This window comes from Rhodovarius crocodyli, assembly GCF_004005855.1.
GTDB classification, from domain to species: domain Bacteria; phylum Pseudomonadota; class Alphaproteobacteria; order Acetobacterales; family Acetobacteraceae; genus Rhodovarius; species Rhodovarius crocodyli.
Window position 1 is genome coordinate 226123 of the sequence record NZ_SACL01000004.1, and the last position, 109212, is coordinate 335334.

At 69.7% G+C, this 109212-nt stretch carries 110 protein-coding genes and 1 tRNA gene (1 of these 111 only partly in view); 72 read left to right on the forward strand and 39 right to left on the reverse strand.

Translation table 11 applies throughout. The annotated features are described in order from the left end of the window. Positions 1-71: 71 nt before the first annotated feature. The 5 genes from EOD42_RS13115 to EOD42_RS13135 are packed head-to-tail and all read left to right on the forward strand — an operon-like array spanning position 72 to position 4519. Entirely contained in the window at positions 72-974 is a 903-nt protein-coding gene (locus EOD42_RS13115; RefSeq protein WP_240655153.1) for an ABC transporter permease, read from the forward strand. Continuing rightward, entirely contained in the window at positions 971-1789 is an 819-nt protein-coding gene (locus EOD42_RS13120; protein ID WP_127787997.1) for an ABC transporter permease, read from the forward strand. Before EOD42_RS13115 ends, EOD42_RS13120 begins: the two co-directional genes overlap by 4 nt. After that, positions 1786-2730: an ABC transporter ATP-binding protein gene (locus EOD42_RS13125; protein WP_127787998.1), complete on the forward strand. Its 945-nt coding sequence runs from the start codon at positions 1786-1788 to the stop codon at positions 2728-2730. Before EOD42_RS13120 ends, EOD42_RS13125 begins: the two co-directional genes overlap by 4 nt. Further along, complete coding sequence (locus EOD42_RS13130; RefSeq protein WP_127787999.1) at positions 2727-3668, forward strand: ABC transporter ATP-binding protein; 942 nt, start codon at positions 2727-2729, stop codon at positions 3666-3668. Before EOD42_RS13125 ends, EOD42_RS13130 begins: the two co-directional genes overlap by 4 nt. Then, positions 3647-4519: a DMT family transporter gene (locus EOD42_RS13135; protein ID WP_240655154.1), complete on the forward strand. Its 873-nt coding sequence runs from the start codon at positions 3647-3649 to the stop codon at positions 4517-4519. Before EOD42_RS13130 ends, EOD42_RS13135 begins: the two co-directional genes overlap by 22 nt. Here EOD42_RS13135 and EOD42_RS13140 read toward each other — a convergent pair. The 3 genes from EOD42_RS13140 to rlmB form a co-directional block, all read right to left on the reverse strand. Then, positions 4516-4812: a hypothetical protein gene (locus EOD42_RS13140; RefSeq protein WP_240655155.1), complete on the reverse strand. Its 297-nt coding sequence runs from the start codon at positions 4810-4812 to the stop codon at positions 4516-4518. The genes EOD42_RS13135 and EOD42_RS13140 overlap by 4 nt on opposite strands. 79 nt (positions 4813-4891) lie before the next feature. Next, positions 4892-5659 (reverse strand): 2-keto-4-pentenoate hydratase, encoded by a 768-nt coding sequence (locus EOD42_RS13145; protein ID WP_127788000.1) that lies wholly within the window; start codon positions 5657-5659, stop codon positions 4892-4894. Beyond that, positions 5659-6396, reverse strand: a complete 738-nt coding sequence (rlmB, locus tag EOD42_RS13150) for a 23S rRNA (guanosine(2251)-2'-O)-methyltransferase RlmB (RefSeq protein WP_127788001.1) — start codon at positions 6394-6396, stop codon at positions 5659-5661. Before rlmB ends, EOD42_RS13145 begins: the two co-directional genes overlap by 1 nt. A 271-nt stretch (positions 6397-6667) precedes the next feature. Between rlmB and EOD42_RS13155 the strand changes: the two genes are divergently transcribed. After that, positions 6668-7045 carry a hypothetical protein gene (locus tag EOD42_RS13155; protein ID WP_127788002.1) on the forward strand — a complete coding sequence of 126 codons (378 nt, stop codon included), beginning with the start codon at positions 6668-6670 and terminating at the stop codon, positions 7043-7045. Positions 7046-7068: 23 nt separating this feature from the next. Next, positions 7069-8052, forward strand: a complete 984-nt coding sequence (locus tag EOD42_RS13160) for a Bug family tripartite tricarboxylate transporter substrate binding protein (RefSeq protein WP_127788003.1) — start codon at positions 7069-7071, stop codon at positions 8050-8052. Between the two features lie 27 nt (positions 8053-8079). Here the strand turns inward: EOD42_RS13160 and metC are convergent, their stop codons facing one another. From metC to EOD42_RS13180, 4 genes are read right to left on the reverse strand one after another with little or no spacing between them, the layout of a single operon-like run. Continuing rightward, the gene (gene metC / locus EOD42_RS13165; RefSeq protein ID WP_127788004.1) at positions 8080-9261 is read right to left on the reverse strand and encodes a cystathionine beta-lyase; all 1182 of its coding nucleotides are present in this window, start codon (positions 9259-9261) and stop codon (positions 8080-8082) included. Between the two features lie 2 nt (positions 9262-9263). Beyond that, positions 9264-10103 (reverse strand): sulfurtransferase, encoded by an 840-nt coding sequence (locus EOD42_RS13170; RefSeq protein ID WP_127788005.1) that lies wholly within the window; start codon positions 10101-10103, stop codon positions 9264-9266. Between the two features lie 2 nt (positions 10104-10105). Next, positions 10106-10825, reverse strand: coding sequence for an alanyl-tRNA editing protein (locus tag EOD42_RS13175; protein ID WP_127788006.1), 720 nt, complete (start codon positions 10823-10825; stop codon positions 10106-10108). Then, on the reverse strand, positions 10822-11466 hold the full coding sequence (locus tag EOD42_RS13180) for an NUDIX domain-containing protein (protein ID WP_127788007.1): 645 nt from the start codon (positions 11464-11466) through the stop codon (positions 10822-10824). Before EOD42_RS13180 ends, EOD42_RS13175 begins: the two co-directional genes overlap by 4 nt. Before the next feature lie 37 nt (positions 11467-11503). Here EOD42_RS13180 and EOD42_RS13185 point away from each other — a divergent pair, with 37 nt between their 5' ends. Continuing rightward, positions 11504-12397 (forward strand): DMT family transporter, encoded by an 894-nt coding sequence (locus tag EOD42_RS13185; RefSeq protein ID WP_127788008.1) that lies wholly within the window; start codon positions 11504-11506, stop codon positions 12395-12397. 94 nt (positions 12398-12491) lie between these two features. Here the strand turns inward: EOD42_RS13185 and EOD42_RS13190 are convergent, their stop codons facing one another. Next, a complete protein-coding gene (locus EOD42_RS13190) occupies positions 12492-13472 on the reverse strand; it encodes a dipeptidase (protein ID WP_127788009.1) in 981 nt (326 codons plus the stop codon). Next, entirely contained in the window at positions 13469-14485 is a 1017-nt protein-coding gene (locus EOD42_RS13195; protein WP_127788010.1) for a histone deacetylase family protein, read from the reverse strand. The genes EOD42_RS13190 and EOD42_RS13195 overlap by 4 nt, the downstream gene beginning before the upstream one ends. Before the next feature lie 50 nt (positions 14486-14535). Here EOD42_RS13195 and EOD42_RS13200 point away from each other — a divergent pair, with 50 nt between their 5' ends. The 5 genes from EOD42_RS13200 to EOD42_RS13220 are packed head-to-tail and all read left to right on the forward strand — an operon-like array spanning position 14536 to position 20430. Next, complete coding sequence (locus EOD42_RS13200; protein WP_127788011.1) at positions 14536-15819, forward strand: ArgE/DapE family deacylase; 1284 nt, start codon at positions 14536-14538, stop codon at positions 15817-15819. Further along, positions 15816-17069, forward strand: a complete 1254-nt coding sequence (locus tag EOD42_RS13205) for a Zn-dependent hydrolase (RefSeq protein ID WP_240655156.1) — start codon at positions 15816-15818, stop codon at positions 17067-17069. Before EOD42_RS13200 ends, EOD42_RS13205 begins: the two co-directional genes overlap by 4 nt. Then, positions 17069-18313, forward strand: coding sequence for a M20 family metallo-hydrolase (locus tag EOD42_RS13210; RefSeq protein WP_127788013.1), 1245 nt, complete (start codon positions 17069-17071; stop codon positions 18311-18313). Before EOD42_RS13205 ends, EOD42_RS13210 begins: the two co-directional genes overlap by 1 nt. A 53-nt stretch (positions 18314-18366) precedes the next feature. Then, positions 18367-18921, forward strand: a complete 555-nt coding sequence (locus EOD42_RS13215) for a cytochrome P460 family protein (RefSeq protein ID WP_164867919.1) — start codon at positions 18367-18369, stop codon at positions 18919-18921. 12 nt (positions 18922-18933) lie between these two features. Continuing rightward, positions 18934-20430, forward strand: coding sequence for a M81 family metallopeptidase (locus EOD42_RS13220; RefSeq protein ID WP_127788015.1), 1497 nt, complete (start codon positions 18934-18936; stop codon positions 20428-20430). Here the strand turns inward: EOD42_RS13220 and EOD42_RS26605 are convergent. Genes EOD42_RS26605 through EOD42_RS13255 form a run of 7 tightly spaced genes read right to left on the reverse strand, consistent with a single transcriptional unit; the run spans position 20427 to position 28410 of the window. Continuing rightward, entirely contained in the window at positions 20427-21458 is a 1032-nt protein-coding gene (locus EOD42_RS26605) for a 2Fe-2S iron-sulfur cluster-binding protein (RefSeq protein WP_127788016.1), read from the reverse strand. The two genes, EOD42_RS13220 and EOD42_RS26605, sit on opposite strands and share 4 nt — an antisense overlap. Further along, entirely contained in the window at positions 21455-22171 is a 717-nt protein-coding gene (locus tag EOD42_RS13230; RefSeq protein ID WP_127788017.1) for an FAD binding domain-containing protein, read from the reverse strand. Before EOD42_RS13230 ends, EOD42_RS26605 begins: the two co-directional genes overlap by 4 nt. Next, on the reverse strand, positions 22168-24483 hold the full coding sequence (locus tag EOD42_RS13235) for a xanthine dehydrogenase family protein molybdopterin-binding subunit (RefSeq protein ID WP_127788018.1): 2316 nt from the start codon (positions 24481-24483) through the stop codon (positions 22168-22170). Before EOD42_RS13235 ends, EOD42_RS13230 begins: the two co-directional genes overlap by 4 nt. Continuing rightward, positions 24483-25754 carry an amidohydrolase/deacetylase family metallohydrolase gene (locus EOD42_RS13240; protein WP_127788019.1) on the reverse strand — a complete coding sequence of 424 codons (1272 nt, stop codon included), beginning with the start codon at positions 25752-25754 and terminating at the stop codon, positions 24483-24485. Before EOD42_RS13240 ends, EOD42_RS13235 begins: the two co-directional genes overlap by 1 nt. 15 nt (positions 25755-25769) lie before the next feature. Then, positions 25770-26573 (reverse strand): ABC transporter permease, encoded by an 804-nt coding sequence (locus tag EOD42_RS13245; RefSeq protein ID WP_127788020.1) that lies wholly within the window; start codon positions 26571-26573, stop codon positions 25770-25772. Then, positions 26570-27334 (reverse strand): ABC transporter ATP-binding protein, encoded by a 765-nt coding sequence (locus EOD42_RS13250; protein ID WP_127788021.1) that lies wholly within the window; start codon positions 27332-27334, stop codon positions 26570-26572. The genes EOD42_RS13245 and EOD42_RS13250 overlap by 4 nt, the downstream gene beginning before the upstream one ends. Before the next feature lie 5 nt (positions 27335-27339). Continuing rightward, positions 27340-28410: an ABC transporter substrate-binding protein gene (locus EOD42_RS13255; RefSeq protein ID WP_164867920.1), complete on the reverse strand. Its 1071-nt coding sequence runs from the start codon at positions 28408-28410 to the stop codon at positions 27340-27342. 27 nt (positions 28411-28437) lie between these two features. Between EOD42_RS13255 and EOD42_RS13260 the strand changes: the two genes are divergently transcribed. The 11 genes from EOD42_RS13260 (at position 28438) to EOD42_RS13310 (ending at position 39813) form a co-directional block, all read left to right on the forward strand. Continuing rightward, positions 28438-29001 (forward strand): MarR family winged helix-turn-helix transcriptional regulator, encoded by a 564-nt coding sequence (locus EOD42_RS13260; RefSeq protein ID WP_206020349.1) that lies wholly within the window; start codon positions 28438-28440, stop codon positions 28999-29001. Positions 29002-29120: 119 nt separating this feature from the next. Further along, positions 29121-31856: a DNA gyrase subunit A gene (gene gyrA, locus EOD42_RS13265; RefSeq protein ID WP_127788023.1), complete on the forward strand. Its 2736-nt coding sequence runs from the start codon at positions 29121-29123 to the stop codon at positions 31854-31856. Next, entirely contained in the window at positions 31849-32364 is a 516-nt protein-coding gene (gene coaD, locus EOD42_RS13270; protein ID WP_127788024.1) for a pantetheine-phosphate adenylyltransferase, read from the forward strand. The genes gyrA and coaD overlap by 8 nt, the downstream gene beginning before the upstream one ends. A gap of 10 nt (positions 32365-32374) precedes the next feature. Continuing rightward, positions 32375-32944, forward strand: a complete 570-nt coding sequence (locus EOD42_RS13275; RefSeq protein ID WP_164867921.1) for a peptidylprolyl isomerase — start codon at positions 32375-32377, stop codon at positions 32942-32944. Positions 32945-33043: 99 nt separating this feature from the next. Then, positions 33044-33119 (forward strand) — tRNA-Lys (locus EOD42_RS13280). Positions 33120-33256: 137 nt separating this feature from the next. Beyond that, the gene (locus tag EOD42_RS13285; protein WP_127788025.1) at positions 33257-33727 is read left to right on the forward strand and encodes a hypothetical protein; all 471 of its coding nucleotides are present in this window, start codon (positions 33257-33259) and stop codon (positions 33725-33727) included. A 180-nt stretch (positions 33728-33907) separates the two neighbouring features. Continuing rightward, positions 33908-35665 carry a serine/threonine-protein kinase gene (locus EOD42_RS13290; protein ID WP_127788026.1) on the forward strand — a complete coding sequence of 586 codons (1758 nt, stop codon included), beginning with the start codon at positions 33908-33910 and terminating at the stop codon, positions 35663-35665. Between the two features lie 61 nt (positions 35666-35726). Beyond that, positions 35727-37043: an oxygen-independent coproporphyrinogen III oxidase gene (hemN, locus tag EOD42_RS13295; protein WP_127788027.1), complete on the forward strand. Its 1317-nt coding sequence runs from the start codon at positions 35727-35729 to the stop codon at positions 37041-37043. Continuing rightward, positions 37043-37750 (forward strand): sulfite exporter TauE/SafE family protein, encoded by a 708-nt coding sequence (locus EOD42_RS13300; protein ID WP_127788028.1) that lies wholly within the window; start codon positions 37043-37045, stop codon positions 37748-37750. Before hemN ends, EOD42_RS13300 begins: the two co-directional genes overlap by 1 nt. 75 nt (positions 37751-37825) lie before the next feature. Continuing rightward, entirely contained in the window at positions 37826-39487 is a 1662-nt protein-coding gene (locus EOD42_RS13305; RefSeq protein ID WP_127788029.1) for an FAD-binding protein, read from the forward strand. Next, a complete protein-coding gene (locus tag EOD42_RS13310; RefSeq protein WP_240655157.1) occupies positions 39487-39813 on the forward strand; it encodes a 2Fe-2S iron-sulfur cluster-binding protein in 327 nt (108 codons plus the stop codon). The genes EOD42_RS13305 and EOD42_RS13310 overlap by 1 nt, the downstream gene beginning before the upstream one ends. Here EOD42_RS13310 and EOD42_RS13315 read toward each other — a convergent pair. Continuing rightward, positions 39810-40535 carry a LysE family translocator gene (locus tag EOD42_RS13315; RefSeq protein ID WP_206020350.1) on the reverse strand — a complete coding sequence of 242 codons (726 nt, stop codon included), beginning with the start codon at positions 40533-40535 and terminating at the stop codon, positions 39810-39812. The genes EOD42_RS13310 and EOD42_RS13315 overlap by 4 nt on opposite strands. 32 nt (positions 40536-40567) lie before the next feature. On the opposite strand from EOD42_RS13315, the gene EOD42_RS13320 reads away from it, so the two are divergent. Further along, positions 40568-41092, forward strand: coding sequence for a hypothetical protein (locus EOD42_RS13320; protein WP_127788031.1), 525 nt, complete (start codon positions 40568-40570; stop codon positions 41090-41092). A 4-nt stretch (positions 41093-41096) separates the two neighbouring features. Here the strand turns inward: EOD42_RS13320 and EOD42_RS13325 are convergent, their stop codons facing one another. Next, positions 41097-41870, reverse strand: coding sequence for a DUF2189 domain-containing protein (locus tag EOD42_RS13325; protein WP_127788032.1), 774 nt, complete (start codon positions 41868-41870; stop codon positions 41097-41099). Positions 41871-41998: 128 nt separating this feature from the next. Between EOD42_RS13325 and ccoN the strand changes: the two genes are divergently transcribed. From ccoN to EOD42_RS13375, 10 genes are all read left to right on the forward strand, one after another. Then, positions 41999-43480: a cytochrome-c oxidase, cbb3-type subunit I gene (gene ccoN, locus EOD42_RS13330; RefSeq protein WP_127788033.1), complete on the forward strand. Its 1482-nt coding sequence runs from the start codon at positions 41999-42001 to the stop codon at positions 43478-43480. 13 nt (positions 43481-43493) lie between these two features. Further along, positions 43494-44225: a cytochrome-c oxidase, cbb3-type subunit II gene (ccoO, locus tag EOD42_RS13335; protein ID WP_127788034.1), complete on the forward strand. Its 732-nt coding sequence runs from the start codon at positions 43494-43496 to the stop codon at positions 44223-44225. A 12-nt stretch (positions 44226-44237) separates the two neighbouring features. Further along, positions 44238-44396, forward strand: coding sequence for a cbb3-type cytochrome oxidase subunit 3 (locus EOD42_RS13340; protein WP_127788035.1), 159 nt, complete (start codon positions 44238-44240; stop codon positions 44394-44396). A 1-nt stretch (position 44397) separates the two neighbouring features. Then, positions 44398-45267: a cytochrome-c oxidase, cbb3-type subunit III gene (gene ccoP, locus EOD42_RS13345; protein WP_127788036.1), complete on the forward strand. Its 870-nt coding sequence runs from the start codon at positions 44398-44400 to the stop codon at positions 45265-45267. Between the two features lie 5 nt (positions 45268-45272). Continuing rightward, complete coding sequence (gene ccoG, locus EOD42_RS13350) at positions 45273-46748, forward strand: cytochrome c oxidase accessory protein CcoG (protein WP_338069640.1); 1476 nt, start codon at positions 45273-45275, stop codon at positions 46746-46748. Continuing rightward, complete coding sequence (locus EOD42_RS13355) at positions 46745-47215, forward strand: FixH family protein (protein ID WP_127788037.1); 471 nt, start codon at positions 46745-46747, stop codon at positions 47213-47215. Before ccoG ends, EOD42_RS13355 begins: the two co-directional genes overlap by 4 nt. Next, entirely contained in the window at positions 47212-49542 is a 2331-nt protein-coding gene (locus EOD42_RS13360) for a heavy metal translocating P-type ATPase (protein ID WP_127788038.1), read from the forward strand. Before EOD42_RS13355 ends, EOD42_RS13360 begins: the two co-directional genes overlap by 4 nt. After that, entirely contained in the window at positions 49539-49697 is a 159-nt protein-coding gene (gene ccoS / locus EOD42_RS13365) for a cbb3-type cytochrome oxidase assembly protein CcoS (protein ID WP_127788039.1), read from the forward strand. Before EOD42_RS13360 ends, ccoS begins: the two co-directional genes overlap by 4 nt. A gap of 1 nt (position 49698) precedes the next feature. Beyond that, positions 49699-49878: a hypothetical protein gene (locus tag EOD42_RS13370; RefSeq protein WP_127788040.1), complete on the forward strand. Its 180-nt coding sequence runs from the start codon at positions 49699-49701 to the stop codon at positions 49876-49878. Positions 49879-49947: 69 nt separating this feature from the next. Continuing rightward, a complete protein-coding gene (locus EOD42_RS13375) occupies positions 49948-50694 on the forward strand; it encodes a Crp/Fnr family transcriptional regulator (RefSeq protein ID WP_164867923.1) in 747 nt (248 codons plus the stop codon). Here EOD42_RS13375 and EOD42_RS13380 read toward each other — a convergent pair whose 3' ends face one another. The 3 genes from EOD42_RS13380 to EOD42_RS13390 are packed head-to-tail and all read right to left on the reverse strand — an operon-like array spanning position 50695 to position 53636. After that, complete coding sequence (locus tag EOD42_RS13380) at positions 50695-50982, reverse strand: hypothetical protein (RefSeq protein ID WP_127788042.1); 288 nt, start codon at positions 50980-50982, stop codon at positions 50695-50697. Between the two features lie 13 nt (positions 50983-50995). Beyond that, positions 50996-52369 carry an MBOAT family O-acyltransferase gene (locus EOD42_RS13385; protein ID WP_127788043.1) on the reverse strand — a complete coding sequence of 458 codons (1374 nt, stop codon included), beginning with the start codon at positions 52367-52369 and terminating at the stop codon, positions 50996-50998. A 19-nt stretch (positions 52370-52388) separates the two neighbouring features. Next, positions 52389-53636 carry a GDSL-type esterase/lipase family protein gene (locus EOD42_RS13390; protein ID WP_164867924.1) on the reverse strand — a complete coding sequence of 416 codons (1248 nt, stop codon included), beginning with the start codon at positions 53634-53636 and terminating at the stop codon, positions 52389-52391. Positions 53637-53845: 209 nt separating this feature from the next. Between EOD42_RS13390 and EOD42_RS13395 the strand changes: the two genes are divergently transcribed. From EOD42_RS13395 to EOD42_RS13405, 3 genes are all read left to right on the forward strand, one after another. Next, on the forward strand, positions 53846-54688 hold the full coding sequence (locus EOD42_RS13395; RefSeq protein ID WP_164867925.1) for a DUF459 domain-containing protein: 843 nt from the start codon (positions 53846-53848) through the stop codon (positions 54686-54688). An 87-nt stretch (positions 54689-54775) separates the two neighbouring features. After that, entirely contained in the window at positions 54776-55750 is a 975-nt protein-coding gene (locus tag EOD42_RS13400) for a Gfo/Idh/MocA family protein (RefSeq protein WP_127788046.1), read from the forward strand. Positions 55751-55826: 76 nt separating this feature from the next. After that, positions 55827-56177, forward strand: a complete 351-nt coding sequence (locus EOD42_RS13405) for a RidA family protein (protein WP_127788047.1) — start codon at positions 55827-55829, stop codon at positions 56175-56177. A gap of 65 nt (positions 56178-56242) precedes the next feature. Here EOD42_RS13405 and EOD42_RS13410 read toward each other — a convergent pair whose 3' ends face one another. Then, a complete protein-coding gene (locus tag EOD42_RS13410) occupies positions 56243-57376 on the reverse strand; it encodes a CaiB/BaiF CoA transferase family protein (protein ID WP_127788048.1) in 1134 nt (377 codons plus the stop codon). A gap of 224 nt (positions 57377-57600) precedes the next feature. On the opposite strand from EOD42_RS13410, the gene EOD42_RS13415 reads away from it, so the two are divergent. The 5 genes from EOD42_RS13415 (at position 57601) to EOD42_RS13435 (ending at position 61770) form a co-directional block, all read left to right on the forward strand. Next, positions 57601-58716, forward strand: coding sequence for a PA0069 family radical SAM protein (locus EOD42_RS13415; protein ID WP_127788345.1), 1116 nt, complete (start codon positions 57601-57603; stop codon positions 58714-58716). Between the two features lie 128 nt (positions 58717-58844). Further along, positions 58845-59144, forward strand: a complete 300-nt coding sequence (locus EOD42_RS13420; protein ID WP_127788049.1) for a PAAR domain-containing protein — start codon at positions 58845-58847, stop codon at positions 59142-59144. 54 nt (positions 59145-59198) lie between these two features. Continuing rightward, positions 59199-60269, forward strand: coding sequence for an amidohydrolase family protein (locus EOD42_RS13425; protein ID WP_127788050.1), 1071 nt, complete (start codon positions 59199-59201; stop codon positions 60267-60269). After that, complete coding sequence (locus EOD42_RS13430; RefSeq protein ID WP_127788051.1) at positions 60266-61372, forward strand: amidohydrolase family protein; 1107 nt, start codon at positions 60266-60268, stop codon at positions 61370-61372. Before EOD42_RS13425 ends, EOD42_RS13430 begins: the two co-directional genes overlap by 4 nt. After that, positions 61372-61770 carry a Rieske (2Fe-2S) protein gene (locus EOD42_RS13435; RefSeq protein WP_127788052.1) on the forward strand — a complete coding sequence of 133 codons (399 nt, stop codon included), beginning with the start codon at positions 61372-61374 and terminating at the stop codon, positions 61768-61770. The genes EOD42_RS13430 and EOD42_RS13435 overlap by 1 nt, the downstream gene beginning before the upstream one ends. Here EOD42_RS13435 and EOD42_RS13440 read toward each other — a convergent pair. Beyond that, positions 61749-62135 carry a hypothetical protein gene (locus EOD42_RS13440; RefSeq protein ID WP_127788053.1) on the reverse strand — a complete coding sequence of 129 codons (387 nt, stop codon included), beginning with the start codon at positions 62133-62135 and terminating at the stop codon, positions 61749-61751. The two genes, EOD42_RS13435 and EOD42_RS13440, sit on opposite strands and share 22 nt — an antisense overlap. A gap of 125 nt (positions 62136-62260) precedes the next feature. Here EOD42_RS13440 and purL point away from each other — a divergent pair, with 125 nt between their 5' ends. From purL to grxD, 3 genes are read left to right on the forward strand one after another with little or no spacing between them, the layout of a single operon-like run. After that, positions 62261-64444, forward strand: a complete 2184-nt coding sequence (purL, locus tag EOD42_RS13445) for a phosphoribosylformylglycinamidine synthase subunit PurL (RefSeq protein WP_127788054.1) — start codon at positions 62261-62263, stop codon at positions 64442-64444. A 9-nt stretch (positions 64445-64453) separates the two neighbouring features. Beyond that, on the forward strand, positions 64454-64693 hold the full coding sequence (locus tag EOD42_RS13450) for a BolA family protein (RefSeq protein ID WP_127788346.1): 240 nt from the start codon (positions 64454-64456) through the stop codon (positions 64691-64693). An 11-nt stretch (positions 64694-64704) separates the two neighbouring features. Continuing rightward, the gene (grxD, locus tag EOD42_RS13455) at positions 64705-65043 is read left to right on the forward strand and encodes a Grx4 family monothiol glutaredoxin (protein WP_127788055.1); all 339 of its coding nucleotides are present in this window, start codon (positions 64705-64707) and stop codon (positions 65041-65043) included. A 50-nt stretch (positions 65044-65093) separates the two neighbouring features. On the opposite strand, the gene EOD42_RS13460 is transcribed toward grxD, so the two are convergent. After that, the gene (locus tag EOD42_RS13460; protein WP_164867927.1) at positions 65094-66248 is read right to left on the reverse strand and encodes a phosphoserine transaminase; all 1155 of its coding nucleotides are present in this window, start codon (positions 66246-66248) and stop codon (positions 65094-65096) included. A 46-nt stretch (positions 66249-66294) separates the two neighbouring features. Here EOD42_RS13460 and EOD42_RS13465 point away from each other — a divergent pair, with 46 nt between their 5' ends. From EOD42_RS13465 to ybaL (EOD42_RS13510), 10 genes are all read left to right on the forward strand, one after another. Next, positions 66295-67335: an adenosine deaminase family protein gene (locus EOD42_RS13465; protein ID WP_127788057.1), complete on the forward strand. Its 1041-nt coding sequence runs from the start codon at positions 66295-66297 to the stop codon at positions 67333-67335. After that, the gene (locus EOD42_RS13470) at positions 67332-68312 is read left to right on the forward strand and encodes a Bug family tripartite tricarboxylate transporter substrate binding protein (RefSeq protein ID WP_127788058.1); all 981 of its coding nucleotides are present in this window, start codon (positions 67332-67334) and stop codon (positions 68310-68312) included. The genes EOD42_RS13465 and EOD42_RS13470 overlap by 4 nt, the downstream gene beginning before the upstream one ends. A gap of 51 nt (positions 68313-68363) precedes the next feature. Beyond that, positions 68364-68618 (forward strand): hypothetical protein, encoded by a 255-nt coding sequence (locus EOD42_RS13475; RefSeq protein WP_127788059.1) that lies wholly within the window; start codon positions 68364-68366, stop codon positions 68616-68618. Between the two features lie 51 nt (positions 68619-68669). Further along, positions 68670-69833 carry an MFS transporter gene (locus EOD42_RS13480; RefSeq protein ID WP_164867928.1) on the forward strand — a complete coding sequence of 388 codons (1164 nt, stop codon included), beginning with the start codon at positions 68670-68672 and terminating at the stop codon, positions 69831-69833. A 73-nt stretch (positions 69834-69906) separates the two neighbouring features. Further along, positions 69907-70674 (forward strand): molybdate ABC transporter substrate-binding protein, encoded by a 768-nt coding sequence (gene modA, locus EOD42_RS13485; RefSeq protein WP_206020352.1) that lies wholly within the window; start codon positions 69907-69909, stop codon positions 70672-70674. After that, positions 70674-71363 (forward strand): molybdate ABC transporter permease subunit, encoded by a 690-nt coding sequence (gene modB, locus EOD42_RS13490; RefSeq protein ID WP_127788062.1) that lies wholly within the window; start codon positions 70674-70676, stop codon positions 71361-71363. The genes modA and modB overlap by 1 nt, the downstream gene beginning before the upstream one ends. After that, a complete protein-coding gene (gene modC, locus EOD42_RS13495; RefSeq protein WP_127788063.1) occupies positions 71363-72460 on the forward strand; it encodes a molybdenum ABC transporter ATP-binding protein in 1098 nt (365 codons plus the stop codon). The genes modB and modC overlap by 1 nt, the downstream gene beginning before the upstream one ends. Positions 72461-72489: 29 nt before the next feature. After that, a complete protein-coding gene (locus tag EOD42_RS13500) occupies positions 72490-73971 on the forward strand; it encodes an aldehyde dehydrogenase family protein (protein ID WP_127788064.1) in 1482 nt (493 codons plus the stop codon). An 11-nt stretch (positions 73972-73982) separates the two neighbouring features. Beyond that, the gene (locus tag EOD42_RS13505; protein WP_127788065.1) at positions 73983-74351 is read left to right on the forward strand and encodes a winged helix-turn-helix domain-containing protein; all 369 of its coding nucleotides are present in this window, start codon (positions 73983-73985) and stop codon (positions 74349-74351) included. A 72-nt stretch (positions 74352-74423) separates the two neighbouring features. Beyond that, positions 74424-76157, forward strand: coding sequence for a YbaL family putative K(+) efflux transporter (gene ybaL, locus EOD42_RS13510; RefSeq protein ID WP_127788066.1), 1734 nt, complete (start codon positions 74424-74426; stop codon positions 76155-76157). On the opposite strand, the gene EOD42_RS13515 is transcribed toward ybaL (EOD42_RS13510), so the two are convergent. Beyond that, positions 76149-78554, reverse strand: a complete 2406-nt coding sequence (locus EOD42_RS13515; RefSeq protein WP_164867929.1) for a glycosyltransferase — start codon at positions 78552-78554, stop codon at positions 76149-76151. The genes ybaL (EOD42_RS13510) and EOD42_RS13515 overlap by 9 nt on opposite strands. 182 nt (positions 78555-78736) lie before the next feature. Here EOD42_RS13515 and EOD42_RS13520 point away from each other — a divergent pair, with 182 nt between their 5' ends. Both EOD42_RS13520 and EOD42_RS13525 read left to right on the forward strand, forming a co-directional pair. Continuing rightward, on the forward strand, positions 78737-79720 hold the full coding sequence (locus tag EOD42_RS13520) for a Bug family tripartite tricarboxylate transporter substrate binding protein (protein ID WP_127788068.1): 984 nt from the start codon (positions 78737-78739) through the stop codon (positions 79718-79720). 18 nt (positions 79721-79738) lie between these two features. Beyond that, positions 79739-80677: a LysR family transcriptional regulator gene (locus tag EOD42_RS13525; RefSeq protein WP_127788069.1), complete on the forward strand. Its 939-nt coding sequence runs from the start codon at positions 79739-79741 to the stop codon at positions 80675-80677. On the opposite strand, the gene EOD42_RS13530 is transcribed toward EOD42_RS13525, so the two are convergent. The 8 genes from EOD42_RS13530 to EOD42_RS13565 are packed head-to-tail and all read right to left on the reverse strand — an operon-like array spanning position 80674 to position 87127. Then, positions 80674-81417, reverse strand: a complete 744-nt coding sequence (locus EOD42_RS13530) for a molybdate ABC transporter substrate-binding protein (protein ID WP_127788070.1) — start codon at positions 81415-81417, stop codon at positions 80674-80676. The two genes, EOD42_RS13525 and EOD42_RS13530, sit on opposite strands and share 4 nt — an antisense overlap. Then, on the reverse strand, positions 81417-82160 hold the full coding sequence (locus EOD42_RS13535) for an enoyl-CoA hydratase (RefSeq protein ID WP_127788071.1): 744 nt from the start codon (positions 82158-82160) through the stop codon (positions 81417-81419). Before EOD42_RS13535 ends, EOD42_RS13530 begins: the two co-directional genes overlap by 1 nt. Next, on the reverse strand, positions 82157-82909 hold the full coding sequence (locus EOD42_RS13540) for an SDR family NAD(P)-dependent oxidoreductase (RefSeq protein WP_127788072.1): 753 nt from the start codon (positions 82907-82909) through the stop codon (positions 82157-82159). Before EOD42_RS13540 ends, EOD42_RS13535 begins: the two co-directional genes overlap by 4 nt. Further along, positions 82906-84255, reverse strand: coding sequence for a formimidoylglutamate deiminase (locus EOD42_RS13545; protein ID WP_127788073.1), 1350 nt, complete (start codon positions 84253-84255; stop codon positions 82906-82908). The genes EOD42_RS13540 and EOD42_RS13545 overlap by 4 nt, the downstream gene beginning before the upstream one ends. After that, a complete protein-coding gene (locus EOD42_RS13550) occupies positions 84252-84983 on the reverse strand; it encodes an amino acid ABC transporter ATP-binding protein (RefSeq protein ID WP_127788074.1) in 732 nt (243 codons plus the stop codon). Before EOD42_RS13550 ends, EOD42_RS13545 begins: the two co-directional genes overlap by 4 nt. After that, positions 84980-85633 (reverse strand): amino acid ABC transporter permease, encoded by a 654-nt coding sequence (locus tag EOD42_RS13555; protein ID WP_240655158.1) that lies wholly within the window; start codon positions 85631-85633, stop codon positions 84980-84982. Before EOD42_RS13555 ends, EOD42_RS13550 begins: the two co-directional genes overlap by 4 nt. Further along, positions 85630-86250, reverse strand: a complete 621-nt coding sequence (locus EOD42_RS13560; RefSeq protein ID WP_240655159.1) for an amino acid ABC transporter permease — start codon at positions 86248-86250, stop codon at positions 85630-85632. Before EOD42_RS13560 ends, EOD42_RS13555 begins: the two co-directional genes overlap by 4 nt. Positions 86251-86296: 46 nt before the next feature. Continuing rightward, positions 86297-87127 carry a transporter substrate-binding domain-containing protein gene (locus EOD42_RS13565; protein ID WP_127788075.1) on the reverse strand — a complete coding sequence of 277 codons (831 nt, stop codon included), beginning with the start codon at positions 87125-87127 and terminating at the stop codon, positions 86297-86299. Positions 87128-87293: 166 nt separating this feature from the next. Here EOD42_RS13565 and EOD42_RS13570 point away from each other — a divergent pair, with 166 nt between their 5' ends. From EOD42_RS13570 to EOD42_RS13605, 8 genes are all read left to right on the forward strand, one after another. Beyond that, positions 87294-88256: an isopenicillin N synthase family dioxygenase gene (locus EOD42_RS13570; RefSeq protein ID WP_127788076.1), complete on the forward strand. Its 963-nt coding sequence runs from the start codon at positions 87294-87296 to the stop codon at positions 88254-88256. A gap of 3 nt (positions 88257-88259) precedes the next feature. Then, a complete protein-coding gene (locus EOD42_RS13575; RefSeq protein WP_127788077.1) occupies positions 88260-88991 on the forward strand; it encodes a UTRA domain-containing protein in 732 nt (243 codons plus the stop codon). Further along, on the forward strand, positions 88988-90655 hold the full coding sequence (gene hutU, locus EOD42_RS13580) for a urocanate hydratase (RefSeq protein ID WP_127788078.1): 1668 nt from the start codon (positions 88988-88990) through the stop codon (positions 90653-90655). The genes EOD42_RS13575 and hutU overlap by 4 nt, the downstream gene beginning before the upstream one ends. 14 nt (positions 90656-90669) lie before the next feature. After that, positions 90670-92163 carry a histidine ammonia-lyase gene (gene hutH / locus EOD42_RS13585; protein WP_127788079.1) on the forward strand — a complete coding sequence of 498 codons (1494 nt, stop codon included), beginning with the start codon at positions 90670-90672 and terminating at the stop codon, positions 92161-92163. Beyond that, on the forward strand, positions 92163-93353 hold the full coding sequence (gene hutI, locus EOD42_RS13590; RefSeq protein ID WP_127788080.1) for an imidazolonepropionase: 1191 nt from the start codon (positions 92163-92165) through the stop codon (positions 93351-93353). Before hutH ends, hutI begins: the two co-directional genes overlap by 1 nt. Next, complete coding sequence (locus EOD42_RS13595) at positions 93346-93759, forward strand: PaaI family thioesterase (RefSeq protein ID WP_127788081.1); 414 nt, start codon at positions 93346-93348, stop codon at positions 93757-93759. Before hutI ends, EOD42_RS13595 begins: the two co-directional genes overlap by 8 nt. A 63-nt stretch (positions 93760-93822) precedes the next feature. Beyond that, positions 93823-94740: a class I fructose-bisphosphate aldolase gene (locus EOD42_RS13600; RefSeq protein WP_127788082.1), complete on the forward strand. Its 918-nt coding sequence runs from the start codon at positions 93823-93825 to the stop codon at positions 94738-94740. Between the two features lie 71 nt (positions 94741-94811). Further along, positions 94812-95558 carry a 5-oxoprolinase subunit PxpA gene (locus EOD42_RS13605; RefSeq protein ID WP_127788083.1) on the forward strand — a complete coding sequence of 249 codons (747 nt, stop codon included), beginning with the start codon at positions 94812-94814 and terminating at the stop codon, positions 95556-95558. On the opposite strand, the gene EOD42_RS13610 is transcribed toward EOD42_RS13605, so the two are convergent. After that, the gene (locus tag EOD42_RS13610; protein WP_127788084.1) at positions 95555-96790 is read right to left on the reverse strand and encodes a DUF2254 domain-containing protein; all 1236 of its coding nucleotides are present in this window, start codon (positions 96788-96790) and stop codon (positions 95555-95557) included. The two genes, EOD42_RS13605 and EOD42_RS13610, sit on opposite strands and share 4 nt — an antisense overlap. 58 nt (positions 96791-96848) lie before the next feature. Then, on the reverse strand, positions 96849-98558 hold the full coding sequence (gene ybaL / locus EOD42_RS13615; protein ID WP_127788085.1) for a YbaL family putative K(+) efflux transporter: 1710 nt from the start codon (positions 98556-98558) through the stop codon (positions 96849-96851). A gap of 369 nt (positions 98559-98927) precedes the next feature. On the opposite strand from ybaL (EOD42_RS13615), the gene EOD42_RS13620 reads away from it, so the two are divergent. Then, entirely contained in the window at positions 98928-100250 is a 1323-nt protein-coding gene (locus tag EOD42_RS13620) for a calcium-binding protein (RefSeq protein ID WP_127788086.1), read from the forward strand. Between the two features lie 42 nt (positions 100251-100292). Here EOD42_RS13620 and EOD42_RS13625 read toward each other — a convergent pair whose 3' ends face one another. After that, positions 100293-101651: an amidase gene (locus tag EOD42_RS13625; RefSeq protein WP_127788087.1), complete on the reverse strand. Its 1359-nt coding sequence runs from the start codon at positions 101649-101651 to the stop codon at positions 100293-100295. 61 nt (positions 101652-101712) lie between these two features. On the opposite strand from EOD42_RS13625, the gene EOD42_RS13630 reads away from it, so the two are divergent. Next, the gene (locus EOD42_RS13630; protein WP_127788088.1) at positions 101713-102546 is read left to right on the forward strand and encodes a serine hydrolase; all 834 of its coding nucleotides are present in this window, start codon (positions 101713-101715) and stop codon (positions 102544-102546) included. Here the strand turns inward: EOD42_RS13630 and EOD42_RS13635 are convergent. Then, positions 102543-103250, reverse strand: coding sequence for a hypothetical protein (locus tag EOD42_RS13635; protein WP_127788089.1), 708 nt, complete (start codon positions 103248-103250; stop codon positions 102543-102545). The genes EOD42_RS13630 and EOD42_RS13635 overlap by 4 nt on opposite strands. Before the next feature lie 54 nt (positions 103251-103304). Next, a complete protein-coding gene (locus EOD42_RS13640; RefSeq protein WP_127788090.1) occupies positions 103305-104708 on the reverse strand; it encodes an FAD-binding oxidoreductase in 1404 nt (467 codons plus the stop codon). Between the two features lie 61 nt (positions 104709-104769). On the opposite strand from EOD42_RS13640, the gene EOD42_RS13645 reads away from it, so the two are divergent. The 3 genes from EOD42_RS13645 to EOD42_RS13655 are packed head-to-tail and all read left to right on the forward strand — an operon-like array spanning position 104770 to position 108026. Beyond that, a complete protein-coding gene (locus EOD42_RS13645) occupies positions 104770-105213 on the forward strand; it encodes an SRPBCC domain-containing protein (RefSeq protein ID WP_127788091.1) in 444 nt (147 codons plus the stop codon). A 53-nt stretch (positions 105214-105266) separates the two neighbouring features. Beyond that, on the forward strand, positions 105267-106850 hold the full coding sequence (locus EOD42_RS13650; protein ID WP_127788092.1) for a GMC family oxidoreductase: 1584 nt from the start codon (positions 105267-105269) through the stop codon (positions 106848-106850). A 9-nt stretch (positions 106851-106859) separates the two neighbouring features. Next, positions 106860-108026 (forward strand): acyl-CoA dehydrogenase family protein, encoded by a 1167-nt coding sequence (locus EOD42_RS13655; protein ID WP_127788093.1) that lies wholly within the window; start codon positions 106860-106862, stop codon positions 108024-108026. A gap of 122 nt (positions 108027-108148) precedes the next feature. Here EOD42_RS13655 and EOD42_RS13660 read toward each other — a convergent pair whose 3' ends face one another. Then, positions 108149-108577, reverse strand: coding sequence for a cupin domain-containing protein (locus EOD42_RS13660; protein WP_240655160.1), 429 nt, complete (start codon positions 108575-108577; stop codon positions 108149-108151). Positions 108578-108687: 110 nt separating this feature from the next. On the opposite strand from EOD42_RS13660, the gene EOD42_RS13665 reads away from it, so the two are divergent. After that, positions 108688-109212, forward strand: the 5' portion of a protein-coding gene (locus EOD42_RS13665) for a TIM44-like domain-containing protein (RefSeq protein ID WP_127788095.1). The gene runs 441 nt beyond the window's last position; only the first 525 of its 966 coding nucleotides appear in the window; the start codon lies at positions 108688-108690; its stop codon lies beyond the right edge, outside the window.

Below are 109212 nucleotides of genomic sequence, written 5' to 3' on the forward strand. Positions count from 1 at the left end.
GATCCACCATAAAGCCATGCACTAGCCACGGCGCGGCGATGCCTGTTAGCTGTTCACCAATGGTCAATTTCGTGCTCCGCCGCCTCGTGCTCGCCGCGCTGGTCAGCCTGACGGTGCTGACCCTCGCCTTCACACTGACAAGATTGTCGGGCGACCTCGCCATCTCCATCGCCGGCCCCTCGGCCACGCAGGAGGATATCGAGCTGGTCCGCCGCTCCTACGGCCTGGACCGGCCGCTGCTGGAACAGTTCTTCGCCTGGGTCAGCCGCGCCGCCGTCGGTGATTTCGGCGAGAGCTTCTTCTTCCGCGCGCGCGTGTCGGACCTGATCCTGGAACGCATGCCGGTCACGCTCACCCTCGGGCTGGTGGGGCTGTCCATCGCGCTGGTGGTCTCCATCCCGATGGGAATCCTGGCGGCGGTGCGGGAAAACACCTGGGTGGACCGGGTGGTGCAGCTGATCGCGATGCTGGGCCAGGCCATGCCCGGCTTCTGGATCGGCCTGATCATGATGATCTTCTTCGGGCTGCAGCTGGGCTGGCTTCCCGTCTCGGGCACCGGCAGCTGGGAGCATTACGTGATGCCGGGCGCGGTGCTGGCCTTCTCCGCCATCCCGGCGCTGACGCGGCTCACGCGCTCGGGCATGATCCAGGCGCTGGGGTCCGACTACATCCGCACGGCGCGGGCGAAGGGGCTGTCTCGCTTCTCCATCCTGTTCAAGCACGCGCTGCGCAACGCGGCGCTGCCGGTGGTGTCCATCGCCTCGGTGCAGCTGGGCTTCATGCTGGGCGGCTCCATCGTGATCGAGAGCGTGTTCGCCCTGCACGGCGTGGGCTTCCTGGCATGGGAGAGCATCACCAAGAACGACTTCCCCGTGGTGCAGGCCGTGGTGCTGGTGCTGGCCGTGATCTATGTGGGCCTGACGCTGGCCGCCGACATGCTGAATGCCCTGCTGGACCCGAGGCTGCGCGGATGAAAAAGGCAGGACTGTATCTGGGGATCGCGATCCTCGGCCTGATCACGCTGGCCGCCATCTTCGCGCCGCTGCTGACCAGCCACGACCCCTATGCCCAGAACCTGGATATCCGCCTGTCGGTGCCGTTCTGGATGGAGGGCGCCAACCCCGACCACCTGCTGGGCACCGACCAGCTGGGCCGCGACTACCTGGCGCGGCTGCTCTACGGCGCGCGGGTGTCGCTCATCATCGGCGTGCTGACCGTCATCGTCTCGGGCGTGATCGGCATCACCATGGGCATTCTGGGCGGCTTCTTCGGCGGGCGGGTGGATGATGTGGTGCTGTTCCTGATCACCACGCGCCTGGCGATTCCGGTGGTACTGGTGGCACTCGCCGTGGTGGGGCTGCTGGGCTCCTCGGCCGTGCTGGTGGTGCTGGTGCTGGGGCTGCTGTTGTGGGACCGCTTCGCGGTGGTCGCGCGCAGCACCACCATGCAGGTGCGCGGGCTGGATTATGTCTCGGCGGCCTGGGCGGCGGGGTGTTCCACGCCGCGCATCCTGATCTCGGAAGTGCTGCCCAACATCCTGTCGCATCTGGCCGTGGTCGCCACGCTGGAAATGGCGCTGGCCATCCTGCTGGAGGCGGCGCTCTCCTTCCTCGGCCTCGGCGTGCCGCCGCCCCTGCCCAGCTGGGGGCTGATGATCGCGGAGGGGCGCGACTTCATGTTCTTCTCGGCCTGGGTCATCTGGATTCCCGGCATCGCGCTGTTCGTGCTGGTGCTGGCCATCAACCTGCTGGGCGACGGCCTGCGCGACCTGGTGGGGGATTCGCGATGAGCCTGCTCGAAATACGCGACCTGCATGTCCGCTTCGGCGCGACGGCCGCCGTCCGCGGCGCCGACATCGTGGTGGAACGCGGCGAGACCCACTGCATCGTGGGCGAGAGCGGCTGCGGCAAGTCCGTGACGTCGCTCGCCGTGATGGGGCTGCTGGCCAAGGGTGCGCAGCGACGTGCCGGCCGCATGGCCTTCGACGGCATCGACCTGCAGCCCATGAGCGAGCGCCAGCTGTCCCGCCTGCGCGGCGACCGGATGGCGATGATCTTCCAGGAGCCGATGACCAGCCTGAACCCGGCCTATACGGTGGGGTCGCAGATGGCCGAGGTGCGCACCCGCCACAAGGGCGGCAGCCGCCGCGCCGCGCTGGAACGCGCGGAGGAACTGCTGGCCAAGGTCGGCATCACCGCCCCGGGCCTCAGGCTCGGCCAGTTTCCGCACCAGCTTTCGGGTGGGCTGCGCCAGCGCGTCATGATCGCCATGGCGCTGATGAACGACCCCGAGCTGCTGATCGCGGATGAACCGACTACGGCGCTCGACGTCACCATCCAGGCGCAGATCCTGCGGCTGCTGGCGCAGTTGCAGTCCGAACTCGGGCTGGGGCTGATGCTGATCACCCATGATCTGGGCGTGGTGGCGCGCGTCGCCACCCGGGTTTCGGTGATGTATGCGGGCCAGGTGGTGGAGAGCGCGCCCACGGCCGAGCTGTTCGCCAACCCCCAGCACCCCTACACGCGCGGCCTGCTGGATTGCCTGCCGGTGCCGGGCAAGCTGCCGCCGGGCTCGCAGCTGGGCACCATCCCCGGCATGGTGCCGAAGCTGACGGAGGATTTCCGCGGTTGCGGCTTCCGCAGCCGCTGCGGCTTCGCCCAACCGGCCTGCGAGAACGAGATCCCGCTGACCGGCGACAACCACCTCTGCCGTTGCGTGCTTGCCCAATGACGCCCGCCATCGAGATCCGGAACCTGTCGAAGCGGTTCCATGTGAAGCAGGGCCTGTTCGGCAAGCCGCGCGAGGTGCGGGCGGTGGACGGCATCGACCTGGCGCTGCCTGAGGGCGCGACGCTCGGCATCGTGGGCGAATCGGGCTGCGGCAAATCCACCCTCGCCAAGCTGATCCTGGGCCTGCTGGCGCCGAGCGAAGGCGAGGTGCGCGTCGCCGGCCAGTCGCTGATGGCCCTCGGCCGGCGGGAGCGCGCGAAGCTGATCCAGCCGGTGTTCCAGGACCCGTTCTCCTCCCTGAATCCGCGCCGGCGGGTGCTGGATGTGGTGGCCATGCCGCTGGTGGCCCAAGGCGGGCTCTCCTCGGCCGAGATCCGCGCGCAGTCCCTGGCCATGCTGGAACGGGTGGGCATTTCGGCCGAGATGGCCGGGCGCTACCCCGCCCAGCTCTCGGGCGGGCAGCGGCAGCGCGTGGCCATCGCCCGCGCCCTGGTGCTGCGCCCGCGCATCCTGCTGTGCGATGAGCCGACCTCGGCGCTCGACGTCTCGGTGCAGGCGCAGATCCTGAACCTGCTGGCCGAGCTGCGGCGGGACCTGGGCATCACCACCCTGTTCATCTCGCACAACCTCGCGGTGGTCGAGCACGTCGCGGACGAGGTGGCGGTCATGTATCTCGGCCGCTTCGTGGAGCGCGCGCCGGCGGCCGAGCTGTTCGCCGCCCCGCGCCATCCCTATACCCGCGCGCTGCTCGCCTCCGTGCTGACGCCGGAGCCGGGGCTGGGCGTTCCCGATGTGGGGCTGGGCGACACCATGCCCGACCCGTCCAACGTGCCGACCGGCTGCCGCTTCCACCCGCGCTGCCCTGTCGCCATTCCGCGCTGCTCCACCGAGGCACCGCCACTGGTCGGGGGTGCCGAGTGCCATCTACTCGCGCCGTAGGGCTGGCGCTGCTGGTGGTCTCTGCCGCCGGCTGGGGCACCAATTGGCCGCTGCTGAAGGTGCTGCTGCGCGAATTGCCGCCCATGAGCATCCGGGCGCTGGGCTGCTGCGTCGCCGCCATGCTGCTGGCCGGCATGGCCCGCGCCCTGGGGCAGAGCCTGTATGTGCCCCCTGGTCAGCGCGGGCGCCTCGTGCTGGCGGCGCTGCTGAATGTCTCGGCCTGGATGGGCTTCGCCACCATCGGGCTGGTCTGGCTGCCTTCCAGCGAGGCCAGCATCGTGACCTACACCGCGCCCATCTTCACCGTGCTGCTGGCCTGGCCGGTGTTGGGGGAACGCCCGGGCTGGCGCCGCGTGCTGGCGATGGTGATCTGCTTTACCGGCGTCGCGATCCTGTTCGCGGGGCAGCGTTTCGACGTGGGCTTCGCCAAGCTGCCGGGCATTCTCTCGGTCATCACGGCGGGCTTCTGCTTCGGGCTGGGCACGGTGCTGGGCAAGCGCCTGCCGCTGCGCCTGCCGCCCGTGGCGATGACGGCCTGGCAGGTGGGCATCGGCGGCCTGCCGCTGATCCCGATCGCGCTGTTGCTGGAAAGCCCGCAATGGGCCGAGGCATCGTGGCGGGCCTGGGCGCTGTTCGCCTGGATGACGGTGATGCCGCTGGGCCTCGCCTATCTGGCCTGGTTCGAGGCGGTGAAGCGTGTGCCCGCCAACCTCGCCTCTCTGGGCACCATGATGGCGCCCATGTTCGGCGTCGCCGGGGCCGCCCTGTTCCTGGGCGAGCCCTTCGGGCCGCGCCAGATCGCGGCCCTCATCTTGACCGTTTCAGGGGTGGCGCTGGCCGCGCGGGGCTAGGCGTGGCCTACCGGCCCCAAGGTATCCGCGTTGGTCGCCCGCACGATGGAGGCGAACAGCCTCAGCGCATCGGGGCCGCCGCGGTCCAGCAGCGTGCCCTCCTCCATCTCGAAGGCCAGCAGCTCGGCCTGTTCGGCCAGCGTCGCGGCCGCGCGGCGCATGGCCTCGCGCGCCAGGACGATCTGAAGTTCCTCGGGGATCGAGTGCCACTCCTGCCTCGTCTGGCTGAGCGGCTGAAAGACGGACCCGTTTCGGGCCCCGGTCTTGGTGGATGGTGGCTTGTTGGACGGCATGGTGCCTCTAGCTGCGCGCGCCGTCCTGGCGAGTTGTCCGGGCCCAAGCTGGCCCCACCCGATTCATGCCATCTCCGGGTTAAGAGAAGGTAAGCTCCGCGCTGCCGAGCCCCTCGAAGCGGGCCTCCACATGGCAGGGGCCGTCCAGCCACAGCGGCGGAATGACGGAACCAAGCCAGACGACCTGCCCCTTCTTCAGCCCGCCGAAGGCGTGGGCGCCACCCGAATCGGCCAGCCACGCCAAGGCTTCCATCGGGTGGCCCAGCAGGTCGCGCCCATGGCCGCCGCCGCGCGAGGCGCCGTCGATAAACATCTCGCCGCGCATGGCGCCCAGGTCGATCTGGCGCCAGTCCTTGGGCGGGCGCGCCAGCACGCCGCCCGCATGGAACACCTGGTCGGCCACCAGCGTGGGGGTGCCGAGCTCCTTCAGGTCGCCATAGCGTTTCTCGACGATCTCGATGGCGGCCATCACGTCCTGGACGGCGGCCTCTATCTTCCGCGCCGTGGTCGGCCCGGCCGGAACGTCCCGGCCAAGCCGCACCGCCACCTCGCATTCGACGCCGACACCCAGGAAATCCGCGAAGCGGAATTTCGCCCCGCTGGCCTGCGGCGTGCCGGGCGGCACGAAGCCAGCCGCGGGGCCGGACAGGCCCAGATAGTCCTGCATGACCTTGGTGGTCGCGCCGATCTTGAAGCCGGCCGGCGGAAACGCGCCCGTGGCCTTCGCCACGCGCAGCTGCAGCGCATAGGCCGCTTCCAGGTTCTTCGGCGCCAGCTTCTTGCCCAGCGGCGCCAGCACCTGCTTGCTCAGCCGCGCGGCCAGGATCGCGTCGAGCGCATCTGCCATCACTTGTTCCTCCCGAACTCATACAGCGCGACCGAGGCGGCGGCGGAGACGTTCAGGCTCTCTACATCCGGGCTGATCGGCAGGCGGCAGATCTCGTCGCAGGCCTCACGCGTCAGGCGGCGCATGCCGTCGCCCTCGGCACCCAGCACCAGCGCCACGCGGCGGTCCTGCGGGGCGGCGGCGGCCAGGGTCTGCGCCCCGTCGCCATCCAGGCCCATCACCCAGAAGCCGGCCTTCTTCAGGGCTTCCAGCGCGCGGGCCAGATTCACCTCGCGCAGCACCGGCACCAGCTCCAGCGCGCCCGAGGCGGCGCGGGCCAGCGCGCCGGTCTCGGGGGGCGCGTGGCGGTCCTGCATGATGACGCAGGCGGCACCGAAGGCGGCCGCCGAGCGCAGGATGGCACCCACATTGCGCGGGTCCGTCACCTGGTCCAGCACCAGCACGGGGCCCTGGTTGCGCTCGATCGCAGCGTCCCAGTCGGGTTCGGCCAGGGGCTCGACCAGGGCGGCGGCGCCCTGGTGCACGGCGTCCTCGGGCAGGAAGCTCGACAGATGGGCCTTGTCCACCTGCTCCGGCACCACGGACCAGGGCAGCGGCACCAGCTTGACCAGCGCGGCATGGGCATCTGCCGTCAGCAGCAGGCGGCGGATGCGGCGGGCCGGGTTGGTGAGGGCGGCCTGCACCGGATGGATGGCGTGCAGCCAGTAGGTGCCGCGCGGCGTCGATTCGGCGGCCATGGGGGCGGGTGTGCGCCCCTGACGGTCGAAACGGCGGTCGGGCTGGCCCCCGCGGGCGGGTGCGCCGTCGCGCTCGGGGCGGGCGGGGCGGGGGTCGCGGCCCTCACGGGGCTGGTGCGGTCCGCGCTCTTGCGGGGGGCGGCCCTTGGACGGGCGCTGCTGACCGGGACGGGAAGGTGGGCGTGACATTCGCGCATGTGGCGCAGGCTCTGGCCTTCTGTCCAGCGCGGAACACACAACCTTGCACCGCATCATGCGTTAGGATGCCAACATGCAACGCCTGACCCTGACCCTGCTCTCTGCCCCCGGCCTGCCGATGGGTGACAGCCGCTGGCGCCTGAGCCTGAGCCTCGAGACGGGCGCGAACGGCCAGCCCGACGCCGAGGCCTGGACCGCGCGCCACTCCGACTGGGGTGCCTCGCTGAACCCGCCCGACGCCCCGACCCAGTACGGCGACATCGAGCACGACCCCGATTTCGGCGGCTGGTGCCTGCGCCTGGCCGATGAGGGGCATGGGCTGGACGACGCCGCCCTCGAATCGATCCAGTTCCCCGGAATCTCCCGCCCCGGAGAGGTTCTCGTCACGCGCGCACCGGATGGCACCGAACGCGCATGGCGGATCGTCGAGGCGATAACGACGGGCGCGTGAATATCTGATACAGGGCGGGGGCCATGATCACGCACAAGATCGGCCGCCGAACGGCCCTGTCCCTGCTGGGCGCCCCTGCCCTGCCCCTTCCCGCGCTCGCCCAGGCCTCCTGGCCCGACCGGCCGGTGCGGATCATCGTGCCGTTTCCGGGCGGCTCGACCCCCGACCTGACGGCCCGCGTCATCTCCCCCGCCTTCGCCGAGGTGCTGGGCCAGCCCTGCGTGGTGGACAACCGCCCGGGCGCCGGCGGCAATATCGGCACCGATGCCGTGGCCAAGGCGACGGACGGCCATACGCTGGGCATTTCCATCAACGGGCCGCTGGCGACCGCCCCCGCCCTGTTCCCCAACCTGCCCTACAACCCGGCCCGCGACCTGACGCCGATCTGCCTGATGGTGCGCACCGCGCAGGTGCTGGTCGTGCACCCCTCCGTGCCCGCCGGCACGCTGGCCGAGTTCATGGCCTATGCCAAGGCGAACCCGGGCAAGCTGTCCTATGGCTCGGTCGGTGCCGGGTCGGGCGCGCATCTGGGCATGATGGACCTGGTGGCGCGCGGCGATCTGGACATGGTGCATGTGCCCTATCGCGGCTTCGCCCAGGCGACGGTGGACCTGGTGGCCGGGCGGATCCAGGCCATGGTGGTGATCGTTTCCGCCGTGCTGTCCCCGGTGCGTGAGGGCCAGCTGAAGGCGCTGGTCTGCACGGGCGACGAGCGCGTGACGACCCTGCCGGACGTGCCGACCCTGGCCGAAGCCGGCATGCCGGATGCCGCGAGCTATGCTTGGTCCGGCCTGATCGCGCCCAGCAGCATCCCGGCCGAGCGCGCCCAGCGGCTGTACGAGATCACCCAGCGGGTGATCACCTCGCCCGAGGGCCGCCAGCGCCTGGAGGCCGCGGGCTTCCAGGTGACGGCGCAGGGGCCGGATGCCTTCCGCACCTTCATCGCCGCCGAGGCCGAGCGGTGGGGCACCCTGATCAGGCGCTACAACATCTCGCCGGACGCATGAAAAAGGGGGCCTTTCGGCCCCCTTTCCTTATCCGAGTGCCGCCAGGCCCCGGAGCAGGTCGGTCTTGAGATCGCCCACATCCTCAAGCCCGATATGCAGCCGGATCATCGGCCCGCCGAAGGTGCCGGTGCCCGCCGTGCGGGTCAGGAAACCCGTGGTCGGCAGGGCGAGGGACTCGTAGCCGCCCCAGCTGGCGCCGATGCCGAACAGCGTCGTCGCCTCCACGAAGCGATAGGCGTCCTCCAGGCTGTAGTTCGGCTGGAACACCACGCCGAACAGGCTGCAGCCGCCGGTGAAGTCGCGCTTGAACAGTTCATGCTGCGGGTGGCTCGGCAGGGCCGGATGCACCACCTGAAGCACCTGCGGCTGCTGTTCCAGCCAGCGCGCGATCTCCAGGCCCGCCTGTTCCTGGTGCTTCAGCCGCACGCCCATGGTGCGCAAACCGCGCAGCGCGAGCCACACATCGTCCGGCGAGGCATAGGCACCCAGCAGCAGCGCGCTTTCGCGCACCTTTTCCCAGTGCTCCCGGCTGTTGACGGTGCAGGAGCCCAGCAGGATGTCCGAATGGCCGCCCACATACTTGGTCAGCGCCTGGATCGAGACATCGACGCCATGCTGGAAGGGCTGGAAGTGATGGATGCCCCAGGTGTTGTCCATCATCACGCAGGCGCCGCGCTTATGGGCGGCGCGCGCGATGGCCGGGATGTCCTGCAGCTCGAAGGTGTGGCTGCCGGGGCTCTCGGTATAGACCACGCGGGTGTTTTCGCGCAGCAGCGCCGTGATGCCGGCCTCATCCACCTGCGGGTCATAGAAGGTGGTCTCGACGCCGAAACCCGCCAGCATCTTGGTCGCGATGTTGCGGCCCGGGCCATAGACGCTGTCCGGCATCAGCATGTGGTCGCCGGCCTTGAGATAGGCCATGAGCGGCACGGCGATGGCCGCGAGGCCGGTGCCCACGATGGTGCAATGGGTGCCGCCCTCGATCTCGGCGATGGCGTTCTCCAGCTCGAAATGGGTCGGGCCGCCGCCGGTGCCGTAGCTCATCCACTGCTCGTAGCGGTGCTTCGGACCCTCGGCGCGCGTGGCGCAATCCGGGTACAGCACGGTGGAGCCGCGATGCACGCCCATGTTCACGAAGCCATGGGTGCGGATGTGCGGGCGCGCCATGTGGGACAGGCGCGTGTCGAACTTGTACTGGTTGCTGGCCATGGCTAGCTGTTTTCCTTGGGCGTTTCGGGGCGGCCGGCCCATTCGGTCCAGCTGCCGTCATAGATGGAGGGCTCGGGCAGCCCGGCCTGCACCAGGCCGAGGGCGACCACGCAGGCGGTGACACCCGTGCCGCAGGAGGTGACGAGCGGCCGCTTGCCGTCCACGCCCGCCTTCTCGAAGCGCGCGCGCAGTTCGGCCGCGGGCAGCATCAGGCCATCGGCATTGAACAGCTCATTGAACGGCACGTTCGCCGCACCCGGCATGTGGCCGGAGGGCAGGCCCGGGCGGGGTTCAGCCGCCGTGCCGTCGAAGCGGCCCTTGGAACGCGCATCCAGGATCAGCGCGGAACCGTCGGCGATGATGTTCTTGATGTCGCCGATGCCCTTGATGCGGCCGGCGATGAAGTCCGCCACATAGGTGCCGGCGGCGGCGGGCGCGGGTTCGCCGCTCTCGACCGGCCGGCTCTCGCGCGTCCAGGCCGGCAGGCCGCCGTCGAGCACCGCAGCATTCTTGTGGCCGAACAGCCGCATCAGCCACCAGCCGCGCGGGCTGCTCTGCGCGCCCTTCTGGTCATAGAACACGACCGTGCTGTCGTTGCTGACGCCGAGCCTGACTATCAGCTTCTCGAAGCGGGCCGCGGTCGGCGCCATGTGCGGCAGGCTCGCGTCGGGGTCGGCCACCTCGTCGATGTCGAAGAAGCGGGCGCCGGGGATATGCGCCTCGCGGAACTTCGTCTTTCCGTCAAAGGGCTCGTTCGGCAGGTATTTCGTGGTGTCGAACACCAGCACCCCCGGCTTGCCGAGATTCTCGGCGAGCCAGGCGGTGGAGACCAGATTATCCATGTTCAGCCTTCCTCCAGCACCAGATAGACGCGGCGATTCTGTTTGCCTTTGTTTTCGAGCTTCGTCACCGCGACGCGGCCGATCTCGCCCGTGGCCGCCACATGCGTGCCGCCGCAGGGCTGCAGATCGACAGGGTTCTCCTCGGCCCCGATGCGGACCAGCCGCACCTTGCCGCCCGAGCGCGGCGGCTGCACCGACATGGTGCGCACCAGCCCGGGGTTGGCATCCAGCTCCTCGCCGGTGATCCAGCTGGTCGTGATCGGGTGGTTGCCCGCGATCAGCGCGTTCAGCTGCTCGGTCAGCCATTCCTTGGTGGGCGGCTCGGCCAGGTCGAAGTCCAGGCGGGAGCGGTCGGCACCGATCTGCCCGCCGGTCACGCCAGCACCTTTGATCAGGCTGCACAGCAGATGCATGGATGTGTGCATGCGCATGTGACGCAGCCGGCGGTCCCAATCCAGGCGCTGGGTCACGGCGGCGCCCACGGGGGGCGTGGCGGCGCCCTCGGCGGGCTTCAGCAGGACGGTCTCGCCCTCGCCCTTCACGGTGTTGGCGATCGCCATCTCCCCGCCATCCCAGACGAGGCTGCCGGTATCACCCGGCTGGCCGCCGCCCTGGGCGTAGAACAGGCTCGCATCCAGCTCCACGCCCGCCTCCGATACCGCCAGCACGGTGGCCGGGGCCTCCCGCAGATAGGCGTCGTCGCGGAAGATCAGGCGGGTCATGGGCGGGTCCATTCCTCTCTCAGGCGGGGGCGATGATGGCGCAGCCAGTACAGGGCCAGCGCGCCGGTCGCGTTCTGGATGCCCCCGGAATCCAGCAGCGCGAAAGCCTCGTCAGCGGTCAGCACCGTGACGCGGATATCCTCGTTTTCCTCGGCCAGGCCGTAGGTTCCGGCCGCGCCAGGTTCCGGCAGGCGGACGCGGGCGCAATAGAGCTGGACGCTCTCGTCGCAGCCGCCCTGCATCAGCATGAACTTGCCGATGGGCTCCAACAGGTCGGGCTCCAGGCCCGATTCCTCGCGCACCTCGCGACGCGCGCTGACCTCGATGTCCTCTCCGGGCTCGCACAGCCCCGCCACGCATTCCTTCATGATGGGGTCGAAGCCCGCGGCATGGGCCGGCAGGCGGAACTGCTCGATCAGGGCGATGCTGTCGGCCCAGGGGTCATAGGGCAGCACGACCACGGCGGCACCGCGCCGCCACAGCTCCCAGGTCAGCTCGCCCGAGCGGCTGCCGTCGAAGCGCTCATAGGTGAAGCGGACGATCTGCATCGCGAAGCGGCCGGAATAGGCGATGCTGTCCTCACGGATCTCAAGGCCCGGGTACGGGGCGATCAGCGGAGCTTTCGGGGGTCTGGCCATCATGCGGCGGGAACCGTAACCTGGGCTCCATCGCCCGTCCATGAGCCCAACCGACAACATTCCCGAAGCGCGCCGCCGCGCCATATCCTGCGTGCTGGCCGCCGCCCTGACCTATGCGCTGGCCGCCGCCTGCGTGAAGACGCTGGATGGCGCCATCCCGCTGGCGCAGGTGGTGCTGTTCCGTTCGGTGTTCGCCATGCCGGTGATGCTGGTGCTGCTGATGCGCGAGGGCGGCCTCGGCATGCTGCGCACCGGCAACCCGATGGGCCATTTCTGGCGCGCCATCTGGGGGTTGGTGGGGATGGTCACCGTCTATTACGGCTATACCCGCCTGCCGCTGGCCAATGTGACGGCGCTGGGCTTCACCATGCCCCTGTTCCTCACGCTGCTGTCCGTGCCGCTGCTGGGTGAAAAGGTGGGCATCCGCCGCCTGTCGGCCGTGCTGGTGGGGTTCGGCGGCGTGCTGCTGATGCTGCGGCCGTGGGAAACCCTGGGCGAGGATTGGGTGGCCTCGGCCATCGTGCTGCTGGGCGCGGTGGGCTGGGCAATGGCCATGATCAGCATCCGCCGCATGGGCGAATCAGGCGAGCCCGGGGTGACGATCGTCAGCTGGTTCGCGATCTACTGCACCGCCATGTCGCTGGTGGTGGCCATTCCCGGCTGGGTATGGCCCACGCCCACGCAATGGCTGCTGCTGGCGGGGGTGGGTGCCGTCTCGGGGGTCGCGCAGCTGTTCATGACGGCGGCCTATCGCAGCGGGGATACCACCGTGGTCGCGCCCTTCGAATATTCGGGCATCATCTGGACCACTGCCATGGGGCTGATCTTCTGGGGCGAGGTGCCGGATGCGCGCGATGCCGTGGGCATGGCCGTGCTGGTGGCCTGCGGCCTGTATATCTGGCACCGCGAGACGCGGCTGGGGCTGAAACGCTAGACCAGCGCAGCCAGCGCCGCGCAGGCCATCAGCATCAGGGTCGGCGGCAGGGCGGGGAGAATGCTTCGCATGGCCCGATCCTGGCCGCCCATGGTTAACAACCCCTGAGCACCTGCCGCCACACCCGCAGGAAATTGCCGCTCCAGAGCAGCCCGATCTCCCGCTCGCCATAGCCGCGCTGGCGAAGTTCCTCGGTCAGGCCCTGGGTTTCGGCGGCATTGGCCCAGCCATGCACGGCGCCGCCGCCATCGAAATCGCTGCTGATGCCGACGTGGTCGAGGCCGATGCGCCGCACCGCATGGTCGATGTGGTCCGCCATTTCCGACACCCCGGCGCGGGAGGGTTCGCCTGCCGGCGGCTGTTTCAGGAAGGCGGGCACGGCCGTGATCTGCGCAAGCCCCCCGCAGGCGCGCAGCGCGTCCAGCTGCTCGTCGTCGATGCCGCGCGGGTGCGGGCACAGCGCGGTGCAGGCGGTGTGGGTGGCCACCACCGGGGTGCGGCTCAACTCAGCCAGGCGCAGCATCGCGGCGCGCGAGGTGTGGCTGACATCCACCATCAGGCCGATGCGGTTCATCTCAGCCACCGCCTGCTCGCCCAGGGCCGACAGCCCGCCATGTTCCTGCGGGGCGTCGCCCAGCGCGGGCTTGGGGCGCGCGCTGTCCGACAGGTCGTTGTGCCCGTCATGCGTCATGGTCAGGTACAGCGCGCCCAGCCCGCGCCACAGCGCCAGCCGGGACAGGTCATGGCCCATGGCGAAGCCGTTCTCGACCGCCGAGAGCACCGCAGTGTCGCCGGCGGCATAGGCCGCCTCGACCTCATCGGGCGTGGCGCAGAAGCGCGCGCCCGGTGCCTCGCCGCGCGCGCGGATGTGGCGCAGCATGGCCTCGGCCCGCGCGCCCGCCTGGGCATGGTTGCCCGCATCGCGCTTGCCCTGGGGCACATAGGCGATGAACACAGCGGCAGACATGCCGCCACGCTTCATCTTGGGCATGTCCACCAGCATGCTGGTCTCGGTCGCCCAGTCCGGCGGCTCAGGCCAGCGGATGTCGATATGGGTATCGAGGCAGAGGGTCATTTCCAGGCCCCCAGGAAGCGCGCCAGCAGATGGCCAAGATGGTCCACGGCATAGCCGCCCTCCTGGCAGATCGCCGTCGGCAGGCCGAGCGCCGAGATCGCGGCACCCGCGCGGGCAAAGCCTTCCTCCGTGACCTTGAGCGACGCCAAGGGCTCGTGCTCCGAGGCATCGAAGCCCAGCGCCACCACCAGCGCGTCGGGCTTGAAGGCGCGCAGCCGGGCGAGGCCCACGCCCAGCGCCTCCAGCCAGCCTTCGTCACCGGTGCCGAAGGCCAGCGGCAGGTTCAGGTTCTCGCCCGCCCCCACCTCGTCGGCGAAGCCCACATACCAGGGGTAGTACTGCCCCGGATCGCCATGCATCGAGATGGTCAGCACATCCGTGCGGTCCCAGAAGATGCCCTGCGTGCCGTTGCCATGGTGGCTGTCGATGTCCAGCACGGCCACCCGGGCCGCGCCCGCATCGCGCAGGCGCTGCGCCGCCAGGGCCGAGTTGTTGATGTAGCAATGCCCGCCCGCCCGCGCGGCATAGGCATGGTGCCCGGGCGGGCGGCACAGCGCATAGGCGGTGCCGCCGGCCACCGCGACCTCGGCCGCTGCCAGCGCGCAGCCCACGGCCGACATGGCGGCCTGATAGGTGCCCGCCCCGATCGGGCAGGCCGTATCGGCCGTATAGGCCCCGGCACGGGAGATGATGTGGGCAGGCTTCGTGCTGCTCTGGGCCAGCATCTCGGGCGAGGGGTGGATGTTCGGCACCACCTCCGGGCCGGGGTCCAGCAGTTCGGCCCATTTCTCCGCGGCCTCGGCCAGGAAGGCGATATAGTCGGGGTCGTGCAGCCGCGCCGCGTCCACCGCCGTGCCCATGGCCGGCGCCTCGGGCGCGAGCCCCAGCGAGGCAAGCCCCTGCCGCAGGCTGGCCGCCCGGGCCGGGATCTCGAAATTGCCGCGCAAACGACCACGGGTGAGGAAGAATTGCGGCGCATGCAGCGCCTCGTCGGGATGGGCGAATGCTTTCATGGGGAGGGAGGCTAGCACCCGTGGCGGCGGGCGCCATACTCCCGCTTGTCATGAGCGTTACGATCGACCCCGGCGCCAAGCGCGCCATCCTGGCCGCCTGCGACGAGTTGCAGTCCGCCACCCTGGACACCCTGTTCCGCCTGGTCCGCTGCCCCAGCACGCTGGGCAATGAGGCCTCGGCACTGGACGAGATGGCCCGGCAGTACCAGGCGCTGGGCCTGGTGCCTCGGCGCATCCCGACCGTGCCGACGGACGCCCCCATCTGGTCCCCGCCGCTGGTTCCCTATGAGGGGCGGGACAATGTGGTGGCCATCCATACCCCGCGCGAGAAGCGCGGGCGCTCCCTGGTGCTGCAGGGCCATGTGGACGTGGTGCCCGAGGGTGCCGCCGACATGTGGGAGACCCCGCCCTATCAGCCCGTGATCCGCGACGGGCGCGTCTATGGGCGCGGCGCGGGCGACATGAAGGCCGGCATCGCCAGCTATCTGACGGCCTTCGCCGCCCTGCAGCGCGCGGGCCTGCAACCCGCGGCCGAAGTGCAGCTGCAGGCGGTGATCGAGGAGGAATGCACCGGCAACGGCGCCGCCGCCTGCATGCTGGCCCTGCCGAAATGCGATGCCGTGATCATCCCCGAACCCGGCCCGGGCATGGAAACCATCATGACCACCGAGGTCGGCGTGGTCTGGGCCTGGGTGACGGTCAGCGGCAAGCCCGCCCATGTCAGCCAGAAGCATGACGGCGTGAACGCGATCGAGGCCGCGAACGTGATCGCCGATGCATTCCGTGACTACGAAAGCGAGCGCAACCGCGCCGAGAACATCCACCCGAGCTTCCACGGGGTGAACCACCCGGTGAACGTCAACCTCGGCACCATCGAGGGCGGGGAGTGGAACAGCTCCGTCGCCACGCGCTGCCGCATCGGGCTGCGGGTGGGCGTGATGATGGGCTACAGCGCGGCCCGCACCAAGGCGGACATCGAGCGACTGGTGGCCGTGGCCGCCGAGGACCCGCGCCTGAAGGGCTGCAAGGTGCGCGTGGACTTCCGCGGCTTCATGGCCGAGCCCTGCGTGTTCGACCAGGGCGCCGAGATCTTCAAGCTGTCTCAGCGCGCCTTCGCCGAGGCCACGGGCCGGGAGCTGCGCGAATACAAGTGCCGGGGCCTGACCGATGCCCGGCACTTCGTGCTGGAACAGGGTATCCCGGCCGCCGTGTTCGGCCCTGACGCCGTGGACATTCACGGCATCGATGAGAATGTCGGCGTGGAGAGCATCCATGGCGTGACCCGCGCCATTGCCCTCGCCATGGCCGAATGGTGTGGAGTGGAAAAGCTGTGAGCACGAGCAACCTTCCCCTGTCCGGCGCCCGCCTGTGGGACAGCCTGATGGAAATGGCGAAAATCGGCGGCACCGCGAAGGGCGGCAGCAATCGCCAGACCCTGACGGAGGTGGACAACCAGGGCCGCCACCTGCTGGCGCGCTGGGCGCAGCAGGCAGGCTGCACCCTGACGGTTGACCGCATCGGCAACATGATGCTGCGGCGCGAAGGCACCGACCCGAAGGCGAAGCCCATCGCCTTCGGCAGCCACCTGGACACCCAGCCCACCGGCGGCAAGTTCGACGGCGTGCTGGGCGTGCTGGCCGGGCTTGAGCTGATGCGTGCGGTGCATGAGGCCGGCATCCAGACCCGCGCCCCCCTGCTGCTGATCAACTGGACCAATGAGGAAGGCGCCCGCTTCGCGCCCCCCATGATGGGCAGCGGCGTGGCGATGGGCGTCTTCACCGAGGAGGAGATCCTGGCCAAGCAGGACCAGGAAGGCGCGGTCTTCGGCACGGAGCTGGAGGCCATCGGCTGGCGCGGCGAGGCGGACCCCACCATGCTGCGCGACTGCGCCGCCTATTTCGAACTGCACATCGAACAGGGCAAGATCCTGGAGGATGAGGGGCTGGAGCTGGGCGTGGTGGACCGCGCCCTGTGCCAGAACTGGCTGGAAGTGGTCGTCACCGGCGAAAACGCCCATGGCGGCAGCCCCATGGCGGGCCGCAAGGATGCGCTGATGGGCGCCGCCAAGCTGATCTCGGCGCTGGAGGAGATCGCGCTGACGACCCTGGCGCCCGATGGCGAACCCGGTCGCGCCACGGTGGGGCAGATGCGCATCCACCCATCCTCGCGCAACGTGGCGCCCGATGATGTGTGGTTCAGCGTCGACACCCGCCATTCCGACGCCCCGGCGCTGGACCTGATGGCGCAGAAGCTGCGCGACGCGGCGGCGGCCATCGGTGCGGAGCGCGGCCTGGGCTTCGAGGTGAAGGATTTCTGGTACAGCCCGCTCACGCCCTTCGACGCGAAGCTGGTGGCGCATTGCCAGGAATCGGCCAAGGCGCGCGGGCTGAAGTTCAAGACCATGCCGACCGGCATCGGGCATGACGCGGTGTACATGGCCCGCCATGTGCCGACCGTGATGATCTTCACGCCCTGCCACGGCGGCCTTTCCCACAACGAGGCCGAGAGCATCACCCCCGAATGGGCCGAGGCCGGGCTGAAGGTGCTGGCCGACGCGGTGCTGGCCACGGCGGAGGTCGTGTGATGAACCTGCCGCTCTCGCCTGACCGGTTGTGGGACAGGCTGATGGCGATGGCGCGGATCGGCGCCACGCCCGAGGGCGGCAACAACCGCCCTGCCCTGTCCGCGCTGGACGGGCAGGCGCGGCAGCTTCTGGCCGATTGGGGGCGTGAGATCGGGCTGACGCTCAGCGTCGATCGCCTCGGCAACATGGCCCTGCGGGCAGAGGGGCGCGACCCGTCCCGCCCGCCCGTGCTGATCGGCAGCCATCTGGACACCCAGCCCACCGGCGGCAAGTTCGACGGCCCCTATGGCGTGCTGGCGGGGCTGGAAATCCTCCATGCCCTGCATGAAAGCGGCATGCGGACCGAGGCCCCAATCATCCTGGTCAACTGGACCAGCGAGGAAGGCTGCCGGTTCAGCCCCTCCATGATCGGCGCGGCAGGGGCGATGGGCGTGCTGGAGGAAGCCACCGTGCTCGCGGCCCCTGCCATGGATGACGGCCAGCCCTATGGCGAGGCGCTCGGCGCCTGGGCCGGCCAGGCCGACCCCGCCCTGCTGCGCGACGCCGCCGCCTATTTCGAGGCCCATATCGAACAGGGCCCGGTGCTGGAGGCGGAGGGCTATGACCTCGGCATCGTCACGGGCGGCTTCGCGACCGAACGCGCCCTCGTGACCGTCACGGGCGAGACCAGCCACGCAGGCACCACGCCCATGGAGATGCGCCGCGACGGCGTGCTGGCCGCCTGCGAGATGATCTCGGCCGGCGAGGCGATCCTGCACCGCATCGCGCCCGAGGGGCGCATGACCGTCTGCCGCTTCATGGCGGACCCCGGGGCGGATGGCGTGGTGCCGGGCGGCGCGCGCTTCGCCTTCGAATACCGCCACCCGAGCAATGCGGTTCTGGCCCGCCTGCTGGCCGAGGCCGATGCCGCGATGGCCGCCATCGCCCGGCGCCGCCAGGTGGCGGTGCGGCGCGAGCCCTATTGGTCTTTCCCGGCGGTGGTGTTCGACGAGGCGCTGGCCGCCCGTCTGCGCGACGCGGCAGCCCGCCTGGGCGCGCGGCACCGGGATATCCTTTCGGGGGCGGGCCATGATGCCTATCACGCCGCGTCGCGCATGCCCGCGGTGATGCTGTTCATCCCCTGCCATGGCGGAGTGAGCCATCACCCCACCGAATCCATTTCCAGGGAATGGTCCGAGAAGGGTTTGCGCGTCCTGGCCGATGCCGTGATCGCCACGGCCAATGCGGGGCTGGCGCCGGGCTGACGAAAGGGCCCATGCTGGCCCGGCCGGAAACCCCGAGAGAGCCAGGAGCCATCATGCGCCCAGCCATCGTCCTCGCCCTGCTGATCGCGGGGGCGACCCCGGCCCCTGCCCAGGCACCGCCGCCCTACACGCCGGGGCCGCTCAACATCACCATGCCCGCCGACTGGGCCACGCGCTTCCTCAACTACAGCAGCATCGACAATGAGCAGCGCAAGATCGTCCGCCGATTCTACGTGAACCCTGAGGCGCTGGCGGCCGCGACCCCCGGCGCGCCGCTGCCCAGCGGTACCATGATCGTGATGGCCGACCACCGCGCGCGGCTGGACGCCCAGGGCAACCCGCTGCGCGACCTGCGCGGCCGCTTCATGTATGAGCCCACGCCTTTCCTGTTGTCCGTGCAGGAAAAACGCGACGGTTGGGGAGAGGGCTACCCGGCCGACATCCGCAACGGCAATTGGGAATATGCCCGCTTCAATCCTGATCTATCGCGCCAGGCGGGGATGGACACGGCGGGCTCTATGCGGCCCTGTTTCACCTGTCATCTGGGTGTCCGTCCGCAACAGGACTTCGCCTTCGATTTTTGGGACTACGTGAACCGTCCCCGCTGAACAGGAGTAAGCATGCGCGTCGCCATCGGTGGTTTCCAGCACGAGAGCCATTCCTTCGCCCCCCTGCCGACGCGCTATCGGGACTTTATCGAGACGGGCGGCTTCCCCAGCCTGCAGCACCCCGAGACGCTGCTGGACAATCTGCGCGGCAGCGCCATGCCCACGGCCGGCGCCATCGCGGCGGCCGAGGAAGCCGGCTGCGAGATCGCGCCGCTGGCCTGGGGCTTCGCCAACCCGGCGGGCCCCGTCACGCGTGAGGCCTTCGAGCGCATCACCGCGCTGATCGTGGCCGCCCTGTCACGCGCGCTGGATGCCGGGCCGCTGGACGGCGTGTTCCTGGAACTGCACGGCGCCATGGTCAGCGACGATTTCCCCGATGCCGAGGGCGAGATCCTGCGGCGCGTCCGCGCCGTGGTGGGGCCCGAGGTGCCGATCACGGCCAGCCTCGATCCGCATTGCAACATGACCGCGCTGATGACCGAGATGGCCGATGCGCTGGTGCCCTACCGCACCTATCCGCATGTGGACATGAAGTTCGCCGGCGCCCAGGCCATGCGCCTGCTGCTGCGTCGGGCCAAGGGCGAAGGCCCCTGGAAGAAGGCGCATCGCGTCGTCGACTTCCTGCTGCCCATCACCAGCCAGTGCACCATGGTCGAGCCCATGCAGGGCGTGATGGACACCCGCGCCGCCATCGAGGCCGAATACGGCGTGGCGGAACTCGCCTATTGCTTCGGCTTCCCCTATGCGGATTTCCCCGGCTGCGGCCAGGCCATCTCGGCCTTCGGCGAGCGCGCGCAGGAAGCGGCCGATGCGTTCCTGGCCGCCGTCAACGCAAAGGAGAGCGCCTTCCAGGGCGGCGTGCTGCCGGCCGAGGAGGCGGTGGCGGAAGCGATCCGCATCTCCTCCAACGCCGCGAGGCCCGTGGTGCTGGCCGATACCCAGGACAATCCGGGCGGCGGCGGCCATGGTGACACCACCGGCCTGCTGGCGGAGCTGATCCGCCAGGATGCCCAGGGTGCCGCGCTGGCCATCTTCAACGATGCGCGTTCCGCCGCCGCCTGCCACGCGGCCGGCGAGGGGGCGACGCTGCGCCTGACCCTGGGTGGGGCCAGCGGCGAGGCAACGCTGGAGGTGACGGCCACCGTCGAGAAGCTGACGGACGGGAAATACACCCTCTCCGGCCCCATGGGCGGCGGCAACCGCGCCAATCTGGGGCCGAGCGCCCGCATCCGCGTGGCGCCCGGCGTTCAGGTGGTGCTGACCTCCCTGAAGATGCAGGCGCATGACCAGGAGGCGTTCCGCAGCGTGGGCATCGAACCCGCCGAGATGAAGATCGTGGCGGTGAAGAGCAGCGTGCATTTCCGCGCGCATTTCCAGCCGATCGCCGAGAAGGTGATCGTGGCCGTGGCCCCCGGCCCGGTGGTGGCGGACCCCGCCACCCTGCCCTTCACCAACCTGCGGCCGGACCTGCGCCTGCGGCCCGGCGACAACCGGACCTTCGGCGGCTAACGCCGGGTCAGCCAGGCCCGGATCAGGGCCCAGATCGAGAGGCGCTTCGCCGGCGCCTCTCCACGCGCGCTGCGCTCCAGGTTGCGGGCGAACTGGTCCGCCAGCCCCGCCACCAGCCCGCGCAGCAGCGCCGGGCGCGAGAATTGCGCCAGCGGCCCGGTCAGCCGCCAGGACAGCACGACATCCAGCACCGATCCCTGCGCAGCCGGTGAGAGGCTGAACTCGACCATGCCCTCGGCCGCATTGGCGCCGTCCCGGCCACGGCCGCGCACGCTGCCGGCATGCTCGCCACAGGCCCACTCGCCCTGCCCCGCGAAGCTCGCGGAGATCGGCCCCAGGCTCGCGGTGAAGCGGCCTTCCAGCAGCGCGCCCTCATGCCGCGTCAGCACCGCGCCCGGCAGGCAGGCCGCGACCTTGGCGGGGTCCGACAGGATGGCCCAGGCGGCCGGCAACGGAACAGAAAGGGTTTCCCGGTGCTCGATGCGGTTGGGCAGTTCCACCGCGGGTGCCGGCGCCTGGGCGGGGGCGGCCACTTTCGGCGCCTCACGCCGGGGTGCGGCAGCCGGTGCGGCCGGGCGGTTCGCCGCGACCTCGGCGATCGCGCGGACGATGCCGCGATAGCCGGTGCAGCGGCAGAGGTTGCCGGCCAGTTCCTCGCGGATGCGGGCCTCATCCACCGCGCCCAGGCGCAGCACGATGTCGCGCGCCGTCACCATCATCCCCGGCGTGCAATAGCCGCATTGCAGGGCGTGATGGCGACTGAAGGCCGCGCGCAGGGCCTCGGCCACCGGGTCGTCGTCCAGCCCCTCGATGGTGGTCACGGGCTTGCCCGCCGCCTCATGCGCATAGAGCAGGCAGGAACGCGCGGGCTTGCCGTCCACCAGCACGGTGCAGGCCCCGCACACCCCCTGCTCGCAGCCGATATGGGTGCCGGTCAGGCCGCAGCCGTCGCGCAGCGCGTCGGCCAGATGGGTGCGCGCGGGGGTGTCGAGGCGGCGTTCCTCGCCGTTTACGGTCAGCGCGATCATGCGTCCCTCATGGCGACGGCGCGCGTCACGGCCACGGCCGCGAGCGGGGGTATGCCCTCTATGGCGTGCAGCAGGGCGGGCGGTGCCTCGATCGCGCCCGCCACCATCACGCCCGGCAGCGCGATGCCGAGTGCCGAGGCGAACTCGCCCACCTTGCGGTTGATCTTGGCGTAGCCCCAGCGTGAGCCGGGGGGCAGGCGTGGGATCTCCACGGCCAGCAGCATCTCGCCGGGCGCAAGCGCCGTGACGAAGGGCGCGCGCATCCAGTCGCGCGCCGCGATGCGGCGTTCGCCGCCCGGCCCGGCCGCGATCATCGTCGCGCCGAGGGCGACCATGCAGCTCGGCCAATCCGCCGCCGGGTCGGCGTGGCACAGGCTGCCGCCGATGGTTCCGCGGTTGCGCACGGCGCGATAGGCGATGCCGCGCGCGACATGGGCCATGAAGCCGCAGGTCACGTCGGGCACCGCGCCGTCCTCGATCTCGGCATGGGTGACGGCCGCACCAAGGCGCAGCCCGGCCGCCGTCTCCGTCACCTCCCGCATGCCCGGCAGCGCCTTCACGTCCACCAGCACGCGCGGGCGCACCAGGCGCAGGTTCATGGTGGGCGCCAGCGACTGCCCGCCCGCGAGCGGCTTCGCGCCCTGGGCCGAAAGCGCAGACAATGCCGCGCCCAGCGTTTCCACCGGCGCGTAGTCAAAGGAGGCGGGCTTCATGCCAGTGCCGCCAGGATGCGCTCGGGCGTGGCGGGAATATCCGTCACTTCCCGGCCCAGATGCGCGATGGCGTCGTTGATGGCATTCACGATGGCGGCCGGGGGGCCGATCGCCCCGCTCTCGCCGATGCCCTTCTGGCCGAAGCGGCTGATCGGGCTCGGGGTTTCCATGTGCAGGATCTCGATGTCGGGCACCTCGCCCGCGCCGGGCAGCAGGTAATCCACGAAGGTGGAGGCCAAGGGCTGCCCCGCCGCGTCATAGGGCATTTCCTCATACAGGGCGGTGCCGATGCCCTGGGCGGTGCCGCCCAGCACCTGGCCGTCGGCGACCAGCGGGTTCAGCAGCACGCCGCCATCCTCGACGATCAGGTAGCGCAGCAGCTTCACTTGGCCGGTCGCGGCATCCAGCTCGGCCTCAACCGCGTGGGCGGCGTAGCTGAAGGTGCCGGTGTCGCGCTCGGTCTTGTGGCCGTGCGTGACTTCGAGGCTCATGGTCTGCATCGCGGGCGGCAATTGCTGGGGGGCGCGGTGAAACACCCGCGCGATCTCCGCGACCGTGACGGAAGCACCACCCGCGTGGATCGCGCCGTCGCGGTATTCCACCGCCTCGGCCTGCAGCAGATGCGCGCCGATGGCCAGCACCCTCTCGCGCAGCAGCGCGCAGGCATCGCCCACCGCACCGCCGGCCATCACCGCGCTGCGGCTGCCCCAGGTGCCGGTGGAATACGGCGTCATGGCGGTGTCGCCATGCACGATCTGGATGCGCGACAGCGGGATGCCCAGCATCTCATGCGCGACCTGGGCGAGGGTGGTTTCCATGCCCTGCCCGTGGTTCTGCACACCCACACGGATCTCGAGCCCGCCATCGGGGGTCAGGCGCGCCTGGGCTGCCTCGGCACCAGGGACGAAGGGAATGCCCCAGCCGTGATAGACGGATGTGCCGTGCGCGCCCTGTTCGCAGAACACCGCGAAGCCGAGCCCGATCAGCCTTCCCTCGGCACGGGCAGCCGCCTGCCGTGCCGGGAAGCCCGCAGCGTCGATGGCCTCGGCGGCGCGGCGCATCGCCTCGGGGTAATCACCACTATCAAAAATCTTCTTGGTGATGTTGACGTAGGGCATCGCCTCTGGCCCGGGCAGGTTGCGCAGGCGCAGTTCCACCGGGGAAATGCCGGCCTTGCGCGCCACTGCGTCGAGCGTGGTTTCCAGCGCGTAGCACACCCCCGTCCGCGCCACGCCGCGATAGGGCAGGATCGGCGGCTTGTTGGTCGCGACACTCCAGGTTCTGCAGCGGAAGCGCGGCACGATGTAGGGGCCAGGCAGGATGGAGCCGATCTGCGCGGCCTCCAGGCAGGCGCTGAACGGGTAGGCCGAATAGGCGCCGCTATCGACATGCGCCTCGCAATCAATGGCGAGGATGCGCCCATCATGGTCGGCATGGACCGCGATATCATAGTGATGCTCACGGCAATTGGCCTGGCCGGAGAGCGCCTCGCGCCGGTCCTCGATCCAGCGCAGGGCCACCCCGCCAAGCCGCTGGGCGAGCCAGCCCATCGCCACTTCTTCCTGCAGCAGGATGCCCTTGTAGCCGAAGCCGCCGCCCACATCGGGGGCGATGATGCGCACCGATGCTTCGGGCAGGCCGAGGCATTCCGCCAAGCCGGTCTTGGTCACATGCACCATCTGGCTGGAGGTGTGCATCTCCAGCTGGTTCAGCCGTTCATCCCAGCGTACCACCACCCCGCGCCCTTCCATGGGCGCCATGTGCTGGCGCGCGGTGCGCAGGCTGCGGCGCACCACGATGGGGGCCTGCACGTCGCTGATGTCGTCATCCACCAGCGCCTGCAGCACGACGTTGTCGGGCCAGCCGTCGAAGATGGGCGGCCCCGCGCGATGGGCCAGCATGTCGGTGGCCGCGGGCAGTTCCTCGATGTCGAGCTCGATCAGCTCCGCGATATCCTCGGCCTCGGCACGGGATGCCGCCATCACCATCGCGATGGGTTCCCCCACCTGCCGCACCCGCCCATGCGCCAGGGGGTATTGGTCGGACTTGCGGAAGCCCGGCAGGGCGGAAGGCGCGCGGATCGGCTGCACGCCCGTCAGGTCATCCCAGGTGAAGACCTGGGCTTCATACCCTCGGGGCTTGGTGACGGAGCGGATCAGCCCATGTGCGACCGGGCTGCGCAGGAAGGCGACCTCGCGCATGCCGGGATAGGCGATGTCGCCCACATAGCGTCCGCGCCCGCGCAGGAAGCGCCCGTCCTCCTTGCGCAGAACCGGCGCGCCGACGCCTTCGGCCAAGCCCTTGGGCTGCATCAGGCCGCGACGGTCTGCGGCAGGATCGGCGCGTCGGCGTCGTAGCGCACGCCTTCGCGCAGGCAGAAATCGGGGGTCAGCATGCGGTCGGTCAGGACCACCGTGCCCTCATTGTCCTGCAGCTTGAACCGGCCGCGCGCGTCATCCAGCACCGACACATCGGCGATCGCGCCGATGCGCAGCGTGCCGATGCCTTCATCCTGCATGCGCAGCATGGCGGCGGGGCCGGTGGTGACCATGCGCACCACCTGGTCCATCGACACGCCGAGTGCCAGCATCTCGCTCATTGCCAGCGTCAGCGAGAAGCGGGCCTTGCCGGCGAAGGGGTGATCCTCCTCCGGGTCCGAATGCTGGTCGGGCGTGCCCGGGGCCGGCATGCGGGTGTTGTAGCCGTGCATGTCCGCCCCCAGCGTGTCCGGCATGATGCCGGCATCCAGGCTGATGCGCGCCATGTTGAAGCTGAAATGGCTGCCGTGGCCGACATCCACCTTCAGCCCGCGGTCGAGCGCGGCCTGGACGATGGCGTGCACCTTGCCGGTGCGCTTGTCCACGAAGCCGCCCGGGTGGCGGGTGAAGGGGTGGGCGAGGATGTCGCCCTCCCGCAGCAGCGGCACCACCTGGGGCAGGATCTCGTCCGGGTCCACGCCGTTGTTGCCGCCGGTGGGCGTCGGCCACAGCTGGCCGAAATGGCAATAGACCGGCAGGTCGGCCTCGCGCCCGATCTGGGCGGCCTTCTTCAGCACCTCAAGGCCGTAGCGCGCGATGCCGCCGAGTTCGGCATGGGCCTTCACGCCGCGCACGAGGCCCGGATGGGCGTGCGCCATCTTGATGGTGGCGTCCACGTCCACGTTCTCGGGGCCATACAGGGTCGGGTAGTAGTGGCCCTCAAGCCCGCCCACCACATAGGCGCTGATGAAGCTGAACACGCGGGACTTGGCGGGCTTGGCGATGAACTCGCGGAAGCCCGGCAGCGTCATGCAGGACGCCCCGCCCTGGTCGATCAGGCTGGTCACGCCCGACTGCACGCCCGCCATGTCCGCCGGCAGGCCGAAGCGGCCCGAGACATAGGTATAGATGTGGGCGTGGGTGTCGATCATGCCGGGCAGCACCAGCTTGCCCTTCACATCCGTCACCTGGGCGGCGGCGCTGGGGATGATCTCGGCCTCGATGGCCGCGATCCTGCCGTCCTTGATCGCCACGTCGCGGATGCCGTCGATGCCCGAGGCCGGGCAGATCACATGGCCGCCCTTGAGGAGGAGGTCGTATTGCATGGCGTTATTCCTTGATTAGTGGCCGTAGCGTTTCAGGATCAGCCGTTCGGCGCCGGCGACGATGCCGTAGAGCACGAGGCCCACGACGCACAGCATGGCGATGGCCGCGAGAATGAGCGGGGTTTCCGCCTGGCTGGAGGCGAACAGCACGAGGTAGCCGAGCCCCGCCTGGGCAGTGATGAACTCACCCACGATCACGCCGATGATCGCGAAGGTGACGGCCACCTTCAGCCCCGAGAAGATGTGCGGCAGCGCGTAGGGGAAGCGCACGGACAGGAACACCTGCCAGCTTTTCGCCGTCAGCGCCTTGCACAGCCGCAGCATGTCGGGCGGCGTGGAGTTCAGCCCCGTCAGCGTCGAGATGACGACCGGGAAGAAGGCGATGAACACCGAGAAAGCGAGGCGAGAGGATGACCCGATCCCCAGCCACACGATGAACAGCGGCGCCAGCGCGATCTTGGGGATCAACTGGAAGAACACGACGTTCGGGTACAGCGCCACATAGGCCCAGCGCGAATAGACCAGCACCACCGACAGCACGATCCCGAAGGCCGCCGCGATCAGGAAGCCCACCGTCGCCTCGATCGCCGTGGGCAGGGAATGCTGCAGCAGGAACGGCCAGGCGGAGACGATGCGCGCGCCGATCACGCTCGGCGGCGGCAGGATGACCTCGGGCACCTGATACCAGCGCACTAGGCCTTCCCACAGGCCGAGCACGACGGCGGCGAATGCCACCGGCAGAAGGATCTGCGACACCCAATGGCCGGCCAGCGACAGGCGCGGCTGGTTGGGGGTGGCAGGAAGGGCCATGTCGCTCATGCGGCCGCCTTGATGCTGTGTTCGATCATGCCGCGCAGCTGGGCCACGATCGCGTTGAATTCGGGGGTGTCCTGGATGCTCTCGTCGCGCGGGCGGGCGAAGGGGATGGCGACGTCGGCCACCACCACGGCCGGGCGGCGCGTCATCACCAGCACCCGGTCAGACAGCAGCACCGCCTCGCGGATCGAGTGGGTGATGAACACGCCCGTCTTGCGATGCCGCGCCCAGAGATCGAGCAGCACCAGCGCCATCTCATCGCGGGTAATCGCGTCGAGGGCGGAAAACGGCTCATCCATCAGCATGATCGAGGGTTCATGGATCAGCGACCGGCAGAGCGCGACGCGCTGGCGCATGCCGCCCGACAGCTCGCGCGGGCGCTTGTCCATGAAATCCCCGAGGCCGACCGAGCGCAGCAGTTCCTCGGCACGCGCGACGTATTTCTCGCGTTCGAGGCGCATCATCTTGATCGGGAACAGCACGTTGTCGCGCGCGGACAGCCAGGGCAGCAGCGTGGCATCCTGGAACACCAGCCCCGCGTCGCGGCGCGGGCCCGTCAGCGGCTCACCCGCGACCTCGATCGTGCCGGCGGAGGCATGTTCCAGCCCCGCCAGCATCATCAGCAGCGTGGATTTCCCGCAGCCCGACGGCCCGAGGATGGAGACGAACTCCCCCTCCTTGATGTCGAAGGACACGCCGGCCACCGCCTCCACCGGCCCGGCCGGCGAGGCATAGGTCTTGCGAACTCCACGCAGGCTGATCATCGGGTTCAGCCCAGCATCGCGCCGAAGGGCGCGAGGTTGGTGCGGATCGTGCCCCACTCGCTGGCGTTCAGCTTGATCTTGCCGGCGAAGTCGTTGCTGATCAGGCTCTCGGGCGCGGGGCGGCGGGCGTCGTTGGGCGCGCCGTACTGCATCACGAGGTCGGTCATGGCGTTCCACTTGGCCATGTCGGTGTAGCCCAGCCCATGGTCCATCGCCTCGGGCGCCAGCATCGTCCACTGCATCAGCCCCTGGGACAGACGCGCGTTCTCACGCCCGCCCTGGGTGATGCCGATCTCGGGCACCTGCTTGATGAACATGTCGATGGCGCGCTCCGGCTCCTTCAGCTGCAGGGCGGCGGCTTCCAGCAGCGCCTCGGTCACGGCTTCCGCCTGCGACTTGCGGGCGGCCAGCACCTCGGGGCGGGTGCAGATGACGTTGGCGTAGAAGTTCACGCCGGCCGAGGAATAGGGGATGAAGCGGTGCGCCGCGCGCTGGGCCTGCATCACGGGGATGGAGGAGGAGCCGATGGCGGTGATCGCGTCCACCTGGCGGTCGATCAGGCCGCGCTCCAGCACGCGGTTGTCCATCTGCACGACCGTGATGCCGGCCATGTTGATGCCGGCGCGCTGGGCGAAGGCCGGCCAGAAGGGGAATTCGGCGCTGGTCGGCACCGCACCCAGCTTCTTGCCTTCCAGATCCTTCGCGGTGCGGATCGGGCTGTCCTCACGCAGCGCGATGCCCATCGTCATGTCGTAGTTGACGGTGGCGGTGCCCACGATCGGCAGGCCGCGCGCGGCGGCCAGGATCACGGGGCCCGCGCCCACGATGGCGTAGTCGAACTGGCCCTGGGCCACGGCCTGTGCGGCGGCGACGGAACCGAAGCCGCGGCTGACCTCCACATTCAGGCCACGGCGGGTGAAGGCACCCATCTCCTTGGCGATATAGGCATAGGCGGTGGAGCCCTGGGCCAGCCAGGGCAGCGTCAGCTTGATGTTGGCGGTCTGCGCCACGGCCGGCATGGCCAGGGGCGCGACCAGCGGGGCGGCACCAAGCGCCAGCGCGGCGCGACGGGTCATGAAGGGCATGGTCACAGGCTCCAGCAGATGTTACGTGCACTGAAGGTTTTGATCGCCGCCTTGCCGGGGCGCAATGCGGCAGAAGGCATTCCGATGGACCATGACACCCGCCCTGGCGCGGCTTTGAGCATTGATCTGGATCAGCCGCCCCATTCCTCGGCACCATGGCCGCTGGCGGAACGACCCGGCTATCTGATCCGGCGCCTGCACCAGCTGCATGTGGCGCTGTTTTCGGAACTGACGGCCGGTTTCCACGTCACCCCCGTGCAATACAGCCTGATGAGCGCGATCGCGGCGCGCGGCGAGGCGGACCAGACGACGCTGGCGGCCGACGTGGCGCTGGATCGCTCAACCACCGCAAGCTCCCTCGCGCGGCTCGATGCCCGGGGCCTGATCGCCCGCCGGCGTGGGGAGAAGGATGGCCGGGAAATGCGTTGCGCTTTGACAACGGAAGGCCGTTCCGTCCTCGCCGCCATGGAGCCCCTGGCGCGCGAAGCGCATGCGCGGACGCTGGCTGCGTTGCCCGCCGGGCAGGCTCGGGCGCTGATCGAGCTGATGCACCGCGCATTGCCTGAGAAAAACGACGCATAATCAACGATCTTCCCGCCTGTTGGCGAGGCCGCGCGGAACGCCTATACGATTATTACCGAATGTGGCGTGCGGGCTGATTCCCGCAGGCCGGCCCATGCCCTGAAAGCCAAGAGCACCCCTTGAGCGATACACCGGATACCCCGCCCGAAGCCCCGCGCGACGACATCGCGCCCATCGGCATCGCGCGGGAAATGCGCAAGAGCTTCCTCGACTACGCGATGAGCGTCATCGTCTCCCGCGCGCTGCCCGATGCGCGGGACGGCCTGAAGCCCGTGCACCGCCGCATCCTGTTCGCCATGCATGAGGCCGGCTACACCGCCGACAAGCCGCACCGCAAATCGGCCCGCGTGGTCGGCGACGTGATGGGTAAGTTCCACCCGCACGGCGACAGCGCGATCTATGACGCCATGGTGCGCATGGCGCAGCCCTTCTCGATGCGCGTGCCGCTGATCGACGGCCAGGGCAATTTCGGCAGCATGGACGGCGATGCCCCGGCGGCGATGCGCTACACCGAGGTGCGCCTGGCGAAATCGGCCGCGGCCCTGCTGGAAGGCATCGACGAGGACACGGTCGACTTCCAGCCCAACTACGACGAAAGCGCGGAAGAACCCCGCGTGCTGCCCGCCGCCTACCCGAACCTGCTGGTGAACGGCGCCAACGGCATCGCGGTGGGCATGGCCACCAACATCCCGACCCACAACCCGGGTGAGGTGATCGACGCCACGCTGAAGCTGATCGAGGACCCGTCGACCAGCCTCGAGGAGTTGATGAAGATCATCCCGGGGCCGGATTTCCCCACGGGCGGCATCATCCTGGGGCGCAGCGGCATCCGCAACGCCTTCGAGACCGGGCGCGGCTCCATCCCGCTGCGCGCGGCCTGCGAGATCGAGGAGATGCGCGGCGGCCGCCAGATGATCGTGGTCTCGGAGATCCCGTACCAGGTCAACAAGGCCAACCTGATCGAGAAGATCGCGGAACTGACCCGCGCCAAGGCGATCGAGGGCATCTCCGACCTGCGCGACGAGAGCGACCGCCAGGGCCTGCGCATCGTGATCGAGCTGAAGCGCGACGCGACGGCCGAGGTTGTGCTGAACCAGCTGTACCGCATGACGCAGCTGCAGATCAGCTTCGCGGTCAACTTCCTGGCTCTGAATGACGGCACGCCGCAGCAGATGGGCCTGCGCGACGCGCTGCTGGCCTTCATCCGCTTCCGTGAGGACGTGATCCTCCGCCGCTCCCGCTATCGCCTGGCCAAGGCGCGGGAGCGCGGCCACAACCTGATCGGCCTGGCCATCGCGGTGGCCAATATCGACGAGGTCATCCGCGTCATCCGCGAGAGCCCCGATGCGGCCGCCGCCCGCGTGGCCCTGATGTCCCGCGACTGGCCCGCCGGCGATGTGGGCGTGCTGCTGGAACTGATCCAGGACGAGGGCAACGTGATCACCCCCGAGGGCACGGTGCGCCTGACCGAGGCCCAGGCCCGCGGCATCCTGGAGCTGCGCCTGCAGCGCCTGACCGGCCTTGAGCGCGACAAGATCACCAATGAGCTGACCGAGGTCGGCGAGACGATCCGCGACCTGCTGGACATCCTGGGCTCCCACATTCGCCGCATGGAGGTGATGACCGGGGAGCTGCTGGCCGTGCGCGGGCAGATCGCCCATCCGCGGCAGACGCGCATCGACGATGTGGTGGCGGACCTCGACGACGAGAGCCTGATCGAGCCGGGCACGATGGTCGTGACCATCACCCGCGACGGCTATGTGAAGCGCACCAGCCTGGACACCTTCCGCGCGCAGAACCGGGGCGGGCGCGGGCGTTCGGCCGCCGCCACGCGTGAGACCGACGTGGTGATGCGCACTTTCGTCGCGCACACCCATCAATGGGTGCTGTTCTTCACCAGCCGCGGCATCGCCTTCCGCAGCAAGGTCTGGCAGCTGCCCGAGGGCGGCACCACGGGCAAGGGCCGCAGCCTGCGCCAGCTTCTCGCGCTGCAGGAAGGCGAGGGCATCACCGCCGTGCTGCCGCTGCCGCAGGACGAAAGCCTGTGGGAGAACCTGCACCTCGTCTTCGCGACGGTGTTCGGCAATGTCCGCCGCAACCGCCTGTCCGATTTCAAGAATGTCCGCTCCTCCGGCCTCATTGCCATGAAGCTGGATGAGGGTGACGCGCTGGTAGGTGTTGCCACCTGCCGTGAGGGCGACGACGTGTTCCTCTCGACCCGCGCGGGCAAGTGCATCCGCTTCGTGGCCGAGACCGAGACGCTGCGCGTCTTCGCCGGCCGCGACAGCAGCGGCGTGCGCGGCATCCGCCTGCTGAACGAGGATGTGGTCATCTCCCTGGCCGTGCTGAGCCATGTGGATGCCTCGGTCGAGGAACGCGCGGCCTATCTGCGCTATGCCGGGGCCAAGCGCCGTGCTGCGGGCGCCGAGGAGGTCGAGGTCGCCCCGGTTGCCGAGGAGGAGGCCGAGGTCGCCGCCGAGGTGACGCTGAGCCCCGAGCGCATCGCCCAGCTCGAAGCCTCCGAGCAGTTCATCCTGACCATCACCGACCAGGGTTTCGGCAAGAAATCCAGCGCCTACGAGTATCGCGTCACGGGTCGCGGCGGCCAGGGCATCACGAATATCGGCTTCTCCGCCCGCACCGGGCGCGCGGTGGCCGCCAGCTTCCTGGTCCAGCCCGGCGACGACGTGCTGATGGTGACTGATGGCGGACGACTGATCCGCCTGCCTGCCGATCAGGTGCGCATCACGGGCCGCCAGGCCATGGGCGTCACGATGCTGCGCATGGAGGAAGGGGAGCACATCACCAGCTGCTTCCCCGTGATCGACCAGGGAGAGGACGAAACTGATGCGTGAGCGTGTGGGCCTGTACCCGGGCACCTTCGACCCGGTGACGAATGGCCACATGGACGTGATCGGCCGCGCGGCGCGGCTGGTCGACAAGCTGGTGATCGGCGTCGCCATCAACACCGGCAAGGGCCCGCTCTTTCCGCTCGAGGAGCGGGTGGAGCTGGTGAAGGCCGAGACCGACAAGATCGCCGCGGCCACCGGCACCCATATCGAGGTCATCCCCTTCACCGGGCTGCTGGTGCAGCAGGCCAAGGAGCTGGGCGCGCAGATGATCTTCCGCGGCCTGCGCGCCGTGACCGATTTCGACTATGAGCTCCAGATGGCAGGCATGAACCACCGCCTGGACAAGTCGATCGAGACCGTGTTCCTCATGGCCACGGAAACCAATCAGTTCATCTCCTCGCGCTTCGTGAAGGAGGTTGCCCAACTTGGCGGCGACATCTCGACCTTCGTCCCCAAGCTGACGCTGGAGCGCACCCTCGCCCGCGTCGCCCGCAAAACCCCCAACGAATAGGGAGCGTCCTATGGACCGCCGGACCCTGCTCGCCACCATTCCCCTAGCCGGAGCCATCATGTCCGACAGCACCGAAGCCGAAGCGCAGCGCGCCCAGGACCCCGAGAACACCCTGCTGATGGAGCTGAAGGACGGCACCGTCACCATCCAGCTGCGCCCGGACCTGGCGCCGCAGCACGTGGAGCGCATCAAGACCCTGACGCGCCGCGGCTTCTATAACGGCGTGGTGTTCCACCGCGTGATCGAGGGCTTCATGGCCCAGGGCGGCGACCCGACCGGCACCGGCACGGGTGGTTCCGACCTGCCGAACCTGCCCGCCGAGTTCAGCCAGCCGTCCCGCGCGCGCTTCCTGCGCGGCACCTGCGGCATGGCCCGCACCCAGGACCCCAACAGCGCGAACAGCCAGTTCTTCATCATGTTCGCGCCCGGCAGCTTCCTGGACGGCCAGTACACCATCTGGGGCCAGGTCGTGGCCGGCATGGACGCCGTGGACAAGATCAAGCGCGGCGCCGGCCAGTCCGGCATGGTGCGTGAGCCGGACAAGATCGTGCGCATGCGCGTGGCGGCCGACCCCGCCTGATCAGCGATTACAATCCGCCCTCGGGCTGATTGACGAGCGGCGCGCTCTGCCCCATGAGGCAGCGCGCGCCGTGCGCCGGTTCCGACCGGCGCGCTGCCAGGGCCGGTAGCTCAGTTGGTAGAGCACGTGACTTTTAATCATGTGGTCGCGGGTTCGAGTCCCGCCCGGCTCACCATCCCCGATGGCGCCCTGGTCGCTATCCGCCTCATTGACACATGACGTTCGCACCGACATCGTTTCGATCTTAGTGATTGGCACCGCTACTGTTTCCGGCGGCGTTCTCCATCACGACGAGACGAAGGAACTGCGCCCATGGCATCGCCGCGCCTTGCCTCCCTCCTGCTCTTCCTGATGCTGATCGCGCCCCTGTTCGGTGCCGCCGCGCAAACGCAGCCCGGCAATTTCTATCGCCAGTCAGACCGTCCCGCCGTGATGTACCAGTACACGCGCGACTATTACTGCCAGGTGCAGAACGAGGCCCAGATGGCCGCCTTCGGCGGCTTCTCCAAGGTGCGCCAGGTGCCGCGCCTCGCCATGTCAGGGCAGCAGACCGGAAGCTGCGGCTGGCCCAACGGCTTCTTCCGACGCAGCAACGAGACGGTGGTGTACCGGATGTCCGGCGTAGGCGTGGCGCCCGAGTTCGGACCCGATATCTGCAGCGTGGCGAACGAGGCACAGATGGCGGCCTTCGGCGGCTTCGGGCGGGTGCGGGTGGTCCCGCCCACGTCTGACCTCGCGCGCGGTCGCCGCATGAGCGGGGTCTGCAACCCCCGGGCGGGCTAACCCGGCCGGGGGGCACTCGCCGCATCTCATCTCTGAGACGTTGGGCGCGAAGCGGAACGAACCTCCTCTCTCGCGGTTTAGCCCTTATCTTCAGTTCTCCTTTACGCGCGAACTGCTAATCTGCGCCGCAACCGGCACATAAGCCGGTTCAGGAGTGCCGACACGACGGTCGGTAAGGCCATGCCGCAGGACAGCAGTTTCGACGACACACCCCCGGCCGATCGCACGCTGCGGGGGGTTCCAGGCTCTGCCGGCATGATCGGCGCCCTGGTCGCCGATCGTTATGAGATCCGGGACCAGATCGGCAAGGGCGCCTTCGGCACGGTGTTCGAGGCCTATGACCGCAGCCTGTCGCGGCTGGTCGCCCTCAAGACCATGCCCCTCGCCGGCACCAACCAGGATGAGCTGCTGCGCTTCTACCGGGAGGGCAAGGCGCTCGCCCGGCTGTCGCATCCCGGCATCGTCTCGGTGCATGATTTCGGCGAGATGCCGGATTTTGCCTGGATCGTGATGGAGCTCGTCATCGGCGAGACCCTGCGCGACGTGCTGGGCCAGGGCCGCCTGCCGCTGACGGAGGCGCTGCGGATCGAGGATGAGCTGCTGACGGCGCTGCAGGCAGCCCATGACCGCGGCATCGTCCATCGCGACGTGAAGCCCGCCAATATCCTGCTCGCCTCCTCCATGGCGGACGGCTTCGGCCATGTGCGCATGGTGGATTTCGGCATCGCCCGGGTGGGTGCGACGGACATGACCGTGGTGGGCGACATGCTCGGCACGCCCTATTCCATGGCGCCCGAGCAGCTCGACCACGCCGACATCACGCCGCGTACCGATGTCTGGGCCGCCGGTGTCGTCCTGTATGAGATGCTGACCGGGGTGCGGCCCTTTCCGGGGCAGGTGCCCGCCATCTTCAGCGCCATCCTGCGGCTGGAGCCGCCCGCCCCCTCCAGCCTGGTCGAGGGGCTGCCCCCCGCGCTGGATGGCGTGGTGGCCCGCGCCCTGGCCAAGCGGCCCGAGGACCGGTTCGAGAGCGCCGCGGCGATGGCCGCGGCCCTGCGCGCGGCCATGCTGCCGCCCGAGGAACCGCTGCAGGCCACCCCGCGCCAGATCATCGTTCCGCCCCCTGCCCCGCCGCCGGCCGCGCCTCGCCGGCGCTGGTGGCCCGTGCTTCTGGCGCTGCTGGTGGGCGCCGGCGTCGGCGGCGCCAAGATGTGGTGGTATCTGGGCGCGCCCGACCTGCTGAACGAGGAACCGGCCGACCTGCACAGCCACGCGGCGGCACCCGCCGACGATACACCCGAACCGGAAGTCGCGGCCGCCCCCCGGTTGGAGGCTGCGCCCGAGCCCGCCGTGACTGAATCCGCCTCCGCGACGCCGGAGCCGGAGCCGGAGCCGATCCAGGCCATCACGCCCGCCGCACCGCCGCCGGTCATCACGCCCGAACCCGCGCCGCCTGCACCGCCGCCCCAGGAGACGCCGGTCCAGGAGACGCCAGCCCCGGCGCCCGCCGCCCTGGCCCCGGAAGCGCCGCCCGCCGCCGAACCCGCGCCGCCGGAACCGCCCCCGCCGCCCCCGGAAGCCGTCGCTCCCGCCGTTCCGCCCCCGGGCGAGGCGGTGGCCGGGGCCGCAACCGTCGCCCTGCCCGCCTGCACGCCCGCGCAGATGGTCAGCCGCAGCGCGCCGCACGCCACCTATCAGCGCCTGGTGCTGGAATGGCGCGCGCCCACCGCCTATCGCCTCGCACGCCAGGGGGATGAGGTGAGCCTGACTTTCCCCGGCGCGGCCTGCATGCCCACCGACCTGCGGCTGCCTTCGGCCATCCGCTCCGCGACGCCGCGTGACGGCGCGCTGCTGCTGCAATTGGCACCCGGCACGCAACTGCGGCATTTCCGGCTCGACAATCGCATCGTCATGGATCTGTCGCCCGCCCGCCCTTGATCCGCATCAAGGCGGGCGCTTCTGCGGGCTGGCATGGAACCCTCAACTGAAAGGGCATTCCATGTCAGAGGACCGGCTGGCCTTCGCCGAGCGCGCCGTACCGCGCTACACCTCCTATCCCACCGCGCCGCATTTCCATGCGGGCGTCGATGCGGATGTCTATGCGTCGTGGCTCGCTGCGCTCGACCCGGACGCCACGCTGTCGCTCTATCTGCATGTGCCTTTCTGCACCACGCTCTGCACCTATTGCGGTTGCCACACCCAGGCAGTGAACCGGCGTGAGCCGATCGACGCCTATCTGGAAGGGCTGCTGGCAGAGGTGGAACTGGTGGCCAGCCACACCCGGGCGCGCCGCGTCACGCGCATCCATTGGGGCGGCGGCACGCCCACCATGCTGGGCCTGCCGGGCATGGAGCAGGTGGTGGAGCATATCGCCGCGCGCTTCGACCTCTCCGGCCTCGCCGAGCACGCGATCGAGCTGGACCCGCGCGGGCTGGATCAGGAACTGGCCCGGGGCCTCGCGCGGCTCGGCATCACGCGCGCCAGCCTGGGCGCGCAGGATTTCAACGCCGATGTGCAGCACGCCATCGGCCGCATCCAGCCCTTCGACGTGGTGAAGGCCGGCGTCTCCCACCTGCGCGAGGCGGGGGTTGATTGCATCAACCTGGACCTGATGTACGGCCTGCCGCACCAGGATTCCGACAAGCTGGAACGCAGCCTGCTGCTGGCCCACAGCCTGGGCCCCGACCGCATCGCCCTGTTCGGCTACGCCCATGTGCCCTGGATGCGCAAGCAGCAGAAGCTGATCAACGAGGAATGGCTGCCGGGCGCCCAGGCGCGGCTGGAACAGGCCGAGGCCGCGCGGCGGCTGCTGGCCGGGCTCGGCTACACCGCCATCGGTCTCGACCACTTCACCCAGCCTGACGACGCGCTGGCCGTGGCCGCGCGGCTCGGCCGGCTCGGGCGCAACTTCCAGGGCTATACCGACGAAACGGCGGACGCGATCATCGGCCTCGGCTGTTCCTCCATCGGGTCGCTGCCGCAGGGTTTCGTGCAGAATCAGCCGGACACGCGCGGCTATCGCAACACCATCAAGCAGGGGCGCTTCGCCACCGTGCGCGGGCTGCAGCTGACCGATGACGACCGCCGGCGCGGCGCCGTGATCGAGCGGCTGATGTGCGACTTCTCCGTCATTGTGCCGGCCGACCTGCTGCCCGACGCCCTGCCGACGCTGATGCCGCTGATGGAAGCCGGCATGGTGCTGGTGCGCGGCCGCCGCGTGACCATGACGGCGCGCGGCCGGCCCTTCGTGCGCGTCGTGGCCGCGGCCTTCGATGCGTGGCTGGCCAAGGCGGGGCGGCATTCCGCCGCCGTCTGATGCAGTTCCTGGCCGATTGCCTGCATGACCTGACGGCGCTCGGCCCGGGCGGCGTGCTGGCGATGGCAGGCGCCCTGTTTCTGGCGGGGCTGGCGGGCGGCTTCACCCATTGCGCGGGGATGTGCGCGCCCTTCGTGCTGGCCCAGGCGGGGCAAGGCGCCGGCGGGCCGATGCTGGCGCGGCTCGCGGGGGCGGCGCTGCTGCCCTATCACGCCGGCCGCATGCTGGGTTACGGGCTGCTGGGGGCGCTGGCGGGGGCCGGGGCGGGGCTCGTCTCCGGCATCACGGGGTTGCGCTGGCTGTTGGCGGCCCTGCTGGCGGTCGCAGCCCTGCTGATGTTCGCCGAGGCCGCGCGCCGCGCCGGGCTGCGCCTGCCGCATGCCCCGAAACCCGCCATGCCCGGCATGGTGCGGCGCCTGCTGGACAGGCCCAGGGGCGGCTTCACCCTCGGCCTGCTGCTGTCGGCCCTGCCCTGCGGCATGCTGTATGGCGCGCTGGCCGGGGCCGCGGCCTCGGGGTCCGCGCTGGGCGGCTTCATCGGCATGGCGGCCTTCGCGGCTGGCACGGCACCGGGGCTGATGGGGGTGGCACTGCTGGGCGGCTTCTTCTCACGCGCCATGGGGCCCTGGGCGCGGCGCCTCGCGATGGGGCTGTTTGCCCTGAATGGCGCCGTTCTGGGGGGCATGGCCTGGCGGATGCTGGCCTGATTGCCCTTGGCGGCCCCGCTGCCGCGCTGCATGATCCTCAGCATACGGCGTAATTGTGGGGCCAGAATGCCGGGTTTGAAACATTTCACCACCGAGGTGCTGGTCATCGGCGCCGGCGGGGCGGGCATGTATGCCGCCATCGAGGCCAGCCGCCAGGGTGCCTCCGACATCCTGCTGCTGGAACGCAGCCTGATCGGGCGCGGCGGTGCCACCGTGATGGCGCAGATGACGGTGGCCGCCGCCCTCGACGAGGAGGATGACTGGCGCCACCACCTGGCCGACACGCTGGCCGCCGGGCGCGGGTTGTGCGACCCGGCCCTCGCAACGCTGCTGTGCGAGGTGGGCGTGGACGTGATCCGCGAGATGGAAGGCTGGAAGGTCGGCTGGGCGCGCGACGGCAACCGCCTTCGCGCGGTGCAGGCGCCTGGGCACGATCGCGCGCGCTGCGTCTATGTGGATTTCCTGTCCACCGGCCCCGCCGTGTCGCGCACCCTGCGCGCCCAGTTGCAGAAGCACGACCGCATCCGCCGCACCGGCGATGTGGTGGTGACCGACCTCGTCACCCAGGACGGCCATGTCACCGGCGCCGTGGGGTTCGACATCGCCCACGGCACGCCCGTGGTGATCGAGGCGAAGGCGACCATCCTGGCGACCGGCGGGCTGACGCGGCTGTACCGGCGCAACAGCGCCTCGGCGCACATGTCGGGCGATGGCTTCGCCCTGGCGCTGCGCGCGGGGGCGAAGCTGCTGGGGATGGAATTCGTGCAGTTCTTCCCCATCGGGCACCTGGCACCGCGCATGGTGGGGATGGACCCCATCATGTGGGACCCGTTCCGCTACAAGCTCGGTGGTCGGCTGCTGAACGGCGAGCGCGAGGAGTTCATCGACCGCTACGGCGGCACGGACGAGGGCAAATACACCACGACACGCGACCTCGCGACCTATGCCATCACGCAGGAAGTCGCGGCCGGCCGCGGCAGCCCGCATGGCGGGGCCTGGCTCAGCTTCCGCCATGTCCCGGCCGAGGAACTGCGCGCGGCCTTCGGGCCGGTGATCGACAAACTGGCCGCCAACGGCATCGACCTGACGCAGAACGACATCGAGGTCGCCCCGATCGCGCACTACCACATGGGCGGCGTGCAGGTGGACACCGCCATGCGCACCAACATCCCCGGCCTGTTCGCGGCCGGTGAGGTGGTGGGCGGGGCGAATGGCGCGAACCGCCTGTCGGGCAACGCGATCACCGAGGCGCTGGCCTTCGGCAAGGTCGCGGGGCATGAGGCAGCGCATGCGGCCCCCGGCCCGGCCTTTTCGATGGAGGCCGCCAAGGCGGCGCTGGCGCTGGTCAGCGCCACCGGGCCGATGCGCAACACCGCCGCCCTGGTGGCGAAGCTGCAGGCTGCGATGGCCGACCACGCCGGCCCCTTCCGCGACGCAGCCGGGCTGGCCCGCGCGGCGGCGGCGATCGCCGAGATCCGCGCCGAGACCGGCGATCTGCCCCCCGGCGCGCCGGGGATGCCCTTCGACCTCGCGCGGCTCGACTGGTTCGACCTGCGGCAGATGCTGCTGGTGGCCGACAGCATCGTCACCGCCGCCTCAGCCCGCACCGAAAGCCGCGGCGCGCACCAGCGCACCGACTACCCCGAAACCTCGGAGGATTGGCGGCTGAACCTGCTGCTCTCAGGCGATGAAAACGGCCTGTCCCTGACCCGCATCTCCGTGCCGGAGGCCGCCTGATGCCCGAAGCCACCCTGGTGATCCGCCGCGGCAGCCCCGGCGAGACCCCGCGCGACGAGGCCTTCACGGTCGAGTTCCAGCCCGGCGCCTCGGTGCTGGATGTGCTGCGCATGCTGCGCGTCGAGCGCGACCCGACGCTGACCTTCCGCTACGCCTGCCTCAACGCCAATGCCTGCAAGGAATGCATGATGGTGGTGAACGGCAAGGTAACCTACGCCTGCACGGCGCGGGTGATGGAAGGCACCACCACGCTGGAACCGCTGCCGAACAAGGAGCTGGTGCGCGATCTGGTGACGCAGATCGCCCCGCCCGACGAACGGTTCTAGCTGGGCGCGCGGGCCAGCAGCAGCCGCCCGCCCAGCAGGATGAGCGCCACGCCCGAGACGGCCTTCACAGCGCGGCCCACCATCGGGCGCAGCAGAACCCGCGCGAGCCGCGACATCAGCAGGGCCGCGCTGCCGTAGAACAGCAGCGCGATCGCCGCGTGGGTCAGCCCCAGCACGATGCCGGTGGCGTAGAAGCCGGGCTCGCCGGCCGACAGGAACTGGGGAAAGGCGGCCACGTAGAAGATGGCGGGCTTCGGGTTCAGGATATTCGTCAGATAGCCGGTGGCGAAGGCGCGCGGGGCCGACATCGGCGCCACCTGCCGCACCGGCACCAGCGCCGCCCCCTTGCCGCGCAGCGACAGCAGAGACTTCACGCCCATCCACATCAGATAGGCCGCACCCAGCGTCTTGATCGCGGTGAACAACAGCGCCGAGGTCGCGATGACCGCGCCCACCCCGACCAGCGCCAGCGCGACATGCGACAGCACCGCCGCGCAGAAGCCGAGCGTGACCAGCAGACCGGTGCCTCGGCCATTACCCGCCATGCCCAGCAACAGGAACAGGTTGGGGCCGGGCGTCACGACGATCAGCGTCACGATCGAGACAAAGAGGAGGTACTGGTCGAGGGCGATGTGCATGCCGCCATAGGCAGGCAGGCGGGCTCGCGCCTCAAGCGCACGCCACGCATGGCTGATCGCGCCTTGCCGCAACAGAGAGCTCACGCAATGGTGAGCAAGGCATGAAGGAGGATGTGATGCGGTCGATTCTTGTGGCTGTGCTGCTGCTTGCTGCCGGCGCCGCCCCGGGCATGGCGCAGCCCGCGCGCCCATCCCCGATCAATGACGGCGTCGAATCAGGCACCCGCATGGTGCGGCTGAATGCGCCGCCGGGCCGCTTCGCCGCCTATGGCGAGGCGCGCGGCCGCCGCACCATCCGCTGCATGATCGACTGGCCGGAGGGCGAGGACCTGCGCCTCAGCTTCTACAAGGATTCCGAGCGCCGCATGCTGTCGCTGCCGGCCCCCACCCCGATGCCCGCGACCGAGCGCCTGCTGCTGAGCGCCACGCCCGGCAGCGCCGCCCCCATCGCCCTGACCGCGCGCGGCGTGGGCGGGCGGCTGGTGGTGGACAACCTGCCGCAGCCGGCCATCGACCGCATCCTGGAAGGCGGCCGGCTGACCATCCGCCTGGCCGGCGCCGGCACGGAGCGCAGCTACGACCTGACGGGGATGGACATCATGGGCGCCGTGATGGACGGCTGCCTGACCAGCGGGGTCTGACCCTTCAGCCCTCCTCCACCAGGTCTCGATAGGCATGCCAGCTGGCATGCCCGATCAGCGGCATCGCCACCACCAGGCCCAGGAAGAACGGCACCAGCCCCAGCCCGGTGAACACCACGATCAGCCCCGCCCACAGGATCATGGGGCGGGGATGCGCCATGACGGTGCGCGCGCTGAGGGAGATCGCCTCGCCCACCGAGATGTCCCGCGCCACCAGCGCCGGAATGCCCACCGCGCAGGCCGCGAAGGTGGAGGCCGCGAAGATGAAGCCGAGCCCCGTGCCCACGATCAGGAAGGGCAGGAACTGCGGGGACTGCAGCATGGCGAAGGGCAGTTGCTCCATCGGCACCGCGAATCCGCCATTGAAGAACAGCGCGAACAGCAGCCCCGCCACCCGCACCCAGGCCAGGTGCACGATCAGCAGCAGCGCGCCCATGAAGGCCAGCTGCCCGCCCTGGCGGCGGAACGGCGCCAGCACCGCATCGAAGCCCACGGGCTGGCCCAGCTCTCGCCGGCGGCTGACCTCATACAGGCCCGCGGCCAGCAGGGGCGCCATGATGAAGAAGCCCGCGGTGGCCGGCAGCACCGCCCATGCCGCGCCCGCCTTCAGCATCACGGCGCTCAGGATCCAGCCGAACAGCGTGAGTGCGGCCCCATAGCCCAGCGCGATTCGCTTATGCGCCAGCAGGTCCTGCCAGCCGCGCGCCAGCCACAGCCAGGGCCTGTCCGTGCGGATGATCCGCGCCGGCGGCGCGCCCCCCAGAACCTGCGTCGTCATCTATCTCCTCCCGTCTTTTCCGTGACTTCCGCAGGATAATCCAACAGGTGCCGCACCGCACTTGATTCATCTCAAGGACGCCCCCCGTCGAACCCGGCAACACCGCGATGTTCGAGGAGAGTATGGGTATGGCCACGACCGCCCCGCTGCATGCCCCGCTGGGGGCAACCAACACCGACATCCAGTATGTCGAGGCGCCGATCCGCGCCTTTGCCATCGCCACCATGTTCTGGGGCGTGGTCGGCTTCCTGGCAGGCATCGTCATTGCCTCCCAGCTGGCTTGGCCGCTGCTGAACCTGGATCTGGAATGGACGACCTTCGGCCGGCTGCGCCCGGTCCACACCTCCGCCGTGATCTTCGCGTTCGGCGGCAACGCCCTGCTGTGCACCAGCCTGTTCATCGTCCAGCGCACCTGCCGCGCCCGCCTGTTCGGCGGTGAGGAAATGGGCTGGTTCCTGTTCTGGGGCTACAACTTCTTCATCGTGACGGCGGCGCTCGGCTACGTCTTCGGCATCACCCAGGGCAAGGAATACGCCGAGCCCGAGTGGTTCGTGGACCTGTGGCTGACGCTGGTCTGGGTGATGTACCTGGTGGCCTTCGGCGGCACGATCCTGAAGCGCGAGGAACCCCACATCTATGTGGCGAACTGGTTCTTCCTGGCCTTCATCATCACCGTGGCCATGCTGCATATCGGCAACAACATCGCCCTGCCCGTGGGCGGCACGGGCCGCTCCTTCGGCGCTGCCTCCGGCGTGCAGGATGCGATGATCCAGTGGTGGTACGGCCACAACGCGGTGGGCTTCTTCCTGACCGCCGGCTTCCTGGGCATGATGTACTACTTCATCCCCAAGCAGGCCGGCCGTCCGGTCTATTCCTACCGGCTGTCGATCATCCATTTCTGGGCGATCATCTTCCTCTATATCTGGGCCGGCCCGCACCACCTGCACTACACCGCGCTGCCCGACTGGGCGCAGACGCTGGGCATGGTGTTCTCGATCATGCTGTGGATGCCCAGCTGGGGCGGCATGATCAACGGCCTGATGACGCTCTCGGGCGCCTGGGACAAGCTGCGCACGGACCCTGCCCTGCGCTTCTCGGTCGCGGCCGTGGGCTTCTACGGCATGGCCACCTTCGAGGGGCCGGTGATGTCCATCCGCGCCGTCAATGCGCTGTCCCACTACACGGACTGGACGATCGGCCATGTGCACTCGGGTGCGCTCGGCTGGAACGGCTTCATCATCTTCGGCTCGCTGTACTGGCTGTTCCCGGTGCTGTGGAAGAAGAAGGCGCTGTATTCGCAGAAGCTGGTGTCCTGGCACTTCTGGCTCGCGACGCTGGGCATCGTTCTCTACATCACGGCGATGTGGGTCAGCGGCATCATGCAGGGCCTGATGTGGCGCGCGACCGACCAGCTGGGCTTCCTGCAATACAGCTTCATCGAGACCGTGGCGGCGATGCACCCCTACTACGTCATCCGCATGCTGGGCGGCGTCCTGTACCTGTCGGGCGCGCTGATCATGGTCTGGAACCTCTACAAGACCGTGACGATGGTCGAGAGCGAGGAGCCGCAGGCCCTCCCCTCCGGCGCCGTCGTCGCGGCGGCCGAGTAAGGAGGCCCCACACATGGCATTCAAGTTCAGCCACGGCACCATCGAGCGGAACCTGATCCTGCTCGGCGTGCTCAGCCTCATCACCGTGTCGATCGGCGGCCTGGCGCAGATCGTCCCGCTCTTCACGGTGGAATCCACGATCGAGCGGGTGGAGGGCATCCGCCCCTACTCCCCGCTCGAGCTGATGGGCCGCGAGATCTATGTGCGTGAGGGTTGCTACACCTGCCACAGCCAGATGATCCGCCCCTTCCGTGACGAGGCGGAACGCTACGGCCACTACTCGCTGGCGGCCGAGAGCGTGTTCGACCACCCCTTCCAGTGGGGCTCGAAGCGCACGGGGCCTGACCTCGCCCGCGTCGGCGGCCGCTATTCCGATGACTGGCACGCCCAGCATCTGCGCAGCCCGCGCGCCGTGGTGCCCGAGAGCATCATGCCGCCCTACGCCTTCCTGGACCGCCCGCTCGACTATCGCCGGGTGCAGGCCAGCATGCAGACGCTGCGCGCGGTGGGCGTGCCCTACACGGATGAGATGATCGCCAACGCCAACGCGGACCTGCGCGCGCAGGCGAACCCGGAGGCCGACGCATCGGGCCTGAACAACCGCTATGCCCGCGCCCGCCAGGGCAATTTCGACGGCCATGGCGGCGAGGTGACGGAGATGGATGCCGTCATCGCCTACCTCCAGATGCTGGGCACGCTCGTGCAGTTCCGCGACGTGACGCCCGAGCAGCTGCGGCAGCAGTAAGGAGAAGCCCCGATGCTCAACGAACTCGCCCGCCATCACGGCATCTTCGCGACGCTCTGGGTCGTGTGGTTCTTCATCCTCTTCAGCGGGATCCTGGTCTGGACCCTGCTGCCCTCCCGCAAGGGCGAGCTTGAGGCTCGCGGCGGGATTCCCTTCCGCAAGGACGGCTGACATGCCCACGAAGATCGAAAAGGACGCCATCTCCGGCACGGACACGACCGGGCATGAGTGGGATGGGCTGAAGGAGCTGAACACGCCCCTTCCCCGCTGGTGGCTGTATACCTTCTACGCCACCATCGTCTTCGCCGCCGTCTGGGTGGTGCTGTACCCGGCCATCCCCATCCGGGGCCTGACCGGCGTGCTGGGCTACACCGCGCGTGAGGCCGGCACGGCCGAGCTGGCGGAAGCCCGCACCCGCGCCGAGCCCATGATGGCCCGGCTGCGCGCGGCGACCCCCGCGCAGATCGCGGCCGACCCGGACCTGCGCGCCTATGCCATCGCCGGCGGGCGCGTGGCCTTCGCCAACAACTGCGCCGCCTGCCACGGCGCGGGCGGTCAGGGTGCGACGGGCGGCTACCCGACGCTGGCCGACGACGACTGGCTGTGGGGCGGCACGCTGGACGCCATCCGCACCACCATCACCCACGGCATCCGCAGCCCGGATGACGAGGAGGCCCGGACCTCCGTCATGCCCCGCTTCCTGGGCGACGGCATGCTGACGCGGCCGCAGATCCATGACGTGGCGCAGCATGTGCTGGGCCTGTCGGGGCTCGCGACCGACCAGGCGGCCGCCCAGCGCGGTGCCGCGGTCTTCGCCGAGAACTGCGTCAGCTGCCATGGCGATCAGGGCGAGGGCAATGCGGAGCTCGGCGCTGCGCGCCTCAATGACCGCATCTGGCTGAACGGGCCGGACACGCGCGCCATCGAGGCCTTCATCGCCAATCCGCGCCTGGGCGTGATGCCGGCCTTCGGCCAGCGCCTGGATGCCGCCACCATCAACATGCTGGCGGTCTATGTGCACTCGCTGGGTGGGGGTCGGTAACGACCATGTCCCATATGGGAACCGTCGAGCCGGAACAGCCGAGCCTCTACGCGGATAGGCCAAGGATCTATCCGCGCGCGGTCTCGGGGCGGGTTCGGCGGGTGAAGTGGGCGGTGCTCTGCCTGCTTCTGGGTATCTACTACCTGGTGCCCTGGCTGCGGTGGGACCGCGGCCCGGGTGCCCCAGACCAGGCGGTGCTGGTCGATATGGGCCATGCCCGCCTGTTCTTCTTCTGGATCGAGCTGTGGCCGCAGGAGGTGTACTTCCTCACCGGCATCCTGGTGCTGGCGGCCATCGGCCTGTTCGCCGCCACATCCCTGTTCGGCCGCGTCTGGTGCGGCTTCACCTGCCCGCAGACAGTCTGGACCGACCTGTTCATGTGGGTGGAGCGCCGGATCGAGGGCGACCGCAACGCGCGCATGAAGCTGGACGCGCAGCCCATGTCGGCGCGCAAGTTCCGCCTCAAGGCCGCGAAGCACGCGGCATGGCTGTTCATCGCGGCGGCCACCGGCGGCGCCTGGATCATGTATTTCGTGGATGCGCCAAGCTTCGTGCGCGACATCTTCACCGGCGGCGTCAGCCTGCAGGCCTGGTTCTTCTTCGCGCTGTTCACCGCCACCACCTATGTGCTGGCCGGCTTCGCGCGCGAACAGGTCTGCACCTACATGTGCCCCTGGCCGCGCTTTCAGGGCGCGATGCTGGACGACCAGTCCTATGTCGTGACCTATCGGCCCTGGCGCGGCGAACCGCGCGGCAAGGCCAAGGCCGACAATGTGGGCGATTGCGTGGATTGCGCCGCCTGCGTGCATGTCTGCCCCACCGGCATCGACATCCGCGACGGCCAGCAGCTGGAATGCATCGGCTGCGGCCTGTGCGTGGATGCCTGCAACGACATCATGCGCAAGCTGCACCGGCCCGAGGGGCTGATCGCCTTCGAGACGCTGTCCAACCTGGCCGCCAGCACCGCCGCCACCCAGTCCATGCCGGCCTGTGCCGCGCGGGTGGATGTCGGCATGCAGGCGCGCCGCGTGCCGAAGCTGATCCGCTCGCGCACCGTGCTGTATGCGGCGGTGCTGGGTCTGGTCACGGCCATCATGCTTGTGGCCTTCCTGATGCGGGAGAATGTGAGCCTGTCGGTCCTGCGCGACCGCGCGCCGCTGTTCGTGCGCCTGTCCGATGGCGGCATCCGCAACGCCTACACCATCAAGCTGTCCAACAAGGAACGCGAGGTGGTGCGCTATGCCCTGGTGGCCGACGGCCCCGCCGGGCTGCAGCTGGTGGTGCAGAGCGCGGAGCAGGATGCCCAGGGCCGCCCCCTGCTGACGACGCGCCCGGACGGCATCACCGAATGGCGCGTGCTGCTGACCGCCCCGCCGAGGCTTGCGCTGGGTCAAAGTGTGCCCGTCACCTTCCGGCTAATGGATGCCTCGGGGCGGGTCGCCGCCCGGCACGAGAGTGTCTTCCTGGGGCCTGAACGATGAGCACGCAGACTTACGACCCGAACCGGAGCCGCTGGATTCCCTGGGCTTTCGTGGGCGGCTTCCTGCTGGTGACGGGGGTGAACGGGGTGATGGTCTACTCGGCCATCAGCACCTTCACCGGCGTCAGCACCCCGCGCGCCTATGACCGGGGCCGCACCTACAACGACGTGCTGCATGAGGCCGCGCGCCAGGACGCGCTGGGCTGGCACCCGCGCCTGCGGCTGGAGGGCGGCGCCCTGCGGCTGGAGGTGAAGGACGGCGCCGGCAACCCGGTGCCCGGCGACATCACCGGCTGGCTGGTGCGCCCGCTGACCGGCGAGCGGCATGAGATCACCCTCGACGCCGCGGGCCCCGGACTGTGGCGCGGCGAGGTCGGGCCCATCCAGCCCGGCCAGTGGGACACGCGGCTGGTGCTGCACGGCCCGGGCGGCCAGCTGGACATCCGCGACAGGCTGATCGTGCCGTGAGCGTGATCGGGCGGATCGCCCCTGCCGAGGCCGGGCTGACCCAGCGCTGCGCGCATTGCGCGGCGCCGAGTGCCGGGCGCTTCTGCTGCGCGGGCTGCGAGGCGGCGCACGGGCTGGTCGAGGGGCTCGGCCTCGATGCCTTCTATCGCCGCCGGGAGGCCGAGGCCGGCACGCTGCGCCCGGTCGAGGCCCCTGCCGCCGACCTTTCGGCCCATGCCGAGCGCCTGGCCGATGGCGGGCAGCGGATCGACCTGCTGGTGGGCGGGCTGGTCTGCGGTGCCTGCGTGTGGCTGGTGGAACAGGCCTTGGCGGCCGAGCCCGATGTGATCTCGGCCCGTGCCAGCCTCTCCACACGTCGCCTGACCATCCGCTGGCGGGGCGGGCCGGAACGGGCCGATGGGTTCGGCGCCCTGCTCGCGCGCCTCGGCTTCCGGGTGGCGCCGTGGTCGCCCGCCTGCTTCCGCGCGGCCGAGGACAATGAGGGCCGCGCCCTGGTGCGGGCGCTCGGCATCGCGGCCTTCGGGTCGATGAACGTCATGCTCGTCTCGGTCGCCGTCTGGGTGGGCGAGGACATGGGCGAGGCCACGCGCGCCGCCATGCACTGGCTGGCCATGCTGATCGCGCTGCCGGTGGTGCTGGTGGCGGGGCTTCCCTTCTATCGCCCGGCCTGGGAAGGGCTGCGCGCCGGGCGGCTCGGCATGGATCTGGCCGTGTCCATCGGCGTGCTGGCCACCACGCTGATGAGCGTGTCCGAAACCCTGCGCAACGGCCCCTTCACCTGGTTCGACGGCGCGACCTCGCTGCTGGCGCTGCTGCTGGCCGGGCGCGTGATGAACCATGCCGGCCGCAGGCGGGCCCGCCGCGCCGCGGCCGAGCTGGTGGCCCTGCAACAGGGCAGCGCCAGCCGCGTGGAAGCCGATGGCCACGTCGCGGTACACGGGCTGGAAGCCTTCGTGCCCGGCGACCGGCTGCTGCTGGCCGCCGGTGAGCGCCTGGGCCTGGATGCCGTGCTGGAAGCGCCCGAGGCGCTGCTCGACACGGCCGCCACCACGGGCGAGAGCCTGCCGCGCCGCTTCACGCGGGGCGATGCCCTGCCGGCGGGCGCGATCAACATGGGCGCGCCCTTCACGGCCGTCGTCTCGGCGCGCGTCGCGGACGGCTCGCTGGCCGCCATGCAGCGCCTGCTGGAACAGGCCGAGCAGGGCAAGTCCGGCATCGTCTCCATCGCCGACAAGGCGGCCAGGCTCTACATGCCCGTGGCTCATGCGGTCGCGCTGGCCACCTTCCTGGGCTGGTGGCTGCTGGGCGGGCTGCCCTGGCAGGCGGCGCTGGTGCCGGCCGTGGCCTCGCTGATCGTCACCTGCCCCTGCGGGCTCGCGATCGCCGTGCCCGCCGTGCAGGTGGTGGCCGCCGGCGCCCTGTTCCGGCGCGGCGTGCTGCTGGCCAGCCCCGATGCGCTGGAGCGGCTGGCGACCGCCAATCATGTGGCCCTCGACAAGACCGGCACCCTGACCGAAGGCCGCCCCAGCCTGCTGCCCGGTGCCTGGACGGCCGGCGACCTGCAGCTGGCCGCCTCCATGGCCGCCGCCAGCCGCCATCCGCTGGCCCGCGCCCTGTCCCGCGCCTGCCCCGAGGCACCGCTGGCCGAGGGTGTCGTGGAAATCCCCGGCCAGGGCCTGGAGAAGGCCGGGACGCGGCTGGGTTCCGCCGCCTTCACGGGCGCCGCCGAGCCCGCCGACGGCATGGCCCTGTGGCTGGCCCGGCCCGGTGCCGCGCCCATCCGCTTCCGCTTCGCCGACGAACTGCGCGAGGACGCGCCGGCGGCCGTGGCGGATCTGCGGGCAGAGGGGCTGACCATGGAGATCCTCTCGGGCGACGCGGCACCCGCGGTCGCCGCCGTGGCGGCGCAGCTCTCGATCCGCGACTGGCGCGCCTGGGCCGACCCTGCCGCCAAGGAAGCCCGCATGGCGGCCCTGGCCGCCGAGGGCCGCCGCACGCTGATGCTGGGCGACGGCATGAACGATGCTGCCGCCCTGGCCCGCGCCCATGTCTCGGCCTGCCCGGCCGGGGCCACCAGCCTGGCGCAGTCCAGCGCGGATATCGTGCTGACGGCGGAGGGGCTGGCCCCGATCCCCGCCGCCATCCGCCTGGCGCGGCGCGCCCAGCGCATCGCGCGGCAGAACCTGGGCCTCAGCCTGGCCTATAATGTGCTGGCCGTGCCCATGGCCGTGGCGGGCTTCGTCACGCCCCTGATCGCGGCGGCGGTGATGGCCACATCCTCGCTGATCGTGATCGGCAACGCCCTTCGCACGGGACGCGACGCATGAGCGCCCTGATCCTTCTGGTGCCGCTGGCGCTGTTCATGGGCCTGCTGGGCCTGTTCGGCTTCCTGTGGGCGCTGCGCACCCGACAGTACGAGGATATGGACGGCTCCGCCGCCCGCATCCTGTTCGACGACACACCCCGTCACAAGGAGAAGTGACATGAACCCCGGCCGCGTTTTCTTCCTGGCCCTTTCCGCCGTGATCGCCCTGATGGGGCTCTACACGGCTGCCCGTTCCGAGGGCTATCTGAGCTTCTTCGGCTTCGCCCTTATCGCGTTCGGCGTGCTTTTCGCTCTGGACATGGTAAAACGTCACTATGACGAAATGGACGCGCGATAGGTCCGCCACCCTTGAGGTTGCATGCCGCTTCAGACTATTATGCGGCGGCACCTTCGGGAGGGCTTGCCGATGAATCCTCTTGAATCCACTCGCTTTGGTGAGGCCTGTTCACCGAACAGCGCCCCCACCCCCTGCGCGACCTGCGGCAGCCGGGTGGCGGGAATCTGCGCCGCCCTGGACATGGCGGGGCTGGAGGAAATCTCTCACGAGACCCGCCGCACCGCCGTGCACCCGCGCGACGTGCTGTACCATGAGGGCGACAGCGCCCAATCCGTGGTCATGCTGATGCGCGGCGTGGCGAAGCTGACGCGCCAGCTGCCGGATGGCCGGCAGCAGGTGCTGGGCTTCCGCTTCGCTGGCGACATCCTGGGCTTCACCACCCGCCGCAGCTTCGCCTCCGACGCGGAGATGCTGACCGAGGGTCAGGTCTGCCGGATCTCGCGGCGTGACTTCGAGGGCATGCTGGCCCGATTCCCGGCCACCCAGCGACGCCTGATCGAGCTGTGCAGCCAGGAACTGGCCGAGACCCAGGAACAGCTGGTCACGGTGGGCCGCCGCCAGGCGGAACAGCGCGTGGCGGCCTTCCTGATCACGCTGGCCGAGGCCGCGCGCCGCCGTGGCCTGCGCCATGATGTGCTGGACATGCCCATGACCCGCGCCGAAATCGGTGACCTGCTGGGCCTGGCGCTGGAAACCGTCAGCCGCGCCTTCACGCAGCTGAAGAAGCGGGGCTTCGTGAAGGAGCCGGGCGGCCACAAGGTGGAACTGCCCGACATCCCTGCCCTGGCCGCTTTGGCCGAGGGCGACCTGGAATAGCTACTCCGAGATCCGCAGGTGGCTGGCCAATTCCTCCAGCGCCTGCGGGATCGCCAGCGCCTCCATGGCGCTGCCCCAGCCTTCCGCCACGGCCAGCAGCATTTCCGATCCCGGACCCTCGTAACCGAAGGCCGCATCCAGGATCTGCGCCGAGCGCCCCATCGCCAGCAGCAGCATCACCAGCGCCAGGGCCAGCGCCGCGCGGCGCGCCGGCATGGTGGCCGTGGCCGCGGAGAAATCATCGGCCCCCTTCAGCGGCGGGGATTCCGGAAGCCAGGGCTGTCTCATTGCTGCCTCCGCCTCAGAACTGGAAGTAGATGAAGGGTGCCACGCCGGCGGGGCCGAGCGTGAGGATAATCACCAGCGCCAGCCCGAAACCCAGACCCAGCGCCCAGGCCGGCATGGGCTTCAGGGCGGCTTCCAGCCGCTGCGGCCAGTCGGCGGGCAGAAAATGCAGCGCCAGCGCCACGGCGGTGATGGCCGCGAGCCAGAGCGTCGCGGCCTCGCCAGTGCCACCCTGCCCCAGCGCGGCCAGCATGCCGCCCGCCACGGACATGTCCGTGGCCCGGAACAGCACCCAGCCGAGACAGACGATGTGGAAGGTGATGAGGGTGCCGCCGATGCGCCCGAAACGGCCTTCCAGCTTCAGCATGCGTTCGATCACCAGCGCCGCGCCGTGCAGCATGCCCCACAGCAGGAAGTTCCAGGCCGCACCATGCCACAGGCCCGACAGTGTCATGGCGATCATGGCATTGCGCGCGATGAACCAGCGCCCGCCGCGATCGCCGCCCAAAGGCTTGTAGACATAGTCGCGGAACCAGAAGCTCAGCGAGATGTGCCAGCGGCGCCAGAACTCACGCAGGCTGGCCGCGCGGTATGGCTGGTCGAAATTGCGCGGGAAGTGATAGCCGAGCAGCGCCGCGACGCCGATCGCCATGTCGGAATAGGCCGAGAAATCGCACCAGATCTGCGCGGCATAGCCATAGATGGCCAGCAATGCGCGGCCGGAGGACAACGCCGTGGGGTCGCGGAAGGCCGGATCCACCAGCTCGACCGCCAGCGTGTTGGCGAGCCACAGCTTCTTCACCAGCCCGCCCAGGATCAGCAGGCAGGCCATGATGGTGGGCAAGCGGGCCGCATCGGGGGGCTCGCGCAGCTGCGGCAGGAAATGGGCGGCACGCACGATCGGGCCGGCCGCCAGATGCGGGAAGAAGCCCAGATACAGCACCACGTTCAGCGGCCCGCGTTCCGGGCGCAACTCCCCGCGCGAGACATCGACCATGTAGGAAATGGCCTGGAAGCAGTAGAAGGAGATGCCGACAGGCAGCACCAGCCCCAGCAGATCGGGCGGTTGCGCGCCGAACAGCAGGGCGAAGCGCCCGGCGATCTCGCCCAGGAAGAAATCGGCGTATTTGAACAGGCCCAGCACCGCCAGCACGCCGGAAATGCCGAGCCACAGCCAGCGCCTGTCCCTGGCGGTCAGGTGCCCCAGCCCCCAGGCCCAGAGCCCGACACCGCCCAGCAGCAGGCACAGCCGCGCATCCCAGAAGGCATAGAAGCCGGCGCTCGCGGCCAGCAGCCACAGCCGGTCGGCCAGCGGCCAGCGGTTCAGGCCCCAGTGGAGCGTGAACACCACCAGGAAGAAGATCGCGAAGACGCCGGTCGGGAACAGCATGCGCCCTAGCCGTGATGCGTCATGCGGCGGGGCCCTGCATCAGGAAGTCGAACATCCGCTCGGCGGTGGCGCGATAGCCGTCTGCGGTGAAATGCACGTGGTCGTCCTGCACCAGGCGCGGATTGCGCTGGGTGCCGGCATGCAGGCCGCAGGTGCCGCCGGTCAGGCGCGACCAGTCCCAGAAGGCGAGGTTCTGCGCGGCGGCGACGCTGCGCTGGGCCTCACGCACGGCGGGCAGGCCAGGGAAAGGCATCCAGGCATCGCAGCCATTGCCGCGGCCACGGCGGCGCGCGGCGTCGGGCGCGCCCATCAGCATGATGCCGGCGCCCGGGGCGAAGCTCTTGATAGTGCGCACGCGCTCGGTCAGCTGGGCCGCGTATTGATGGGCGGTCAGGCTGCTGCTCACGGCCTCATTGGTGCCGAAGGCCAGGATGACGAGGGCCGGCTGGCGCTCGCGCAAACCGGCCTCCAGCATGCCCTGGTCCATGTTGGACAGCAGGTCGAGCGTGGCGCCGTTGATGCCGAACCCCTCGACCAGCACGCCGGGGCCACGGCGCTCCAGCGCCCAGCCGAGCAGCTCCACCGGGCCGTCACCCAGCAGCTCCAGTGCGATTTCCTGCTGGCGGCGGCCGGGCTCATAGGGCAGCGAGACGCGGCGGGTATGGGTGGCGTTGGTGGGCAGCGCGCCGGATTGCTGCCCGTCGGACAGCAGGCGGAAGCTGCCGCCGCCGGGCTGGATCAGCACCTCGAGGCGGAAACGGTCGAAACCCTCGGGCTCGGTCGAGCGCAGCACGAGGCGGCTGCCCGCGCCCTGCCCGCGCAGGCGATAGCCCGGCAGGCTGAAGGGGCCCGGCGTGCGCAGGGCGGTGGAGCCGTCCCACTGGCCCTGCTGCTCGGCCTGGGCGAGGGAGAGGCGCGTGTAGCGCGGCCCGGTGCCCGGCGGCAGCAGCCCGGGGCCGAGCGCGCCGTAGCGGGCCTGGAACAGCTCCCTCAGGCGCGGCACCAGGAAGGGGGAGGCAGTGTGGCTGTCGCCGAACTGCACGATATGGACAGGCTGGCGGCGGCGGCCGCTGGACAGTTCCTGCAGCTGGCGGCGCAGCGGCGCGAGCGGCGCGCCGGTCCAGGCGGCCTGCTGGATCACGGCCTCGCTCGGGCCGGCCTCCGGGCGCCAGTTGGTCAGTTCACGCAGGGAACGGTATGGCCCGGCGCCCGCCACGGCGGCATTGGCGCCCCGCTGCGCCTCGCAGGAGGTCAGGAGCAGGCCCACCGAGGCCTTGGCCAGAAATTCTCGTCTATATGGGCGTTGAAGAGTCGTCGGCATTCTGCACAATTCCTCGGTGGTGGTTACGGATTGCCAACCCGGATGTCCAGAGAGTTGCTGGTCAGGACACGGGTGGCTGCCATGCGGGTGCGGGGAAAGTGATGTCGGTTTTCGGGACGGGCCGGATGGCCCGAGGGGCTGCCGGGCGCCGGGCGATGCTGCTCGGAGGTGCCTCACTCTTTGTTCATGGTGCCCGCGCGGAGGAGGAGCAGAGCCCCTTCGAGGCCCGCGATGCCGCCGCGGAGCCCGAGGCCGAGCCCACCGCCGAGGTCGCCCCTGCCCAGCCCGCCCCTGCCCAGACCGCGCCAGAATTGGCCGGTCGCCTTAACATTCAATTGTTCGGTGACAGCCTGGCCCAGGGCCTGTTCCTGTCCTGCAACCCGGTGGTCCGGCGGCGGGAATCGCTGCGGCTGCTGAATGGAACCCGCCACGCAACGGGGCTCACGCGCTCCGACGAGCATGACTGGGTGGCCGTGGCCACCGAGAGCCTGCGCCGCAATCCGCCGCAGATGGTGCTGATGTGGATCGGCGCCAACGACTTCCGCTCCTTCGTGGACCGCGCCAACCGCCGGCGCTGGCAGTTCGGCAGCACCAATTTCCACGAGGCCTACAAGACCGCGGTGCAGACCATTTCCCAGGTCGCGGCCGAGGTGCGCGCGCCGCTGGGCTGGATGGGCCTGCCCAACATGCGCGACCGCGCCTTCGCCGATTCAGCCAGGCAGTTGAACGACATGATCCGCGAGGGCACGGAACCCGCGGGCGGCCTCTATATCTCGACCTGGGAGGCCACGAGCGACGCCGATGGCCGCTTCCGCCCCTCCGTTCCCGGGCATGACCGGCTGGAACGGCGGCTGCGCGCCGATGACGGGGTGCATTTCTCGGATCTCGGCTACCGGCTCATGGCGCGGCTCGCCTTCGAGAAGATGGCCGAGGCGCGCCCGCCGCTGGCCCAGGCCTTGAGCCCGGCACGCGAGGCGCTGGACGCATCCGTGGCTTGATGCACGGAACCTATTCCTAGACGCCCCCCATTGTCAAGGCTTTCCGGCTGCACCACGCTGCGGCCGGATCGAGATCAGGAATTTCACATGCTGAACACCGCCATCGTGGGCATGGGCGGCTGGGGCCGCACGCTCGTCAATTCCGTGCAGGGCAGGAATGGCGCGGGCATCCGCTTCGTGGCGGGTTCGACAGGCAATCTGGACAAGGCCCGCGACTATGCCGCCGAGAAGGGCATCAGGCTGCACGCCAGCTATGAGGCGGTGCTGGCGGACCCGGAGGTGCAGGCGGTCGCCCTCGCCTCTCCGCATTCGATGCACGCCGAGCAGGTGATCGCGGCGGCGGCCGCCGGCAAGCATGTGTTCGTCGAGAAGCCCTTCACCCTGACCAAGGCCAGCGCCCAGGCGGCGGTGGATGCCTGCCGCAAGGCCGGCGTGGTGATGGCGCTCGGCCACAACCGCCGCTTCCTGCCGGCCGTGCAGGAAATGAAGTCCCAGGTCGCGGCGGGCGCCATCGGCACGCTGCTGCATGTCGAGGGGCAGTTCAGCGGCCCCGGCGCCTACAACTACCAGGAAGGCATGTGGCGCGCGGACCGTGAGGAAAGCCCGCTCGGCGGCATGGGCGGCATGGGCATCCACATGGTGGACATGATCATCAACCTGGCCGGCCGCTTCCAGGATGTGCGCGTGATCTCCAAGGCGCTGGTCAGCAAGACCATCGACGACACGACCGCCATGCTGGCCACGCTGGAAAGTGGCGCCACGGTCGGCTTCTCCACGCTCTCGCTGGCCGCGCGCTATTGGCGCGTGGCGCTGTTCGGCACCGAAGGGCTGCTGGAACTGCGCGGGCATGAGAGCCTGTTCTTCCGTGACCGCCACGGCAAGGAATGGTCGCGCGACTACCCCGTGACCGACATCGAGGCCGCCGAGCTGGAGGCCTTCGCGGCCGCCGTCGCGGGCGGGCCGGAATACCCGCTGCCGCTGGACGAGGCGATCCACGGCGTCTCGGTCTTCGAGACCATGATCCAGGCCGCGACCGCGCACAGCGTCTACGCGGTTGCCTGACGCCTTCAGGGTGGCTTGACGCCGAGCCATCGGCAGGCCACCCCCCTTCACCACCGGACACCCGAAAGGACCACCGATGAGCCACATCAAGCGTAACGGCACCAACGCCATTCTCTCCACCAGCGTGGAGTATCACGGCTTCGTCTTCCTCGCCGGCATCACCGCCGACGACCTGAGCAAGGATGTGGCCGGCCAGACCGCCGAGATCATCGCCAAGATCGACGCCGCCCTGGAGGAGCACGGCACGGACAACACCCGCCTGCTGTCCGCCCAGATCTGGCTGAAGGACATCCGTGACCGCGACGCGATGAACGCCCTGTGGACCAAGTGGCTGCCGGCCGGCGCCCAGCCCGCCCGCGCCTGCGTGGAGGCCAACATGGCCAGCGCCCGCCACCTGGTGGAGATCATGATCACCGCCTGCAAGTAAGGCGCGGATCATTACCGACCATTCGGTAGACCGAGGGGGCGCAGGCCCCCTCGGTTTTTTTGTGCTCAGTCCCGGCCCAGGATCTCGCGGTTGTGCTGGCCGATGCGCGGGCTCGGCCGGCTGGGCTTCGGGCGGCGCCGGTTGAAGTGGATGGGCAGGCCCAGCACCTTCGGCCCGCCTTCGGGCAACTCGCAGATCATGTCGACGGCCGCCATCTGCTCGGAGTTCGTGACCTCGGCGATGTCGTTCACCGGGGAGCACGGCACGCCCGCCGCACCCAGCGCGTCCAGCCAGTGCTGGCGCGTGTTGGTCGAGAACGCGGCCTGGATCAGCGGGATCAGCTCCGCCTTGTTGCGCACGCGGTCGCGGCCCTTCAGGAAGCGCGGATCCTCGGACCATTCGGGGTGGCCCAGCACCTTGCAGGTGCGCGCGAAGAAGCGGTCGTTGGCGGCGGCCAGCAGCAGCGGCAGGTCAGAGGTCTGGAAGGCCTGATACGGCACGATCACCGCGGCGCCCGTGCCATGGCGGCGCGTCACGTGGCCGTCATACAGGTACTGGTTGATCTGCCCCTCGACCCAGAAGGCCGCGGTGTCGAACAGGGAGGTGTCGACGATGCCGCCCTTGCCGGTCTTGTCGCGCTGACGCAGCGCGGCCAGGGCGCCGATCACGGTGAACATGCCCGTCGCCTTGTCGTTGATCGAGGCGCCCGCCAGGCTCGGCGGCCCGTCCGGATAACCCGTCACGCTCATCATGCCGCCATAGGCCTGCAGGATGGGGTCGAAGGCCGGCTTCATCTTCATGGGGCCGGTGAAGCCGAAGCCCGAGATGGTGCAGTAGACGAGCTGCGGGTGGCGCTTCACCGTTTCCTCGGCGCCGAGCCCCATCTCCTCCATCACGCCGGGGCGCAGGTTGTGGATCATGATGTCGGCGGTGGCCAGCAGCGCGTGCAGCGCCTCGATGCCTTCCGGGGACTTCAGATCGAGGGAGACGGAACGCTTGGAACGGTTCTGCCCGTAGAAATAGAGGGAGGTCTCGCCATCCGGTCCGAAGGGGGGGCCCCAGCCGCGGGCATCGTCGCCCTCGGGCTTCTCCACCTTGATCACGTCCGCGCCCATGTCGGCCATCATGACACCGGCCAAGGGCCCGGCCAGCGCCTGGCCTACCTCGACAACGCGGACACCTGTGAGCGGCAGCTCCATCCCGATACTCCTCTCTTGGACTGGAAGGGAGCTTAAGGGAGTTGTGGCGTTTGCGCGAGGCCGGCCGCCGGGTTTTGCGCGCGTGTTCATTTTTCGTTCTTGACTGGCTCATGCATGTGCGCGCATGGTGCTTGCGAACGGAACATGAACAGCCTTGGAGCTCCTCCATGCCCGACGGTCTTCTCTGGGGTCAGCCCTCGCCGCGCCGCATCCCGCAGCCGCATATGGACGGCGCGCAGTCCCGCACCGGCGCGATCGTGCCCGGCGCCTTCCAGAAAGGCCGTGCGGCGCTGAGCAACCCGGCCAACCGCTTCGAGAGCGCGATCGCCGAACCCTTCGACGACGGCTGGGACACGCTGAGCGAGGATCTGGTGGATATGCCGCCGATCCGCACCCAGCTGATCCGCGAGGCGTCGCGTTCCGCGCTGACCTACAATGACAGCCCGGATATCGGCTTCGACCGGTCGCTGAACCCGTATCGCGGCTGCGAGCACGGCTGCATCTACTGCTATGCCCGGCCCAGCCACGCCTATCTGGGTTTCTCGCCCGGCCTCGATTTCGAGACCAAGCTGATGTTCAAGCCGGATATGGCGGCGCTGCTGGAAAAGGAGCTGTCCAAGCCCGGCTATGTGCCGCGCCCGGTGGCGCTCGGCGCCAACACCGACCCCTATCAGCCTGTCGAGCGGCGCCTGCGCCTGACGCGGGAGGTTCTGGAAGTGCTGGAGCGCTTCAACCACCCCGTCACGGTCGTGACCAAATCGGCGGGCGTGCTGCGCGACATCGACATCCTGGCCCGCATGGCGGAGCGCAACCTGGCCCAGGTGGCCATCAGCGTGACCACGCTGGACAGCAACCTGGCCCGCCGGATGGAACCCCGGGCCGCGACGCCCATGCGCCGCATCGGCGCCATTGCCGAACTGTCGCGCGCCGGCATTCCCACCGCCGTGCTGGCCGCGCCCATGATCCCGGCGATCAACGACATGGAGCTGGAGCGCATCCTCTCGGCCGGCGCCAATGCGGGTGCGAAGCGCGCGGGCTATGTGCTGCTGCGCCTGCCGCTGGAACTGCGCCAGATCTTCGAGGAATGGGTGCAGAAGCATTTCCCCGACCGCGCCCGCAAGGTGCTCTCGCTGATCCGGGACACGCGCGGCGGCGCCACCTATCAGTCCGATTTCCACACCCGCCAGACCGGCACCGGCGTCTATGCCGGGCTGTTGGCCCAGCGTTTCGCCCGGTCGGTGGAATCGCTCGGCCTGGTCCGTCGCGGCGGCGGCACCCAGGGGCTGGACTGCAGCCATTTCCAGGTTCCCGGCACGGCAGTGCAACCCGCGCTGCTGTAACCGGGGGGTGAGGGCCGGTCATCGTTTCAGGCGATGACCCTGTCTTTCCCGGTCGATAATATCCTATCCTGGCGGCGGGCACCCCCGACTTCCCGCCCCCTCCCCAGCCAGGAAAGGCGACCGAGAACATGGCCGGCCCTCCCCAAGCGCGCCTTACGGACCTGCACACCTGCCTGTTGTTCTCGGGGCCGGTGCCGCATGTGGGCGGCCCCATCGGACCGCCCTGCTCGCCCAATGTGCTGGTCGGCAAGCTTCCCGCCGCACGCGTCACTGACCTCACCCTCTGCGTGCCCGCCATTCCCGACCCGATCGTGAAGGGTTCCATGACGGTGCTGATCAACAGCCTGCCGGCGGCGCGCATCGGTGACCTGACCTCCCATGGCGGGGTGATCGTGATGGGTTTCCCGACGGTGCTGACGGGCGGCTAACGCTTTGCGTCGCTCCCCTGCCCGTGCCAAGCTGCCGGGCAGAGGAACGACAAGATGAATTGGCTCAACGGCGCGATCGACGCCGACCTGCACCCGATGGTGCCGGGCATCCAGGCCCTGGCGCCCTATCTGCCCCCGCTCTGGCGCGACCAGATCGCGCAGCGCGGCATGGAGGGGCTGGATACCCAGGCCTTTCCGCCGAACTCGCCCAAGACGGTGCGCGCCGACTGGCGCCCGGCCTCGGGCGCGCCTGCCTCCACCATCACCCAGCTGCGCGAGCAGGTGCTGGACCCCTGGGGCATCGCGCGCGGGATCGTGACGCCGCTCTATGGCGTGCAGCTCATCTTCAACGAGGATATGGGCCGCGCCTTCACCAGCGCGCTGAACGACTGGACGCGGGCGGAATGGCTGGACCAGGACCCGCGCCTGGCGGGTTCCATCGTGCTGCCCATGTTCAACCCCGAACACGCGGTGGCCGAGATCGAGCGCCTGGCGCCCGACCCCCGCTTCGTGCAGGCCATGGTGCTGGTGATGGGCGAAAGCCCGCTCGGCCGCCGCCAGAACTGGCCGATCTTCGAGGCGCTGGTGCGCCACAAGCTGCCGCTCGCGATCCATGCCGGCAGCTGCTACCGAAACCCGGTCACGTCGCTCGGCTGGCCCAGCTGGTATGCCGAGGATTACGCGGCGAACCAGCAGGCCTTCCAGTCCACCCTGGCCTCGCTGATCACCGAGGGCGCCTTCCAGAAATTCCCGGACCTGAAGGTGGTGCTGCTCGAAAGCGGGGTTTCCTGGCTGCCGGCCTTCCTGTGGCGGCTCTCGAAAACCTGGAAGGGCGTGCGCTTCGAGGTGCCCTGGCTGCAGCGTTCCCCGCTGGAAATCGTGCGCGACCATGTCCGCCTGTCGATCCAGCCCTTCGACGCGCCGGATGATGCCGAGACGGTGCAGCGGCTGATGGAGCATCTGGGCAGCGACGAGATGCTGCTGTGGTCCAGCGACTGGCCGCACTGGCAGTTCGACGGCGCGCCCCAGCTGCCGCCCGGCATCGGGCCCGAGCTCGCCCGCAAGATCTGTGTGGACAACGCCCGCGCCACCTATTCCCGCCTGTCGCAGGAGGCCCTGCCATGAACGTGATGCGCCCCCAATCGGCACCCGGGCGGCCCCTCGCCGCCACCCAGGGCCTGATCGACGTGGACATCCACCCGCGCCCCAAATCCCTGCACTGCTACGACCCCTGGCTCAGCCAGGCGATGCGCGACCGGCTGCACACCTATGGCATGCGGCCGCGCCACGGCTATGTGAAGGGCCCGCCCTATTTCAAGGCGATGCCGCTCGCCTCCCGCAAGGATGCCTGGACGCCCGAGGGCGGCGTGCCGGCCAGCGACCCGGCCTTCATGGCGACCCAGCACCTGGATTTCCACGGTATCGACGTGGGCGTGCTGAACCCGCTGCAGCCCTCGGGCCAGGGCGACCAGAACAACGCCTTCTCCGCCGCCATGGCCTACGCGGTGAACGAATGGCAGCTGCATAATTGGGTGGCCGTCGATGACCGCCTCAGGGCCTCTGTCGTCGTGCCCTATGAGGACCCGGAGGCCTCCGCCAAGGAGATCCGTGCCCGCGCCGGTGACCCGCGCTTCTGCCAGGTGCTGGTGATGAGCCGCACCAGCCACCCGCTCGGCAACCCGAAATACTGGCCCATCCTGGAAGCCGCCGAGGAAGTCGGCCTGCCCATCGGCGTGCACGCCTTCGGCTATTCCGGCTGGGCGATGACCAATGGCGGCTGGCCCAGCTTCTATATCGAGGAAGTCAGCGAACACGCCACCTCCTGCCAGTCGCTGGTCAATTCCCTGGTGCTTGAGGGCGCGCTGGAGCGCTTCCCCAAGCTGCGCATCGTGCTGATCGAATGCGGCTTCGGCTGGCTGCCCAGCGTGGCCTGGCGGCTGGACCGGCATTTCCCCAGCCTGCGGCATGAGCTGCCGCACCTCACGCGCCTGCCCTCCCAGCAGATCCGCGACCAGATCTGGGTCAGCACCCAGCCCATCGAGGAACCCCCGCGCCCGGAGCAGCTGCTGGACTGCATGGGTTGGATCGGCTGGGACCGCATCCTCTACGCCAGCGACTACCCGCATTGGGATTTCGATGATCCGCGCACCGCGATCCCGACCTACATCCCCGAGTCCCATCGCGCGGCGATCTATGGCGGCAATGCCCGCCAGGTCTACGGTTTCTGATGGCACGCCACATCGTGGCCCCGGCCACGGAGATCGCCCCGGGTGAGCGCCGCCTGGTGGAGCTCGACGGCAAGCGCATCGTGCTGTTCAACCTGGACGGGGAGTTCTTCGCCCTGTCGGACCGCTGCCCGCACCAGGGCGGCCCGCTGTCCAAGGGGCCCACCATGGGCCTGGTCGAAAGCCCCTGCCCCGGCGAATACAGCTATGGCCGGGAGGGCGAGATCGTCCGCTGCCCCTGGCATGCCTGGGAGTTCGACATCCGCACCGGACGTTCGCGCTATGACCCGCGGCGGATGAAGGTGCGCGCCTTTCCCGCCTGCGTGGAATCGGGCGAGACCCTCCAGGCCGAGACCTTCCCGGTCAGCATCGAGCAGAATTATGTGGTGGTGGAGGTATAGGCGCGTTCGACCCGCTCGATCTCGGCCCAGAACTCGCTGAAGATCTCGGCCTTCACGCGCCGTTCCACCACGCTGCCGGCCACGCGGTCGGGGTGATAGCGGCGGGCGAAGGCGCGGCGCAGGTCGCGGATGGCCTCGCCGTCCAGCCGCATGGCGCGTTCGCGGGCGGCGTCCCTGGCGCGGCTGGCGGCGCGGCACAGCCCCTCCAGCTCGCTCACCTCCACCTCCAGCGCCTTCACCCGCGCGCGCAGCACGCCCGCATCATCCTCGCGCTCCAGCGTTTCCGGCATGCGGGCATTGGCCACCATCGCCACCCCCAGCAGGAAGGCGAACAGAACAAGCCCGAGTTGCAGTCCGGCATCCATCCGCCCATCTTCCGGGCTGCACGCCTAACAAAGCGTTGCGACATGCGGGGCATGCGCCGCATCCCCCTCTCGCGGCGCGGAAAACTCTGCTAACCCCCGCCTGCCGTTACAAGTCCGGAGCGCCCATGGACCTCTTGCCCGCCGACCGCGCCAGCCAGCTCGCCGCCCAGTTCGGCCTGAAGCCCGATGAGTTCGAGCGCGCGCTCGCCATCCTGGGCCGCCAGCCGACCCTGACCGAGCTCGGCATCTTCTCCGTCATGTGGTCGGAGCATTGCTCCTACAAATCCTCCCGCGTGTGGCTGAAGCAGCTGCCGACCAAGGCGCCCTGGGTGATCCAGGGCCCGGGTGAGAACGCGGGCGTGATCGACATCGGTGAGGGCCTGGCCGCCGTCTTCAAGATGGAGAGCCACAACCACCCCTCCTTCATCGAGCCCTATTCGGGGGCTGCCACCGGCGTGGGCGGCATCCTGCGCGACGTGTTCACCATGGGCGCCCGCCCGGTGGCGAACCTGAACGCGCTGCGTTTCGGCGATCCCTCCCTGCCCCGCACGCGCCGCATCCTGGATGGCGTGGTGCGCGGCATCGGCGGCTACGGCAATTGCGTGGGCGTGCCGACCGTGGGCGGCGAGGTGAACTTCCACCCCGCCTATAACGGCAACCCGCTGGTGAACGCGATGACGGTGGGCATCGCGCCCGCGGACCGCATCTTCACCGCGGCCGCCAGCGGCGTCGGCAACCCGGTCGTCTATGTCGGCTCCAAGACCGGCCGCGACGGCATCCACGGCGCCACCATGTCCTCGGCCGAATTCGACAAGGACAGCGAGGAAAAGCGCCCCACGGTCCAGATCGGCGACCCGTTCGCCGAGAAGCTGCTGATCGAGGCCTGCCTGGAGCTGATGGCCACCGACGCCATCGTCGCCATCCAGGACATGGGCGCGGCGGGCCTGACCTCCTCCGGCGTCGAGATGGCCGGCAAGGGCGGCATGGGCGTCGAGCTCATCATGGATAATGTCCCTCAGCGTGAGGAAGGCATGTCCGCCTATGAGATGATGCTGTCGGAGAGCCAGGAGCGCATGCTCATGGTGCTCAAGCCCGGCCAGGAGCACATCGCCGAGGCCATCTTCCACAAGTGGGAGCTGGATTTCGCCGTCATCGGCCACCTGACCGATACCGGCCGCATCGTGATCCGCCACAAGGGCAACATCGAGGCCGACATCCTGCTGGCCCCGCTGGAATCCGAGGCCCCGCTGTACAACCGCCCCACCGAGGAGACGCCCAAGCAGCCCGCGCTGCCGCCGGTGGCCGACCCCGTGGGCATCATCCCGGCGCTGAAGACGCTCGTCGCCAGCCCCGACCTGTGCAGCCGCCGCTGGATCTGGGACCAGTATGACGCCCAGGTGGGCGGCCAGACCAGCAAGCGCCCCGGCCAGGCCGACGCCGCCGTCGTGCGCGTCGAGGGCAAGCGCCGGGCGCTGGCCATGACCACCGACTGCACGCCGCGCTATGTGGTGGCCGACCCCGAGGCGGGCGGCGCCCAGGCCGTGGCCGAGGCATGGCGCAACATCACCGCCGTCGGCGCCCTGCCGCTGGCCATCACCGACAACATGAACTTCGGCAACCCCGAGAAGCCGCGCATCATGGGCCAGTTCGCCTATGCCGTGCGCGGCATGGCCGCCGCCTGCACCGCGCTGGACTTCCCGGTCGTGTCGGGCAACGTCTCGCTCTACAACGAGACCGAGGGCCGCCCGATCCTGCCGACGCCGGCCATCGGCGGCGTGGGCGTGATCGAGGACCTGGCCAGCGCCGTGGGCCTGTCCATGCCCGCCAAGGCCGATCTGGTGCTGATCGGTGCCACCGCCGGGCATCTGGGCCAGTCGATCTGGCTGCGCGACATCGCCGGCCAGGAAGCCGGCCCGCCGCCGCCCGTGGACCTCGCCGCCGAGCGCAAGAACGGCGATTTCGTCCGCGCCGAGATCCTGGCCGGCCGCGTGCTGGCCTGCCACGACCTGTCCGATGGCGGGCTGCTGGTGGCGCTGGCCGAGATGGCCATGGCCTCGGGCGTCGGTGCCTCCATCACCGCCCAGGGCGACCACGCCTTCTGGTATGGCGAGGACCAGGCCCGCTACATCCTGGCCGTCGCTGATGCCGACGCAGCGCTGGCCGCGGCCGCGGCCGCCGGGGTTCCGGCGCAAAAGCTGGGCGTTTCCGGCGGCACCGGCTTGGAATTGGACCGTATTGGTTCCATATCTGTCGCTGAACTGACGGAAGCGCATGAATCCGCGCTGCCGAAGCTGATGGAAGGGGTCTGAGCCTTGCCGATGCAGCCCGAGGAGATCAGCGCCTTCATCAAGGCCGCCCTCCCCGACGCCGAAGTCACCATCACCGACCTGGCCGGTGATGGCGATCATTACGCCGCCCATGTCGTCAGCGACGCTTTCCGTGGCCTGTCCCGGGTGAAGCAGCACCAGCTGGTCTATGCGTCCCTGCAGGGTCGCATGGGCGGGGTGCTGCATGCCCTGGCGCTGACCACCGCGCTGCCCGAAACCACCTCCGCCTGAGGAACCGAACCATGTCCGAGAACCCCGTTTTCGACCGCATCAAGGCCGAGATCGACAGCGCCCCAGTGGTGCTGTTCATGAAGGGCACGCCCGTCTTTCCGCAATGCGGCTTCTCTGCCCGCGTGGTGCAGATCCTGTCGCACATCGGCGCGCCCTTCAAAGGCGTGAACGTGCTGGAAGACATGGAGATCCGCGAGGGGATCAAGGCCTACACCAACTGGCCGACCATTCCCCAGCTGTATGTGAACGGCGAGTTCGTCGGCGGCTGCGACATCGTGACCGAGATGTTCCAGGACGGCGAGCTGCAGCAGGCGCTGGGCGAAAAGGGCATCATCCCCGCCCAGGCCTGAACCGACGGCCTTCGGATGGCGCCGCACCCGCAAGGGGCGGCGCCATTTTTTTACCCGCCCACTTCTTCAAGTGCCCAGTCAAGCCAGGGCAGCAAAGCCCTGATATCACTGGTTTCCACCGTGGCCCCGCCCCAGATGCGCAGGGATGGCGGGGCATCGCGATAGCCGCCGGCATCGAAGGCCACGCCCTCGGCCTCCAGCAGCGCCGCCAGCTTCTTGGCCAGCTTCTCCTGCGCCTCGGGCCACAGGGCCTTGAAGCCTACCGTGTTGGGCGCGATGCAGATGGAGGTGCTGGAGCGCACGGCCGGGTCCTCGGCCAGGAAGCGCCAGCGCTCGCCATTGCCGACCCATTGCTCCACCGTCGCGAGGTTCGCGCGGCTGCGGGCGATCAGCCCGTCCAGCCCGCCCACATCCTCGGCCCAGCGCAGCCCGTCCAGCGCGTCGGCCACGCAGAGCATGCTGGGGGTGTTGATGGTGTCGCCCTTGAAGATGCCTTCGATCAGCTTGCCGCCACTGGTCAGGCGGAAGATCTTGGGCATCGGCCAGGCAGGCTTGTGGCTCTCCAGCCGCTCCACCGCGCGCGGGCTCAGCGCCAGCATGCCGTGGGCCGCCTCGCCGCCCAGCACCTTCTGCCAGGACCAGGTGACGACATCCAGCTTGTCCCAGGCCAGATCCATGGCAAACGCCGCCGAGGTCGCGTCGCAGATCGCGAGGCCCTGGCGGTCGGCGGGAATCCAGTCGCCACCCGGCACGCGGGCGCCGCTGGTGGTGCCGTTCCAGGTGAAGACCACGTCGTTGGACCAGTCCAGCGCCGACAGGTCCGGGATCGAGCCATAGGGCGCCTTCAGCACCTCGGCGTCGATCTTCAGCTGCTTCAGGATGTCCTGCGCCCAGGTGTCGCCGAAGCTCTCGAAGGCCACGACCTGCACGCCGCGCGGGCCCAGCAGGTGCCACAGCGCCATCTCGATCGCACCGGTGTCGCTGGCGGGCATGATGCCCAGGCGCCAGCCCTCGGGCATGCGCAGCACGGATTTGGAACGCTCGATCACCTCGCCCAGCAGGGCGCGGGCGGGGGCGGCACGATGGGATCGGCCGACCATGGCGCCTTCCAGCGCCGAGAGGGACCAGCCCGGGCGCTTGGCGCAGGGGCCGGAGGAGAAACAGGGGTTCGCCGGGCGCGTCGCCGGCCGCTCGACCTTGCTCATGGCGACAGGCATTGCGCCGGAACGCCCATCGCGGCAAGGGTGCGCCATGCTGACCGAAGCGTTTTTCCGCGCCATCCCAAAGCTCGCCCTGCATGACCACCTGCTGGGCACCATCTCCCGCGAGACGTTCCAGGACCTGGCGGAGAAACGCCGGGCCACCATCACCGCCGAGGAGATCGCCGCCTTCTACATCCGCGGCGAGAAGCCCGTGGGGGTGCTGCGCGCCTTCCGCGCGCTGGAATCCGAGGTGCTGAGGGAGCCCGAGGATTTCCACCGCATCACCTATGAATACCTGACCGCCCATGCCCGCCAGGGCGTGGTGCATGCCGAGATCTTCTGGAACCCGACCGGCAGTTGCCGCGATGCCACCGACTATGCCCGCCTGCGCTCCGGCATCATCGCGGGCTTCGAGGATGCCCGGCGCGACCTCGGCGTCTCGGCGCTGCTGATCCCCTCGATCGACCGCGAGGCCTCCCCCGAGGCCGCCATGGCCATGGTGGAATGGATGATCGAGCAGCCGCACGTCCAGGCCGTGGGCATCGGCATCGACTACAATGAGGTGAAGGGCCCGCCCGGGCAGTTCGTGCCCGCCTACCGGCTTGCGGGACGCCATGGCCTGCTGCGCACCGCCCATGCCGGCGAGTTCGGCTGCCCGCCCGCCAACATCCGCACCGCCATCCATGAGATGGGCGTGGACCGGCTCGACCACGCCTATACCGCCATCGACGACCCCGACCTGTGCCGGGAGATCGCGGACCGCAACCTGATCGTGACGGTGGTGCCCAGCAACAGCTACTACCTGCGCACCCTGCCCCGCGATTCCTGGGCGGCCGAGCACCCGATCCGGCGCATGCCGGCCCTGGGGCTGCGCATCCATCCCAATACCGACGACCCGACCATGCATCTTGTGACGCCGGCCCGCGCCTGGGGCATGATGCATTGGGAATTCGGCTTCGGCCCTGATGCCTTGCGCGCATTCCTGCTGAACGGCATTGACGGCGCCTTCGTGGAGGAAGCGCAGAAATCCGTCTGGCGGGCCGAGCATCTGGCCGCCTTTGACACGCTTCTGAAGGAACACGCGCCGTGACCCTCGCCCGCCGCTCGCTTCTGGCCCTGCCTGCCCTGGCCCCCACCCTGGCCCCCACCCTGGCCAGCGCCCAATCCTGGCCGACCCGCCCCATCACGCTGATCGTGCCCTTCGCGGCAGGCGGCAATGTGGACACCGCCGCCCGCGTCGTAGCCCCCGAACTGTCCCGCCGCCTGGGCCAGAGCGTGGTGGTCGAGAACGTGCCCGGCGCGGGCGGCACCATCGGCGTGGAGCGCGTGGCCCGTGCCGCCCCCGATGGCCACACCCTGATCGTCGCGGTCGAGAGCACCATGGGCATCGCCCCGGTGCTGACGCCCCAGGCCGTGCGTTATGACGCCGTGCGGGATTTCGCCCCCGTGGCCATGCTGGCCACCCTGCCGCTGACGCTGGTGGGCCGCAACGACCTGGGGGCTGCGGATTTCCCCGCCCTGGTCGAACTGGCCAAGCGCGGCCAGGGGCTGACCTATGCCACCTCCGGCGTCGGCACGGCGCACCACCTGCTGGGCGAGATCATCGCCCAGCGCACCGGCGCGAAGCTGGAGCATGTGCCCTATCGCGTCTCCGCCCAGATCCCGACCGATGTGATGGGCGGGCGGCTGGACCTGACGATCCTGACCATCACGCTCACCGCGCCGCTGGTGCGGGAGGGCAAGATCAAGCCCTACGCCGTGTCCTCGCCCGCGCCGCACCCGCTGCTGCCGGGCGTGCCGACGCTGAACAGCCAGCCGGGACTGGCGGGGCTGAACCTGGAAGTCTGGCAGGGCATCTTCGCCCCGGCCCGCACGGACCCCGCCATCGTCGCCCGCCTGGCGGCCGAGACCAGCGCGGCGCTTGCCGAGACCGAGGTCCAGAACCGGCTGGCCAGCATCGGCATGACGCCCTCCACCCTGGCGCGCGACGCGCTGGGTGCCTATCTGCGGGAGGAGATCACCCGCTACACCGACGTGATCCGCAGCGCGAATATCCGGGTCGATTAACTCGGCCTTAACTTCCGTCTCATATCGCGAGACGGAAGGAGGGTTTTCGAGATGACCTCGGTAACCATGTCGCTGGGCCCGATCTTCCCGGCCAATCTGCCCCGGGTCACGCCCGGGCGCGTCACCCCGGACGAGATGATGGGGCAGCACAGCCTCTATTATCCGCTGGGGGCGCCGCTTGCCTCGCTGACCATGGTGCTGGAGGCGTCACGCGCCGCCCCCGCATCGGAACGCGAGCCCGAGGCGCGCCCGCCGCCCATCGCCACCGTGCAGGAGCGCGGCGCCAAGCTCGATATCAGCATGTGAGAGCAACGGCCGGGAGGCGAAGCGGGGCACGCGCGCCCTATGCCCTGGCGCATGAGACACCTGATCCTCGGCGCGGCCGGCATTCATGCCGCCGACCAGCTCCTCCTCGCCGCCCTGCCGCTGATCGGCGGGGTGGTTCTGCATCTGGAACCCCAGGCGATCGCGGCGCTGGTCGCGATGCCGGGCTTTGCCTGGCTGATCGCCTCGCTGCCCGCGGGCGTGCTGGTGGACCGCTGGCCGCGCCGGCGCGTGCTGCTGCTGGCGGCGGGCCTGACGCTGGGCGGGCTGCTGGCCGCCATGCTGGCGCCCGACGCCCGCGCGCTGGGGCTGGCCGCGCTGCTGGGCAGCCTGGGCACGGTGGTGTTCGTGCTGGCGGCAGGCGCCACGGTGCCGGTGCTCGCGGCGCGCGAGGGCTTCGCCGGCGCCAATGCCAGGCTGGAGCTGGCCCGTGCCGGGGCCTCGCTGCTGGCCCCGGTCATCGCGGGATGGTGCGCGGCGCGCGGACTCGGGATGCTGGCGCTGGGGCTCGGCGCGCTGGGGGCGATGGCGGCGCTGGGCGGCACGGCGCGGCTGACCACCCTGCCCCCGCCGCCGGCGCAGCATGCCCCCATCCTGGCCGGGTTGAAGGAAGGCGCGCTGTTCCTGGCGCGGCAGCCGTTGCTGCGTTCGGTCTTCGGCTGCGCCCTGTGCTGGAACTTCGGCTTCTTCGCCTGGCTGGCGGCCGCCGTGCCCTTCGCGCTGCATGTGGCGGGGCTCTCGGCGGCCGAGACCGGCATGGCGCAGGCAGGCTATGGCTTCGGCATGATCCTGGGTGCGGCGCTCGCCCCCTGGATGCTGCGGCAGGCGCCGCCCGCCCTGGTGCTGCTGGGCGGGCCCGGCATCTCGGTGCTGGCGGCGCCCTTGCTGATTGGGGCGCCGGGTGCGCCCGCACTGGCCATCGGCGCCTTCCTGCTGGGCTTCGGGCCGATGCAATGGGCCATTGCCCAGGTCAGCCTGCGCCAGGCCGTGACGCCGCCCGCGCTGCTGGGCCGGGTCGGGGCCTCGCTGCAGCTGGCCATCTATGGCGTGCGGCCGCTGGGGGCGCTGGCCTCCGGCGCCGCCATGGCCGCCTGGGGGCCGGGCGGCGGCATCGCGCTGGCGGGCTGCGCCTTCCTCGCCTCCTTCCTCGTCTCGGCCTTCTCGCCGCTGGCGCGGCTGCGCGCCATGCCGGGGTGATGGCCAAGGGACCATGGACGCCTCGCAATCCCGGCGTTATGTTCGACTGTATATAAAGACCGGGATGTCCCTCATGATGCTTCGCCGAGCCGTTCTGGCCTGCGTGTTGGCGCTGGCTGTGCCCGCCGCCGCCCGCGCCCAGGAACTGACGATCTTCGCCGCCGCCAGCCTGACGGATGCCATGCGCACGCTCGGCACGGCCTGGCAGCAGAAGGGCAACCCGCTGCCCCGCATGTCCTTCGCCGCCTCCTCGGCCCTGGCGCGGCAGATCGAGCAGGGCGCGCCCGCCGACCTGTTCCTCTCGGCCGACGAGCCCTGGATGAACTACCTCCAGGAGCGCAACCTGATCGTGAACAGCACCCGAATCAGCCCGATCGGCAATTCGCTGGTGCTGGTGGCGCCGGCCAATGCCGCGCGCCCCGTCGCGCTGGCGCGGGACACCAACCTGGCGGCCCTTCTGGGCCCGCAGGGCCGCGTGGCGACCGGTGACCCGGCGCATGTGCCGGTCGGCCGCTATGCCCAGGCGGCACTCACCTGGATGGGCCAGTGGGATGCGATCAACCCGCGCCTGGCGCGCGCCGACAGCGTGCGTTCCGCCCTGCTGCTGGTGGAGCGCGGCGAGGCCCCCTACGGCATCGTTTACGGCACCGATGCCGCGATCAGCCAGGGCGTGCGCGTGGTCGGCACCTTCCCGGCCGAGAGCCACACCCCCGTGACCTATCCCTTCGCGCTGATGCGCCGCGCCGAGGCCAACGCCCAGGCACAGGCCTTCCTCGCCTTCCTGACCGGGCCCGAGGCGCGGCCCGTCTGGGAACGCTACGGCTTCCGCCTGGCGCATTAGTGCTCTCGGCGGAGGAATGGCAGGCCGTTCAGCTCAGCCTGAACGTGGCGTTGCGCTCGGTGGCGGTGTCTCTGGTGCCGGCGATCGCCATCGCCTGGCTGCTGGTGCGCGGCCGCTTTCCGGGGCGGATGCTGTTGGATGCGGTGGTGCATCTGCCCCTGGTGGTGCCGCCCGTGGTGGTGGGCTGGGGGCTGCTGATGCTGTTCGGCGTGCGCGGCCCCATCGGCGGGCCACTGCAGCAGTGGTTCGGCATCCGGCTGGTGTTCAGCACCGACGGCGCGGCCCTGGCCACCGCCGTCATGTCCTTCCCGCTGATCGTGCGCGCGGTGCGCCTGGGGCTTGAGAATGTGGATCGGGGCCTGGAGCAGGCGGCCCGCACGCTGGGTGCCGGCCGCTGGGACGTGTTCCTGACCGTGACGCTGCCGCTGATGGCGCCCGGCATCCTGGCCGGCGCGGTCACGGCCTTCGCCGCGGGCCTCGGTGAGTTCGGCGCGGTCATCACCTTCGCCTCCAACATCCCCGGCGAGACCCAGACCCTGCCCCTCGCCATCTATTCCGCCACTCAGACACCAGGCGGCGAGACGACGGCCGCAAGGCTGGCCGCCGTCTCCTTCGGGCTGGCCATCGCGGGGCTGCTGGCGGCGGAACTGATCGCGCGCCGCATGCAGCGCCTGCTGGGGCGCGGCTGATGCTCTCGGTCGCCGCGCGCACGCAGTTTCCGGGCTTCGCGCTCGATGTCGAATTCGAGGCCCCTTCGGAGGGCGTGACGGTGCTGTTCGGGCCCTCCGGCTGCGGCAAGAGCACCATCCTGGCCGCCGTCGCCGGGCTCGCCGCCCCGCGTGAGGGGCGGATCGCGCTGGACGACACGGTGCTGCTGGACACCGCCCGCCGCATCGCCCTGCCGCCCGAGGCACGGCGCTGCGCCACCGTCTTCCAGGATGCCCGGCTGTTCCCGCACATGTCGGTCGAGACCAATTTGCGCTACGGCATGCGCCGCGCGCCCGCGGGGGCGACCGGCCCCTGCTTCGAGGAAGTCGTCTCCCTGCTGGGCATCGGCCATCTGCTGGGCCGCCGCCCGGGGGGCCTCTCGGGCGGGGAGAAGCAGCGCGTGGCCCTCGGCCGCGCCCTGCTGGCCCGCCCGCGCCTGCTGCTGATGGATGAGCCCCTGGCCGCGCTCGATGCCGGCCGCCGGGCGGAGGTGCTGCCCTTCCTCGCCCGGCTGCGCGACGCCTCCCGCCTACCCATCCTGTATGTCACCCACGCGCTGGATGAGGTGGACGCGCTGGCGGACCACCTGGTGCTGCTGAAGGATGGCCGCGTGCTGGCCGATGGCAGGCCCGAGGAGCTTTCGACCCGCACCGACCTGCCGCTGGCCGCGCGCCGCGACGCGGGCGTGCTGCTGCCCGTGCAGGTGCTGGCGCATGAGGCGGCGGGCGGCGTGTCGCGCCTGGGCTTCGCCGGGGGGGAGCTGGTCACGAGCCTGCGGCCGGAGCCGGTGGGCAGCTACATGCGCCTGCGCCTGCGCGCCCGCGACGTGGCGGTGGCCACGGAGGAACCGCGCGGCATCTCCACCCAGAACATCCTGAAGGCACGCATCGTCGACATCGTGCCCGCCGGCGAGGCGCAGGAGGTGTTCCTCCACCTCGCCCTCGGGCCTACCATCCTGCTCGCGCGCATCACGCGCGGCAGTGTGGGGCGTTTGGGCCTGGCGCCGGGCGGTGAGGTCTGGGCGCTGATCAAGGCCGTCACCTTCGACCATGCGGGGCTGCCGAGAGGGGCTGTCTGAACCGCGTCGATAATCATAAAGGAACCGCCATGAACCACATTCCCTCGACCCATCCCTTCCTGGACGGCAAGACCAAGCGCCTGCTGATCGACGGCAAGTGGCTGGAGGCCGCGAGCGGCCGCACCTTCACCACGATCAACCCCGCGACCGGCGAGACGCTGGCCGAGGTGGCGGAGGGCGACGCGGAGGATATCGACCGCGCGGTCGCCGCCGCCCGCCGCGCCTTCGAGGGGCCGTGGTCGCGCGTCACGCCCTATGAGCGCCAGTGCATCCTGCTGCGCCTGGCGGATCTGCTGGAAAAGAACTTCGAGGAGATGGCCGCCCTCGACACGCTCGACATGGGCGCGCCGCTGCAGCGCACCCGCGCCAACCGGCAGCGCGCGGTGGGCATGCTGCGCTACTATGCGGGCCAGGCCGTCAGCATCCATGGCGTGACCACGGATGTGTCCATCCCCGGCGATTTCGCGGCCTTCACCCGCAAGGAGCCGGTGGGCGTGGTGGGGGCCATCATCCCCTGGAACGCGCCGCTCTCCTCCTCGATCTGGAAGCTGGGGCCCGTGCTGGCCACCGGCTGCACGGTGGTGCTGAAGCCCGCCGAGGAAGCGCCGCTGACGCCGCTGCGCCTCGCGGAACTGTGCCTGGAGGCGGGCGTGCCGCCGGGCGTGATCAATGTGGTGCCGGGCTATGGCGAGACCGCGGGTGCGGCACTCGCGGGCCATATGGACGTGGACAAGGTGGCCTTCACCGGCAGCCATTTCACCGGCCAGAAGATCATCAAGGCGAGCGCCAACAACCTGAAGCGGGTTTCGCTGGAACTCGGCGGCAAGTCGCCGGACATCGTGTTCGCCGATGCCGACCTCGATGCCGCCGTGCCGGGTGCGGCCATGGCCGTCTTCGCCAATTCCGGCCAGATCTGCTCGGCGGGCACCCGGCTGTTCGTCGAACAGAAGGTCTATGAGGAGTTCACCCACAAGGTGGCGGACTTCGCGAAGAACCTGCGCGTGGGCGATGGCCGCGACCCCGAGGTGCAGGTGGGCCCGCTGGTTTCCACCGAGCAGCTGGAGCGCGTGACGGGCTACCTCGCAATCGGCCGGCAGGAGGGAGCGAAGCCGCTGTCGGGCGGCGAGCGCCTGACCGATGGCCCACTTGCCAACGGCTTCTTCGTGCCGCCCACCGTGTTTGCCGATGTGCGCGACGAGATGCGCATCGCGCAGGAGGAGATCTTCGGTCCGGTGATTTCCGCCATTCCCTTCACCGACATCGACGAGGTGCTGGCGCGCGGCAACGCCACCACCTTCGGCCTGGGCAGCGGCGTGTGGACGCGCGATGTCAGCAAGGCGCACAGGCTGGCCAAGGGCCTGCGCGCGGGCTCGGTCTGGGTGAACTGCTATCAGGCGATGGACCCGGCCATGCCCTTCGGCGGCTATAAGATGAGCGGCTATGGCCGCGAGGGCGGCCCGACCCATGTGGACGAGTACCTGAACATCAAGGCAGTCTGGATCAAGACCTGACAGGAGGGCCGATGAGCCGCCGCAACGCCCCATCCCTGCCCGAGACAGCCATGCTGAGCCTCAGGGTCGATCTGCCCCAGGGCCGCATCGGCCCCGGCAAGGTGGCGCTGCTGGAGGCCATCGGCCGCGAGGGCTCGATCTCCGCCGCCGGGCGCGCCATGGGCATGAGCTACAAGCGCGCCTGGGACCTGGTGGATACGCTGAACCAGATGCTGGTCGAGCCCGCGGTCGCGGCCAACCCCGGCGGGGTCGGCGGCGGCGGAGCGTCACTCACGCCGGCCGGCGAGGCGCTGATCCGCGACTATCGCGCGCTGGAGGCGGCGGCCGAACAGGCGGCCAACCCCTATGTCACATCCCTCGCGGCCTTGATGAAAGGCTGAATTCCGCCGCAATGAGGTTGCACTGCGGCATGGCCGACGCAATCTGCGTTGGGCCACTCGCAAGGTAGCCGCATGCCCGCACACCACTCGCCGCTGATCGCCACCATCGCCGCGGGTCTGGTACTGGCCTACATCTTCGGCCTGCTGGCGAACCGGCTGCGCATCCAGCCGCTGGTGGGCTATCTGCTGGCGGGCGTGGCCGTCGGCCCCTACACGCCGGGCTTCATCGCCGATCAGGCGCTGGCGGGCGAATTGGCCGAGATCGGCGTCATCCTGCTGATGTTCGGCGTGGGGCTGCATTTCTCGCTGAAGGATCTGGCCTCGGTCGCCAAGATCGCGGTGCCGGGCGCGCTGCTGGAAATCGGCGCGGCCACCGCCCTGGGCTCCGGCCTGGCCTGGATACTGGGCTGGGGGCCGGGGGCGATGATCGTCTTCGGGCTCTCGCTGTCGGTGGCCAGTACGGCGGTGGTGGTGCGCGGCCTGCAGGAACGCCGCATGCTGGAGACCGAGCGCGGGCGCATCATCGTGGGCTGGCTGGTGGTCGAGGACCTGGCCATGGTCATCGCGCTGGTGGTGCTGCCGGCGCTGGCGGGCCTGGCCGGCGGCCGGGGCATCTCGCACCAGGCGATCTGGATGACGCTCGGCATCACGCTGGCCAAGGTGGCGGGCTTCATCGCCTTCATGCTGGTGGCGGGCCGGCGGATCATTCCCTGGGTGATGCACTACACCGCCCATACCGGCTCGCGGGAGTTGTTCCGCCTCGCTGTCTATGCCACGGCGCTCGGCATCGCCTATGTGGCCGCGCGCTTCTTCGATGCGTCCTTCGCGCTGGGCGCCTTCGTGGCCGGCATCGTGCTGGGTGACACCAAGCTGAGCCAGCGCGCGACCGAGGAAGCCCTGCCGCTGCGCGATGCCTTCGCGGTGCTGTTCTTCGTCTCCGTCGGCATGCTGTTCAACCCGGCGATCCTGCTGCAGCGGCCGCTGGCGGTGCTGGGCACGCTGGTGGTCATCATGCTGGGCAAGACGGCGGTGGTGTATCTGGCGCTGCGGCTGTTCCGCTACCGGCGCACCACCGCGCTGTCGGTCGCGGCAAGGCTGGGGCTGATCGGTGAGTTCAGCTTCATCCTGATCGGCCTCGGCGTCACGCTGCACCTGGTGCCGGCTGCGGCGCGCGACCTGGTGCTGGCGGGCGCCATCCTGTCGATCCTGCTGAACCCGGTCATGGTGCATCTGGCCGACAGCGCTGTGGAGGTGAAGGCCCGCGTGCTGCGCGCCATGGGCAAGGCCCCGCCCGCCGAGGCCCCGGCAGAACCCCCGGCGCCGGAGCCCGAGCCCATCGTCGCCTCCCAACCCGAACCCGAGGCCGCCCCGCCCACCAGCCTGACCGGCCATGACATCGTGGTCGGGCACGGCCGTGTGGGCAGGCTGGTCGCCGCCGGGCTGATCGCGGCCGGACGCCCCGTGCTGGTCATCGAGGACCGCAGCGAGGCCCGCCAGGCGGCGCGCGAGGCGGGCGCCGAGGTGATCGACGGCAATGCCGCCACCCCTGCCGCCCTGGCCCTGGCCAATCTGCCCGGCGCCGAGCGCCTGTTCGTCACCATCCCCGAGAGCTTCGAGGCGGGCCAGGTGGTGCAGCAGGCCCGCGCCGCCAACCCGAAGCTGGAGATCCTGGCGCGCGCCCATTCGGATGCCTGCTACGACCACCTTGAGAAGATGGGCTCCGACCTGACCATCCTGGGCGAGCGCGAGATCGCGCACCGCATGCTGGACCGCGCGCAGGTGGAGAAGGTGACGGAGTCAGCCTAGCGCGGCGCGCATCTGCGCGCGCACGGCCTGTTCGCCGAAACGCGCGCGGATGTAGGAAAGCCCGGCCTCCGACAGGCGCGCGTTCCAGCCGGCATCGGTTTCCAGGCGGTGCAGCTTTTCCGCCATGGCGGCGGCATCCTCAGCCAGCAGCCAGCGCAGTTCCTCCGGCAGGCCCAGCCCCTCGGCGGCCACGGCCGTCATCACGCAGGGCAGGCCATGCGCCAGGCTGTCCAGCACCTTGCCCTTGATGCCCGCGCCATAGCGCAGGGGTGCCACGGCCGAGCGGTGCCGGTGCAGCGCCGGGGCGAGTTCCGGAACGAAGCCTGCCACCCGGATGTCGCCATGCCCCTCGGCCAGCACCTCGGGCGTGGGGCCGCTGCCGTAGATGGTCAGCGGCAGGCCGTCCAGCAGCGGGCGCAACGCGCGGCCCATCCACAGCACGGCATCCACATTGGGCGCATGGGCGAAACCGCCGAGGAAGCAGGTGCCCCGGCGCTCCAGGAAGGGCTGCGTCGTGGGGTTCGGCGTGACCGGCCAGGTCACGACATGCACGCGTGCCCGCGGCAGCAGGCGCGCCAGCAGCGCCGCTTCCTCGGGCGAATGCACCACCGTGGCATCGGCCGCCGCGATCAGGGAAAGCTCCTCCTGCCGGATCACGGCGGCCTGGGCGGCGAGAAGCGCGTCGCCCTCCAGCGCCGCCTCGCGCTCCAGCCGCAGGAAGTGCAGGTCGCAGACCGAGAACACGACGCGCGCCTGGGGCGCCAGGCGGCGGGCCAGCGCCAGATGCCGGCGCGCGCTGCCGTAGCGGTAGAGGTAGATCACCTCGGGCGGGGCGGGCATGCGCAGCAGCGCTTCCTCCAGCGAGTGCCGCCAGGGGGCGTGCAGGCACTGGATGCCGCGCCGCTCCAGCGCGCGGGTATAGGCGCCCGCTTCCTCCTGGAACTCCGAGGGCGCGAAGGTCACGCGGTATCCCAGCCCCTGCAGCAGCCGCATGTGCTGCACCGAGGCCTGGCTGCCGGCATCGCGGTCAGGGGTGGGGGTGGCCTCGTCGATGAACAGGGCGCGCGGGCCGGCGGCGCGATCGGCCTCGGCTTCCGGGTTGCGGCCGGTTTCCGCGTGGCCGGCCAGCGTGGAGGCCCAGCGTTCCCGCAGCCGGGCCTGGTTCAGCACCTGGTGCCGCTTCACCCCGCGCTCGATGTCACGGCCGTGGCTGGCGCCTTCCAGGTGGATGATGCGGGCTGCGGGCTGCACCACCACGCGCTGCCCGGCGGCACGCACGCGGAAGCACAGGTCCACATCCTCGTAATAGGCGGGGGCGTAATGCGCGTCGAAGCCGCCCAGTTCACGGAACAGCGCGGCCGGGATCATCAGCGCGGCGCCCGAGACATAGTCCGCGTCGCGCAGGAAGCGATAGCGCGGGTCGTCCGGGTCCTCGTTGCGGCCATAGCTCCAGGCATCCGCCTCGCGCCAGATGATGCCGCCGGCCTCCTGCAAGGTGCCGTCATCATTGAGCAGGGCCGCGCCCACCACGCCGATGCCGGGTGCCAGCGTGGCCAGCATCTCATCCAGCCAGCCCGGTGTGACGATGGTATCGTTGTTCAGGAACAGCAGCACCCGCCCGCGCGCGGCGGCCGCCCCCGCATTGCAGGCGCCGATGAAGCCGAGGTTCGCCTTCTGCCGCAGCACGCGGATGTTGCCCGAAAGCGCCGCGTCGCGCGTCTCGTCGGTCGAGGCATCATCGACCAGCACCACCTCGAACGAGGCGCGCGGCATCTGGGCGATCAGGCTGGTGAGGCAGGCATGGGTGACTGCCCACTGGTTGTGGGCGGGGATGATGACGCTGACCTCGGGCACGGTCTCGGGCAGGCTGAGCGGTGCGGAGGCATCATGCGCGCCGTGGGCTGCCGCACGCTCCGGCAGGCCGGCCTGGGCGGCCTCGGCCATCGCCAGGGCCCGGCGCAGGCTGGCCACGACAGGCGCCAGTTCCCCCGCCGTGCGGGCCCGGCGCGCGCTGTTCTCGACCAGCCCGGACAGCAGGCGTCCCACCCCGGCATCGAAGCCCCCGGCGCGGTGGATGACGCGGCCCATGCCCTCGATCAGCTCATGGCCCGTGGCGGTGTCGCGCAGCCGCACGCTGGCGAGCGTGCCGGGCATCAGCGCATGCACGGGGCGGATGCTGAAGCCGTGCCTGCCGTCGCCGATGCCCGCGGCCTCCAGGTCCGGCCGGTAGTTGGCGGCGACGACACGCGCCATCGGCACGTCGTCCAGCAGCAGTTCCAGCTCGACCCGCCGATCGGGCGCCGCGGGGTCACGCACCCAGCCCGCGATCTCCTGCGCGGTGAACACGTCCACGCTGCATTGCAGGGCGGCAGCGAGAGGGGGCGGTTCATCCGGCATCGGCACGCATCTAGCCCCAGGCGCCACGCGTGGTCCAGCAAGCGCGACCCATGCCGGCCCGGCATAGATGTTAAAGCCGCCACGGCATGAATCCGTCATGGACCCTGCCCGGACCCGCTGGCAGCCTGACGGGCAAGAGGAAGGTGCGACGCACGGCTCCAGCCCAGACCGGAGACCGAGTGATGTTCGAACGACTGCCCCGCCTGGTGGTGGCCATGACCTGCCTGATCGCGGGCACCGCCATGGCACAGGAATTTCCGCAGCGCGGCCGGCCATTGATGTTCATGAGCGGCTTCCCCGCCGGCACCGCGATCGACATCTACGGCCGCATCATCCAGGAACGCATCCAGCAGGAGCTGGGCGTGCCGATGGTGATCGACATCCGCGCCGGCGCCTCGGGCAACATCGCCATGGAGCAGACGGCGCGCGCCGCACCCGATGGCCACACCATCACCATGGCGACCAGCGCCATGATGGCCATCAACCCCGCCGTGTTCCCCCGCATGCCGGTGGACCCGGTGAATGACCTTGTGCCCATCGTCTCGCTGTTCGAGGCACCGAACATCATGACCGTCAGCACCGAGCAGCGGCCCGACTATACCAGTTGCCAGACGGTGATCGACGCGGCCCGCGCCCGGCCCGGGCAGCTGAACTACGCCAGCACGGGCATCGGCGCCTCGACGCACCTGGCGGGCGCACAGTTCGACAGCCTGCTGAACCTGCGGATGGTGCATGTGCCCTATCGCGGCGGGCCCTTCGCCATGACGGCGCTGTTCCAGGGCGATGTGGACGTGTTCTTCTACCAGACCGGGCCGGTGATCGACTTCTACCGCCAGGGCCGGGTGCGGCTGCTGGGCGTGACCTCGGCCGAGCGCATTCCGGCCATCCCCGAGATCCCGACCGTGGCCGAGGCCTGCAACCTGCCGGGCTTCGAGAGCACCACCTGGTACGCGCTGATGGCGCCCGCCCGCACGCCCAAGCCCATCCTGGACCGCCTGTCGGACGTATTCACGCGCGCGGCGCGCGACCCGGAGGTGACGCGGCGCGTGATCGAGATGGGCTTCACCCCCTGGGTCGCAGACGGCCCCACCACCCATGCCCGGCTGCGGCGTGACCTGCCCTTCTGGCGAGAGGTCGTCACACGGGTGGGCGCACGCGCCGAGTAAGGTCGCTATACTGTGCGGATGGACATCCGCCAGTTGAGCCTGTTCCGCCGTGTCGCCGAGGAAGGCAGCTTTTCCCGCGCAGCGGCGGTGCTGGGCATCACCCAGCCCGCGCTGAGCCGCCGCATCCGCGCGCTGGAGGAGGAATTGGGCACCACCCTGCTCTACCGCAACGGCCGCGGCGTGGTGCTGACGGAGGAAGGCCGGCGCTTCTCCGAAGCCGTGGTGCCGGTGCTGGAGGAACTGCAGCGCATCCGCGCCGATGCCGTCGCCTCCAGCGGGGCGCTGCGCGGGCGGCTGGTGGTGGCAATGCCGCCTTCCGTCATCGCCGGGCTAGCCCCGCCGCTGATGCGCCATGTGCGTGAAGCGATGCCCGAGTTGGATCTGCACCTGATGGACGGCCACACCGGCACCATCCATGAGTGGCTGACCAGCGGGCGGGTGGACATCGCGGTGCTGAACCCGATGCGGCAGAACCCCGCCATCCGCAGCGAGCCCCTGTTCGATGCCGAGCTGTATCTGGGCTACGCGCCCGGGGATGCCCGGATCGCCGCCCTGCTGACGCCGGCGGGCGAGCTGCCGATGAAGGCGCTGCACGGCCTGCCGCTGATGCTGACCGGCCCGCATCACGGGCTGCGGCGGGAGCTGGAGGCGGGATTTGCTGCCTCCGAGGTCACGCCCGGGCGGATCGAGAATGTGGATTCGCTGCACGCGCTGTCGCATCTGATCGCGGCCGGCATGGGCTACACGATCATGGCCTGGGATGCGCTGTCGCTGGAGCTGCGTGCCGGCAGCGTGGCGGCGGCGCGCATCGTCTCGCCGGTGCTGAAGCATGAATTCGTGCTGGCGACCTCGGCGGAGCGCCAGGTCTCCCCGGCATCGCGCGCCGTGATCCGGTTTCTGCGGGAGGAAGTGCGTCGCCTGGTGGCCTCGGGCCGGCTGAAGGCGACGATTCCTTAGGGCGCGCGCATGCCCGCCGCCTCGATCACCCGCGCTGCCTCCGGCCCGCGCAGGCTGTCGAGGAAGGCGCGCGCGGCTGCCGCGTCCTGCGGGTTGGCGGCGAGGCTTCCGGCATAGACGGTCCAGTTCTGGATCGCATCGGGCAGCGGGCCGACGAGGGCCGCACCCGGCACGGCCAGGATCTCGCTGATCTGGTGGATGGCGATGTCGGCCTGGCCGTCCAGCAGGCGGGTGGCCACCAGGCCGCCCGGCACCAGCACTGCCTTGCCGGCGATCTGGCGCGCAATGCCCCAGCGCTCGAACAGCCCGGCCAGGTAGATGCCGCTGGACCCGCCCGCCGCGGGGTCGATCATCGCGACGGCACGGGCCGACAGCAGTGCCTGCCGGAAGGCCTCAGGCGTCGAGATATCGGGCATGGGCGCGCCCTGGCGCACCGCGACGCCGATGCCCACGCGCGCCAGTTCACGCGGGGGCTCCGGCGACAGGCGCGGGGCCAGCGCCCTCAGCCCCGCCGGCGTCAGCACCAGCACATCGAAGCCCTCACCGGCCTCGACCCGGCGCTGCACGGCGCCCGCCGTGTCGTTGCGCAGGGTGACGCGATGGCCGGTGGCCGCCTCGAAGCGCCGGGCCAGGGTTTCCAGCACGGGCTTGTAGGCGCCGGTGGTCAGCACCGTGATCTCCGCCGCCTGGGCACGCGCCAAGGTCAGGCAGCACAGGACGGCGAGGATCACGTGGCGCATCAGTGCTTCTTCCCGAAACCCGCCATCATCTTCTGCGGCTCATCGGTCAGCCAGCTTTTGGCAAAGGCCGGCACGCCCGCCGCGATGCCCTGGGTGACGGATTTGTCCTCCCACTCGCGGATCAGCGCCTTCTGGTTGCGGATCGAGACAGGCCCGGCCAGCAGCAGCAGATCGACCCATTCCTGCACCGCGCCGTCCAGCGCATCGGGCTCCACCACCCGTTCCACCAGGCCCCAATCCAGCGCCTGCTCGGCGTCGATCGTCTCACCCAGCAGCAGCAGCCGACGGGTGCGGCCCCAGCCGATGAGGCCGGGCAGCAGCGCGGCCTCGACCACCGAGGGGATGCCCACACGCACCTCGGGCATGCCGAACTTCGCCGCGCTGCTGGAAATCCGCAGGTCGCAGGCGGCCGCGATCTCAAGCCCGGCACCCAGGCACCAGCCGTTGATGCGGGCAAAGACCGGCACCGGGCAGTCGCGGATGGCGCGGCAGGCGCCGTGCACGCTTTCGATGAATGCCTGGCCCTGGGCGGGCGTCTGCACCCGGCCCATTTCGGTGATGTCGGCCCCGCCCATGAAGGCGCGCCCGCCCTCACCGGTCAGGATCACGCAGCGGGCGGTATCAGGCACGGCGGCGAAGGCGGCGGCGAATTCCTTCAGCAACGCCGAGCCCATGGAATTCAGCTTGCGATCGTTTGCAATGGTGATGCGCGCGACCTCACGCGAGAAATCTTTCTCGATCAATGCATTACATCTCCTCCGTTGGGCGACAGGGTAGCGCCGCAATAGAAGCTGCCCCCTGGACCGGCGAGGAGCAAGGCCGTGTATGCGATGTCGATGGGCTGACCGAGCCGGCCCATGGGCAGGTTCTTCTCCATTGCCTCGTGCCATTCGCGCGGGCGCTGGGCCGTCATGTCGGTCACGATGGGGCCAGGGGCCACGGCGTTCACCAGCACGCCCTTGGGGGTCGCCTCATAGGCCAGCGCGCGGGTCATGCCCACGATGGCGGCCTTGGCCATGGCATAGGGCACCACCATCGGCGCGCCCTTCAGCGCGATCTGGGAGGCGACGTTGATGATGCGCCCTGCCCCACGCGCGACCATGCCCGGGTAGACGGCCTGGGCCATCAGGAACATGCCGCGGGCGTGCACGTTCATCACGCGCTCATACTCGGCCTGGGAATACTCGCCGAAGGGATGGCGGATGTTGATGCCCGCGTTGTTGAACAGGATGTCGGGCGCGCCGAGGGCCTCGGTCGCGGCCGCGACGAAGGCTTCGATCACGGGTGCGTCGGCGCCCATGTCGCAACTGGCGTGAAAGGCCCGGCGGCCCATGGCGCGGATCGCCTCGGCCACCTTCTCGGCCTCGGCATCGTCCTCGAAATGGTTGAAGGCGATGTCGGCGCCGTTCTCGGCGAACAGCAGCGCGGTCGCGCGGCCGATGCCGCGGCTGCCGCCGGTGATGAACGCGATTTTGCCTGCCAGCTGGCTCATGCCCAGATATCCCTCATCGCCTTGACGTAGCCCGCGCGGATGGCGGGCATGGCGATGTGCCGTCCCTCCTCCACCAGCACGCGCCCCGCGACGAGGGTGGTCTTCACCACGCCGCGCCCGGGGCCGAACACCCAGGCATCGAGCGCGGCATCGCCCGACAGGTCAATCAGGTCAGGGTGGGTGGTATCCAGCTCCACCAGGTCACAGCGCAAACCGGGGGCAATCGCGCCGATCGGCGCGCCTGCCGCGCGGGCACCGCCCGACAGCGACGCGCGATACAGCATGCCCGCCGGGTAGGGCTCGGCCTCGCTGGTCGCGACGGATCGCTGTTCGAGCGCCAGGCGCTGGCTGGTTTCCAGCTGGCGCAGTTCCTCGGCCGGGTCGAGGCTGACCTGGCTGTCGCTGCCCACGCCGAGCGCGCCGCCCACCGCCAGCCATTCCGGAAGGCGGAAGATGCCGTCGCCGAGCGAGGCCTCCGTGTGCGGGCAAAGCCCCGCGATGGAGCCGGACTGCCCGAGGGCCACGACCTCCGCATCGTCCAGATGCGTCGCGTGGATGAACACCCAGCGCGGGCCGGCGAAGCCGTGTTCCAGCACCCATTCGGCGGGGCGCATGCCGGTGGCGTCCACGCATTCCTCCACCTCGCGCCGCTGTTCGGCCAGGTGCAGGTGGATGGGGCCCTGCCAATTCTCATCCAGCGCCTGCAGCATGGCGGGGGTGACCGCGCGCAGCGAATGGGGCGCGACGCCGAGCGCCACGCGCGGGCCGCGATGCCGATCCAGCGCGCCCATCATGCCCATGAACTGGTCTAGGTCGTTCAGGAAGGGCCGCTGGCCGGGGTTGGGCTCCACGCCGAAGATGCCGCCATGGCGATACAGGCTCGGCAGCAGCGTGAGGCCGATGCCCGAGGTTTCTGCGGCGGCGATGTGGCGCAGGCTCATTTCCTCCCGCGCGGCATAGGGCGTGCCGTCGGGCTGGTGGTGCAGGTAGTGGAACTCGCACAGGTGGGTATAGCCGCGTTCCAGGCATTCGGCGTGCAGCATCGCGGCCACCGCCTCGGCGCTGTCGGGGTTCATGCGCGCGACCACGGCATACATCGCGTTGCGCCAGGTCCAGAAACTGTCGGTGCCGGCGCTGCGCCGGTCCGCGCGCCCGGCCATGGCGCGTTGGAAGGCGTGAGAATGGAGGTTGGGCAGGCCCGGCACCACGAGGCCGAGGCGGCGCGCCCCGCCCGGCTGCGCGCCCATCGTCACCGAGGTGATGGTGCCCGCGGCGTCAGCCTCGATCAGCACGTCACGCGCCCAGCCTTCCGGCAGCAATGCCTCGGCCGCGAAGAAACTCGTCATCCCTGTGCCCACGCCACCCGGTCCAGATAGGTTTTCAGAAAGCCCTTCACGCGGGGTTCCGCATCGGGGCCGAACATCTCACGCGGGGGCGCGACCTGCACCACCTGCCCGTGGTCGAGGAACATGACGCGCGACGAGAGCCCGGCGATGAAGCCCATCTCGTGGCTGACCACCAGCATGGTGGTGCCGGCGGCGGCCAGGTCGCGGATCACGTCCAGCACCTCGGTCGTCAGCTCCGGGTCTAGGGCTGCGGTCGGCTCGTCGAACAGCAGCACGCGCGGTTCCATCGCCAGCGTGCGCGCGATGGCCACGCGCTGCTGTTGGCCGCCCGACAGCCCGGCGGGCTTGCGCCCGGCCTGGGCCGAGAGGCCCACGCGGGCCAGCGCGGCCTCGGCCTTCGCGTCGGCTTCCTTGCGCGGCAGCTTCCGCACGAGCTTGAGCGCGAGGGCCACATTCTCCCGCGCGGTCAGGTGCGGCCACAGGCCGAAATGCTGGAACACCATGCCGATGGCGCCGTCACCCGGCACCGCAGCCTTGCCCGCCACCAGCACCCTGCCGGAGACGATGGGATCGAGCCCCGCGATGCAGCGCAGCAGCGACGACTTGCCCGACCCCGAGGGGCCGATGATGCCGATCGCCTCACCGGGTTCCACTTTCAGGTCGATGCCGCGCAGGATCTGCGCCTGGCCCACCTCACGCCGCAGCGCGGCGACTTCCAGCACGCTCATGCGGCAAGCGCCCTTTCGATGCGTTTCTCGACACGCCGGGCGAGGAAGGCCGTGGCCTCCGTCAGCGCCCAGTAACCCAGCGCCAGCACCAGCGTGGTTTCCACCACCGCGAAGCTGGCCGACCCCACCGCCTGCAGGCGAAAGGTGAACTCCGGCACGGTGATGATGGACAGCACCGCCGTTTCCTTGATGAGGATGACCGCGAGGTTGGTCAGCGCCGGCAACACGCCGAGCGCCATGACCGGCAGCATGATGCGCCACACGATCTGCATGCGCGACAGGCCCAGCAGGCGGGCGGCCTCCAGCTGCGCGGGCGGGACGGCCAGGAAGCCCGCGCGGAAGATCTCGCTGAAATAGGCCGCGCCATAGACCGACAGCGCCAGGAAACCGGCCAGCGGCGGCGACAGGTCGATGCCGATGAAGGGCCCGCCGAAATACAGCAGGAAGCACTGCACCAGGAAGGGCGTACCCCGCACGACCTCGACCACCGCGACCAGCGGCCAGACCACCGCGCGCGGCGCGAAGAAGCGCAGCGCGCCGACGGCGAAGCCCAGCGCCATGCCGGCCGCCACGGCCGTCAGCCAGATGATGAGCGTGACAGGCAGGCCGCGGGCCGCGGCCACCATGCTGTCCGAGAACACGGCCATCATGCCGGCCTCCCGCGCGTCAGCAGCGACAGGGCCAGGTTGATGATCAGGTAGATCGCCCCGCACAGCGCGTAGGATTCAAGCGGCATGAAGGTGCTGGCTGCCAGCGCCTGAGCGCTGCGCGTCAGCTCCAGAATGCCCACCACCGAGATCAGGGAGGACGCCTTCACGATCATGATCGCCTCGCCCAGGATCGCGGGGCGCATGGCCTGGATGGCGATGGGCAGGCGGATGCGCAGCAGGATCTGCGTGGGCGTCAGGCCCAGCAAACGCGCGGCCTCGATCCCGGAATGCGGCACCAGCGCAAGGCCGCCGCGCAGGATCTCGGCCATATAGGCCGCGCAGCACAGCCCCATGGTGCCGACGCCCGCCACAATGGCCGGCAGGTCGATGCCCAGGAACGGCAGCGCGAAATAGGCCAGCAGCAGCTGCACCAGCAGCGGCACGCCCCGGAAGAAGCTGATATAGACCAGCGCCCAGCGGTGCCGGGCCATGGCGGCGGCGGCCAGCGGCGCGCCCAGCACCAGCCCGATCAGCACCGCCCCCGCCGAGGACCACAGCGTGGCCAGCGTCGCCCACAGCATGGGCGGCAGGGCTTCCTGCACGAATTCCCAGGTCAAACGGATGCCCCCGGCACATGGGGCGGGTTTCCCCGCCCCTTCAGTATCAGACCGAGGCCTCGGTCACGCGCGCCGGCACGGTGAAGCTCTCACCGAACCACTTGGTCTGCAGCGCGGCCAGGCGGCCATCGCCGCGCATCGCGTCAATCACGCCATCCACCGCGTCCATCAGGGGCGCGCTGTCGGCATCCTTGCGGCAGATGTAGCCGAAATACACCGGCGCACCGAAGGGCGGGCGGACCACGCTGAACACGCCGCGCCGCTGCTGGGCGGTGTAGGCGATGTTGGGCAGGGAGTTGGCGACGGCCACCACGCGGCCCGCCGCCAGATCGGCATAGGCCTCGGAGAAGCTCTGGTACTCGCGGATCTGGGTGTTGAAGTTGTTGCGCTGGATATAGGCCTGCAGCTGCGCCAGCTGGGCCGTCGCCTGGGCGCAGCCCACGGTCTTGCCGTTGATGTCCTCGGGCTTGGCCAGGCTGTTGTCGTTGGCGCGCTTCAGCAGGGCGACGGTGGCATCCGCGATGGGGGCGGAGAAGCGATAGCGCTCCTGGCGGGCGCGGGTGATGGTGGCGGGGCCGGCGACCAGATCGTAGCGCGCGGCCTCAAGCCCGGGCAGCACCGACGGCCAGGGAAGGTCGATGAAGCGGACGCGCAGATTCAGCGCCTTGCCCACCTCGGCGAACAGCTCCGTGTTCAGCCCCACCTGGTTGCCGCCCTGGGTGAAGTCGAAGGGCGCGAAATGCAGCTCGGTCGCGACCACCAGCTCACCGGCCTGGCGGGCCTTCTCCAGCGCATTGGCGCGCGCAAGGCCCGGAATCGCCAGGCCTGCGGCGGCGCCCAGCACGGCGGCACGGCGGGTGACGGTAAATTCGGTCATTCAGCTCTCCCTGGGCGTCGAGGCCCGTTATCGTCTCGGCGTGCGTTCCGTGCGGCGGCTCCCCATGCCTGCCAAAGCTCTTGCGGCTTTTGGTTGACATGACAGGTCATGACAGTAGGCTGACCGACAGAGGGCCCGCAAGCCCGGATCGCACGGAGGTTGCATCATGCCCGAGGGCGCCGTCCATCAATCCCTGCCTGTCATCGATGTATCCCCCCTCATGGATGCCTCGGAATCAGGCATTCGCGCCGTAGCCGTTGAAATCCATGCCGCTTGCACGGGCCCGGGCTTCTTCTACATCCGTGGCCATGGGGTGCCGGATGCCGTGGTCGCCGGCGCGCGCGATCAGGCCGCCCGCTTCTTCCACCTGGCCCCCGAGGTGAAGGCGAACACGAAGGCCAACCAGATGCATCGCGGCTGGCACGCGATGGGCGGGGCCGTGATGGAAGGCGCCAAGAAGGCCGACCTGAAGGAGTTCTACTCCATGGGTCTCGACCTGCCGCTCGACCACCCGGTGGTGGCGGCCGGACAGAAGCTGCGCGGCCCCAACCAGTGGCCCGCCGAGGTGCCCGGGCTGCGCCCCGCCATGGAGGCCTATTACGCCGAGATGATGCGCGTGGGCGGGCTGCTGATGAAGGCCATCGCCGTCTCGCTCGACCTGCCCAGGGATTTCTTCGCGCCGCACTACACCCTGCCCCTGCAGCGCACCCAGGCGATTTTCTACCCGCCCCAGGCACCCGACGACACGGATGGCTTCGGCGTGGCCCCGCACACCGATTTCGGCTGCATCACCCTGCTGTGGCAGGACGGCAGCGGCGGGCTGGAGGTGCGCGAACGCCAGACGGGGCAATGGATCCCTGCCCCGCCCCTGCCGGGCACCTTCGTGATCAATGTGGGTGACCTGCTGGGCCGCTGGTCCAACGACCGCTTCGCCAGCACGCCGCACCGGGTGGTGAACCGGTCGGGGCATGAGCGCATGTCGATCGCGACCTTCCACGACCCCAATTTCGACGCCCCGATCGACCCGCGCGCCCTGGGCGCGACCGAGCCCAGATACGCGCCCACCACCTCCGGCGGGCACATCCTGGAATGCTTCGACAAGGCCTTCTCCTACCGGAAGAAGGACTGAGCGATGCCCGACGGCGCGCAGCCCCTCTACGTGGCGGTGAAGGCGCATGTGCGGGGGCAGATCGCCTCCGGCGCCTGGCCGCCGGGCTTCCGCATCCCGTCGGAGAATCAGCTGGGGCCCATGCTGGGTGTCAGCCGCATCACGGTGAACCGCGCCTTCGCGGAACTGGCGCGTGACGGCGTGCTGACCAAGGTGCCGGGCGTGGGCACCTTCGTGGCGAAGGACAAGCCGCGCTTCGGGCTGTTCTCGATCCAGGACATCGCACTCGAGATCGCGGCGCGCGGCATGGGCTGGGCGGCGCAGGTGCTGACGCTCGGCACCGCCCAGGCCCCGCGCGACGTGGCGGATGCCATGGGCATGCCGGCCGGCAGCGCGATGCCCCACAGCCTGGTGCTGCATCTGGGCGACGACACGCCCATCCAGCTGGAGGAACGCTGGGTGCGCCCCGGCTATGCCCCCGGCTTCCTGGCGCAGGACTACGCCGCCACCACCACCTTCGCCCTGCTGGCGCGCGAAGGCCGGCCGATGGAGATGGAACAGACCATCACCGCCGTCCTGCCCGATGCCGCGCAGGCGCGGCTGCTGAAGGTCAGCCGGCAGGAGCCGTGCCTGGTGATCCGCCGCCGCACCTTCACCGACGGAGAGGTCATGACCTTCTCCCGCCTCATCCAGCCTGCCGCCCGCTTCGAGATCTCGGGCCGGGCCGCCCTTTCCCCCGATGGATCCGCCGCATGAACACGCGCCTTCGCAATGCACCCGCCATCCGCAGCCCGCGCGGCCTGACGCTGAACGCCAGGTCCTGGCAGGCCGAGGCGCCGCTGCGCATGCTGATGAACAACCTGGACGACGAGGTGGCCGAGAAGCCCGGCGAGCTGGTGGTCTATGGCGGCATCGGCCGGGCCGCGCGCGACTGGGACAGCTATGAGCGCATCGTCTCCACCCTGAAGCGGCTGGAGACGACCCAGACCCTGCTGGTGCAGTCCGGCAAGCCGGTGGGCGTGTTCGAGACCCATGAGAACGCGCCGCGCGTGCTGATCGCCAACTCCAACCTCGTTCCGCACTGGGCGAACTGGGAGCATTTCTCCGAGCTCGATCGCAAGGGCCTCATGATGTACGGCCAGATGACGGCCGGTTCCTGGATCTATATCGGCAGCCAGGGCATCGTTCAGGGCACCTATGAGACCTTCGTCGAGGCCGGGCGCCAGCATTTCGGCGGCGATCTGTCCGGGCGCTGGATCCTCACGGGCGGCCTCGGCGGCATGGGCGGCGCGCAGCCGCTGGCGGGCGCGTTCGCGGGCGCCTGCGTGCTGGCGGTGGAATGCCAGGCCAGCCGGATCGAGAAGCGGCTGGAAACGCGCTACCTCGATTACCGGGCCGATGACCTCGACACCGCGCTCGCCATGATCCGCGATGCGACAGCGCAGAAGAAGGCGATCAGCGTCGGCCTGCTGGGCAATGCGGCGGAGGTGTTCCCCGAGCTGGTCCGCCGCGGCGTGGTGCCGGACATCGTGACCGACCAGACCAGCGCGCATGACCCGGTGAACGGCTACCTGCCCGCCGGCTGGACCGTGGGCGAATGGGAAGCCAAGCGCGAGACCGACCCCAAGGCCGTGGCGGCAGCAGCGAAGAAATCCATGGTCGTGCATGTCCAGGCCATGCTGGATTTCCAGAAGATGGGTGCCGCCGTCCTCGACTACGGCAACAACATCCGCCAGGTCGCGAAGGATGAGGGGCTGGCCAACGCCTTCGACTTCCCGGGCTTCGTGCCGGCTTACATCCGCCCGCTGTTCTGCCGGGGCGTGGGGCCGTTCCGCTGGGCGGCACTCTCGGGCGACCCGGAGGACATCCTCAAGACCGATGCCAAGGTGCGGGAGCTCCTGCCCGACAACACCCACCTGCACCGCTGGCTGGACATGGCGCAGCAGCGCATCGCCTTCCAGGGCCTGCCCGCGCGCATCTGCTGGGTGGGGCTGGGCGACCGGCACCGCCTCGGCCTCGCCTTCAACGAGATGGTGGCGCGCGGCGAGATCGGGCCCATCGTGATCGGGCGCGACCACCTGGACAGCGGCTCCGTCGCCAGCCCGAACCGGGAGACGGAGGCGATGATGGACGGGTCCGATGCGGTGTCCGACTGGCCCCTGCTGAACGCGCTGCTCAACACCGCCTCCGGCGCCACCTGGGTGTCGCTGCACCATGGCGGCGGGGTGGGCATGGGCTTCTCCCAGCATTCGGGCATGGTCATCCTGTGCGACGGCACGGAGGACGCTTCGCGCCGGTTGAAGAGAGTTCTCTGGAATGACCCGGCAACGGGCGTGATGCGTCACGCCGATGCGGGCTATGATATCGCCAAGACATGCGCACGGGAGCACGGGCTCGATCTGCCCGGCATCCCTCTTTGAGTAGTGAGGCTAAGATGATTCCTGGTTCCATCGATCTCGCCACCATCCAGGCCGTGGGTGAAGGCGCGCCACTCAGGCTCGAAGGCAACTGGCGGCAGGATGTGGAGGCGAGCCACGCCACGCTGGCCGCGGCGCTGGCCACCGGCGCGGCGCTCTATGGCGTGAACACGGGCTTCGGCAAGCTGGCCCAGACCCGCATCCCCGATGAGGCGCTGGCCGAGCTGCAGCTGAACCTGCTGCGCAGCCATGCCGCTGGCGTCGGCAAGAAGCTGGCCCCGCGCATCGTGCGGCTGGTGATGGCGCTGAAGGCGATGTCGCTCGCGCGCGGCGCATCGGGCGTGCGGCCCATCGTGATCGACTACCTGACGCATATGCTCAACAGCGACGTGCTGCCGGTCATTCCGGCACGCGGCTCCGTGGGGGCCTCGGGTGACCTCGCGCCGCTCGCGCATCTGTCGCTGGTGCTGGTGGGCGAAGGCCGCGCGCTGTTGCGCGGCGTGGAGGTGCCGGGCAGCGAGGCACTGGCCCGCATCGGGCTGAAGCCGCTGGTGCTGGGCCCGAAGGAAGGCCTGGCCCTGCTGAACGGCACCCAGGTCTCGACCGCCATCGCGCTGGACGGGCTGTTCCGCGCCCGGCGCCTGTTCAGCACGGCGCTGGTCGCCGCCGCCCTGTCGACCGAGGGCGTGCGCGGCTCCGACACTCCCTTCGATGCGCGCATCCATGAGCTGCGCGGCCATCGCGGGCAGATCCGCGTGGCGGCCGCCCTGCGCGGCCTGATGTCCGGCAGCTCCATCCGCGAGAGCCACCGCGAGGATGACCCCCGCGTGCAGGACCCCTACTCCATCCGCTGCACGCCGCAGGTGCTGGGTGCCGCGCTTGATGCGCTGGACCACGCCGGCGCGGTGCTGGAGCGCGAATCCAATGCCGTGACCGACAACCCGCTGGTGGTGGGCGGCGACGTGCTCTCGGGCGGCAATTTCCATGCGGAGCCGGTGGGCTTCGTGGCCGATTTCATGGCGCTCTCCATCGCCGAGACCGGGGCCATCGCCGAACGCCGCATCGCGCTGCTGATCGACCCGGCGCTGTCGGGCCTGCCGCCCTTCCTGGTGAAGGAAGGGGGCGTGAATTCGGGCTTCATGATCGCGCAGGTCACGGCCGCGGCCCTGACGGCCGAGAACCGCCACCTGGCCAACCCCCGCGTGACCGACAGCCTGCCGACCAGCGCCAACCAGGAAGACCATGTGAGCATGGCCACGGGTGCGGCGCTGCGCCTGCGCCCCATGTACCGCAACCTGGCGGATATCCTGGCGGTGGAGCTGCTGTGCGCCGCCCAGGGGGTGGAGTTCCACCGCCCGCTGCGCAGTTCCAAGGTGCTGGAAGCCGCGCACGGGCTGGTGCGCAGCGTGGCGCCCTTCTGGGACAAGGACCGGCTGATGGCGCCTGACATCGCGGCGGTCTCCGCCCTGATCCGCGCCGGGCGCTTCGCCGAGCTGCTGGGCGACTACTGATGTTCGACGCGGTCTGGACCAACCTGCACGCGGCCACCATGGCCGATGATGCGCTTGGCATCATCGAGGACGCGGCGATCGCGGTGAACGGCGACACCATCGCCTGGGTGGGGCCGCGCGCCGCCCTGCCCGGGCCTGGCGCCGTGACCCACGACATGGGCGGGGCCTGGGTGCTGCCGGGGCTGGTGGATTGCCACACCCACCTGGTGTTCGGCTCGGACCGCGCGGCGGAATATGAAATGCGCCTGGCGGGCGCGACCTATGAGGAGCTGTCCCGCGCCGGGGGCGGCATCCTCTCCACCGTGCGCGCGACCCGCGCGGCGGATGAGGCCACGCTGCTGGAGGCCGCCCTGCCCCGGCTGGACGGGCTGCTGGCTGAGGGCGTGACCACCGTCGAGATCAAGTCCGGCTACGGGCTCGACAGCGCCAATGAGGCCAAGCAGCTGCGCGTGGCCCGCGAGTTGGGCAGGCGGCGCGCCGTGACGATCGTGACGTCTCTGCTGGCGGCCCATGCCGTGCCGCCCGAATATGCCGGGCGCCGGGCCGATTACGCGCGCCATGTGGCCGAGACCATCATCCCCGAGGTCGCGGCCGAGGGGCTGGCGGATGCGGTGGATGCCTTCGCCGACAGCATCGGCTTCACCAATGAGGAAACCGGGTGGGTCTTCGCCGCCGCGGCACGCGCGGGGCTGCCGGTCAAGCTGCACGCCGACCAGCTGACCGACCAGGACGGCGCCGCCTTCTCGGCCGCACATGGCGCGCTCAGCGCCGATCACCTGGAGCGTTCCAATGCGGCGGGGCTGGCCGAGATGGCTCGCGCCGGCACCGTGGCCGTGCTGCTGCCCGGTGCCACCTTCACCCTGCGCGAGACCGCCCACCCCGATGTGCCCGCCATGCGCGCGGCCGGTGTCAGGATGGCCGTCAGCACCGACATGAACCCCGGCTCCTCACCCGCGCGGTCGCTGCTGCTGATGACCAACATGGCCTGCGCGCTGTTCCGCATGACGGTGGCGGAGGCGCTTCTGGGCGTGACGCGCCATGCAGCGGCGGCACTCGGCCTGCATGACCGCGGCGTGCTGGCCGTGGGGCGGCGCGCCGACATGGCCTTCTACCGCATCAACCGCCCGGCGGACCTGGTGTACTGGATGGGCACGAACCCCTGCATCGGCCGGGTGGTCGGCGGTGCATGACCTGGCGGAACTGACCCGGATCGTCCGCTGGGGCGTGCCCCTGGCCGATCAATGGGGCATCGAGGTAATCCACGCCGAGGAAGGCGTGGCGCACCTGCGCCTGCCGGCCAGCCCCACGCTTCTGCGCCCCGGCAACACCGTCTCGGGCCCCGCGATCATGGGGTTGGTGGATGTCGCGATGTGGGCGGCGCTGCTGACCACAACCCAGGGTAGAGACAACAGCGTCACATCCAGCATGAATGTGAACTTCCTCCGGCCGGCGGGTCCGGGGCCGATTGTGGCCGAGGCCCGCGTCGTAAAGGGCGGAAAACGCATGCTTTATGGCGAGATTGTGGTGCGCGCCACCAATAGTGACGAAATTGCGGCGCACTGCACAACACATTGGGTTGTAATCGCCAAACCCTAGGCTTCCGTCACCTTTCGGGCTTTGCTAATGCCCTGCCGAGGTTGGACAAGGGACACCGATCAGATGAAGCTCACGCGCAAGGTCAAGGAAATCCTCTCCTGGTACGAGAGCGACAACCCCGGCACCAAGTCGAACATCGCCCGCATCCTGATGACCGGCAAGCTGGCCGGCACGGGCCGCATGGTGATCCTGCCGGTGGACCAGGGCTTCGAGCACGGCCCCGCCCGCAGCTTCGCGCCGAACCCCGCCGGTTATGACCCGCATTACCACTTCGAGCTGGCCATCGAGGCCGGGCTGAACGCCTATGCCGCGCCGCTGGGCGCGCTGGAGGCCTCCGCCGCTTCCTTCGCCGGCTGCATCCCCACCATCCTGAAGGTGAACCACAGCAACAGCCTGGCCACGCTGAAGGACCAGGCCGTGACGGCGACCGTCGCCGACGCGCTGCGCCTGGGCTGCTCGGCCATCGGCTTCACCATCTACCCCTCCTCCGAGTTCCAGTTCGAGATGATCGAGGAACTGCGCGAGCTGGCCGCCGAGGCGAAGGCCGCGGGCCTGGCCGTGGTGGTGTGGTCCTATCCGCGTGGCCCGATGCTGGACAAGACCGGCGAGACGGCGCTGGACATCGCGGCCTATGCCGCGCACATCGCGGCCCTGGTCGGCGCGCACATCATCAAGGTGAAGCCTCCCACGGCCGCCATCTCGCTGGATGCCGCCAAGAAGACCTACAGCAGCTACCCGGTCGAGGACGACGCGGCTGCCCGCTTCGCCCATATCGTGAAGGCCTGCTTCAACGGTCGTCGCCTGGTGGTGTTCTCGGGTGGTGAGGCCAAGGGCGCCGACAGCCTGCTGAACGAGGTCCGCGCGATCCATGCCGGCGGCGGCAACGGCTCCATCGTCGGCCGCAACGCCTTCCAGCGCCCGAAGGAAGAGGCGCTGAAGCTGCTCTCCGACATCATCGACATCTACAAGTCCAAGCCGTAATCGCGGCTCCGGTCTTCGGATGATGCGGCGCGGGAGGCGACTCCCGCGCCGTTTTTGTTAGGCTGCCGTCCATGGACATCAATTGCGACATGGGTGAGGGCTTCGGCCATTGGCGGCTGGGCGAGACGGACGATGCGGCGCTGATGCCGCACATCACCTCCGCCAACATCGCCACGGGCTTCCACGCGGGCGACCCGTCCCTGATGGACGCGACCGTCGCGCTGGCCGTGAAGCACGGCGTCGCCATCGGCGCCCATCCGGGCTTTGCGGACCTGCGGGGCTTCGGCCGCCGGCGGATGAACGCGGCGCCGGAGGAGATGGTGAACGACATCCTCTATCAGCTGGGCGCGCTGCGGGAATTCGCGTCGCGCCACGGCGGCACCATCGCCCATGTGAAGCCGCACGGGGCGCTGTACATGGAGCTCGCGCAGAACGAGGCCATGTCACGCCTGCTGGTGCGGGCGCTGCGCAAGGTGGCACCGGCCGCGCATCTGTTCTGCATGGATATCTCCGTCACCGCCCGCATCGCGCGTGAGGAAGGCCAGCCCGTGGTGCGCGAGTTCTTCGCCGACCGCGACTACGACAACACGGGCGCCATCGTCTTCGCCCGCCAGGTCGGCCGCGCCGACCCGCTTGCGATGGCGGAACGCGTCGTGCGCGCCTGCCGTGAGGGGGTGGTGCGGACGGTCGAGGGCGATGACCGCCCGATCGCCTTCGAGAGCATCTGCTTTCATTCCGACACGCCAGGCTCGCTCGGCATCGCGCAGGCGCTGAAGCCGGCGCTGGTCGCGGCCGGCATCGCGGTGGGCGCCCCCTAGGGCGCGCTGGCCGCGATCTCGGCCCGCAGCCGGGCCTTGTCGGCCTCAAGCGGCATCGCGCCTTCGGCGCGTGACAGGGCCTGGCGCGACTGTTCGAGCGCGGCGGCACCAAGGCCCGGCCCGCCCGTCCGCGCGAGCGCCAGCAGCGCCTTCTGGAGACGCAGCTGCACCTCCAGCATGGCCGCGCCGTCGCGGGCGATGGGCATGAAGGCGTCCTCCAGCAGGTCAGGCCACGCATGGGCGGGAACATGGACCTGGGGGTACTCGGGCGCCTTAGACGCGGCTTCGGCGGCCCAGCGGCACATCAGCCGGGTGCAGCGGCCGATCACATCGATGGCTGTGCCCGGATCATTCACCGCGGGCGACAGGGCGCGAGAGGCGATCTCGCTCAACACCGCCAGGCCGAAGCGCGGGTCCTGGTCGAAGGAGCGCACATCCCCGATGGTGAAGGCCTGGATCAGGGCATGACGCCGCTCGGGCGGCAGGCCATCGACCAGGGCGAGCGGCGTGTCGGGATAGATGAAGGTGCCGGGCACGGCATTGACGAAGATCTCCACCCCCGCCGCGTCGCAGAGATCCGCCAGGGCCGGCATGTCGATATGCTGCACATAGCCGATGGCCTCGCCGGTCACGGGCGCGGCGCTCTCGGGCACGGCGCGAAGCGGTGTTCCGCCCAGGCAGGGCCGCTCCACCCAGGCCTCGATCGCGGCGCGCGCCGCTTCCTCGACGCGCACCGTCGTCTCGCCCACCCGGCCGAACCGCGTCAGGTGGTCGATCCAGCGCAGCAGAGAGACCACGACCAGCACGATGACCGCGATGGTCACGGCGAACAGCACCACCCGCCCCCGCTCGCCATAGGCACCGGTCTTGAGGAGGATCAGCCCGACGATGCCGAACAGGAAGGAGCCCAGGAAGGCCGACAGCGCGGTCTGGGTCAGCCTGTCCTCGATCAGCAGCTTCGTCGCGCGGGGCGTCACGTTGCTGGTGGCCGAGCCATAGGCCGAGACCATGATGCTGAGGGAGAAGGTGGTGACCGCGAGCATGCTGGAGGCCAGGATGCTGAGAATGCCCTCCACCGCGTCGGCGCCGATCTGCCCGGGCAGGTGCCAGGGGATATAGCGTTCGACGACCGCCGCCATCAGCGCCGCCAGCACCCCCAGCAGCCCGATCAGGGTGGCCCGCACCCAGAGCCGCCTAGCCACATTCGCCAGCAGCCATCGCCAACGCGGCATCACCGCCCCCGATCCTTGACCGGAATGACAACGCCCGCGTCGCGGCCGGGTTGGCGCCTCAGTGCCCGTTGTTCTTCTTGGGGGCGAAGCGCGTCAGCACATGGTGCGTCATGCCCTTGGCCAGTTCCTCCTCGCCGAAGAAGACCGTACCGGTGCCGTCGCCGCGCAGCAGCTCCGATTCCTCCTCGCTGTGGGTGCGCAGCACGATCTCGATCTGCGGGTTCAGCTTGCGCGCGGTGTCGGCCATCTGCCGCACACCCAGCGTGTCGGGGGTGGCCACCACCAGCATCGCCGCCTGGGCGATATGGGCCTGGATCAGCACGGCGGGGTCTGCCGCATTGCCGGCCACCGCGGCCTTGCCCTTGGCGCGCAGATCCTCGACCGCCTCGCGGTTCTGCTCGGCGACGACATAGGGGATGCCGCGCTCATCCAGCGCGGCCGCGATCCGCCGCCCGACCCGGCCATAGCCCACCAGCACGATCTGCCCCTCCAGATACTTGCGCTCCGTGGTCATGGGCAGCTGGGCATAGGGATCCTGCCGGCGCTCCAGCCGGCGTGCCACGCGCGACTTGCCGATGATCCAGCGGCGGGAGGGCTCGATGGCCGCGAACAGCAGCGGGTTCAGCGCGATGGAGATCAGGGCGCCAGCCATCACCAGGCTCATCCCCTCCTGCGGCAGGATGCCCAGATTCACGCCGAGCCCCGCCATGATGAAGGAGAACTCGCCGATCTGCGCGAGGCTGGCGGAGACGATCATGGCGGTGCTGAGCGGGTACTTGAACAGGATGACGATGCCGAGCGCCGCGATGGACTTGCCGATCATGATGATCGCGACCACCGCCAGCACATGCAGCGGCTCCTCGATCAGCACGGCGGGCTTGAACAGCATGCCGACCGAGACGAAGAACAGCACCGCGAAGGCGTCGCGCAGCGGCAGGCTCTCATCGGCCGCGCGGTGGCTGAACTCGGATTCGCGCATCACCATGCCGGCGAAGAAGGCGCCGAGCGCGAAGGAGACATGGAAGACGATGGCAGCCCCGTAGGCGATGCTGATGGCGGCCGCGACGACCGAGAGGGTGAACAGCTCCCGCGAGCCGGTCTTGGCCACCTGCCACAGCAGCCAGGGCAGCACGCGGCGCCCGGCGATCAGCATCAGCGCGATGAAGGCCGCGACCTGCAGCAGGGTCTGCACGATGGTCAGCCAGATATTGCCGCTGGAACTTTGCTCGGTGACGTTGCCGCCCAGCACACCCGCCAGCGGCGGCAGCAGCACCAGCACCAGCACGGTGGCCAGGTCCTCCACCACCAGCCAGCCCACGGCGATGCGGCCGTTCTGGCTTTCCAGGACGCCTCGCGCCTCCAGCGCCTTCAGCAGCACGACGGTGCTGGCGCAGGACAGGCACAGGCCGAAAACGAGGCCCGCCCCCCAGCCCCAGCCCCAGAACATGGCGACCCCCATGCCGAGCACCGTGGCCAGCGTCATCTGCACCACCGCGCCCGGCACGGCGATGCGCTTCACCGCCATCAGGTCCTTCAGCGAGAAATGCAGGCCCACGCCGAACATCAGCAGCATGACGCCGATCTCGGAGAGCTGGCCTGCGAGTTGGACATCCGCCACGAAGCCCGGCGTGGCGGGGCCGATGATGATGCCCGCCAGCAGATAGCCGACCAGCGCCGGGATCTTCAGCTTCTCGGCGATGAAGCCCAGCAGCAGCGCGATGCCGAAGCCCGCGGCCAGGGTGGTGATGAGGGGGATGTGGTGGTCCATGCGGGTCCTCGCGGGTTGCTTGTCAGGCAAGCCAGCGCCGAACTGGCACCCCTGCGACACGCAATCCCGGCTGGCGCGGCCAGCCAATCCCGCACGACGCTATCCGGCCCGATCAGGCCAGAAGCGGAGAAATTCCCAGACGAAGCCAAACTTTCAGTAATAATGTGTTCATGACGGCGCCATTTCAAGTGACTTTCTCAGGAATCACAGGCCGTTCGCCGTCCTATCTCACATGCCACGGCCTAGAGGGCGGCAAGCGCCTGGGTGAAGGTGTCGAGGGCGGGATGGGTCGCGTGTTCGGGGCCCGCATAGCCTTGACGAGGTCGCGACGTCAGATTTTTATTGAATAAACATGTTTCAGGAAGCGCCATGGCCAGCTTCAATATCTCGTCCGGAACCATCACGACGCAACAGTATCTTGAAGGCGGAGAGACAGGATATATCGGCGTCAATGGTAGCCTTCAAACTGGCGCGGATACTGCAATCTATGTAAATCCCAGCATCAACGGGATCTTCTCCGGTTCCCTCGCCAATCCCACCATCTCCAATGCCGGAGCGATCACGGGTGGCAACGACGCCATCTATATCGACTCGCCGTACTCCGGAACGGTCTACATCCTGAATACAGGATCGATCACCTCCACCAACACGCATGTGATGTTGGCATTTTTTGATGCCGGATCGATCGTCTTCGACAATGCCGGCACCCTGACCAGTTCCGACAGCACCACGCTCATCTTCGGCGGTGGCGACGACACGCTGATCATCCGCAATGGATCCTCCATGAGCGGAGATGTGGAGGGCGGCGATGGGACAGACACCATTGATTACAGCCACTGGACCGGTTCCGGCGTCGCCGTCGTCCTTGGCGGCCTGGCCACCGGCACGATGTTCGTCAACCGCTTCGAGAACGTCATCGGCAGTGCCCAGGGTGACAGCATCACCGGCAACAGCGCGGCGAACGTGCTGTTCGGACTGGACGGCGACGACACGCTCAGCGGCATGGCAGGCAACGACGTTCTCTGGGGTGGCGTCGGCAACGACACGCTGACGGGCGGCGCTGATGACGACGCGCTGTATGGCGGCGCCGGCAATGACCAGATGGCGGGCGGCACCGGCAACGACATCTATCAGGTGACCGATGCCGGAGACGTCGTCACCGAGGCCGGCGACGAAGGCTTTGATGACGTCTGGACCACCGTGAGCTGGACCGTCACCTCGGGCAATATCGAAGGGGTGTATGCCGTCGGCACCGGGCTGACCGTCACCGGAAGCGCCTTCGCCGATGTGCTGGTGGCCGATACCGCGGGCAGCACGCTGAACGGCAGCGACGGGGACGACACCCTGTGGGGCCAGGCCGGCGACGACACGCTCACCGGCGGGTCTGGCAACGACGTCATTCGTGGCGGCGGCGGTGCCGATACGATCACGGGTGGTGCCGGCAATGACCAGCTGGTGGGCGGCGCCGGGGCGGACACCTTCGTCTTCGATGCGCCCGACTGGGGCTACGACCAGGTGTTCGACTTCGTCCAGGGAACCGATCACCTGGATATGCGCGGGTCCGGCGCGACCGGCATGGCCGACCTGACCTTCTACAGCGCGGGCGGCAACACTGCGGTGTTTCTCGGCTCTGCCCGGATCGATCTGTACGGAGTCTCCGCCCTGACCGCGAGCGACTTCATCTTCGCGTAAGCACTGGTCGGGCGCGGCCTGTCCGCGCCCGACCAAAAGCGACTAGAGGCTCATGACAGGCGTGTGCTTGTACAGCCAGCGGGCATAGGCGATGGCGCGGGCGTCCTCGCCGGGCTGACACACCACCTGCACACCCATGGGCATGCCCTCGACAGCCAGCATCGGCATGGTCACGGCCGGCGCGCCCAGGGCAGAAGTGCCCGCGTTGCAGGAGGCATCGCCCGTGGGCCGGCCGTTCTTCGCGGCATCGGGCGCCGTGGGGTCCCAGGCGGGCGCGGGGCCGGGGCAGGACGGCGCGATCAGCATGTCGAACACCGGGGCGATGGCGGCCTGGGCGGCCCGCATCACCTGCCGTTCGACCAGGGCTGCGTGATAATCCTGGGCGGTATAGGCCATGCTGGCGTCCAGCCGGGCGACGGTGCGGGGCCCCAACTTGTCGCGCGGCAGGTTCAGCAGCCCGGCGCGGTTCTCGAAGCTGGTGATGAGGCCGCCCACGGCGTTGGCGTTGCCGACGCTCCTCTCCAGCGCCTTCAGCAGCGGGTGCTCATCAGGCCAGACCACCTCGGGTGCGAAGGAACGCAGCAGTTGCTCGAAGGCCTCGCGCGCCTTGGGCGGCATGCGGTCCCAGATCTCGGTGCGCATCACGCCGATGCGCATGGGCCGCTGCGGCTCGGGCGGCGCGATCGGGCCCTGGATGCCGGGATGGCCCGGGTCGCCGCCGGCGCGGCGGCTGATCTCGCGCGCGACCATCCAGGCATCCTCGGCACAATTGGCATGGGGGCCGGCGGTGGACTGGCTGGTGCCCTGGCGCTCACCGCGATGGATGCCGCCCTGGGTGGGCTTCAGCGCCCAGTTCCCGCAATAGGCCGCGGGGCGGATGATGCTGCCGCCCACCTGGGTGCCGATGGCCACCGGCACGAAGCCCGCCGCCACCGCCGCCGCGCTGCCCGAGGACGAGCCGCCCGGCGTGTGCGCGCGGTTCCAGGGGTTGGTGGTGGGGCCGGGCTCGCTCTGGCCCAGCTCGGTCGTCACGGTCTTGGCCAGGATGATGGCCCCGGCCTCTCGCAGGGCACGGACGCCGGCACCTTCGCGCTTGGGGAAATTGCCCTCATAGGCGGCGCTGCCCATCTGGGTCGGCATGTCCCGCGTCTCGATCAGGTCCTTGATCGCGATGGGCATGCCGTCGATGGGCGACAGCGGCGCGCCGGCCTTCCAGCGCGCGGAGGAGGCATCGGCGGCCGCGCGCGCATCCTCCACACTCATGGCGGTGAAGGCCCGGACCACCGGCTCGCGCTCCGCGATGCGCTCCAGGCAATGCTCCAGATAGGCGCGCGCGGTGACGGCGCCTGCCGGCACCACGTCGTGAAAGGTGATGCCGCGCCAGGAAGGGTGGTAGCTCATGCTCTCGACGTCTCCGCTCCGGTATGGCTAGCCTTGTCCGGACAAGACGGGAACGCAAGCCATGGACCGCTTCGAGAGCATCGCGAATGCCCAAGCCTTCACCCTGACCTACCGGATCGAGGCGCTGGACGGCAGCGGCCGCGGTTGGGGGCGCGGTGCGGATACGGTCCAGCCCTCCGCCAGCACGCGCAAGGTGGCCATCATGATGTGTGCCTTCGCGGCCGCGCGCGCCGGCACGCTGGACCTGGCGAAGAAGCTGACCATCACCGCCGAGCTGCAGGAAGGCATCACCAGCGGCACCTACCAGTACATGACGCCGGGCACCGAATACTCGCTGCGCGATGCGATCGTGAACATGATCATCACCAGCGACAATGTCAGCACGCAGCTGGTGCTGAAGGAGGTGGGGGTGGATACCGTCACCGCCTGGGCGAACGGCATCGGCATGGGCAGCACGCGCCTGCGCGGCCTGGTGCCCAACCCTGCCCTGCCCTGGGACCACCCGCCCACCGACACCGCCGTGACCTGCCCGGCCGACCAGGCGCTGCTGCTGCGCCAGATCGTCAAGGGCTCGACCGACGAGGTGGAGGCCCGCGCCATGGGCGTCACCGCCGACCTGTGCGCGGAGGCGCTGCGGATCATGAGCTGGCAGCGGCTGCGGGGGATGATCCCCTTCCTGCTGCCCTATGGCACGCGGGTGGACAACAAGACCGGCCGCAGCAAGCGCGGGCGCAGCGATGTGGGCGTGGTGTGGAAGGACGGCCGGCCGCTGTTCGCCATCGCGGCCTATGCCGACTGGCTGCCGGACACGCTGCCCGACGGGCTGCCGGGGCAGTCGGGGGCGTATCTGTCTATCGCGAAGCTGGCGCGGGCGGCATGGGAGGAGCTGGGCTAGACGTTATACGGCCACTCCACCTTCAGCACATTCAGATAGTAGTTCTTCAGCGCCCCGGGTGAGCCCAGCAGCCGGTATTCACCCGTATCGGTGAACGCCACATAGCTGCGATGCCCGATGACGCCGTTGTTGCGGATGTTCTGGTAGATGGGGTTGTCCGTCTTCCAGTCGTCATTGGCGCCGTGTTCCAGCTTGATCGTCAGGCTGGCGTTGAAGCGCAGGAACAGCCGCTCGGCCTCGGGGTTCGTCCAGTTGGCGCTGTGGCCGGCGCCGTCGCGGGTGAACTCGATCTTCTCATAGCCATGGCCCTCGGCCGCGAAGACCGACATCAGGTCATAGTCGCCCACGATCAGCTCACCGTTGGAGCGCCGCACCACGTCATTGCCGACCTTGAGGCCCTGCTTGTCCTCCTCCGGCTTGCCGGTCACGCCGATGCCCAGATTGCCGGCCCTGAGCGTGGAGACACCCGGGCAGCGCACGACCACCACGATGCGCCATTCCAGGCACACGGTGCGGAAGGTCGAGACATCCCCCGGCACGATGTTGGTCAGCCGGGCGATGTGATGGTCATAGGCCGAGACCGTCATGTCATCGGCATCGCGGATCAGCGTGTGATGCGTGATCCGCCCCACGCTCGCGCGCTCCGAACCCTTGAGGCCGTTGGAGATCATGAAGCTGTCGTAGTGGATGGGGATGCGTGCCATGGCCCCTATGGCTAGCGAATGACGGCGGCGCAGCGCAATTGCGCAAATGAGGGATCAGCCCGGGGGCAGCACCTTGCCCGGGTTCATGATGCCCGCCGGGTCCAGCGCGGCCTTGATGCGCCGCATCAGGGAAAGGGCCAGCGGGTTCTTGAAGCGGGTCATGCCCTTCAGCTTGGTGATGCCGATGCCGTGCTCGGCCGAGAAGCTGCCGCCGCGCTCCACCGCCAGCGCATTCACCCCCTCCGCGAAGCCGCCGGCGACGGCCAGCCACTGATCGCGCGGCATGTCATGCGGGCCGTGCAGGCTGATGTGGATGTTGCCGTCCCCCAGATGGCCCATGGCGCCCACGCGCATGCCCGGCCAGTTGGCCCCGGCGAAACCCAGCACCGCATCCAGGAAGTCCGGCACCACGGAGACGGGAACGGCCGTGTCGGTCGGCACGGCGGGGCCGGTGCTGCGCGATGCCTCGGGCGCGCTCTCGCGGATGCGCCAGATCATGGAGCGCGCCTGCTCGCTCTCGGCCAGCATCACGTCGATCGCCTCCCCGGCCTCGATCCCTTCGGCGAGGGCCGCTTCCATCAGCTCACGCACCGGGGCCGAGGGGTGCGGCGATCCCGCCTCGATGATGACGCACCAGGGGGTGGTCAGCGGCACGGGCAGGCGCAGGCCGGGCACATAGCCCACCGTCAGCTCCACCAGATGGCTGTCCATCAGCTCGAAGGCGACCAGATCCGCACCCGAATCCTGCATGCGCGCCAGCAGGCGCAGGGCATGGTGGGGGCTCGGCACGGACAGGAAGGCGGTCTCACGCGTGCGCAGCGCCGGGAACAGCTTCAGGGACGCCCCGGTAATCAGCCCCAGCGTGCCCTCGGCGCCCAGATACAGGTGGCGCAGCGCATAGCCGGTGTTGTCCTTGCGGATGCGCCGCATGTCGTCCAGCACGCGGCCGTCGGGCAGCACCACCTCCAGCCCCAGCACCAGGTCGCGGGCATTGCCGTAGCGGATGGTGTTGATGCCGCCGGCATTGGTGGACAGCGCGCCACCGATCTGCGCCGTGCCCTGCGCGCCGAAGCTGAGGGGGAAATACCGCCCGGCCTCACGCGCGGCCTCCTGCACGGCCTGGACGGTGATGCCGGCATCGACGGCGATGGACATGTCCAGCGGGTCCAGCAGGCGGATGCGGTTCATGCGCTCCATCGAGACGACCAGCACCGGAGCCTCTCCCGCCTGCGGGATCGCGGCCCCCGAGAGCCCGGTGCGGCCGCCATGCGGCACCACCCGCATGCCGTATTCGGCGGCCAGGCGCAGCACGCCGGCCGCCTGCTCCGTGGTGCCGGGGCGGACGACGGCGGCGGGCATGGCGCCCTGCTGGCCGCGCCAGTCCACCGCATGGGGCGCGATGTCCTGGGGCGCCGTCAGCACGTTGCCCGCGCCCAACAGCGACTTGAAACCGTCCATTGCTGCGTCTCCTCTTGGCCCGCATTGTTATGGACCGCGTCCGAGACACCAAGAGGCCCGCATGAACGAGCTGTCGATTTCCCTGTTCTTCCCGGTGCCGCGCGCCAAGCTGTGGGAGGCCTACACACGGCACACCGCCCGCTGGTTCGCCCCCGCCCCGCTGACGACCGAGGTGCTGGAGATGGATGTGCGCCCGGGTGGGGCGATGCGCGCGGTGATGCGCATGCCCGATGGCCAGGAAATGCCGGTGGGCGGCGTGTTCCTGGAGGTGGTGGAAGGGAGCCGCCTGGTCAGCACCGATGCCTATGAGGCGGGCTGGAAGCCCTCGGCCAAGCCCTTCTTCACCGCCATCGTCACCTTCGAGGATGAGGGCGAGGGCACGCGCTATACCGCCCGCGCCCTGCATTGGCGTGAGGAGGACATGCAGGCCCATGCCGCCATGGGCTTCGAGCCGAGCTGGACCCAGGTGGCGCATCAGCTGGCGGCAGTGGCCGCCGCGCTGTGACCGGTTGACCGCCGCGCCGTCTCCCGGAACCATAAGGGAAACGGGAGCGAAACATGGACACCGACTTCATCGTGATCGGGGCCGGCTCGGCGGGATGCGCCGTGGCGGGAAGGCTGGCGGAAATTCCCGGCGCCTCGGTCACGCTGCTGGAGGCAGGCGGGCGCGACACCAGCCCCTGGCTGCACATCCCCGTCGGCTACGCCAAGACCATGTATCACCCCACCATTTCCTGGGGCTTCTCCACCGAACCCGAGCCCGAGCTGCACAACCGCCGCATTCCCTGGCCGCGCGGGCGCGTGGTGGGCGGCACCAGCGCGATCAACGGGCTGGTCTACCTCCGCGGCCAGGTGGAGGACTTCAACCACTGGCGCCAGCTCGGCTGCGTCGGCTGGGGGTTCGAGGATGTGCTGCCCTTCTTCCGCAAGGCCGAGGACAATGAGCGCGGCGCGGACGAGATCCATGGCGCGGGCGGCCCGCTCGGCGTCAGTGACCTACGCGACAGCAACCCGATCTCGGCCGCCTTCATCGAGGCAGCTGTCGAGATCGGCCTGCCCCGCACCAATGACTTCAACGGCATCGTCCAGGAAGGCGCCGGCTGGTACCAGACCACCACGCGGCACGGCCGGCGCTGCTCGGCCTATACCGCCTATCTGCGGCCGCGCCCGCACAATGTGCGGGTCGAGACCGGCGCCCAGACCCGCCGCCTGCTGTTCGAGGGCAGCCGCTGCGTCGGTGTCGAATACAGCCAGGATGGCGAGGTGCATCAGCTGCGCGCCCGGCGCGAGGTGATCCTCTCCGGCGGCGCCATCCATTCCCCGCAGATCCTGATGCTGTCGGGCATCGGAGAGGCCGGGCACCTGCAATCCCACGGCATCTCGGTGCTGAAGGACGTGCCCAATGTGGGGCGCAACCTACAGGACCATTTCCAGGCACGCCTGCTGTTCCGCGCCACCCAGCCCGTGACGCTGAACGACGTGCTGGCCAGCCGCTGGGGGCAATTTAAGGCGGGGCTTGAGTATCTGCGCCACCGCACTGGCCCGCTGACCTACGCCGCCGCCACCTCAGGCCTGTTCGCGAAGGTGCTGCCGCAATCGGCAACGCCCGACGTGCAGTTCCACTTCATCCCCTTCAGCGCGGAGAAGATGAGCGACGGGCTGCACAAATTCCCGGGCTTCACCATGAGCGTCTGCCAGCTGCGCCCCGAAAGCCGCGGCACCGTGACGCTGGCGAGCGGCCGGGTGGAGGACGCGCCGCTGATCCAGGCCAATTACCTGACCGCGCAGCTGGACCGCGACTGCATGGTGGCGGGCCTGCAGCTTGGCCGCCGCCTGGCCGCGACCGACGCCATGCGCCCCTGGATCGTGGAGGAATTCCTGCCCGGCCCCGCCCATGCGCCCGACGACGCCGGCCTGCTGGAGTTCTGCCGCCAGCACGGCAACACCATCTACCACCCCTCCGGCACCTGCCGCATGGGGGAGGATGAGGGCGCCGTGGTCGACAGCCAGCTGCGGGTGCGCGGCATCGAGGGGCTGCGCGTGGCTGATGCCTCCATCATGCCGACCGTGCTATCGGGAAACACCAATGCCGGCTCCATCATGATCGGCGAGAAATGCGCGGCGATGATCAAGGCTGCCTGAGGGAACATCATGGATTTCGAACTGTCAGACGACCAGCAGGCGATCCGCGACGGCGTGGCCGCGCTGTGCCAACGTTTTAACGACGCCTATTGGCTGGAGCGGGAGGAGACCCACAGCTTCCCGCAGGATTTCTACGCCGCCGTGGCCGAGGCCGGGTTCCTGGGCATTTGCATCCCCGAGGAATACGGCGGCAGCGGGCTCGGCATCACCGAGGCCGCGCTGATGATGGAGGCGATCGCGGCCTCCGGCGCCGGCATGTCCGGGGCATCCGCCGTGCACATGAACATCTTCGGGCTGAACCCGGTGGTGGTGTTCGGCACCGAGGAACAGAAGGCCCGCTTCCTGCCGCCGCTGGTGGCCGGCCGCGAAAAGGCCTGCTTTGGCGTAACCGAGCCCACCACGGGCCTCGACACCACCAAGCTCAAGACCCGCGCGGAGCGGCGCGGCGACAAGTACATCGTGAACGGCCAGAAGGTCTGGATCAGCACCGCGCAGGTGGCCGACCGCATCCTGCTGCTGGCCCGCACCACGCCGCTCGACCAGTGCCGCAAGCCCACCGAAGGGCTGTCGCTGTTCTATACCGCGCTGGACCGCACCCGTGCCTCGGTGCGGGAGATCCCGAAGATGGGCCGCGCCGCCGTCGATTCGAACGAGATCTTCTTCGAGGATTACGAGATCCCCGCCGAGGACCGCATCGGCGAGGAAGGCCAGGGTTTCCGCATGATCCTGCACGGGCTGAACCCCGAGCGCGTGCTGATCGCCGCCGAGGCCGTGGGCATCGGCCGCGCGGCGCTGGCACGGGCCACCGAATACGCCAAGGACCGCCAGGTGTTCGGCCGCCCGATCGGCCAGAACCAGGGCATCCAGCATCCGCTGGCCCAGGATTGGATGGCGTTGGAGGCCGCCTGGCTGATGGTGCTGAAGGCCGGCAGCCGCTACGACCGGGGCCTCGAATGCGGCGCCGAGGCGAACTCCGCCAAGTTCCTGGCCGCCGAGGCCGGGCTGAAGGCCTGCCAGAACGCGGTTATGACCCATGGCGGCTTCGGCTATGCCCGCGAATACCATGTGGAGCGGCTGCTTCGCGAAGCGCATATCCCGTGGATCGCGCCGGTCAGCCCCAACCTGATTTCCTGTTTTATTGCGGAGAAAGTGTTGGGGCTGCCAAAAAGTTATTAAGTAAGAAATAACGTTCTTTTTTAGTAAAAAAGAACCAAAAAACTTTTGGAAGTTTTGGGCGCGCTAGAATCGAAAAGTCTTTTTGCTTCTTTTTCTTCAGAAAAAGAAGATCTTCTACCCGCTCACCCGTGAGTGCTGCCCTGACGGGTCAGCACCGCCATATCCTCGGCATCCAGTTCCACCGGGATGCCGTTGCGGATCAGGGCTGCGAAGTCCTCGTCCGGCACCATCAGGGTCAGGCAATACAGCTTGCCTGGCCCGGGGTTCTCCACGATGTGCTCCAGGCCCGGGGGCAACATGAAGCAGTCGCCGGGACCGATCTCGGCGCTGGTGTCGCCAGCGCGGGCGATGCCGCGGCCGGCCAGCACGAAGAAGGCCTCCTGCGCCTTCTGGTGCACATTGGGCGGCGTGGCGCCGCCGGGGGTAAAGATCTCCACCACCCAGGTGAAGCCCGCGCCATCCGCGATCGGGTCCAGCAGGCAGGCGAAGTAATTGGTATCCCGGGGTGAGATGCGGAATGCCTTGAGTTCACCCGCGCGTTTCAGCAGCATGCGCATCCTCCTGAACAACCGGATGTTCCGGCTTGCGGGGACCACTCGCAATCGGGCATGAGAGTTCTTACATAACGTCCATCTTCATAACGACCTGGAGTCAGTCACCCATGCGTTCCCCTGCCCGTTTCGTGGCCATCGCCGCAGCGGCCCTGCTTGCGCTCGCGCCTGCCCTGGCCGATGCCCGGCCGGGCGGCGGTTCGTCCTCCGGCAGCCGCGGCAGCCGCACCTTCATGGCGCCGCCCTCGACGAACACCGCGCCCCGCACCGCGCCCACCTTCGACCGCACGCAGCAGACGCCCACGCGGCCCGACATGGCGCCCTCCGCGCAGCGCCCGATGCCGGGCGCGGCCCAGCCGGCGCGCCAGGGCTTCTTCCAGCGCAACCCGTTCATGGGCGGCCTGATGGCCGGCATGCTGGGTGCGGGCATCTTCGGCCTGCTGGCCGGCGGCGGCTTCTTCAGCGGCCTGGGCAGCCTGGCCGGCATCCTGGGCTTCCTGCTGCAGATCGGCCTGATCATCGGCCTGGTGATGGTGCTGCGCATGATCTTCATGCGCCGCCAGCAGCCCGCCATGGCCGGCGGCATGCCGCGTGAGGCGATGCAGCCCGAGCAGCGCGCCCATTTCGGCGGCGGC

What these genes read in the sequence shown, in the direction of transcription:
- EOD42_RS13540 (WP_127788072.1), bottom strand. Translation starts at nt 82,909, where the DNA reads ATGAGCCAGCTGGCAGGCAAAATCGCGTTCATCACCGGCGGCAGCCGC.
- EOD42_RS13410 (WP_127788048.1), bottom strand. Translation starts at nt 57,376, where the DNA reads ATGGAGCTGCCGCTCACAGGTGTCCGCGTTGTCGAGGTAGGCCAGGCG.
- coaD (WP_127788024.1), top strand. Translation starts at nt 31,849, where the DNA reads ATGCGTGAGCGTGTGGGCCTGTACCCGGGCACCTTCGACCCGGTGACG.
- EOD42_RS13440 (WP_127788053.1), bottom strand. Translation starts at nt 62,135, where the DNA reads ATGGATGCCGGACTGCAACTCGGGCTTGTTCTGTTCGCCTTCCTGCTG.
- EOD42_RS13450 (WP_127788346.1), top strand. Translation starts at nt 64,454, where the DNA reads ATGCAGCCCGAGGAGATCAGCGCCTTCATCAAGGCCGCCCTCCCCGAC.
- EOD42_RS13380 (WP_127788042.1), bottom strand. Translation starts at nt 50,982, where the DNA reads ATGAGACAGCCCTGGCTTCCGGAATCCCCGCCGCTGAAGGGGGCCGAT.
- EOD42_RS13340 (WP_127788035.1), top strand. Translation starts at nt 44,238, where the DNA reads ATGCTCAACGAACTCGCCCGCCATCACGGCATCTTCGCGACGCTCTGG.
- EOD42_RS13405 (WP_127788047.1), top strand. Translation starts at nt 55,827, where the DNA reads ATGAGCCACATCAAGCGTAACGGCACCAACGCCATTCTCTCCACCAGC.
- ccoN (WP_127788033.1), top strand. Translation starts at nt 41,999, where the DNA reads ATGGCCACGACCGCCCCGCTGCATGCCCCGCTGGGGGCAACCAACACC.
- EOD42_RS13520 (WP_127788068.1), top strand. Translation starts at nt 78,737, where the DNA reads ATGTTCGAACGACTGCCCCGCCTGGTGGTGGCCATGACCTGCCTGATC.
- EOD42_RS13460 (WP_164867927.1), bottom strand. Translation starts at nt 66,248, where the DNA reads ATGAGCAAGGTCGAGCGGCCGGCGACGCGCCCGGCGAACCCCTGTTTC.
- EOD42_RS13145 (WP_127788000.1), bottom strand. Translation starts at nt 5,659, where the DNA reads ATGGCAGATGCGCTCGACGCGATCCTGGCCGCGCGGCTGAGCAAGCAG.
- rlmB (WP_127788001.1), bottom strand. Translation starts at nt 6,396, where the DNA reads ATGGCCGCCGAATCGACGCCGCGCGGCACCTACTGGCTGCACGCCATC.
- EOD42_RS13395 (WP_164867925.1), top strand. Translation starts at nt 53,846, where the DNA reads ATGCTGCTCGGAGGTGCCTCACTCTTTGTTCATGGTGCCCGCGCGGAG.
- EOD42_RS13465 (WP_127788057.1), top strand. Translation starts at nt 66,295, where the DNA reads ATGCTGACCGAAGCGTTTTTCCGCGCCATCCCAAAGCTCGCCCTGCAT.
- EOD42_RS13275 (WP_164867921.1), top strand. Translation starts at nt 32,375, where the DNA reads ATGGACCGCCGGACCCTGCTCGCCACCATTCCCCTAGCCGGAGCCATC.
- EOD42_RS13525 (WP_127788069.1), top strand. Translation starts at nt 79,739, where the DNA reads ATGGACATCCGCCAGTTGAGCCTGTTCCGCCGTGTCGCCGAGGAAGGC.
- EOD42_RS13640 (WP_127788090.1), bottom strand. Translation starts at nt 104,708, where the DNA reads ATGGACGGTTTCAAGTCGCTGTTGGGCGCGGGCAACGTGCTGACGGCG.
- EOD42_RS13125 (WP_127787998.1), top strand. Translation starts at nt 1,786, where the DNA reads ATGAGCCTGCTCGAAATACGCGACCTGCATGTCCGCTTCGGCGCGACG.
- EOD42_RS13200 (WP_127788011.1), top strand. Translation starts at nt 14,536, where the DNA reads ATGAGCGTTACGATCGACCCCGGCGCCAAGCGCGCCATCCTGGCCGCC.
- EOD42_RS13420 (WP_127788049.1), top strand. Translation starts at nt 58,845, where the DNA reads ATGGCCGGCCCTCCCCAAGCGCGCCTTACGGACCTGCACACCTGCCTG.
- EOD42_RS13185 (WP_127788008.1), top strand. Translation starts at nt 11,504, where the DNA reads ATGAGCCCAACCGACAACATTCCCGAAGCGCGCCGCCGCGCCATATCC.
- EOD42_RS13240 (WP_127788019.1), bottom strand. Translation starts at nt 25,754, where the DNA reads ATGCAATACGACCTCCTCCTCAAGGGCGGCCATGTGATCTGCCCGGCC.
- EOD42_RS13255 (WP_164867920.1), bottom strand. Translation starts at nt 28,410, where the DNA reads ATGACCCGTCGCGCCGCGCTGGCGCTTGGTGCCGCCCCGCTGGTCGCG.
- EOD42_RS13645 (WP_127788091.1), top strand. Translation starts at nt 104,770, where the DNA reads ATGAACGAGCTGTCGATTTCCCTGTTCTTCCCGGTGCCGCGCGCCAAG.
- EOD42_RS13565 (WP_127788075.1), bottom strand. Translation starts at nt 87,127, where the DNA reads ATGACCGAATTTACCGTCACCCGCCGTGCCGCCGTGCTGGGCGCCGCC.
- EOD42_RS13430 (WP_127788051.1), top strand. Translation starts at nt 60,266, where the DNA reads ATGAACGTGATGCGCCCCCAATCGGCACCCGGGCGGCCCCTCGCCGCC.
- EOD42_RS13130 (WP_127787999.1), top strand. Translation starts at nt 2,727, where the DNA reads ATGACGCCCGCCATCGAGATCCGGAACCTGTCGAAGCGGTTCCATGTG.
- EOD42_RS13245 (WP_127788020.1), bottom strand. Translation starts at nt 26,573, where the DNA reads ATGAGCGACATGGCCCTTCCTGCCACCCCCAACCAGCCGCGCCTGTCG.
- ccoO (WP_127788034.1), top strand. Translation starts at nt 43,494, where the DNA reads ATGGCATTCAAGTTCAGCCACGGCACCATCGAGCGGAACCTGATCCTG.
- EOD42_RS13375 (WP_164867923.1), top strand. Translation starts at nt 49,948, where the DNA reads ATGAATCCTCTTGAATCCACTCGCTTTGGTGAGGCCTGTTCACCGAAC.
- EOD42_RS13625 (WP_127788087.1), bottom strand. Translation starts at nt 101,651, where the DNA reads ATGAGCTACCACCCTTCCTGGCGCGGCATCACCTTTCACGACGTGGTG.
- EOD42_RS13610 (WP_127788084.1), bottom strand. Translation starts at nt 96,790, where the DNA reads ATGCCGCGTTGGCGATGGCTGCTGGCGAATGTGGCTAGGCGGCTCTGG.
- ccoS (WP_127788039.1), top strand. Translation starts at nt 49,539, where the DNA reads ATGAGCGCCCTGATCCTTCTGGTGCCGCTGGCGCTGTTCATGGGCCTG.
- EOD42_RS13505 (WP_127788065.1), top strand. Translation starts at nt 73,983, where the DNA reads ATGAGCCGCCGCAACGCCCCATCCCTGCCCGAGACAGCCATGCTGAGC.
- EOD42_RS13620 (WP_127788086.1), top strand. Translation starts at nt 98,928, where the DNA reads ATGGCCAGCTTCAATATCTCGTCCGGAACCATCACGACGCAACAGTAT.
- hutH (WP_127788079.1), top strand. Translation starts at nt 90,670, where the DNA reads ATGATTCCTGGTTCCATCGATCTCGCCACCATCCAGGCCGTGGGTGAA.
- EOD42_RS13555 (WP_240655158.1), bottom strand. Translation starts at nt 85,633, where the DNA reads ATGATGGCCGTGTTCTCGGACAGCATGGTGGCCGCGGCCCGCGGCCTG.
- EOD42_RS13480 (WP_164867928.1), top strand. Translation starts at nt 68,670, where the DNA reads ATGAGACACCTGATCCTCGGCGCGGCCGGCATTCATGCCGCCGACCAG.
- EOD42_RS13180 (WP_127788007.1), bottom strand. Translation starts at nt 11,466, where the DNA reads ATGATGGCCAGACCCCCGAAAGCTCCGCTGATCGCCCCGTACCCGGGC.
- grxD (WP_127788055.1), top strand. Translation starts at nt 64,705, where the DNA reads ATGTCCGAGAACCCCGTTTTCGACCGCATCAAGGCCGAGATCGACAGC.
- EOD42_RS13660 (WP_240655160.1), bottom strand. Translation starts at nt 108,577, where the DNA reads ATGCTGCTGAAACGCGCGGGTGAACTCAAGGCATTCCGCATCTCACCC.
- EOD42_RS13575 (WP_127788077.1), top strand. Translation starts at nt 88,260, where the DNA reads ATGCCCGACGGCGCGCAGCCCCTCTACGTGGCGGTGAAGGCGCATGTG.
- EOD42_RS13550 (WP_127788074.1), bottom strand. Translation starts at nt 84,983, where the DNA reads ATGAGCGTGCTGGAAGTCGCCGCGCTGCGGCGTGAGGTGGGCCAGGCG.
- hemN (WP_127788027.1), top strand. Translation starts at nt 35,727, where the DNA reads ATGTCAGAGGACCGGCTGGCCTTCGCCGAGCGCGCCGTACCGCGCTAC.
- EOD42_RS13190 (WP_127788009.1), bottom strand. Translation starts at nt 13,472, where the DNA reads ATGACCCTCTGCCTCGATACCCATATCGACATCCGCTGGCCTGAGCCG.
- EOD42_RS13260 (WP_206020349.1), top strand. Translation starts at nt 28,438, where the DNA reads ATGTTACGTGCACTGAAGGTTTTGATCGCCGCCTTGCCGGGGCGCAAT.
- EOD42_RS26605 (WP_127788016.1), bottom strand. Translation starts at nt 21,458, where the DNA reads ATGATCGCGCTGACCGTAAACGGCGAGGAACGCCGCCTCGACACCCCC.
- modC (WP_127788063.1), top strand. Translation starts at nt 71,363, where the DNA reads ATGCTCTCGGTCGCCGCGCGCACGCAGTTTCCGGGCTTCGCGCTCGAT.
- EOD42_RS13220 (WP_127788015.1), top strand. Translation starts at nt 18,934, where the DNA reads ATGCGCGTCGCCATCGGTGGTTTCCAGCACGAGAGCCATTCCTTCGCC.
- EOD42_RS13425 (WP_127788050.1), top strand. Translation starts at nt 59,199, where the DNA reads ATGAATTGGCTCAACGGCGCGATCGACGCCGACCTGCACCCGATGGTG.
- EOD42_RS13320 (WP_127788031.1), top strand. Translation starts at nt 40,568, where the DNA reads ATGCGGTCGATTCTTGTGGCTGTGCTGCTGCTTGCTGCCGGCGCCGCC.
- EOD42_RS13605 (WP_127788083.1), top strand. Translation starts at nt 94,812, where the DNA reads ATGGACATCAATTGCGACATGGGTGAGGGCTTCGGCCATTGGCGGCTG.
- EOD42_RS13160 (WP_127788003.1), top strand. Translation starts at nt 7,069, where the DNA reads ATGATCACGCACAAGATCGGCCGCCGAACGGCCCTGTCCCTGCTGGGC.
- ybaL (WP_127788066.1), top strand. Translation starts at nt 74,424, where the DNA reads ATGCCCGCACACCACTCGCCGCTGATCGCCACCATCGCCGCGGGTCTG.
- EOD42_RS13600 (WP_127788082.1), top strand. Translation starts at nt 93,823, where the DNA reads ATGAAGCTCACGCGCAAGGTCAAGGAAATCCTCTCCTGGTACGAGAGC.
- EOD42_RS13635 (WP_127788089.1), bottom strand. Translation starts at nt 103,250, where the DNA reads ATGGCACGCATCCCCATCCACTACGACAGCTTCATGATCTCCAACGGC.
- EOD42_RS13290 (WP_127788026.1), top strand. Translation starts at nt 33,908, where the DNA reads ATGCCGCAGGACAGCAGTTTCGACGACACACCCCCGGCCGATCGCACG.
- EOD42_RS13655 (WP_127788093.1), top strand. Translation starts at nt 106,860, where the DNA reads ATGGATTTCGAACTGTCAGACGACCAGCAGGCGATCCGCGACGGCGTG.
- EOD42_RS13285 (WP_127788025.1), top strand. Translation starts at nt 33,257, where the DNA reads ATGGCATCGCCGCGCCTTGCCTCCCTCCTGCTCTTCCTGATGCTGATC.
- EOD42_RS13475 (WP_127788059.1), top strand. Translation starts at nt 68,364, where the DNA reads ATGACCTCGGTAACCATGTCGCTGGGCCCGATCTTCCCGGCCAATCTG.
- EOD42_RS13120 (WP_127787997.1), top strand. Translation starts at nt 971, where the DNA reads ATGAAAAAGGCAGGACTGTATCTGGGGATCGCGATCCTCGGCCTGATC.
- EOD42_RS13235 (WP_127788018.1), bottom strand. Translation starts at nt 24,483, where the DNA reads ATGCAGCCCAAGGGCTTGGCCGAAGGCGTCGGCGCGCCGGTTCTGCGC.
- ybaL (WP_127788085.1), bottom strand. Translation starts at nt 98,558, where the DNA reads ATGGACCACCACATCCCCCTCATCACCACCCTGGCCGCGGGCTTCGGC.
- hutI (WP_127788080.1), top strand. Translation starts at nt 92,163, where the DNA reads ATGTTCGACGCGGTCTGGACCAACCTGCACGCGGCCACCATGGCCGAT.
- EOD42_RS13195 (WP_127788010.1), bottom strand. Translation starts at nt 14,485, where the DNA reads ATGAAAGCATTCGCCCATCCCGACGAGGCGCTGCATGCGCCGCAATTC.
- EOD42_RS13400 (WP_127788046.1), top strand. Translation starts at nt 54,776, where the DNA reads ATGCTGAACACCGCCATCGTGGGCATGGGCGGCTGGGGCCGCACGCTC.
- ccoP (WP_127788036.1), top strand. Translation starts at nt 44,398, where the DNA reads ATGCCCACGAAGATCGAAAAGGACGCCATCTCCGGCACGGACACGACC.
- EOD42_RS13155 (WP_127788002.1), top strand. Translation starts at nt 6,668, where the DNA reads ATGCAACGCCTGACCCTGACCCTGCTCTCTGCCCCCGGCCTGCCGATG.
- EOD42_RS13140 (WP_240655155.1), bottom strand. Translation starts at nt 4,812, where the DNA reads ATGCCGTCCAACAAGCCACCATCCACCAAGACCGGGGCCCGAAACGGG.
- EOD42_RS13210 (WP_127788013.1), top strand. Translation starts at nt 17,069, where the DNA reads ATGAACCTGCCGCTCTCGCCTGACCGGTTGTGGGACAGGCTGATGGCG.
- EOD42_RS13545 (WP_127788073.1), bottom strand. Translation starts at nt 84,255, where the DNA reads ATGACGAGTTTCTTCGCGGCCGAGGCATTGCTGCCGGAAGGCTGGGCG.
- EOD42_RS13355 (WP_127788037.1), top strand. Translation starts at nt 46,745, where the DNA reads ATGAGCACGCAGACTTACGACCCGAACCGGAGCCGCTGGATTCCCTGG.
- EOD42_RS13310 (WP_240655157.1), top strand. Translation starts at nt 39,487, where the DNA reads ATGCCCGAAGCCACCCTGGTGATCCGCCGCGGCAGCCCCGGCGAGACC.
- EOD42_RS13415 (WP_127788345.1), top strand. Translation starts at nt 57,601, where the DNA reads ATGGACGGCGCGCAGTCCCGCACCGGCGCGATCGTGCCCGGCGCCTTC.
- EOD42_RS13630 (WP_127788088.1), top strand. Translation starts at nt 101,713, where the DNA reads ATGGACCGCTTCGAGAGCATCGCGAATGCCCAAGCCTTCACCCTGACC.
- EOD42_RS13515 (WP_164867929.1), bottom strand. Translation starts at nt 78,554, where the DNA reads ATGCCGGATGAACCGCCCCCTCTCGCTGCCGCCCTGCAATGCAGCGTG.
- EOD42_RS13300 (WP_127788028.1), top strand. Translation starts at nt 37,043, where the DNA reads ATGCAGTTCCTGGCCGATTGCCTGCATGACCTGACGGCGCTCGGCCCG.
- EOD42_RS13170 (WP_127788005.1), bottom strand. Translation starts at nt 10,103, where the DNA reads ATGGATAATCTGGTCTCCACCGCCTGGCTCGCCGAGAATCTCGGCAAG.
- ccoG (WP_338069640.1), top strand. Translation starts at nt 45,273, where the DNA reads ATGTCCCATATGGGAACCGTCGAGCCGGAACAGCCGAGCCTCTACGCG.
- EOD42_RS13175 (WP_127788006.1), bottom strand. Translation starts at nt 10,825, where the DNA reads ATGACCCGCCTGATCTTCCGCGACGACGCCTATCTGCGGGAGGCCCCG.
- modA (WP_206020352.1), top strand. Translation starts at nt 69,907, where the DNA reads ATGATGCTTCGCCGAGCCGTTCTGGCCTGCGTGTTGGCGCTGGCTGTG.
- EOD42_RS13650 (WP_127788092.1), top strand. Translation starts at nt 105,267, where the DNA reads ATGGACACCGACTTCATCGTGATCGGGGCCGGCTCGGCGGGATGCGCC.
- EOD42_RS13570 (WP_127788076.1), top strand. Translation starts at nt 87,294, where the DNA reads ATGCCCGAGGGCGCCGTCCATCAATCCCTGCCTGTCATCGATGTATCC.
- metC (WP_127788004.1), bottom strand. Translation starts at nt 9,261, where the DNA reads ATGGCCAGCAACCAGTACAAGTTCGACACGCGCCTGTCCCACATGGCG.
- purL (WP_127788054.1), top strand. Translation starts at nt 62,261, where the DNA reads ATGGACCTCTTGCCCGCCGACCGCGCCAGCCAGCTCGCCGCCCAGTTC.
- EOD42_RS13435 (WP_127788052.1), top strand. Translation starts at nt 61,372, where the DNA reads ATGGCACGCCACATCGTGGCCCCGGCCACGGAGATCGCCCCGGGTGAG.
- EOD42_RS13230 (WP_127788017.1), bottom strand. Translation starts at nt 22,171, where the DNA reads ATGAAGCCCGCCTCCTTTGACTACGCGCCGGTGGAAACGCTGGGCGCG.
- EOD42_RS13250 (WP_127788021.1), bottom strand. Translation starts at nt 27,334, where the DNA reads ATGATCAGCCTGCGTGGAGTTCGCAAGACCTATGCCTCGCCGGCCGGG.
- EOD42_RS13370 (WP_127788040.1), top strand. Translation starts at nt 49,699, where the DNA reads ATGAACCCCGGCCGCGTTTTCTTCCTGGCCCTTTCCGCCGTGATCGCC.
- hutU (WP_127788078.1), top strand. Translation starts at nt 88,988, where the DNA reads ATGAACACGCGCCTTCGCAATGCACCCGCCATCCGCAGCCCGCGCGGC.
- EOD42_RS13215 (WP_164867919.1), top strand. Translation starts at nt 18,367, where the DNA reads ATGCGCCCAGCCATCGTCCTCGCCCTGCTGATCGCGGGGGCGACCCCG.
- EOD42_RS13325 (WP_127788032.1), bottom strand. Translation starts at nt 41,870, where the DNA reads ATGACGACGCAGGTTCTGGGGGGCGCGCCGCCGGCGCGGATCATCCGC.
- EOD42_RS13500 (WP_127788064.1), top strand. Translation starts at nt 72,490, where the DNA reads ATGAACCACATTCCCTCGACCCATCCCTTCCTGGACGGCAAGACCAAG.
- EOD42_RS13385 (WP_127788043.1), bottom strand. Translation starts at nt 52,369, where the DNA reads ATGCTGTTCCCGACCGGCGTCTTCGCGATCTTCTTCCTGGTGGTGTTC.
- EOD42_RS13530 (WP_127788070.1), bottom strand. Translation starts at nt 81,417, where the DNA reads ATGCGCCACGTGATCCTCGCCGTCCTGTGCTGCCTGACCTTGGCGCGT.